Genomic DNA, 115,343 nt, shown 5'->3' with positions numbered 1-115,343 from the left:
AGAGAGCTGTTGGTAATTACTGCCACCGGAATCTGGAAGCGTTTTTTCAGGATGGAAATGAGTTCACCGATGTCCCGGTTCAGTGTTGGTTCACCACTGCCTGAGAGTGTCAGATAGTCAACTTTGCTTTTCATTAACGCCGAATTCACTGCGGTAATAATCTTTTCTACCGGGAAGAACGATTTGCGGTAAGCAGTGAGGCAAGTGGTTCTGCCACACTGGCAGTATACGCAGTTGAAGGTGCAGGTTTTGGGCATGACAAGGTTGATACCGAGCGAAAGCCCAAGTCGACGCGAAGGGACCGGTCCATAGACGAGCACCGGCTCTGTTCTTGGGTGAATTTCCGGTTGGGCAGACATTTTTACCCCTTATAATTTGATAATTTTGAGGCGGATGTGTGCCGGAGGGATGACCATGTGATCCGGTTCAGAGTTACAATTCATGCGCAGGAAATAGATGCCTGCCGGCACCGGGTGGTTATTATCATCGGTGCCATCCCAGCCGACTGAATGCCAGCCCGCAGGAATGTTACCGGAGATCAGCGTGCGCACTCTGCTGCCCGCGGTGTTGAAGATAGCAAGATTTAGCGGGGTAGGACGGTTGAGGGTAAGGAAGATGGTTGTGCGAGTGCGGAAGGGGCAGGGAAAGAGAGTGAGAAATCGGGTGCTTTCCGGAGTAGTCGAGGTGGGTAAATCAGCAGATGCTACTGAGATGTCATCAAGAAAGAATCCGGCAGCGGATTGGGGGTCCGGATCCGAAATGAAGACGAATTTGAGTTGCGCCGTTTCGCCCGGGGCAGGGGCGGAGAGTTCATATGAATAATTGAACCATCGGCTCGCCGGGTCCAAAGTTTGAGCTGCAGATAGGTTGCCAGAGCGGAGCGCACCACCAGCACCAATAAAGTCCAAAGTTTCTTCCTGGCCGGTATGGCAGATGATACAGTATAGGCCGTCGCTGCCATAAAGAGGAAGCTCATAATAACAGCTGAATTTTAATCTTGGGCAGGGAGGAATTGGGAATTTTGGAGAAAGAAGTTCGCAGGTACAGTTGGGTGGGTAGGAGTCGGCCGGATAGCCGGCATGAATTGAATAAGGGGGCGAGAGAAATTGACTGCAGGTCAGAAACCAGGAGCCGTTGGCGCCAGCAGCAGTCCAGTTACCTAAGCCGGAGTCAAAGCTGGTATAAATACCTGCCGGCGGCAGATGGACTTTAAAGGTATCGCTGAAAATGAATCTGCCGGTGATCAGATTCAGACCAATCCGCACCGGTCCGGATTCAGCTTTAAACCGGGCAGGCACGGATGACCACAGAGTTTCACCGGGGAGGATACTTGGGAAGAGGATACCCGGAGTGAGCAGCGTCAATGGTTGAGTTAGGTCCGGATTGAACAGGGTGCCGGTTGAAACGGGTGCTGGTGCTGCACCGGTATTGACTACCCTGAAAAATGCTGAATACGAACCGGCGGTGTCGGAACAAACATAGCAAGTGACAAATTTTAGCAACGGCTGTCGGAACTGAATTATAACCGGAAATTGGGAGAAGCTGCCGTTGGATTCGGTAATGGTCAGAGTGCAGAGCGCATAGTCCCCGTTCCGAGCGCTACTAGCAGAGCGAATAATAAAAAGTCGCACAGAGACTGCTGTGTCCGGCGTCAGAACTGATATATGACCAGCATCCTGTTCAACCGTAAGTAGAGGGGAGTCGGTGGTGAGCCGGCAGAGTACATTATAAAGGGGGAGATGGGAGTTGTTTATCAGCCACAGCCGGATGGTGAAGGTTTCTCCGGCTGAGATGCAGCCGTTACCGTCACCCGTGGAGTCAAGAAAGGCGTAGTTGAGGAGCGTAATGCTGTGTCCCGAGGCGACAACGATTGAATCGCGCAAAGGGCGGTGATTTTGAGCTGTGACGGTCAGCCGGACGGTCCCCGCCTGGGTGAATCCGGTTTGGATCGCAGCAGATCCGTCAGTTCCGGTAGCCCCCGTGTAAACTGAAGTGCTGTCTTGATAAATTGCAACGGTGGCATCGGGGACGGGACCGTTGCGGTCAAGGACAACGAAAAGGGCAAGGTCTTCACCAGTGCGAATTCTGAGCGGTTTTCTGACCATGAGTTGACTGAGGGTGTCAGTGTGTACCGGCATCGCCGGGTCCCCGAGCAGGTTAAGCGCAAACTGATGCCAGCGGTAGACATTAGGTGAATAGCTGTAGGGAATGAAATGGATTTTGGTACGGGCAAATACTTCCCCGAGCCGGGGAGCCGGGTCGGAAAACAGTTCCTGGAAGAAGCGAGAATCAAAGCGATCAGAGTAGCCGAATCCGGGGTTGCCGGGTGCACCCCAGCCATATGATGAGTTGCCGATGAATGCCACCGCACCGCCGGTAGGGTTGAGGAGAAAATGTTCGGCAATGCAGTCGAAATCAAAGGCAGTTGTCCAGCAGCCGATTGAATAAACGATGCCCGTTCGAGTATTGTTAGTCAATTGGTCAATATCAGAATTGCGCAGAACGCACTGACGGCTGATGGCGAGAGCATTGATCCAGCCGTGACCACAATGGTTGAAAATTCCGAATCCGGAGTTGAGCAGGGAGGTTACGGTATCAGGGGTTACCGGCATCATTGACTCATAAAGGGTCTGGATCTGAAAATTTGATGGCAAGTGCTCCCGGCGGATGCGTTCCTTGGCGATCATTTCATCAGTCCAGGGGTTTTCCCAGAGAACCGCACCGGCGAGCAAGGCGCGCCGCTGATAGTCATTTAGCAGGTTGCGTTCGTAGGCGAGGATTTTGTCTACAAAAGTACGAGCGTTTGACGGGGTGCTGACCGGCGCCCTTCCGACATAGATTTCCGGGAGAAGGTCGACACCGTCGTCAGGCTCTCCGAAGATGCCATTATTGTTACCATCCCAATTGCCATCCAGTGCCGAAAAGTACAGGTCACAGGGCAGAGAGTCTTCGCGGGGATGGAGTCCGGCACCGCTGACCAGAGCGATGGCTTTACGATACGGCAGAATGTCAGTGTCGCCGCCCAGCAGTAAATACTTGAGTCCGGAGTCGCGGGCACACTGCTGAAGGTAGGTGCGCAGTTTTTCGGCATCGTCCCGGCCGGGGTATCGGTTTACTATCCATTCAATATGCCTGATTTGTGCCGGAGTGCCGGTAAGGGTCCGCCAATAGCGCAGGTTCTGAAATACGGAATCCAGATTTTCCCGGGTAACGATCAGATATTCAAAGCGGCAGCTCTCAGGAGCAGCAGGGGGAGGAGGGTGTGGCTCTTCTGATTCTGTCAGTTTAAAGATAATTTGCAGCCGGCGTAGCCGGCGAACTCTGTGAGTTACCGGTTGATACTGAAGGGGAGTAATGACAAGGGAGGCAAGTTTCTGCCCGCATCGGTACCCATATCCGGTGACCATGCAGAGTGTTTCCGGGTAGAATGAGCACAAACAGGAAATTTCCGGTTTGAGGTCCAGTGATGATGGCGACGATGACAGTGAAAGGGGGACAGGCGGCTGGGCAGTTGCCAGCTGATAGTTTCCGGGCAAGGTTTCAAATTCTGCCTTCAGGATCAGCAGTTGGTTGATTACGGTGCCAGATGGCAGGGGAATGACCCGGCTCATTTCCGGCAGCAGAGGGGTTCCGGGGATTGAATTGAACTCACCATCATTGATGGTAAAAATGGTCGTACTGTGGGTGGGGATTGTCTGAAAGTTATTAAGGTTAAATTCAAGATTCAGGGTGCAGAGTGAAGGATATATCAATATGAGAACGGGTAAAATCAGCATATATCAGGCAAGAAGATGGTCATTGCGCCGGGTTTTTAAGTAGCTTTTTAGATATTCAATACCTTCTTCCTTGGTGGTGATTTTCCCCTCAACCTGCAGGTCTTCCAGTTCCTGAAGGATTACCTTGAATACCGGTCCTGGTTTCATTCCCAGAGCGATCAGATCGTCGCCAGTAACAAGTCTCTTGATGCGGCGTCTGGCATTTTCCATTCGCTGCTGATTGAGCATCCGAGTGATGGTGTCTTCCAGATGGATCGTTCTGCCGGCAGTTGCCCAGCCGTCAGCGTAACATAGGATCATCAGTCCCAACGCTTCGGAACCCAGGTCCCGGAAAAAACGCCGGATTGCCCGGTCAGAGAGTTCAGGTGCAGTGGCGAGGAGATGGAGACGCATATGTTCCTTCACCAGGGTCCGCAGGATGCGAACCTGCAGGCGCGAGAGGCGGAGTCGTTCATAGCCAATTTTTACTGCCAGCCGGGCACCGAGGTTGTCGTGGCCGTAAAAGTGGGTTTCTCCGGATTCGTTGACAAATCGGGTATGCGGTTTGGCGATGTCGTGGAGCAGGCCGGCAAGTTTCAGTAACGGCGCGCGCGGGGGGTCCTGAGTCAGATAACTGTTCCATTCTGGCTGGAATCTGGAGAAGAAGCCGGGTGTGCTAAGCACTTCCTCAATTTTAATAAAGGTACGCAGGGTATGTTCCCGCAGGTCCGGTTCTTCAAGCAAAGCTGAAATTTCGGGTATTATCTCCGCCAATCTTCCAAGCGCGATCAGTCTTTTTATGCAGTCTGTGGCACCCGGAGTGTTAAGGATTCTCATAAACTCCATGCCAATGCGTTCCGGTGCAGTCCGGGCAAGAGAGACTGTCGCTCCCTGGTGTTCGACCGCTGGATCAATTGTAAACCCCAGTTCCAGGGCCAGCCGGAATGCACGCAGCAGCCGGAGCGGGTCGCGAGCCAGGGAGCTATCCGTTACCGGACGGATGAGTTTCCTTTTTATGTCCACCTGTCCACCGTACGGGTCAATAATGTATTCCCCTGCCGGTAGTTTCAGTGCCAAGGCATTGATGGTAAAGTCACGGCGCAAAAGGTCGCTCTCGATCGATTCCTTGCCCAGCCCGTTGAAATCAAAGGTAATTTTTCTGCGGTACACAACTCGTGCCTCATCGTCTTCTTCAGAAAGAATCACAAGTTTGCCCCGGATTCTGGAGGCAAACTGATGAGCAAATTCAATTGCCGAGCCGGCGACTGCAAAGTCAAAATCCTGAGGTGGACGATCAAGCAAGATGTCCCGGAGCGCACCACCAACAAGATAAAGCTGCCGGTCTCCCTGCAGTTCGATCAGCCGGTCATACGTTCGCCCCAGGCTCTGCAGCCGGGCGTGGATTTCAGATGTCATATTTGAGAATAACAATGGCTAAAATAATGGTCAAGGTTTATATACTGCCTGTGATAATGGGACCGGGATTAATGGCTGGCGCTGCGAGGTCCGATAATGGTTACGGTATTAGAGTTGTAATTGGCAATATACACCTTGCTGTCCCAGGAGTTGATGCAGATGGCGATCGGATTGCTGCCGACGGCGATTGTTTTCTGAACAGCATTAGTGGCACCATCGATCAGTGAGACACTGGTACCATCGTAATTGACGGCAAACAGTTTGTCAACCCAGCCTGCCCAGCCAAGTGTGCGGGGATGAACGCCGACTGAGATGTTAGTCATGAGTGAATAGTTGCTGACATTGATGACCGAGACATTATTGGTTCCGGAGTTGGCACAGTAAAGCCGGTTGTCGGTGGCATTGAAAGCAAGGGCGTAGGGTTCACTGCCGACATCCAGAGTGGTAATGACGGACTGATTTTCGCCATTGATAATGGTTACTTTTCCGAAATAGCGATTGGCAACAGCTACGTTGTTTCTACTGTCGACCACCAGTGCGCAAGGTTGGTAATCAACCGGTACGGTCCCGAGTACACTGTTAGTAGTGCCGTCAATTACCGTAACATTATTACGGGCAAAATTGGCGCAGTAAATTTTGTTGTGCGCCGGGTTGTAAACCAAGGCGATCGGATTTGAATCCACCGGCACTGTCGTGATAACTTCGCTGGTATTACCGTCAATTACAGTTACGGTTGCCGAGCGGTAGTTGCTGACATATAGGCGGTTATCGTGCGAATTGAAACACATTGCCTGCGGATAACTTCCGACGCTGACCGTAGTCTGAACCTGATTGCTGGCACCGTCAATTACTGTCACAGTGCCGCTGATCTGATTGGCAACATAAACCCGGCCGTTTAATGTGTTAAGGCACAGGGCGTAAGGGAATCCGCCGACCCGGATCGTGGTCTGTATCTGATTCGTGCTGCCATCAATGATAGTAACGCTGGAATCGTTGTAATTTGCAACGAAGATTTTGTTGTGCAGACTGTCCCAGAGCAGTGCGCGGGGCTTTGCACCAACGGTGATTGTCGCAAGGACTGTATCCGGTGTTCCCCCTGCACCTGTGACCGTGAATATACCGCTCCGACCCTCGGTCATATGGTTTCCACACCAGGCACGGACTGCAATCTGGGCATTTGCAGTGGGCGGACTGGGTACGGTCCAAGTGTAACTGCCTGCCTGAGTTGTTACACCCTGGCGGTTCCAGCTTGTTCCACCATCGGTGGAGTAATAAATTACAGTTGATTCCATACCGGCAAAAGTGCCACCAGTCCAGGTAATTTCGTGCGTTGTGCCTACGATCCAGCGCGCGCCGGCGGCTGGTGAGGTAACAGTGATCGGTGATGGCGGCAGGGAATCATAGATAACATAACGGGCACTGATTGCAACAGTCGATTCGCCGGCAACATGGGCCCGGACCGTTACCCGGGCGAGATCAGTAGCAGGACCTGGTACATTCCAGCTGTAACTACTAGGAGTGGTTGCCCGGCCGTGCCTTACCCAGGTACCGCCATCGTTGGTGGAGTAGAAGACCACAACTGAATCGGGAGTTGACGGACCACCAGTCCAGAGGATGGACTGGGCTGAGCCTTCACGCCAGCGGGTGGCGGAGTTTGGCTGAGTGATGGTAATCGGCGGCAGCCCTTCAACAATTTTGAAAGTTGCGCTGTAGCCAGTAGTAGATGAGTCAAGGCAGAATGCCCGTATCCTGATTTTTGCCTGCTGGGTGGCAGGTCCTGGCACAGTCCAGCGGTAGCTGCTAGGCCGGGTAGTAGCACCGATCCGCTGCCAGGTTGTTCCATTATTGGTGGAATAGGAAAGGACCGTTGAGTCCATGCCTAAAAGAGTGCCGCCAGTCCAGATGATGTCATAACTGTTGCCGATGCGCCATTCCGCAGTCGAATCAGGAGAGGTTACGGTAATGGGCGAGGGTTTGTTCCGGTCGTATACTTCATAGCGGGGTGAATTCCCAAGGGAGGTGTCACCAGAGATAAACATCCGCACTTGAACGCGGGCGTTAGTGCTGGGCGGACTGGGTACAGTCCAGGTATAACTGCCGGACTGAGTTGCCCGACCATGTCGCAACCAAGTTGTGCCGCCATTGGTGGAGTAGTAGATAATCGTAGAGTCAGCACCTGATGTGTTCAAAGTATTCAGCCGGTGTGCAGTTTTTCCCGATCTCTTGCTGTCCGTAACCGTCGGTCCGCCTGTCCAGCGGATAGTCTGCTGGGAGGTAACACGCCAACGGGTGGTATCATTAGGCTGAATTACAACAATTGGCGGGAAGGTGCGGAATTGCCAGATCGGCCCGCTGACAGTGGCGCCGCGCTGGTCGCGGGCGACAATCCGCCAGTAATAGGTGGAATCGTATTTCAGCCGGTGTGGGGTGTAACTGGTCTGATTGTGATTCTGGATCAGCAGAGGGGGCGGAGTAGTTGTTCCCAAATAAATGTCATAAAATACCGTATCCCCAGGATCCGGGTCACCACCGGACCAGGATAATGTGAGACGGACGAACTGTCCGACTGCACCGGAATCAGGTGTCGGATTTGAGGGAATAAACGGGAAATTATTTGCTTTTGCAGTTGCAAAACGCCAGACCGGACTGGAAGCGGTTTCGCCGAACCGGTCGCGGGCAACGACACGCCAGTAGTAGGTCGCGAGGACATTGAGGTTCAGGGGATGGTAGAAGGTGTCGCTGATACCGGAATCGAAAAGTGGGGGGGGCGGGCTGATACCCAGATAAAGGAGATATTTAAGAGTGTCCACGCTGTCCGGATCAGTACAGGTCCAGCGCAGAACCACATTGGTATCAATATCCCGGGCAGCGCTGTCGGGAAACAGCAGTCGAGGCGGAGACGGGGGACGGTTGGCAGCCGGATCATAGGGATTAGTCCACTTCCGGCAGACGAGCAGGGAAAGGGCTAAAAGCAGGCTGAATTTTAAGAACCAAAAGTATTTTTTTACCATCGGATTACAAAGTAAAGTCCGATACAGCCGGCACCGGCACCAAACCCGATGTTGCGAAGCATATCCCAGCGTTCGGTTTCCTGATGGAGCCGGATCGCCTCCTGTGTGGTTGTTGCCTGCTGATATGCGGCGTAGCTTTTCTCTCCCATCAGCGCCGATAGGGCACCGCCGGCAGTAAGCACAATTCCGGTCAAAAGTATGGGCAGCTGGCGCTGAGGGAGTCGGGAGAGCGTCTGATTGACCGCTGTTGTTTCGCCATAGCCGATGTTGACATACCCGAGCCAGTCTTCGTAGCCGGGTTTGGAAAGAGTGAGGGCATACCGGTCCGGTGCGAGTGCGGTTACAAGCGGTGCAGTGCCCAGTTTTCTGCCATTGGCAATGACATCAGCTCCTGCCGGTCGGGTGGTAACGCTGAGAAATCCCCGGCTGGTGCCAAGTTTGATCAGGATGCCGATGGGTCCGGGCTCCCGGACTTCCACCAGTTTTGTTGCTTCCTGATAGCCGGTGAGCCGGGCAGAGATGGAGTGGGAGCCGAAGGGGACGCGGGAAATGGTCAAGCCGGTTTCGGTAGTTTTTCCTTTGTAAGCACCATCGAGGTAAATGTCGGCACCGATTGGATCCGAGGTAACCACGAGCGTCGCCAGCCGTGCAGTAATGTTGAAACTGGAATAATAAGTCTGATAACCGGCAAGCCGTACTTCCAGTTCATGCCTGCCGGGAGCGAGTTCAGTTATGGTGAGTGGTGTTTTTCCTCGTTCAACATCGTCGATCCGGACTGTGGCACCAGATGGTTCGGAAGTGATGATTACAGAATTGCCTTCAACCGAAGCAGTAACCCGGAGCCGGGGAAGGGATGGACGGCTTTCCGGTTCGGGCAGACGGGCACCGCATTTTTTACAGAAACGGGCATCATCCCGGTTGGCGGTCCCGCAGTTCGGGCAGATTTTCTCAGCCCACGCGACAGTAATCACCAGCAGGATGCAGAGCAGTACTTTCACAACTTTTCTCATGATCTCCTACTCCGGGAAACGGTAGCCGCAGCGGGTGCAGAATTGAGCACCGGGCTCGCGGCGTGCACCACACTGCGGACAGGTGGCTCTGCCGGCGGCAATTCTGAGGCGGACAGGTGTCTTTGCCCGGACCTTTGCGCCTGATTTCGGTTCCACGCCGATAACCCGGCCGATTTCAACTTCATCGCTGTACTCACTTGCGATAATTATACTATCCAGCCCGGTGGCACGCAACAGTTTCTCAGCTTCAGCACGGTTCAGTCCGGTGACTGAGGGGATTTCAATCATGCCGGTACTCAGTCGGATTTGGACCACTGTGCCCTTTCGTACTCTGGAACCGGGCTTGGGGTTCTGCTCGGCAACAAGACCGATTGGCAGGGGTCCATCCTTGTCCGGTCCCAGTGCGAAGCGTAAACCGGCTGACTCGATGTTTTCGCGGGCGTCCGACTCGGTCTGACCGATAACCTCGGGAACAGAAATCTTTCCGCCGCTACTTAAAACAAAGAAAAGTGCTGCACCAGCGGCAATCACGAGGAGAAGAGAGATGATGAGCACAGGGATTCTGCCTTTTTCTTTATGGGCAGGATGTACGGGTTGTGTTTGGGCTGCTGCCGGCGCCGGACGCGGTGGCGCCATCGTTCGGGGTGGTGCAGTGCGCTCGGGCTGTGAAGCAGCTGGGCGCTGAGGTGCTAATCTGGTTTTAACCGGACCAGCGGTTTCTGGAGCCGACGCAGGGGGCGGAGGTGCCGGACGTTCAGTCTCTCTGGGCGTCAAAGCGTTGAGTGCGTTTCGAAATTCACGGGCTGACTGGAACCGGCGCGCAGGGTCTTTTTCCAGAGCGCGGAGAATGATTTTCTCCAGATCCGCTGGCAGATCCGGTTTTACTGTGCTGGGTGGGGGGGGAGGCTGACTGATATGAGCCTGAATCAGTTCTGCGCCCAGTTCGGCGTCAAACGGCGGCCTGCCGGTAGCAGCCTCATAAAGCACGACGCCGAGAGAATAGAGATCAGCACGGGCATCAATCGGCTGTTTCTGTGCCTTTTCCGGGGAAATGTAGCGGGCGGTGCCAATTTTTGATACCCCGTAGTCAATCAGCCGCCATACGCGTTCCTCCACCTGGACGATTTTTTTCGGTTTGATATCTCCATGGAGATGCCCCTGGCTGTGCGCCTTCTCCAGATCCTCCAGTACCGAACTGAACAGCGGAATCAGTTCTCCGGGCGGCAGAACCCGACGCTGGGCAAGCAGATCCGCCAGTGTCAGCGCTCGCGCCATGGTTCAATCATATCATAACATCAGGCGGCGTCAACAGTTAGCGTTTCAGTGCAGTGTGCCCGACGGAGTAGATGATTCGCGTTTGAGCCGCTGGCGGGCAAGCGGGGCGTATAGTGAAGTCGGGTATTCCTGAATCAGCTGTTCGGCGATACGCTGCGCCCGGTCAGTATCATTAAGTCCGGTCTGACAAATCTCCAGCTGCCGGAACAGTGCCGCCGGTGCCAACTCCCCCCGGGGAAAGGTTTTTATCAGCGTATCAAGCACTGCAATTGCGGATTGATACTGGTGCTGGCGGGAAAAAATTTTGCTGGTGATGATCAGCGCCTGCTGGGCTGTAAGTTCATCTCCTGACCGGAGCCGGGCTGCCTGCCGGTATGCCTCCTGGTAGTTACCGGTCTCAAGGGTGAACATGATCGCTGCCAGCTCCCTTCGGGAACTGCTCAGGGTCAGAATGTTCAGTTCCAGCAAATCGTTGAAGAGCGGGCTGTCGCCATACCGCCGGCTGAACTCTGCGATTGCGGGTGCGAGTGAATCGAACTTCTCCTGATAGAGCAGAATTTTAGTTCGCAGAAAAAGGATTTGATCATCAGGCGGATTAAGCTGGTCAAGAAAATTAAGGGCGCTGTCCAGCTGACCGCTGCCGATGAACGCAGCCACCAGACCGAGCCGGGCGTTCCGGTCATTCGGACGCAGGCGGAGCAGGCGACGGTAAACTGCGGCGGCAGTCCTGAAGTCGTTTTTTTCCTGACGCAGCAGTTCGGCATATTCAAACAGCCCGTCCGGGGTCGTGTCCGACTGGAGCAGTTTGAGCGCAGTTTCCGTCTTGCCCTGAAACCGGAGCGTACGGGCGGCATCTGCCAGCCTGCCGAGCTGCTGGTAGATAATGAGTGCCGCCTGATACTGGCCAGCCTGTTCCCATTCGCGGGCCAGCTGATGCAGTTCGGTTCCGCTTAGAATCCCGGCCTGATGTGCGTTCAGCAGTTCCCGGGCGGCATCGTTTTCTCGGTCGGCACCCAGAAGTAGCTGTGTCCGGGCACGCACGCGCAGCAACGGGTTACGGATTTTGTCCAGCTCTGCCAGCAGATTCTGACGCCCGGCTTTTCTGCCCCAGATGCGCAGTCGATCAAGGTTTTGGAGAATATACCGTGTAACGTCCGACTGCAGGCTGGTGTCGGTATTGACAAGCTGAACAATCAGAGTGGCAGCAGCATTGAACCTGCCCATTTGTTCGTAGAGGGTGAGCAACCGGTCGGTAAGCTGGGGATTGAACCGGTTTGTTACCTGTGGTTCAAGATAGCGGGTGGCAAGTGCGTATTCGTGAACGCGAATTAAGAGATCAGCTGCAGCCATCACCCGGTCGGGCGCCGAACTCAGAAGCCGTTCGAGCCGGCTGATGGCTTCAGAGCGGCGCCGGAGTCCGAACAGGGCTTCGATAATCCCCAGTTCAATATCCGGCTGATTGCGGGCAACCGGTTTCAGTCTTTCGAGCACAACCAGCAGGGTATCAAATTTCTTCAGGCTGACGCCGGTGCGGACCAGCCCGGCAATTGCCGGTCCCTGTTCCGGGTTTTTCTCCAGTGCCTGAAGATAAAGCTTAAAGGCAGTTTCGATCTGGCCTGCCTGTTCCAGCTGCTGGGCTTGAAAAAGCTCCTGGGCAGCAACCGCACTTAATGATATTGGCAAAAGGAACAGAATTCGGACAATTGTACTCATGGAGCCTCCTGAAGCAGCATTTCAAAATAGGAGCGGATCAGCGGTTCATATTCTGCCGGAAAGCCCTGCTTCAGTGCCCGGAGGAGCTCTTGCCGCAGACGCCGGTTCCGTTCACCCAGGTCTTCAGGCAGGCGGGCAGCATCTGCTGGCTGATAAGGCTGAGCACGTTGTGCCTCCCGTTCCTCTCTGAATCCCTGCTGTCGCAGGCTGCGCTGGACATCAAGCAGTCTGGTGACTATGCCCTGCTGCCGCTCAATCAGTCTGCGGTCCACCTGCAGTTCCGCCAGCGAACGTTCGATTCCCTTCATCTCTTCAACCAGACCTTCCAGCATTCCGGTCAACCCGGGTTTTTCTCCGCCCAGCGACCCGAGCAGATCCTCGAGCTGCTGGCGCAGCGCCTGCTGCCGGGAAAGAAGTTGCATCAGCTGTTCCTGTTGCTGAGGGGAGAGTCCGGCTGCCGGGATCGGTATCGGCAGCCCGGACATTCCCGCATTGATTGCCAACTGTTCGGCGGTCATCCGGGAAAGCTGTTCCAGCAGGTTCTGCAGTCCGCCTGCCAAACCTCCACCCTGCCGGGCGGCGCTTCCTGCCTGAAGCAGCTGGGCGATTGCCCGGTTCAGGCTCTGCCGTGCCTGCCGCATCGAAGCTGCCAGACCGTAACTCGTGCCGCCCGCTGCCTGCTCGCCCGCGGTGCGCATGCTGTTGAGTGCCCGTGCCAGTTCCTGGCTGACCGTGGGGGGAACACTCAGAGTTTGGCCCGTCAGACCGGCGATGCTCTCCGCAGCTATTTTCACCGCTTCCAGCAGTGCCTGTTCTGCCGGCGCAATTTCGTTCGGTGATATGCCGTGCTGAAGTGCCTGTTCCAGCCGTTCCTGCTCCGCGGAGATGGTCAGAAGGCCGGTGGTGTAGGTGAAAATTTGACGGGTAATCGCCTCGGACCTTGATTTTTTCAAACTGGAGCTCAGCCGGTTCAATTCCTCTGCCAGTTCCTTCAGACTCCGGTTCAGCTGTTCGCTCTTTTTCGCCGCGTCCGCTTTCGCGCCGGCATTCAGCTGGCGGGCAAGACTGCGGGCAAGCCCAGAAAGATTTTTCTGTGCCAGCTGTTCATTCAGCCGATGAAGCGATTCGGCAACCGCCGGCTCGGAGAAATTCCGGCTCAGTTCCTCAAGGCCGTTAATCATGCTGTCAATGCCGGCACTGATCTGCTCCTGGTTCCGGCCCAGCGATTCCGCGGGCTGAGCCGGTAAATTACGGGTGAGTTGATCCTGCCGGCGGGCAAGCTCTTCTGCCTGACGCGCCAGTGCCTCCAGTTTAATTTCCTCCGTCATCCGCCTGAGCAGTTCAAGGGCCCGTTCAATTCCGGTTTTCAGGCGTTGCTGTTCGGACTGCAACTGCTCGAGCACCGGGCGCAGAGAGCCGGGTTCCTGCTGGAGTTTCCGGCTGAGTTCGCGCAGTGCCTGCTGCAGATTTTCCGGGATCAGCCGGGAGAGGAGTTCCTGCAGCTGGGTCAGCCGTTCGAGCGTTTCCGGGTCCCAGCTCATCCCTTCCAAAAGATCGGTGCTGGTGCGGGCGATTTCCTCCTGCAGCCGGTCAATTTCTGACAGGAGTGCATTCTGTTCCCGGGCGATTCGGTCCAGCTGTTTCTTTTCCTCCCAGGAGAGTTCCCGGCGTCTTTTCAGATCTTCGGTCAGGCGCGTCAGTTCGGCGCCGAGTTTTGCCTGTTCGGTCTGGAGCGGTTCAAGTTCATTAATCGTCGCTGAAGTCTGTTCCACCGCCTGGGAATAGATTTCGGTCATGGTCGGAAAGCGGATGGTGAAGATGGCGCTGGTGCCGGACTTGGGACCGGAGACCAGGTCATTGTCAACCGCCCGGACATAGTAGTGCAGGACCTCACCGGGCAGCAGACTGATACCCGACAGATCCCAAAGATATAAGACGGTATCCTCACGTGCGCCCTGAGGTCGTTTGAGCAGTAGTTTCCGGTTGAGCGTGTCCTTGCCGTAATGAAGCCAGATGGCAGTGAGTCCGAAATCGTCAAGAGAATTGATGCCCAGCGGCACCTGCATCTTCAGCGGCAGGTCGATATCTCTCCCCGGGAGAAAGATGTTGACCAGCGGTGGTTCGTCACTGAGTTTCCGGATATGAAACTGCAGGGCGGGTTGAAATGGTTCTGACATGGTGGCAAGTTCAAGAATACCGGCGGCGTCCTCGAGGACGGTGAAGCGGGCACAGATTTGCTGTGGTTCAGCAGGGTTCATTAGCACCGGCAGGGTTTCAGCACCAATGAGGAGCCGTGCCCGGCGGATCGGGGCACTTGCAATCCCGGTCAGTTCCACTTGGGTGCCGGCAAGCAGGGTGAGTTCGGGACCGGTGAGCCGGACCGGTGGCAGTCCGGTATATTCGGGCGGATAACCGGTAAAGATGACATTTTTCAGCACTACCGGTTCCGGGGTCCGGATTGTATACCATCCGCAAGTTTTTCCCAGCAGCCGGAACCGGTAATTGATTCTGCTTCTGACAGTAACCGGCAGTGTGCACCGGTCCGAGACCAGTTTCAGGTGCAGACGCTGGACCGGTGCGTCCGGCTGCATCAGTTCCAGCGTGATGGTCCGGAAGATACCGGCAGGTTCAACCGCACAGCCAATCGTTATCGCAGTATTAGGAGTTACGGTTGTGTCCCCCGGAGTCACCTGCAGCCGGATGCGGTTTCCAGCCGGCGCGAAGGCATTGATGAGACCGAACCGTGCCGGGGCAGAGAATGTGAAAATGTAGAAAACAAACAGGCTCACGCCCGCGAGGGCAAAGATTGCCGACCATTTCCACCGGTAAACGGGTACGACCGATTCCAGGTTGAGATGTGCTGTCTGCACCCGGATCTGTTCAACCGCTGCATCCCGGAGTTCGAGCGAGTAGTTTTCGGCTCCGGGCTGATAACGGGCAAGCTCAATTGCGGCAACCAGCCGGTTCCTTAATTCCGGGAAGTGCTGCTCCAGCTGATAACCGATACTCCGGATGTCAGCCCGGCGCAGCCAGCGCCAGCCAAGAAACAGAACCGGGAACAAAATCAGCATCAGCAGCCAGGCGGAAAGGAAGAGCCCGCTGATCAGGATGAGCAGTATGGCTGCTGTTCCGGTTGCAACGCCCAGCAGGGCGGCGGTGGTGACGAAAATTGTGCGGTTGCGGATGCGGGCGATGCGTCGAATCGGTTCTGATTTCATCAGTAATAAATAATAACCCCGCTTCGGCAAAAGGCAATTGTCACAAAAGGTCAATCCTTGCCAGTTTCCGATATCCGGGTTAAAATACCGTATGGACCAGCTGCAGATTGAGCGCCGGGTCACGATCGCCGGCATGGTGCTGAACATCCTCCTGAGCGGTGGCAAGATCCTGGCGGGTATTATTGCCCGCTCCAGTGCGATTATTGCTGACGGGTTGCACAGTTTTTCGGATCTGGCAAGTGATATCATGGTGCTGTGGGGTATCCGGGCAGCGAAGATGCCGCCAGATGAGGATCACCACTATGGTCATTTCCGTTATGAGGCGGTGACCGCGCTGCTGGTCGGGGTGCTGCTTTGCGGTGCCGCCCTGTTTATCGCTGGAGAGGCGATTTACACTATCAGCCAGCGGCACGGGGGGGTGCGTAACTGGTTGCCGTTTTATATGGCGATCAGTTCCATTGTTACCAAGGAACTGCTCTACTGGTGGACGCGGGCGGTCGGCAGGAAATTCAACAACCCGGCGATCATCGCCAATGCCTGGCACCACCGTTCCGATGCCTTTTCTTCCATTGCTGCCGCTGCAGGTATTGCCGGGGCGCTGATCGGGGGTGAGCGCTGGTCATTTCTTGACCACCTGACTGCGGTCCTGCTGGCATCATTTCTGATCTTCATCGGGGTCAGGATCGTTCGTGATGCCTGGTACCGGCTCTGCGATCAGGCACCAGGATCTGATACTCAGCAGCAGATGAAGAATACGATTCGGGCGATTCCCGGGGTCCGGGGTTTTCACGCCTTCCGTGCCCGGCATGCCGGTGCGGGCAACAGGATAGAAATGGATGTGCACATTCAGGTGGATCCTTCAATTTCCGTCCAGCAGGGACACGAAATTGCCAGTCAGGTGGAACAGGAAATCCGGCGCACCAATCCGGATGTAACCAATATTGTTGTTCATATTGAGCCGGAGGAGGGAAAAGAGGATTGAAAAGCTCCGACACTGCTACCTTCAGAATATCCGGCATTTACCGTTGAACAATTCAATCAGCCATTTTTAACGCCGGCGGGTGATCACTTGTCTGGGTTTTTTCTGATTTTACAAGTTAAATTCTTATCTTGACTTTGAAATTAAGCGATTAAAATGAGGATTATAGCTGGCTGCACAGTTTGAGATTTTATAACAAAAAGGAGGTTTAATGAAAAGGTTGCTGGCTGCCGGCATGGCTGCGTTAATTTTTTTTATTGGCTGTGGGGATAAAGAGCCTCCGGAAGTTTCCCTGATCCAGCCGGTGAGTGGTGATACTGTCAGTGGAACAGTCGCAATTACAGCTGAGGCAACAGATAATAAGGGAGTGGCAAAAGTGGAATTTTATGTTGATAATATTCTTGTCGGAACCGACCCATCTTCCCCCTATTCGCACGATTGGAATACAGCGGCATTACAGGATAACTCCCAGCACAATATTTATGCCAAGGCATTTGACCGGGCAAACAATCAGGGGACATCGGCAGTGATCACAGTAGTTGTGCTTAATCCGCCCGAGACTCCCGCTACTCCTTGGGGTCCGGCAAGTGGTTACCGGGGTTCTCAGTATACTTATGAGTTTTATACCCGTGCTGCTGATCCAGGAGGACAGGGTGTAGCGGTAAGATTTTCCTGGGGTGATGGCGATACCTCTGCCTGGAGTTCTTATCAGGTCAGCGGGGATACGATCGCCATGACCCATTCTTATTTATCGACCGGAACTTTCAGTGTCACTGCCCAGGCAAAGGATGTGAATGGTGCGATATCGGGGTGGTCCGGGGCGCATCAAATTACCGTTACCGCAGGTTCAAGTCAGGCGCCTTATGCGCCGACGGTCAACGGACCGGCAAGTGGCAACCCCGATGTTTCCTATAATTTTGACGCAAGCTCAACCGATCCCGATAATGAACCGGTTTCAATCAGATTTGCTTGGGGCGACGGCGATACCTCGAACTGGAGCAGTTATGTGTCAAGCGGATCGCCAATAACAATGGCGCACGTTTATTCCGGTACCGGTTCCTACAATATCACTGCTCAGGCAAGGGATATCCATGGTCTGAGATCGCCGTGGTCTGCCCCGCATCAGATTTTGATTTACACCGGCGGTGCCAATAATCCGCCCAATACTCCGATCCTGACCGGTCCGGCGAGCGGTTATGTTACTCTTGTCCAGACATTTTCCGCAACCGCTACCGACCCTGAAGGACAGAATATCTCAATCCGGTTTGCTTGGGGCGATGGAGATACATCAGACTGGAGCCCTTATGTTGCCAGTGGCGGCACAGTTCAGGATACGCATACTTATACTGCTACCGGAACATTCTCGGTCCGGGCTCAGGCACGGGATATTCAAGGTGCGACATCAGGCTGGTCAAGTCCGAACTCCATCAATATCACCGAGGGAATAGTGATTAAGCGACCTAATGGTGGCGAGACTTACCTTGCGGATGAAGATTACCCTATCCACTGGAACTGGTATGGAGGTTTTCCCACGGTAAAGATTGAATATTCTACCGATGGCGGATCCTCCTGGACAACGATTGTTTCCAACACTGAAAACGACGGCTGTTATCACTGGCGTGTCCCCTACACGAGTTCAACATTTTCCAGTTGTCGGGTCCGGGTAAGCCATCCGACAAATTTAAACATCTACGATATCAGTGATGCGAACTTTACCATTGCCCGTGACACCATTTCGGTGGTCATGCCCAACGGCGGGGAAAATTACTATGTCGGCGAATACTATCCGGTCTTCTGGAACTGGACCGGGAACTTCGCCGATGTAAGTATTGACTATTCGACTGATAACGGGAGCTCCTGGACTCCGGTCATCACATCCACGACCAATGACGGCGCTTACGCCTGGCATGTTGACAATACACCCGCTGCTACTGCTCTAATCCGGGTAAGGAATCAGAGTGACGCGGCTCTCAATGATGAGAGCAATGCCAACTTCACAATTGCCCGGCCGGTGTTCAGGATTACAAGGCCTAACGGTGGCGAAACATACCGGAGCGGCAAGCATTTTCCAATTCACTGGGACTGGACTGGTAATGCCAGCACGGTAACCATTGCCTACTCGACTGACGGGGGCACAACTTGGACCAATATTGTAACCGGGGCAACCAATGACGGTTCGTATAACTGGACAGTGCCGAATGTGAATTCAGCAAACTGCCGGATCAAGGTTGTAAGTTCTCAGGACCCGGCTGCATACGATATCAGCGATAATGACTTTACTATTACCACTGCCCAGGTTTCTGATACGATACAGGTCACATCACCAGCCTCCAACGACAACTGGATACTGGGACGGGATTATTATGTCACCTGGACTGGAACGTTTTCCGGAACGGTGCGTATTGACTACTCCACCGATGGGGGAGCTTCGTGGAATCCCATTACTTCCAGCACCAGCGGCGGTTATTATCTCTGGTCGATTAACGGCGATTTCTCCAGCAGTAACTGCAAGATAAAGATTACCAGCACAGCCAATCCCACGATCTATGACGAAAGCGAAACCTTTACCATCAGCCGTCAGACAATCACAGTTACCGCACCCAGGGCAAATGATAGCTGGCAGAGCGGCAAGGACTATTACATCACCTGGGACTGGACCGGTGACTTTTCCACTGCCCGGATTGATTATTCAACCGATAATGGTTCCTCCTGGAATCCAATTACTTCCGCGACCCAAAATGACGGCTATTATCTATGGTCTTTGTCAGATGCTATTACGGGGAGTGACTGCCAGGTCCGGGTAGGTGTTGCCGGTACCGACAACTTCGGTGTGAGTGGGAAATTTACCATTGCACCTCAGACGATAAGGGTTACTTCGCCTTTCAATGGAGATATCTGGTATGCAGGACGGAGTTATTACATCACCTGGGACTGGACCGGTGACTTTTCCACTGCCCGGATTGATTATTCAACCGACGGTGGTGCCACCTGGAATCAGATCGCTGCCAGCACCGGGAATTACGGTTATTATCGCTGGAGCGTGCCCAATGTATCAAGCTCCAATTGCCGGATCAGAATTGCCAATGCCCAGAATATCAATGCCTACGGTTTAAGCCCGGTGTTTGAGATCCGGGGCGGTGCCGGACGGCATTGAAAAACTGCCCTCAGGTGCCGAGGATCAGTTTATGCGTTAGTTGAGCTGCAAAGGTGACAAGGGAAGGAGACCGGTTTAGGCAGGTGAAGTCACCCCTCCGCTTATCTTGCTTGACCTGATAACGGATAGGGATAATCTTAAATAGCTATGAGCAGTGATTCACCGTTTCTTGAGCTGTGCCGTAAGCGGCGGTCGGTGCGCCGGTTTGCGGACCGACCGGTGGAGCGGGAGAAACTGTTTCTGGCACTGGAGGCGGCACGGCTCGCACCTTCAGCGGACAATTTTCAGCCCTGGCGGTTTGTCGTATTTGATGAGCCGGAAAAGAAGCAGGCGCTGGCCGATGCGGTGTTCAAGGGTGTCTTTGCCGCCTCCAGCCGTTTTGCCCGGGCACCGGTGCTGGTGGCGCTGCTGATCCGGGAGAATGTTATTGTCAACCGGGTGGCAGGCGGTATCGCCGGCAATCAGTTTCAGCTGATTGATGCCGGTATTGCGGGAGAGCATTTTGTCCTTGCCTGCGCCGAGCAGGGGCTCGGGACCTGCTGGATCGGCTGGTTTGACTCCCGGGCGTTGTTGCGTCACCTGGGGCTGAGACGGGGTTATCGGGCGGTGGCGCTGTTTGCGGTCGGGTATCCGGCAGATGAAAATCAGGAGCGTATCCCGCGGCGCAAACGGCTCGAGGAGATCGCCTTTTTCAACCGGGCGCCAGAGTGACGGAATATCAAAAAATGCGAAAAGAGGGGACGCAATGGGTGATATGAAAAAAAGGGTGCTGGTCCTGGAGGGCAGTCCGCGCCGGGGAAATACGGCACTCGTGACCGACTGGGTGCTGGAAGGACTGGGTAAAAAAGGGGTGGAGGTCCGGCGGGTGCGGGTGTGCGAGCTGAATATCGCCGGCTGCCAGGAGTGCTTCGGTTGCCGGGCGGAGAAGAGGAGTGCCGGCTGTCAGCAGGATGATGACATGCTGGAGCTTTATGATCTGATCGTCGATGCCGACCTGGTGATCTGGACGAGTCCGATCTTCTGCTGGGGAGTAACGAGTCAGCTCAAGGCGGTGGTGGATCGCTGTTTTGCTCTGCTCAATGGGGAGAGTCTGCTCAAGAGTTCAAACTGGGCGCTGATTCTGACCGCGGGCGGGGATCACTATGACGGTGCGGATCTGGCGGTTGAGATGTTCCGACGGCTGGCTGAATTCGGCAAGGCGAACTATTTAGGGCAGCTGGTGGTTCCCAGCTGTTCCGAACCGGGGGTGTTGAAAAGACGGCAGGAGGTTATTGAGTCTGCCCGGCGCTTTGGCCGGGACCTGCGCAGTCAGATAATCGGCTGAAGGTACCGGCGTTGCTGCTGACGGTTCTTCTCCTGGCACTGGAAACAGTGCACCCCGGCGCGGTCAATGGTGTGGTCCGGGATGCCAAGACGGGCGAACCGCTTGCCTATGCCAATGTGGAGCTGCAGGGGACCGGGCTGGGTACGGTAACCAATGCAAGTGGATATTACTATCTGGGTGGAGTCGATCCTGGTTCTTATCAGCTGATAATTTCCTATATCGGGTTTCAGACGCTGCGCCAGCCGGTTTCGGTCCGGGAGGGACAGGTGAGCACGGTGAATGCGGAGCTGATACCGGAGCCGGTAAAACTGGGTGAGGTCAAGGTAACTGCCGCCCGGGCACGGTTTGAGCGGGAGGCGGTGGTTTCAACTCAGCGACTGGACACCCGGCAGCTGGTCCTCCTGCCGAAGCTGGGCGGGGAAGTGGATATCATCCGGAGTGTTCAACTCCTGCCGGGTGTGATCACCGTCTCCGATTTTTCGAACAAACTCTACATCCGCGGCGGGTCACCAGATCAGAATCTGATTCTGCTGGACGGAATTACCGTCTACAATCCGTCCCACCTTTTTGGGGTTTTTTCGCCGTTTGTGCCGGAGGCGGTGAGTGATGTGCAACTGCTGGCGGGCGGATTTCCGGCGAAATACGGCTCCCGGTTAAGTTCGGTGCTTGATGTAACCACCCGGGAAGGAAACTCCCGTTCCTACAGTGGTGAGGGGTCGGTTTCAATGATTGCGGCAAAAGGGATAGTTGAAGGTCCGATCCCTCAGGGCTCATTTCTTTTTGCCGGCAGGCGGACCTATCTGCCGGATCTGCTCCTCAAGGCTTTTGGTGTGCCCGGACTGAATTATTATTTTTATGATCTGATGGGGAAGGTTAATTATCATCTGAATCCGGATCACCGGCTGAGCCTTGCCGGGCTGGGTGCCGAGGATGTGCTTTCCTTCTGGGATCCGGCTCAGCCCGATGCGTTCAAGTCCCGGCTCACCTGGGGCAACCGTGGTGTGGCGCTGAGGCTGACCAGCATCTGGACGCCGGTGATTTACGGTGATTTGCTGGCTGCCTGGAGCAGTTTCTTTTCGGATTTCTCGGTCAAGTTTCAGGATGCGGGTGATGTGAAAATGAAGGGTGATCTTACAACCTACCAGTTGAAAGCCGACTTCACCGGTTACCTCCATGACCGGCATACCCTGGGTTTTGGTGCTGATCTGCAGAAGAACAGTGTCGGGCTCAAGGTGCAGTTTGATACGATCCGTTTCGCTCCCCGGGATACGCTGGTGCCTCTGGCAGTTTATCTTGAAGATCAGTGGGAGCTGATTTCCAAACGGCTGATGGTCCGGCCCGGACTGCGGTTTGCCTGGTATTCCAAGGGTAAACGGTTTGAGCCCGAACCCCGCCTGGGGACAAAACTGTTTCTGGGTAAAAATACCGCCTGGAATACGGCGCTGGGCAGATACACCCAGCCGCTGGTGACGCTCAATTCCACTGAGGCGATTTTTTCCATCTATGATGTCTGGGTGCCGGTGCGGGCGAACCGCAAGCTCCCTGCTGCCTGGCATTACATCACCGGGGTCGAACACTGGCTCAGGGATGATCTGACACTGCAGGTTGAGGCGTATTACAAGGATTACCGGCATCTGCTGGAGGCACGCTACGGTGAGGTGTTCACCCCGCCGGACTCACTGCTTGATGCCCGTGGTTATTCACTCGGTGCAGAACTGCTGGTCAAGAAAACCGCGGGCCGGGTCAATGGCTGGCTCGCCTATTCCTGGATGTGGACCAGGAGGGAGGCGGACGGTGAAACCTATTATCCTCATTATGACCGCCGGCACAGTCTGAACCTGGTGCTTAACTTTCCGGCAGTTCTTTTGGGGTATGATCTCAGTCTGCGCTGGACACTGGGCACCGGCCTGCCCTATGCCGGGATTGCCGGTTTTTATTACCGGACGATTGAGCGGCCCGGGGGTCCGGCAGAAAGACAGCTGGAGCTGATTTACAGTGACCGGGATGCCTTCCGGTATCCGGCATATCACCGGCTGGATCTCAGTCTGAGCCGGACCGGCAGGCTGGGCAGGTTTGAGGCTTCGGTATTTCTGGATATCATCAATCTTTATAATGCCCGGAATGTTCTGCTATATTACTGGGACACCGCTGCAGATGGCAGACCGGTGCGCCATCAGGTCAGTATGCTACCAACCCTGCCGACACTGGGTATCAGGATGAAATTCTGATGAACCGGACCATAACTGTTCTCCTGGCCGCGCTGATTGCCGGGTTTGTCGCCTGTGAGCTGACACCGGAGCAGCCGTTTACACCGCAACTGGTTGTGCATGCCCGGCTGCAGAGCGGTAATGGTGTTGTCCGGGTCCTTGTCAATCGCTCCTACCGGCTGGAGGAGAGTTACAACCCTGAATTCACCGGTGCGCAGGTGCGGATATTCAGTCGTGAGGATACGATGAATTTTGAATATGTTGCCGGCGACTCCTATCAGACGCGGGGTCCGGTGCCGGTCGCAGAGCAGGACACCTGGTTCCTTGAGGTGGCAAAACCCGGATTTGACACGGTGCGGGGCAGGACGATCGTGCCGGCCGGGTTTGAAATTGTTTTTCCCCGGGCGGGTGATACGGTTACGGTCCGGGACTCGATGGTCTGGAGCCGGAGCCGGGGCAGTAAGGGGTATTATCTCTCCTTCCGGCAGATTGCGGCGCAGGATACATTCTATATTGATGCCCTGATTCCCAATGACTCCTTTGATGTCAGTTATGATTCACTTTTTGTTCGAATTCCGGATATGCTGTTTCTGATGCTGGTTGCACCGCCACCTGATTCCCCGCCGGCATTGTGCACCCTGCGGGTCTGGGCGCTGGACACCAATTACTACGACTGGGTGTCCGGGGCAGCCGGAATGAATCCGCTTAAACCCGGCCGGTTGAGTGGCGGTCTCGGGGTTTACGGGTCGGCGGTTGAACGGCTGGTACCGGTCTGGGTTCTGCCGGATACCGGTGCGTCCTTGCGGACCGGACGCTGAAATTCCGGTTTTTCCTCTTGACTTTGCCCAAATCTGCAGTTATGATAACCTGCTATGCCAAAAACATACAGTGAGATTGAAAACTGGATTCTGGCCGAGGTGAATCCGGTTCTTTCCAACAGTGTTGACCAGACCTATGAACGGCTGGTGCGGATCCGGGAACGGATGCCGGTAATTGATGTGCCTCAGGATCTGAACCGGGAGGAGGATTTCCGCGAGGAGGCGGTCGTCCGGGAGCTGGCGCTCTATTTTCAGGGGTGTGAGCGGGTGCTGGATGTCGGGTGCGGTGATGGCTGGCCCGTGCTGCGGCTGGCAACTCACCTGCCTCAGGTCACCGGTATAGATGCTTCCACGCGCCGGATCGCAGTCGCCACCGAAAATGCCCGGCGTATGGGACTGAAGAATGTTACCCTGAAGCAGATGTCAGCTACCGAGCTTGGTTTCGAAGACAATACCTTTGACGGGGTGGTTGCGGTAAATGTCGTGGAGCAGACACCGGAACCCTATCAGGTGCTGCGTGAGATTTACCGGGTGCTCAAGCCTGGCGGCAGACTCAAAATTTACTTCGAGGCTGGTAACAATACTGAGAAAGGGACAACGGAACGGGTTTTTCTTACCGAAACCGATATCTCGCTCGGCTATCATTATGTCCTGCGGCATCACCGTCCTCCCTGGGAGCGGAACTATCTGATTGAGTTTACGCCGACCCCGGAAATGAAGGAGGAGTTCCGGCGTCTGCAGGAGCTGATTGACCGGCTCGGTCCGGTGCCGGCGCAGGTCCCTGAGCTCGGCCTGGAATTTCTGACGCGCAACCGGAGCGGAATCAAGGGCGGGACCTGGTACGAGATTGAGCATTTTACGAGCGAGACGATGCGCGACACAGTAGAGGAGGTCGGTTTTACCGATGTCCGGATTGTCTATTCTGCCGGCACACTTGCGCGGCGCTTCCAGCCGCAGATTGCCGAACAGGGGCTGTCGCCGGTTCAGCTGCAGGCGGTCTGTCAGGGGCTGGCGGTAGTGAGTGCCGAAATCAACGCTCCGTCAGCCGCTGATGAACCGGTGGTGGCGGTAAAACCCGAAAGGGGGTAGGTAATGAGAATCAGGACAGCGGTCTGGCGCCGGTATGCCGGAGCCGGGCTGGGTTTGATCAGCCTGGCATTTTCAGCTTGCAAAACAGCACCACCCGGCAAGCCGTTAGGTGCGACCTATGCGGAGCTGGGTAAGGCTGAGATCTGGAAAATACCGGCTAGAAGTGAAGCCCAGACGGTCGGGCTGAAGGCAGGGGATGTGATCATTGGCTACAATGATGAGCCGGTTCAGGATGTCAATGAGTATTTTCATCTGGAAAGGGAGGCGGTGACCGCGGGTTCTGGTGAAAAGGTCCGGCTGACCGTGCTCCGGGATGACCAGGAGCTCAGCTTTGAAGCCCGGCGGACACCGCTCGGTTTTCTGCCGAAGTCAAGAATGTATGGTGCCAGTATGGCAAAGGCGCTGGATGATATTATCCAGCACTATGGCCAGCCCGGGATGTATGACTGGCTGGCAGCGCTTTCCGGGGAGTCGTTTGCCGTGATGCTGGAGGAGAATAACCCTTATTCCTGGGGAACGGACGGTCTGGCAGAAAATTATCTTAACACCGTTGAACAGTTTACCGGTCTTTCACTCCGGCTCCGTTACAGCCGGGAAAGTGAGGAGGTAGATTCTGCTGCTCCGGATCCGGGATTACTGGTGGTCCGGAAACTGCTGGCTCAGAACCGGGATCTGGTTGTTTTGGGAAAATGGGGGGATCAGCCAGCACTCCTCTGGGGCATTCCGGTCCGGATTAATCCGGCGGACTCAACAGTTCTGGGCTGGACTCTGGACTATGGCACCGAGCAGGTACTGACCGGCGAGATTGTCTCGGTTTATGAGGCCAGTTTCCGGGGTCCGGTAACGCCGGAGCCGGCAGATATGCTTTCCAGTGTGCTTGAGCAGGCGCTGGAGCTCGGACTGCGCTCCAGTGACCGCGGGTGGCATTCCGGGCTGGAAGCGTATGATATTGTGCTGAAACAGCTGGAGCAGTTTCCTGTTGTGCCGGAGGGAATTGATGCCGGTAATGACTGCTTTTACCGTCTGGTCTGGCGTCTGATTGCAAAAAAGGAAAGCGCCAACCGTTTTCTCAGCGAGATGAAGCAGGTTCTGCCCGAACAGGCGGATCTGATTGAGGAGGTTCTGGGAAGAAACCGGGCGATCATCGGTAAACTGGAAGGGGTGATGGCAGCAAACCTCCGGCTGGATTCGCCGGCAAATCAGCAGAAGGCGGCCCGGGTCATTGCTGAAATTCAGGAGATTGAAAACGACCTGCTCGGGCTTTATGAGGAGCTGATTGGCGAACTCTGATCAGGGTCCCTCATCATAGATATCGTCGTAGCCCTCTGCCCAGTCATGAAGCCAGTTCTGCTGGCGCAGCAGGTCCGGGTCAAGGGGACTGTTGAACAGGGCAATGCAGTATTTTCCGGACCAGGCGATCTCGTTATTTCTGATCGTCGGACTTGAGGTCCGCACCACCACTTCGGCAGTTGCACCGCCGCCCCCGCCGAAAAACAGCTGACAGTGGTCAATAGTGGTTCCTGAGCCGGTCAGAGGAGCAAACTCCAGTGCCCGCCAGGAGCCGGGAGTAGCTGTATCACCGGTTAACCGGATTGAATCCGGAATTCCGATGGCAATCAGCCTGCCCGGACCCAGTTCCCCAATCCGCAGTCCGCAGTTGCGGGTAAACTGCAGTTCCACGCCGGGATTGAGAAACAGCGCCGGTGCGAACGGAGAGCCGACATCAACGCTGCCGGTCAGCCGGTATGGCGTCTGGTGATTCTGCCAGACCGCATCCTGAGTAATGACACCTCCGACAACCTCAATATAATTTCTGCCATTCCCGTTCAGCCGGTTGCCCGCACCCATGGTGCTGACAAACTGGGCTTCAATATGAACTGGAAATGAGGCACAGCTGCTGATGGTATTGTTCTCAAACTGCTCAAATCCGGTGCCGATAAGGTAGATTCCGGCGCTGGCGCTCGCCAGCAGTTCGGTTCCGAGGAGGGTGATCGGTGCGTAGCAGATCAGCGCGGCAACACCATTTCTACCCGCATTTTCAATCCGGCAGTCCTTGAACTGGCACTGCCCGGCTATGCTCCAGTTCCAGAACTCAATTCCTCCCCAGAAATTGCGGTCAATTCCGGCAAAGACGATTTCACCGCTGCTGCCGTCTGCCACCAGACCGCCAGCTCTGCCGACGCCGATCCGAAGCCGGGCAGAATCGGTGAAAAGCAGAGAGCAGCCCGGGCTGATGAAAACCACCGGTGCCGAGTCGCCGGCGATGGTGATGGTGCCGGTAACAAGATACGGGACATCCGGATTGGGCAGGTTAAGGGTGCGTTCGATTGCGCCCGGTGTGATGGTTATCCGGTCCAGCCGGTTACCGGTAAAACGGTTGCCGGTGCCGAGCGTGCCTGCTGCCTGCGGGCTGAGCACCAGCGGTGCGCCATCACAGCCGGTCACCGTATTATTCCGGAAGCTGCTGAACCCGGTTCCGGAAACGACGAGCCCGTTGCCGGCACTGCGGCGGAAGACACTGTTTTCAATGCTGATCCGGCTGCTGTTGACTGCCAGTAATGCGCCATTACTGCCGCCAAACTCAAATATGCAGTTGTTCAGAATACAGCTGCCCGCTTCGGCATGAGGGTTGAACTCAATCCGGTTCCAGCAATTCAGACTGTCGCTGGCGGTGAACCGGACCGGCCGGGAAGTGGTGCCTTCTGCCCGCAGTCCGGCCGGGGCGAAAGAGCCGACCGTAATCGTGGCGCCAGGACCGAGCCGGATTTCGGCGCCGGCCTCAATCGTCAGCTGTGCCTCAACCCGCAAGGTTCCCAGCACATAATGGGGACTGGCATCAGCCCGCCACAGCTCATCTCGGGTGATCGTTCCGGAATGATAGCTGCCGGGCAGGGGGAAGCTGAGGAACTCGACCGGCGGAGAGCTGTCGCAGTTGCCGGCACGGTCGTAGGCGATTGCCAGCAGCGTGTGCACTGTTCCTGCCGGATAACTGCCGCCGTCAAACACAAATTCAAACAGGGTGTCTCTGCCCAGTGAATCGGCAGTGACCAGCGAGTCGTCAACGGTCAGCTGTACCAGCCGGATCTGCTGGTTGTCGTTTGCCACGACCAGAATGGTATCAGCACCGGCGAGCGTGTCGCCTTCCTGCGGAAAGACAATCCGGACCCGGGGCGGGGTTATATCCGGTTGCGGGCAGCCGGCAAGCAGCAGTCCGGCAGCAAGGAGCCAGACCCGCCTTACCATATCTTGCCGAAGGAGTCAAAAACCCAGTTTCCCGCCTCCTGCCGGAGATAGAACTCCAGGCTGCGGTAGCGCCGGAGTGCGGCTCTGCCGGCAGGGGAAACCGGATAGAAGTCCACCACCGCCAGTGCGAGCGTGCCAAAGATCCGGAGCTGGCCCAGCTGGAGAAAGTAGGGGATGGTGCGGGGCAGACGGGTTCGGGGGTCAAGCTCGGCGCTCAGCCAGCGAACCGGCCGGGAGCGGAGGAAGGAGAGTGATTCCGGAGGAAAGAGGGGCTGGAGGATGTAGAGCGTATCAGGCAGGTTCAGGCGCTGAACCCGGATCCGCTTCAGACTCTCATAGCTGAGCGCCTGCTCAAGCGCGGCCAGTGCCAGCTGGCGCATTGCCGGTGTGTCCCGGGAGCCGAACTGGAAGGTCGGGTTCAGGATGTTGGAGATCCAGACAAGCTGCCAGCCGGAGTCGGAAAAGAGCCAGTTCTGATACAGATAGTCGTTTTCCTCCTCACCGGCAAAGCGGAGATAGGTGGAGACATGGGCGCCCCGGCCCCGGGTGTCAACCACCTGCGGCTGGATCCGGTTGATGCGCCGGTTCTGATGCCAGACCCGGACCGCGGAGTCAAAGCGGGCAAACGGGATTTCCCGGCGGAATGCGGGCACAAACAGCCGGTAGATGGTCCGGCTGTCACCGTTGACCAGGGCATTGCACACCTGCTGCACTTTGAGTTCAAGCTGATATTCCGGTTTGGGTTCGGTTGCCCAGACTGCGGTCAGGGCAAGGAGGAGGGGATAAATTTTCAGCAACGGGCCCGACCAGATTTGAACTGGCGATCTTCGCCGTGACAGGGCGACGTGTTAACCAGGCTACACTACGGGCCCGATGTTTAATGATAATAAATTTACCCCTGATTGTCAAATAGGTTTAACAAGGTTTGTTTGACTGCTGCCCGGCGCACAATATAATTGACTGAAGCAAACTGGAGGCAAATTTGGACCGGGAAACAGCCTGGAATCTGATTAACAGTTCGGTGAAGAATCAGAACCTGATCAAGCACATGCTCGCCACCGAAGCCTGTCTGCGGGCGCTGGCACACCGGCTGGGTCAGGATGAGGAGAAATGGGGGCTTGCCGGTCTGGTCCATGACCTGGATTATGAGCAGACCAAGGACGACCCGGCAAGCCACGGCATGGTTGCCGCCCAGCTCCTGGCAAATCACAATGTTGATCCCGAGGTGGTGCAGGCGGTCAAGGCGCACTCGGGCAATGTCGAGCCGGTCTCACTGCTGGATAAGGCGATCGTTGCCACCGATCCGGTAACCGGTCTGATCGTTGCGGCGGCGCTGATGCACCCGACCAAGAAACTGGCGAATGTGGACACCGAATTTGTCCTGCGCCGGTTCAAGGATAAGCGGTTTGCTGCGGGTGCGAACCGGGAGCAGATCCAGCGCTGCAGCGAGCTGGGGCTGTCCCTTGAGGAGTTTGTCACCATCTGTCTCGGGGCGATGCGCTGCATCGCCGGTCAGCTCGGGCTGTAATCATGTCTGGTAATCCGCTCACCTTTCAGGAGCTGATCCTCAGACTTCAGCAGTACTGGGCGGAGCAGGGCTGTGCGGTCCTTTCGCCCTACAACTCCGAGGTCGGTGCCGGCACCTTCAATCCGGCAACCTTCCTGCGGGTCCTGGACTCCAGACCCTGGAATGTGGTCTACTGCGAGCCCTCCAAAAGACCCCGGGATGGCAGATATGCCCAGAATCCGCTCCGGGTCCAGCAGTTCTGGCAGCTGCAGGTGATTTTGAAGCCGGCGCCCGCCGATGTCCAGGACCGTTATCTGAAAAGCCTGGTGGCGATCGGGATTGACCTGAAGAAGAATGACATCCGCTTCACCGAGGATGACTGGGAGTCCCCGACGCTCGGTGCCTGGGGTCTGGGCTGGCAGGTAGAGCTGAACGGAATTGAGATCACCCAGTTCACCTACTTCCAGCAGTGCGGTTCAATTGACCTGAAGGTGATCCCGGTGGAGCTGACCTACGGGCTGGAGCGGATTGCGATGTTCATCCAGAATGTCAACTCCATCTTTGCTGTCCGCTGGAACGAAAGTCTGACCTGGGGCGATGTCTACCGGCAGAATGAGGAGGAGTTCTCCCGCTACAACTTTGAGGAGGCGGATGTGGAGCTGCACCGGTATCTGTTCGACCGGTATGAGCAGGAGGCACAGCGGCTGCTGAAACTGGGGCTGGTCTATCCCGGCTATGACTGTGTGATCAAGTGCTCCCACTTCTTCAACATGCTTGAAGCCCGGGGTGCGATCAGCGTCACCGAGCGCCAGAACTACATCGCCCGGGTCCGCCGGCTCGCCCGTCAGGCAGCGCTCGCCTATCTTGCCAAGGCTGAGCCCGAGCCGGGGAAATAGCTAACCACACCGTTTAAATCTTTTAAAATATTTGCCCCAGCCAGAGATTTTCCCGATAAAAAATGGTGTCGGGAGCAGGGAAACAAGGGGGTATTTTGGTGGGTTGGGAAGGAGGGATACCTGCTCCCGACAAAACTCCAGATTTTAAATTATTCCGGTATGAGCATCAGCTCATCGTTTTCCACCCCGATTGTAATTTTTTCCGGTCTCTTCTCGAGAATCAGCCTTGCCAGCTGATTCTCAATGCGTTTCTGGATCACCCGTTTCAACGGCCTTGCCCCAAATTCCGGGTCATAGCCTTCCCGTGCGAGCAAATCCTCGACGCCCGGATTAATTATAACCTCAATTCCCTGTTCTGTCAACTGATTTTTCAGCCTTGCGAGCTGGAGGTCAACAATCTGGCGGATATGCTCCCGGCTCAGCGGTTCAAAGATGATGATCTCATCAACCCGGTTCAGGAACTCAGGCCGGAAGTGCCGGCGCAGCAGGCTGAGCAGTTCATCCTGGTCAAATCTGCCCGCCCGCGCCATTTCGGTGCCGAGGTTGGAGGTCATGATTACCACCGTATTCCGGAAGTCCACGACCCGGCCATGGCCGTCGGTCAGTCTGCCGTCATCGAGAATCTGGAGCAGGATGTTGAACACATCCGGATGCGCCTTCTCAATCTCATCCAGCAGGATCACCCGGTAAGGCCGGCGCCGGACCGCCTCGGTCAGCTGTCCGCCCTCCTCATAACCGACATAGCCCGGTGGTGCACCGATCAGCCGGGAGACGGTATGCTTTTCCATATACTCGGACATGTCCAGGCGGACCATCGCCTCCTCACTGTCAAACAGCACCTGCGCCAGCGTGCGGGCAAGTTCGGTCTTGCCGACACCGGTCGGTCCGAGGAAGATGAAGGAGCCGATCGGTTTCTTGCGCTCGGCAATGCCGGCACGGGCACGCCGGATCGCATTGGCAACCGCCTCGACCGCCCGGTTCTGATTCACCACCCGCTTGTGAATCTCCTCCTCCAGGCGCAAAAGCTTCTCCCGCTCCGACTCGAGCAGGTTCTTCACCGGGATCCCGGTCCATTTGGACACCACCTCGGCGATGTCCTCTTCAGTCACCTCCTCGCGCAGCAGCCGGTGGTTTCTGCCCTGTTTATCAAGCTCCCCGAGCTCCTTTTTCAGCTGGAGCAGTTTTCCGTACTCCAGCTCGGCGGCCCGGTTCAGGTCATACTTCCGCTTGGCGGTCTCAATCTCATGCTGGACCCGCTCAATCTCCTCCTTGAGCTGACGCCGACGCTCCACCACCTTGCGCTCCGACTCCCACTGGGCGGTCAGCCGTGCCTGCTCCTCCTTGAGACTGGCGATCTCCCTTTCAATCTCCTCCAGCCGCTGCTGGGACGCCTCATCCACCTCCCGCTTCAGCGAGAGCTTCTCCATCTCCAGCTGGAGGATTCTGCGGTCCAGGTCATCGAGCTCCACCGGCTTGGAGGTGATCTCCATCTTCAGCTTTGCCGCCGCCTCATCCACCAGGTCAATCGCCTTGTCCGGCAGATACCGGTCCGAGATGTAGCGGTTGGAAAGCACCGCGGCAGCGACCAGCGCCGCATCGGCAATCCGCACCCCGTGATGGACCTCATACCGCTCCTTCAGCCCGCGCAGGATCGAGATCGTCTCCTCAACGCTCGGCTGGTCAACATAGACCGGCTGGAACCGGCGCTCGAGCGCCTTGTCCTTCTCGATGTACTCCCGGTACTCATCGAGGGTGGTGGCGCCGATGCAGCGGAGTTCACCCCGCGCCAGCATCGGCTTTAGGAGATTACCGGCATCGATCGCCCCTTCCGCCTTGCCGGCGCCGACGATCAGATGGAGCTCATCAATGAACAGGATAATCCTGCCGTCCGAGGCGGCAACCTCCTTCAAGACCGCCTTGAGCCGGCTCTCAAACTCGCCCCGGTACTTGGTGCCGGCGATCAGGGCGCCGAGGTCCAGGGCGATCAGCCGCCGGTCCTTCAGACTCTCGGGCACATCACCCTTGACAATCCGCTGTGCCAGCCCCTCGACGATGGCGGTCTTGCCGACACCCGCTTCACCGATCAGCACCGGATTGTTCTTGGTGCGCCGGGAAAGGACCTGCATCACCCGCCGGATCTCATCATCCCGGCCGATCACCGGATCGAGCTTCCCCTCGCGGGCAAGCCGGGTCAGGTCCCGGCCAAACTTCTCCAGCGGCTGATAACGGTCCTCAGCACCCGGATCGGTCACCCGCTGGGTCCCGCGCAGCTCCCGCAGCACCGAAAGCACCCGGTTCTTCTCGACTCCGAAGGTCTGGAAGATCCGGGCAACCGCACCGTCGCGGAGTGCCAGCAGTCCGAGCAGGAGATGCTCGGTGGAGATGAACTCATCCTTAAACCGCCGTGCCTCCTCCTCAGCCGCAGTTAAAACCTGCTGGGCACGGGAGGAGAGATACACCTGACCGCCACCCGAAACCCTGGGCCGGTCGCGCAGAGCGGTCTCGGTATGCTGGCGGATATGCTCGGGCCTGGTGCCGAGCTTCTCCAGAATCTGGGGCACCAGCCCTTCATCCTGTGTTACCAGTGCCAGAAGGATATGCTCGGCATCCAGCTCCTGATGGCCCAGCCGCTGTGCCAGCGACTGTGCCTCATAAAGCGCACCCTGCGCCTTTTCGGTAAACTTATCAATGTTCATATTCAATTATTTAGACCACTTTCAGAACCGGTTCGGTGCAGGTGCCGGTCCTGGACCGGAGGTCAGATCCCCCGCTTTATCCTGCGGCTATCTGCAGGGCAAACCGGCTGGGGCGGGCTTTATAACGGTGATGTGGGGTGGGGTTTATAATGCAGTGATTATTCTGTCCGGTTATTTTTTATCCCGGGTAGTGATGGTGAAATATTGCTATTGATTATTCGGAAACGGTGCGTGACTTATATGTAAATCAATGATATAGCAGCGAATTATTTCTGGAAAATTAAAATATCTTCCACCCCTATTTTCCCCTTGTCTGCCTTTGATAGGCCATGTTCAATTACATCAATCAGTTTGAATCCAACCGATTTTCCTAAATCTCCCAATATAGGGGATGTTTCTATGATTTTTTCTTTTCCATTTATTACCCAGGAGTGGCACTTACTCACTACCATCAAGTAATATTTATCTTTTTTAAGAACTCTGTAGCATTCCTCAAATGAGAGCTTCATCATTTTAAGATAATTTTGGACCACCTCGGCTTTTTGTATTCTTCGGGATGTTCGCAATAAGTCTATAAGTCTTAAACTAGATTCTGGTAAAGAAACAGATGAGTACTTTTCATTTACAAAAAGAGGGAGGGTTTCATATTCATTTTCATCACGATATTTTGCTTCGTAAAATTTCTTGGTTGATTCCCACTTCAGATCTTCTTCCAAGCCCAATATCAATATAGAAATTCTATTATTTCCAATGTAATCTAATGCATCAAAGTATGGGGGGGAGGTTAAAAGTCCGTCGATAGTTTCACTTTTTATCATTGACATATTTGTTGCATCACCTTTAATGATTTTTACCTTCGCTTTGTTTAAATTCACATTCAACATTTGGGCCATTTTTTGAGTTGCATACAGAACCAAGTATCTATCCTCTACATATGATTTAAATGAAGCAATTATATCCCAAGAGCGATTTTTTTCAGAATACTCAACAACCTGCTGACTTAGAAGAATCAGTAGCAACCGCCTGATTTCGCTTTCTTTAATTTTCTCAATTTCTTCTTTAAGCATTAATATGTTATTAAGATGAGGTGCTATTCTTTTCAAAACAGTACTGTTATCCGTATTTTTAAGCATCTCCCTCAATAACATAGACTTGGTTTTAACATTGCCTTCCGAAAGCCCGGCTTGGATTGATTCAAATAACCTAATTATTGCTTCTCTTAATTGATTAAGATTAATCCCAAGTGTGCATTTTGTCTCGGCTATCATTCTGCCTATGTTTAATATTTCAATCCCGATAGCGTTGATTCCCATTGTCGGGGCATCAGCGATAAAGGCACCTGAGCCTACAAAAGGGTCAAGTATTGTATCGCCCTCTTTAACTTTCAGAAGATTTATCAGGGCCCTTGATATTCTTGGATCACCCTTTCCCTTATACTTGTGAAGGTAATGCAGAAAAGGTTTGCGGAGATCTGTAGATGCCCAATCTACAAAATCACCTATATGATTTTTCCCAAGTCCCAAATGGGGTGAGCGGTAATATCCCTCCTTTAGATGTTTGATCAGTTCATTTAGCCCTTTTTCAATTCCAGATTCTTTTTCTGCAAAATAGTTTTCCCAATTTTCGCTATTTTGAGGTCTAAACACACAGGCAGGCAGTTTTTTTACTTCAGTAGCATATTCAAAGAGTGTCTGGAATGGTAAGAACCTTACTGTTATTAATTTGTTATCGGCCTCATTTAAATCCTGTAAAAAAATTTGAGTCCAGGGGTTCGGATCTGCTCTTGTGCCAGTTAATAATTTTCTTTCAACTTTTATGCCGAGCTTTTCTAATAGTTCTTGGGGATTTGTGGATTCAAAAATTACATAAATTTCTCTAAAGAATGTGGCTCTTTTAACGACATCCGCTAGGTTTATTAACGGCATTTCCGCCAGAAATCCCTGTCCAGCACCAAGATAAACTAACCTCGTAATTAAATGAATTACGGTTTCGTCAAGCAGGTTAAATGGTTTTTCCCTAAAAAGCGAGGCTAAGGTTTTAATAAATTCGGTCTTCGTTCCCAAAAGGGCGTCTATCTCTCTTTGGGCAAAATAAATTTCATCAGGGTCCCTCAAATCAAATTTTACTTTTGCTAGTACAAATACCATGTCTTTATTTGACAATTTCATCGCTGGCTGCCTCCAAAATTTTTTTATAATAAGCAATATAAGGAATTTTTTCCTCTTTCTTTATAGTAGCGAGAAATTCACCCGGACTGAGGTCGCGCTTCGAACCAAATTCCCTTCGTAATAAATCTTCATATATTCTCTTTGCATAACGTGAAATATGGACTATCATATTTCTTATGTGCTTCATTTGTTTCAATGCATCGTTTATATTGGCTTTTTCTTTAAGGGCTTCAACAAATGGAGAGCCGTTTTCAAAAAAAATTTTGGCTTTTTCTGTTACTAAATCCACGCTTAACCAGTCAGGATAACGAGCACCGCCTTTTATAATATCATAAGCATTTTCCTCGTCTCGGGGGTTCACATAGCGATTTGGAGAATAGCCTTTATCGGTTTTCTCGCCGAGCATATAAAGAATGAAAGTTCGTTCCAAAAACCATTCCCATGCCAGATACATTTTTAGGAATGAAAGCTCATACACTGAGCTGACTACGTTTTTGGGTAATTGGGGGTTAATTCCATTTACCGTCCTTAAAATTTCAAAACTATTTTCCATTTGGTCCTGTAAATTAATTTTACATCTATTGAGCTCAGAAGGCATATCATAAATATTTATTAATGAAATTAAGTAGAAAATTATGGCGCCTTTTCCGGATATCTTTTATTGTTGTATGCCGAGTGTAATCCTCCTTGAATTTTTTAATATCATCTGGTATTTCCATGGACTTGCTATTATCATATTCACCTAAAATTGATTCTAGATCTTCCAGAGCGTTCTTTATTTTCGGATAACTGGATGTGCCTATTCTCTTTTGATTCTCTGAATTTGGCAGACCGTATATCAAATCATAGACTAGGCAATAAAGGGAATAGAACAAGGGAATACCGTGAAAGCGAGAATCAGGAAGACGATCCCCATAAATGTTATCTATTGCGGTTATGCATTCTCTAAATCTATTCTTAATATTTACCCCTTGATCGAATTCATCATCATATTTTCTGTAATATATTTCTATTTCCTTCTGTTTCTTCCCTTTTATTCCGTCCAAACTTGCAATAACCAGTTCGGAGACAAGCTCCACATCTCCCATACGGACAATTTTATTATCTGATAAGATTTTCCTTTCGATCCAGAAGGTGTAATGCTCGTGTGCCAAATCGTGGACCAGCTGCTTGAATCTTCCAAAGTATTTGGCGTTTAAAAGTTCTGTTTTATTTAAAGGCACAGTGTAGCTGTTTAGCCTTGCAAAAATCCCCAAAATGTCCCTATCGTCCATTGTTTGGACGATGTTAACAGTTATCTGATATGTCAGAAATTCACGTTGAATGTCTTCCGGCAACTGGCTAAAATATATTCCTCCAATCTCTTCATTATGAGTTTTTAATATTTTGAATCCGTCGTTTAAAAAATCTAATATCGCAGACAGCCGCTGCTGACCGTCGATCACCTCTCTCGTAGTTTTGCGCGTAGCCAAGTCAATTTTCTCTCTAATGAAAACAGGTGGCATGGGGAGGCCTCTTACAATTGTATCCAGGAGGTAAGATTTTGCTTTTTCGGACCATACTCGTCTCCTTTGAAATTTCGGGGATAATTCCAGTCCGCCTTGTCGTGCCCACGCTAAAAAATCATTTATTGAGTATTCGGTGGGTCTAAAAATAATTTTCATTTTGAGCCTCCATATCAAACAATTCACACGGTTTTATTTTAAATTGTAATTTTGTTGGGTCAGGAGTTCCGCCTTTCCTTTGCATTGTAATCCTTCCGATATACAAACTTCCTTTGGGGGAGAGTTCTACTTCACCCGAACCGAAGAAATTCATCGCGGTGTTAATATCCTTTAATGTCCAGGTAGTAGTATCATCAATTATGTTATATCTTGTAACAAGCATCCAATTTGCTGATAACCCGCCCCTCCCTTTTAAAATATCCGAAACAACAAGAATTCTATTTTCCCTAAAAAAATTTATTATCTTGTCCTGCAAGGTTTGCGGTAGTTCATCAAGAAACAACCTTCTTTTGTCCCTTAATTTCTTATTTCCCGTAATGTCAGGGTAAGAATTTGGAGCTATTTCACCTGTAAATAACTTTAAACCTAAGGCAACATCATCGTCGAATCCCCAGATTTCTTTATAAGAGTCAACCGATCTTTTATCTACTTGATTGTAGTCAGCATCGGAGTTAGCTTTCTTTAACGATAGGTTTTCTATTTTTACAATTCTGCCGATTGTAATTATAACCCTTATTTGTGCATCCGCTTTCTTGAACTTCATCAGGTTTTCAAAAGACTCTTTAAATCCCAACTTTTCAGCCCCCTCTTTTTTTATACGAGTGGGTATTAAAATCGCCTCTACGGAATCAATCGTCCTTATATCATATCCCATAATTTTAAGCCACGTTTGCGCTTCAGGATCAGTTTTCCAATTATTGAACTTTTTGCAAATTTCCCTTTCGTTTGCAAATCCACCTTTGGCAGTGCGGGAACCTATTTCGAAATTACTCATTTTCAGTTAGCTTATTTGCTGCGGAATTCATTGCTTTTGCAAGGAGAGTGTTCTTGTGAATTTGCAATTCGCTCCACAATGGAACTGGGGGCTTGTGGTTTCAATGTACAATACATCTGTTCATAGGCATTATTAGTAGTACCGTGCTTTTGTCAAGTTTTTCTTTCGGCTGGCGGTTTAATATGAGTTAAAGCCTTGGCTGGTTGTATTGTGGTCCATTTAAATTTTAGACTCCCTCTGGGCGCCAGATTCCACAGCCATTTTTGCGGGGGTGCGGATTTTTCTGTAAATTTATTTTTTACAATGTGATAGCGAGTTGTACCCCGGAAAACCCTGGTCTGGGGGCAGTTCCCCCGACCGTGGTGGCAGGGGCGGGTGGTTTGGGGTTAAGCGGTGCGGATTTTGTGGGTTGGGGTGGCTTGGGTGGTTGGGGTGGTGGCGGTCTCTGGTTAAAAATGTAAGAGTGTGGCGGAATTGGGGAGGAATATGAGTTTTTGGTTCTGATGCTGGAGGGTTGTGGGGATGGTGGCAGGGGTTGACAGGGGCTTTCTGCCGGCTATTTTTTGCGGTATGAAGTTTTTCCGGGGCAGAGCTGTTGCCGGAAAAAGGAAAGGAGGTCGTTTGTGAGCTGGCTGAATCAGCTGAAGTCGGCTGCCGATGAGGTGTTCTCGGTGCTGGGGTCAGGCTACCGGGAGTCGGTTTATGAGGAGGCGCTGGCGCATGAGCTGCGGCTGCGCGGGATCGCCTATGAGCGGCAGCGGAATTTTGAGATTCTTTACAAGGGTTACAAGGTTTCCGAGGGCAGGGTGGATCTGATTCTCAATCCGCTCTGGGCCGGGGTTTCCAAGGCGGAGGCGGTCGTGGAGCTGAAGGCGGTGAAGCGGATTGGTGAGGCGCATATCCGGCAGGCGCAGGTTTATATGGCATCGCTCGGAATCCGGCAGGGGGTGGTGCTGAGTTTTGGCGACAGTGTGCTGGTTGAGGAGGTGGCGCCACCAAAGGAGCGGGTGGAGCGGAAGGTGGTGGAACCGAAGCCGGGCAGGGGGGCAAAGGTGAGCGCCGGACTGCTGACCCGGTGTGCAAAGGCGGTTTTTGAATATTTCGGTTCGGAGTTTATCTACCGGGAGGGAACCGAGAAGCTGTTTCCGGCAGCGATCGGGGTGGAGCTGCGGCTTGCCGGGGTGCGGTTTGCATCGGCTAATTATCAGCTGCTTTACAAGTGCCATCCGGTGGATGAGGTCGGGTTTGATTTTGTGTTTGACAGCAGTCAGGTGGCACAGGTGGTTTTTTACCGGGATGAGGCGGAGCGAGCAGAGCAGGTCATGGAGTTTGCCGGGCTGGTGCGCCATTTCGGTCTGAAGCGGGGGTATCTGGTGGCGATTCCGTCAGGGACTGAGGGCAAGGTCAGGGTTGTCCCGGTCAGTTAGCCGGGCTGTTTGTTCGATGGTTGACCGGGCTGAAATTTATGGATAGAGGAGGAGATATGAAAAAGAGCTGGCGGGTGTTGATTTTTCTGTTTCTGCTCATCGGTGCCGGACCGGTCTGTTCCCCAAAGGAGGAGGAGTTACCTCCACCGGTCGTCTCCGGTCCGTCAGTCTGGTATACTAACAGTTTCTTTTTTATCAGTCTGACCGGAGGCAGAGCCGAGGGCCGGCGGTTGAGTTATCAGGTAATGGTGGACAGTAATGCACCGGAGAGTTGGACCGCCTATTTTGGGGATGTCGAGACGGTCCATTATTATCTCTGCTTCACCACCACCGGTGTTCATTCGGTCCGGGCGCGGGTGCGGAACATCCAGGGTCTGGAGTCGCGCTGGTCAGCACCGTATCAGGTTACCATTGTCCAGAGCCCGCCGGTGCCGGAGAGTCTTTCCGGACCGGACTCCGGAGTGGCGGGCTATGAGTACCGGTTCCGGGTGCGTGCGGTGGATGCGGACGGGGATTCGGTGGCGGTGCGGTTTGACTGGGGTGATGGCACCGTTTCAGCCTGGAGCAATTATGACAGTTCGGGCGCATATTTCGGCTTAACCCATGTATTTCAGGATACCGGGATCTACTTTATCCGGGCGCAGGCGCGTGATATCCATGGCGATACGAGCGGATGGTCGGCAGAGACACTGCGGTTTGATGTCTGCCGGCGGTGGGTAACGGTGCTGAATGAGGGGTTTGAGCAGGGGTTTCCGGGCCCGGGCTGGCAGGTGCGGGGTGACCCGACCTGGGATACGACCGGTTACCGGCAGTATTCAGGCAGGTTCAGTATCTGGTGTGCCGGTTCCAGCCGCGAGCCGCCTCAGGGCTATCCATCGCAGCTGGGAGCATTTGCCATCTACGGTCCGTTTTCCCTTGCCGATGCGGACAGTGCCCGGGTTGAGTTCCGGCACTGGACTGATTCGGAATACGGCCATGACATGCTGTTCTGGTTTGTGATGTTAGACAGCGTCACTTATTATGTCTGTGGTCAGGCGGGCGGTAATATCCGTTCCTGGGAGCGGGTGGAGTTGGATCTGACTCAGGTGCCGGGTGTGGGCAGTGTCTGCGGCCGGGAGCGGGTCTGGCTGGGCTGGGTGTTTAACAGTGATCTCAGCACTGAGTATGAGGGGGCATATCTGGATGAGATTGTGATCAGAAAGTGTGTCTACCGCCAGGAGTAGAAAAAAGAACCGCCCCGCAGGGGGCGGTTCCTGACCGAGCCGAGAAAAGGAGGCACCTTATCTTTGCGGGCAGCAGTTCGGCTCTTTCGGTCCGAATTGGTTCTCTTCCATGCAGCGGTGCCGGCGCATCATCCTTCTGCCCATGCCCATTCCCGGTCCCATTTCCATGCCGAACATGTGGCGCATCTGCTTGCGCTGCTGAGGGGTGAGGAGCTGGGCGATCTCCAGCCGGTGGTTGACGCGTGCCAGTTCCAGTTTGTTGCGCAGTTCGCTGAGCTCTTTGACCTTGGCGATGATCGCCTTGGAGTCCAGTTTATCTGCCTCCCAGAGTGTCTGGAGTTCCAGCTCCCTGATTCTGATTTCGGTTTCCAGCGGCAAAATCTCCTTGAGGTGTTTGATGCGCAGACTCTGGAGCTGTTCGCGCTGGGCATCAGTGAGCTGGGGCATTTCCGATGCCATCATCGGCATCATCGGCATCGGCTGCTGGGGTGCGTTCTGGTCCTGAGCAGAAAGCGGAGCAATGGTCAGTATCAGCCCGGTGATGAGCAGGCTGAAGGTTATTTTGTGACTTCTTTTCATTTTTTCCTCCGTTTACGGTTTATCTTCGACGAATTTTTTCTCTCCAGGGTTTTGGTCCCGGCGGTGGCGGTACCGGACCTTCCATCATCCGGCACCAGCCGCGGCGCAGCCGTTCCCGGTGTTCGGGCGGGAGAATCATCCCGGTCTGTCTGCCGGTTTCATACACGAGCCGGTTCATCTGCTGGTGAATTTCACCGATGGTTTTCAGGGTGCGTTCCACTTCGGCACTTTCCGGGTTTTCCTCCAGCGCCAGCCGGGCAAGCCGGTTGCGGGCGCGCCAGTATTCCAGGCGCAGGGAGTCCATCTGGAGATGATAGGCGTCAAGGAGCGGTTCGATCCGCTGCGGGGCGAGCTGTTTGATCTGGCGGAGGAGCCGGACCCGCCGGTTGAGCCGGCGCAGCCGGAGCCAGGCGAGACTGCCGAGGGCGGCAAGGTTGATCGCCAGCGACACCGCCAGCAGGATGTAGAGCCAGCGGGTTTTCATCATCTGCCTCCGTTTCCGGGTGTAAACAGTTCCTCAATTGAGGGCTCGGCGTTGAGCGCCGCCAGTTCGGAGCCGGTGCCTGAACCTCCTGCCAGCGTTGAGCCGAGGAGGATGCCCAGTCCGATACCGGCAAGAATCAGAAGTGAGACCGCAGTCTGCCAGACGAGTTTCGGCAGAACGGGTGCGGGTTTGAGGGTGCGGATGCGGGCAAGGGTGCGGGCGGTGAAATAGGGCGAAATTTCGGGCACGGTTGCCGACTGGAGCAGTCGGTGATCTGACTGGAGCAGTTCATACTCCTGCCGGCACCCGGCACACTCTGCGAGATGACGGATTACCGCCTCCTGCCCTGGTCCGGACAGTTCGTTGTCCAGGAACCGGGACAGGAGTTTGCGCACCTTTGAGCATTTCATATACTTCATTTGATTAGACCCCGGTGGTCGGTCTTTTCCTGCGGTGTTTTCACAAAAGCCCCCTTTGCCGGGCAGGTTCAAGCAGGGTCCTGAGCCGGGCACGGGCACGGACTAAAAGGGAGTCCACCGCCCGCACCGATCTGCCCATAACCCGGGCAATTTCATTGTAACTTAAATTTTCATAAACCTTTAGCACCAGCGCGGTCCGCTGGTCAGCAGGGAGCTGGAGCAGTGCCTGCTGAATCAGCTCTTCCTGCTGGCGCCGGTGATAGTCGGTCTGCGGTTCAGTTGCCGGCTCCGCAGGCTGGAGTTCACTCAGTTCTTCGGTGGGGCGGGTCCGGGTTTTGAAGTTCAGGGTGAGGTTGATGGCGATCCGGTAGAGCCAGGTTTTAAAACTGCTTTCGTGTTTGAAACCGGCAAGCTTCTGCCAGGCACGGACAAACGCCTGCTGGGCAAGTTCTTCAGCATCACTCTGATTGCTGACCATCCGGTAGATAAAGGCGTGAAGTCCCTGCTGGTGACGCCGGACCAGCTGTTCAAATGCGTTCAGGTCGCCTTGCTGTGCCTGCCGAACCAGCTGTTCATCGCTCAGTTGTGAATCCGGCACCAGTTATACAATTAGACCCGGCAGAGGGCTGATCACTGCGGTGCTCCGGCAACTTTCAGCAGTTCGGCGAGAAGCCGTTCTTCCGGGAGTGCACCCTCAATCTGGTGCAGACCGTTGATCACCGTTTTCGGCACCGCACTGACCTGATAATAGTTTGCCAGCACCGGAAACTCCTGGGCGTCAATTGCCGTGGCGGTGATGTTTTCATTTTCCATGGCAAACCGGTGTGCCAGACCCGCCATCATCGGACAGTAGGGGCAGGTTAGGGTGACAAAGACCTCAATCTTGACCGGACTGGTGATCGTTTTCAGTTTTTCCCGGGTCTCGGGTTTGAGCCCGCTGTCTCTTCTGCCCGCAATCTGGAGCGCATTGAGCAGGGTGGTGAACTCGTAGCCGGCCGGGATGCCGTAGAACCGGATGCCGTAGTCCTTTTCCCCTTCAAGCACCAGCGCCGGCACCCGTTCGATCCGGTATTTCTCCACAGTTTCTTTGTCCTGCTGGAAGTCGTGGACTGAAAGGACGATTTTATCTGAAAGTCCGGCAAGCTCCTCAGCCAGCTGGCGGTTTTCCCGGCAGAACTGACACTCCATCTCCTGAGTGAAGACGAGGATTTTTACCGGGTTGGGCAGTTTGTTAAGTATCTGCTGTGCCTGAATCTTAACCGCATCGTTAAGCAGTGACATAAGCCTCCTTTATTATATTAGACTGGCAGATCACCGGTTCTGGGTTCCGGGGTTCAGCCGGATCAGCCGGCGGACTGCGGTGCCGTTTTCAGTGGTGAGTAGAAGGATGTAGGTGCCGGTGGGCAGTGGTCTGCCGGAGTTGGCGGTCAGATCCCACACAAGCTGGTGCGGACCCGCGGGCTGGAGCCGGTTGACCAGGGTCCTGACCTTCTGTCCGGCAGAATTGTAAACCGCAAGCCGGACCCGGGAGGTGCGGGGCAGGTGATAGCTGATTACTGTCTGAACCCGGGAATGGGAGGGTTGAACTGAAAGCAGGGGCAGAGGTGCGGGTTGAGAAGGAGCCGGGCTTCGGACACCGGTCATAAGCCGGTAGTTGACTGTCTGGTAATTGAGCTGTGCCTGAGTGGCGCCGGTCCGGGTGCGGAGCTGGAGCCAGCTGTATTCGTTCGGGGTCGGGATTTCGGTCCCGGGCACAAAATCCTGCCATGGGGTCCACTTGATTACGCCGGCGTCGTCGAACCGGGCAATCCCGGTGCCGGAGTCCGGACCGGCACTGGTGAGCCAGAGATCAAAGAAGCCGGCATTTGCCAGCGGGGTAGTGGAGCCTGTTTCAAACCGCCAGTCAAATGTGCCCGAAAACCGGGTGGCAAGGCTGCAGGTCTGGACCGGTAGACCGGCGCTGCGGCTGGAGTAGAGGTTGAGCCTGATATTTGCCGGACCGGCGTTTTCACCCCTGAGCCAGGAGTAGACGGTCAGATCACCGGAGTCAGGAGGCAGGGGATAACGCTCCTCAAGGTTGGTGATGATGGTGCCGGTACCGGCGGTGCGGCGCTGGGCAAGGGAACGGCTGCCGCGGCGCGCAAGCGGGTCATAGAACTCATCGGGTTGATTCAGCAGCCACATCGTCGCCCCCTCATTTTCCATGTTGCCGAACCAGACCAGGTCCCGGCCGAGCCGGAACTGCCAGTCTGCTGCCGGGCTGATGCTGACGAGCCGGCTGATATCAGCATTTGCGTCCAGGTGCCGGGGCGGGGAGACAAACCAGCCGGAATCGGGCAGGATGAAAGCTGAGTCGGTGACATCCTGGTACTGACGGCAGAGGCGAAGGGTGTCCAGGATGACGGTGGCAAGCACCGATTCCGGATTGACAATTACATATGTTCCCAGTTCCCGGGAAAGCGCGGCGAGGTGGCGCAGGATCGCAATCCCCAGCTCACCGGTTGCGGGTGTGGGCAGGTAGTCGTCAATGAAGACCGGGATGAGGCGAAAGTGCCGGAACCCCTGTTCATCAAGCCGGGTATGGAGAATTACGGTGGGATAGGTCTCCGGATACTCCTGGTCAAAGGCGAAGTTGCCGAGCGAATGGGCGATTACCTTTCCCTGATAAACCTCGATTCCCTGGAGGATGTGGGGATGGTGGCAGATGATCAGGTCTGCGCCATTTTCAATGATGCGGTGACGCAGGGCACGGCCATGGTCTGATGGTCTTTCTGCCCGGGGTGAGAACCATTCATCATCCGCCTTGAAACCGGGTGTCTCCTGATACTCCTCCCCCGTATGGAGCTGGACGATGACGAAGTCCGCAACCGTGCGGGTGCGGGCAAGCGTCTGAAAGATCCGCCAGCTGTCCTGCTCGGCAAATCCGGGTTTGTTGTAGCCGGCGTTGAGAAAGGGCTGGTAGTTGTCATACTGGCCGGTCCGGTCACTGAAGGCAAGGAAGCCGAGGCTTGTGCCGGATTTGACAATGAAGGCAGGCTGAAATGCCTGATAGATGTCCTCACCGGCACCACAGTTGCTGATGCCACAGGAGTCCAGAACCTGACAGGTCTGAATCAGCCCTTCCCGACCGTAGTCGAGGATGTGGTTGTTTGCCAGTGAGACGAGGTCAATGCCGGCATAGACAAGACCCCGGACATTGGATGGCCGGCCGCGGAAGACGATCGGTTTGGTCGGATGGGGTGTGCCGCGGTCCGTGAGCGGACATTCAAGATTGGCAACGGTGAGGTCGGCGCTGTCCGCCAGCAGGTGCCGGACCCGGGTAAAAACACCCTCGGGTCCGAGTGTATCAATGATGCCGCCGGGCTGTTCATATCTGCGGGCAAGCATGATGTCACCGGTGAAGTTCAGTTTCAGGGGAAGGCTGGACGGTCCGGTTTCAATCCGGACGCGGGTGGTATCCCGTGCCCATCTGCCGGTGGAGTCGCTGACCTGACAGAGCACGGTAAACAGGTGATCGTCGCGGACATTGTAGGTGTGCAGAGGACAGGAGTCCTGACTGGTGGAGTCGTCGCCAAAGGACCAGAAGTAGAAGTGATGGCGGGAGTCGGGGTCGGTCACCCGGGAATAAAACTGAACCGTGACGCTCCAGGTGCCGTCGCGATTTTTGATCCCGGACCGGATTTCATGCCAGATTTCCAGCTCCGGCGGGACCGGCAGGTCGGCAGTGATGTTCAGGATGTCATCAAAGAGCACACTGCCGGTGCGGCTGCTGTCGTGGTCATTGACAAATACCAGACCGCTGACCGGTGCAAGCCGGCCGAACCGGGCAAGCCAGTCTTCGCCCACGGGGAGCAGATACACATTCCAGGTTCGGACCGGAAACGCGCCCTGATAAACGGTGATCCAGCGGCTGGGGTCAACCTTTTCCCGGCCGGCAAACGCATAAAGCAGGGTTTCGCCTTCACCGATCAGACCGAAGCCCTGGATTTCGCCGACCGCCTCAATAAAGGCGGCAACCGAGAGCACCGTGCTTGTGTCAAGGGTAAAGGGGATAACCGGCTCAATCTTCCAGGTGTTGCCGAGCAGTTTCAGGCTGAAGTGCGAGCTCTGATGGGTACTGGTGGAATCCAGGAGCCAGAGGTCGGGGTCCTGGTCCTCGCCGGGAAATGAGTAAAGTTCAACTGTGCCCGATTCAAAGTTTTCAACCGTATCGGCACAGGCAGGCGGGCTGACAGTTACCAGCAGAAAAAGAAGCAGTCCGTTCATGATCAGTCCGCCAAGTTTAATTCTATCCGGCTGGGGGTGCGGGTCAAACTTCAGTTGCCGGCTCCAGCCCGATTTGACAGTTTTGCTGTGCCGGTTATGATTGAGAAAACCGTTTTCAGCCTGAAAGGAGCAGAAAAAATGAGAAGAATTGTTGAATGTGTTCCCAATTTCAGCGAGGGCCGGCGGCCTGAGGTTGTTGAACAGATTGTCAGCAGTATCAGGTCGGTGACCGGGGTGACGCTGCTGGACCAGGAGATGAATGCGGACCACAACCGGGCGGTGATCAGCTTTGTCGGCGAGCCGGAGGCGGTGCTGGAGGCGGCGTTCAGGGCGGCAAAGACCGCAGCGGAACTGATTGATTTGACAAAACATCAGGGTGAGCATCCGCGGATCGGTGCCACCGATGTGATTCCGTTTGTGCCGATTTCCGGAGTGACACAGGCGGAGTGCATTGAGCTGGCAAAGCGGCTGGGCAAGCGGATTGCGGATGAACTGGGAATACCGGTTTACCTCTATGAACTGGCGGCGACCAGGCCGGACCGGCAGGACCTGGCAAACATCCGGCAGGGTGAGTTTGAGGGGTTGCGGGAGGCGATTAAGACTGATCCGGACCGGGCACCGGACTTCGGCCGGCCCGAACTGCATCCGACCGCCGGTGCGACCGTGGTCGGAGTGCGGGCGCCGCTGATTGCCTATAATATCAACCTCTCCACGCCGGATGTGAAGATTGCCGAGAAGATCGCCAAGGCGATCCGGTTCCGCTCGGGCGGGTTCCGGTATGTCAAGGCGCTGGGGTTTGAACTCAAGGAGAAGAACTGCGCCCAGGTGTCGATCAACATGACCGATTATACCAAGACACCGCTTTACCGGGTGTTTGAAACGGTGAAGCGGGAGGCACAGCGTTACGGGGTGAATGTGGTGGAGTCGGAAATTGTCGGACTGGTGCCGCAGGCGGCGCTCGTGGACTGCGCGAAGTTTTATCTCCAGTTGAATGAGTTCAAGAAGGAGCAGATTCTGGAAAACCGGCTGGTGCCGGCTCAGGGTCTGCCTGACTTTCTGAGTGAGCTGGCATCTTCGGCGCCGGTACCGGGGGGCGGGACCGCAGCGGCGCTCAATGGTGCGATCGGCACCGCGCTGTTCACAATGGTGGCAAATCTGACGATCGGCAAGAAGGGTTATGAGGAGTTTGAGGAGGAGCTGAAAGCGGTGAGGGACCGGCTGATTCCGCTGCGCGAGCGGTTTATCAGTCTGATGGATGAGGATGCCGAGTCGTTCAAGGCGGTGATGCAGGCATACAAGCTGCCGAAGATGACTGAGGCGGAACGACAGGAGCGGGAGCGGGCGGTGAGTGAGGCGCTGAAGCGGGCTGCCGAGGTGCCCTTGCGGACGATGAAGCTGGCGCTGGAGGTGCTGAAGCTGGCAAAACCGGTCGTGGAATACGGTAACAAGAATTCAATCAGTGATGCCGGAGTAGCAACGCTTAATCTTGATGCCGCCTTCCGGGGTGCCAGGCTCAATGTGCTGATCAATCTCGGCGGTATCAGAGACCGGGATTTTGTTGCCGGCATCCAGGAGACACTGGATGAGCTGTCTTCAGAGCTGGAAGGGCTGGTTAAGGGTTACCTGGATACGGTTGCCAGAAGGATGAGTTAACCGGTTATCCGGCGAAAGGCGGTCGTTAATTGAAGGGTAGTCAGCCGGCGGTAGTTGACCTGCATCTGCATACCATTTTTTCCGATGGCCTGTTTACACCTGAGGAGCTGGTTATCCGGGCTGAGCAGATGGGCTTTAGCGCAATTGCGATCACCGATCACGACTCGGTCGAGGGCATTGAGCGGGCAAAGGCACAGGGCAAGCGGTCCGGGGTGGAGATTGTGCCCGGTGTGGAGCTGAGCTGTAATGTCAATGGTACCGATGTCCATATTCTCGGTTACTATATCGATTACCGGGGTGCCGGGGTGCAGGAGTTCTTTGCCCGGGTGCGGGAGTTCCGGCTCCAGCGGGCAGAACGGATGGTGAATAAACTGAACGAACTGGCAGCGGGGAGATGGCGGGTGAGTTTTGAGCGGGTCAAGGAGATTGCCGGTGCGGGTGCGGTCGGCAGACCGCATGTGGCGCAGGCGCTGGTGGAGGCGGGCGGGGTGGCGACGATGAGCGAGGCGTTTGAAAAATACATCGGCTATGACGGTCCGGCATACTTTCCCAAGCTGCGACTGACACCGGCGGAGGTGATTGAGCGGATTCATCAGGCGGGCGGGCTGGCGGTGATCGCCCATCCGGCAACCTATGGCAATGACGGGCTGGTCTATCTGGTGATTGCGGCAGGGGTTGACGGGATTGAGGTGTGGCATCCGGAGCACAATCAGCGGGCGGTGGAGCATTATCTCGAGGTCGCCCAGAAGAACGGGCTGCTGGTCACCGGCGGTTCCGACTGTCATGGTGGCCGGAAGTTCGGCCGGATTTATCTCGGTGATGTCCGGCTGCCCTATCAGTATCTGATGGCGCTCAAGCGCCGGGTGAAAAAATGCTGAATCTGCTTTTGTTCCTGCCACTTCTTTCCGGTCAGCTCCAGCTTGCCCGGCTGAAATACAGTGGTGGCGGCGACTGGTATAATGACCCGGAGATCATCCCCAATCTGTGCCGGGAGCTCAACCGGCGCACGAGCATCCGCTGTATCACCGATGAGGCGCAGGTCTCGCTCCTTGATGAACGGCTCTATCAGTATCCGTTTCTCTTCATGACCGGACACGGTAATGTCAGCTTCTCCGAGGAGGAGGTAACCAGGCTCCGGCGCTATCTGGAGGCAGGCGGATTTCTGTATGCGGATGATGACTACGGTATGGATGAATCATTCCGCCGGGAGCTGAAGAAGGTCTTTCCCAATTCGGAACTGGTTGAGTTGCCATTTGACCATCCGATTTACCACTGCTTTTATGATTTTCCCAACGGTCCGCCGAAGATTCATGAGCATTACGAGGGTCCGCCCCGGGGTTACGGGCTTTATGTCGGCGGCAGGCTGGCGGTTTTCTATACCTATAACTCCAATATCTCCGACGGCTGGACCGACCGGTATAACGATCCGCCTGAAGTCCGGGAGCAGGCGCTGCGGATGGGGATTAATATTATCTGCTATTTTCTTACCCACTGAGGGGCACAGTTAATTATAAGTATTATTTCCCCACCCTGTTAAATATTCGCTGCCGGATTTTTCCGATCGGTAGTGGTTTGTTAAATCGGTCGGTTGAGTCAGATTGGGTGGTTTTTTACACCGGAGGGTGCAGGGCAGCGGTATTGATTTGAGTTGGGGGCGGTTTATACTAAAAGTCCAGATGCAGGATGTGATTTCAATCCGTGGGGCGAGAGCGCATAATCTGAAGAACATCAGTCTGGACATTCCCAGAAACCGGCTGGTGGTGATTACCGGAATTTCCGGTTCCGGCAAGTCGTCGCTGGCATTTGATACGATTTATGCCGAAGGACAGCGCCGGTATATTGAGTCGCTTTCCGCTTATGCCCGGCAGTTTCTGGGGATGCTGGAGAAGCCGGACTGTGATCAGATCACCGGGCTGTCACCAGCAATTGCGATTGAGCAGCGGACCAGCGCCCGGAACCCGAGGTCAACGGTGGGGACAACCACCGAAATTTATGACTATCTGCGGCTGCTCTTTGCCCGGGTGGGCAGGCCGTTCTGTCCGAAATGTGACCGGCCGATCAGTTCCCAGACCAGCGACCAGATTGTTGACAGTCTGCTCAGTCTGCCCGCAGGCACCAGCATTGTGATTCTGGCACCGCTGGTGCGGGGGAGAAAGGGGGAGTACCGCGAGCAGCTCCAGCAGGCGAAACGGCGGGGTTATATCCGGGTGCGGGTGGACGGAAAAATTTATGAACTTGAGGATGTGCCACCGCTGGAGAAGTATAAGAAGCATAATATTGAGCTGGTGATCGACCGGCTCACGGTCCGGGCTGAGGTGCGCAAGCGGCTTGCCGATTCGGTGGAGCTGGCGCTGAATGAGGGGCAGGGGAGATGCATCGTTCTGGTTGAGGGGGATAAGGAGGGGAATTTTGAGGAGCGGGTGTTTTCTTCGGCATTCGCCTGTCCGGATTGTGGTTTTTCGTATGAGGAAATTTCCCCCCGGCTGTTTTCTTTCAACTCCCCTTATGGTGCCTGTCCCAAATGTCACGGTCTGGGGACAAAGATGGAGATTGACCCGGACCGGCTGATTGCAGATCCGAACCTTTCAATTCTTGACGGAGCGCTGGAACCCTGGGGGGAGGCAAGAGAGAAAAGCGGCTGGCTGCTGGGCAAGCTTGAAGCGCTGGCGAAAAGATTCAAATTCAGTCTGGAGACACCCTGGAAGGAACTGCCCCAGACCGCCCGGCAGGCAATTCTCTACGGAACCGATGAGGAACTGAAGTTCCGTTATGAGAGTGACGACTGGGAATACACCTGGCAGGACCGGTATGAGGGGCTGGTGCCTTATCTGGAGCGGGTTTACCGTGAGACTGAGTCTGAGGCGCGGCGGGAGTGGGTGGAGCAGTTCATGTCGGTTCTGCCCTGTCCGGAGTGCAACGGCACGCGTTTGAAGCCGGAGGCGCTGGCGGTGAAAATTGCCGGGCTGAATATTGCGGAGGTGACCAGGATGTCGGTGAAGGAGGCGTTGCGGTTCTTTGATGAACTGAAGTTGAGTCCGAAGGAGCAGACGGTGGCACGGGAGGTGCTCAGAGAAATCAGGCGCCGGCTCGGATTTATGCAGCAGGTAGGTCTGGACTATCTGACACTCGACCGGACGACCGAAAGTCTGGGTGGGGGCGAGGCACAGCGGGTGCGGCTGGCAACTCAGATCGGCTCCGGGCTGGTGGGGGTGGTTTACATCCTGGATGAGCCGTCAATCGGTCTGCATCAGCGGGACAACCGGAAACTGCTGTCAACGCTCAAGGGTCTGCGGGACCTGGGTAATACCGTGATTGTCGTTGAGCATGATGAGGAGACAATCCGGGAGGCGGACTGGGTGATTGACCTGGGTCCGGGTGCCGGGGCACAGGGCGGCCGGGTGGTGGCGCAGGGCAGGCCCGAGGAGATCATCGCCTGTCCGAAGTCGATCACCGGTGCCTATCTGGCAGGCAGGCGCCGGATTGAGGTGCCGAAGGAGCGGCGTCAACCGCAGCGCGGTTTTTTGCGGGTTGAGGGGTGCCGGGAGAATAACCTCAAGAATATTGATGTTGAGATTCCGCTCGGGCTGCTGGTCTGTGTGACCGGGGTTTCGGGTTCGGGCAAGTCAACGCTGGTCAACGATATCCTTTACCGGGCGCTGGCACGCCACTTTTACAGTTCACTTGAGAAGCCGGGGGCGCACCGGCGGATCGTCGGGCTGGAGAAAATTGACAAGGTGATCAATATTGATCAGTCGCCGATCGGCCGGACACCTCGCTCGAATCCGGCAACCTACACCGGTGCCTTCGGTCCGATCCGGGAGCTCTTTGCCCGGACAAAGGAGGCACGGCTGCGCGGTTACAAGCCGGGCCGGTTTTCATTCAATGTCCGCGGCGGCAGGTGTGAGGCGTGCGGCGGAGACGGGATTATCCGTGTCGAGATGCATTTCCTGCCGGATGTGTATGTGACCTGTGATGTCTGCAAGGGCAGGCGCTATAACCGGGAGACGCTGGAGGTGAAATACAAGGGCAGAAATATCAGCGAGGTGCTGGCGATGAGCGTTGATGAGGCCTACGATTTCTTCATTAATATCCCCCCGGTAGAACGGAAGCTGAAGCTTTTGAAGGATGTCGGCCTGGGCTATATCCAGCTGGGTCAGCCGGCACCGACCCTGTCCGGCGGTGAGGCACAGCGGATCAAGCTTGCCCGGGAGCTGTCGAAGATCGGAACCGGCAGAACGCTTTATCTCCTTGATGAGCCGACCACCGGTCTGCATTTTGAGGATGTCCGGCTGCTGCTCGGGGTTCTGAACCGGCTGGTGGAGCGGGGAAATACGGTGGTGGTGATTGAGCACAACCTTGAGGTGATCAAGTGTGCCGACTGGCTGATTGACCTTGGACCGGAAGGCGGGGATGAGGGTGGCAGAGTTGTATGCGCCGGTCCGCCGGAGCAGGTTGCCGGCTGCGTTCAATCCTGGACCGGCCGGTTTCTCAGACCGCTGCTCAGGCTTCAGCGCTCCTGAGCCGGTCCCGGATATTTCCGGACGAGCCGTTCAATCCGGACCGCCCGGCCGGTTTCGGTGTCGATGTCAACCACTACGCCGTTGAGCCGGATGTCGCCGGTTGCCGGCTGGAGCCGGAGCGGAACCTGTTCGATGAGCCGGCGCAGGGACAGGTCCTTCTTCATACCCAGCACTGAATCAAAAGCACCGCACATGCCGGCATCGGTGATGTAGGCGGTGCCCCCGGGCAGAATTTCTTCATCGGCAGTCTGAATATGGGTGTGAGTGCCGATAACCGCGGACACCTGGCCGTCAAGAAACCAGCCCATTGCCCGTTTTTCCGCGGTGGCTTCGGCGTGAAAGTCAACGATGATTACCGGTGTCCGACTGCGAATCTCCGGGAGGAGAGTCCGGATGCGCTGGAACGGACAGTCAACCGGTTTCATGAAGACTCTGCCTACAAGATTGATAATTGCGATTCTGCCGATACCCGATTTCAGCTCATAGACGCCGAAGCCTCTGCCCGGTGCTCCGGGTGGAAAGTTGAGCGGGCGGAGAATCTTTTCTTCGGTGTTCAGAAACTCCCAGAGTTCGTGGCGGTCAAAGCAGTGGTCACCGGTGGTGATGCAGTCGGCACCGGCGCGCAGAAGTTCCTCAGCCAGTTTCGGTGTAATGCCGTAGCCACCGGCGGCATTTTCACCATTGACAATACAGAAACCGGGGTGAAATGTCGCCTTCAATCCGGGTAGCAGGTGTTTAACCGCCTCCCGGCCCGGCTCGGCACAGACATCACCCAGAAACAGAATCCGTTCAGTGGGCATAATTGACTGCCCGGGTCTCTCTGATTACCGTGACCTTGATTTGCCCCGGGTATTTTAATTCCGATTCAATCTGACTCGCAATGCGGGCAGCAAGCTCACTCGCATCCTGATCCGATACTTTAGCCGGTTCGACCAGCACCCGGATCTCCCGGCCCGCCTGGACCGCATATGCCCGCTCAACACCCGGGAAGGAGGCGGCGATCGCCTCCAGGTTTTCAATCCGCTTGATATAGGTTTCAAAGCTTTCCCGCCGGGCACCAGGCCGGGAGCCGGATACGCCATCAGCAGCGGCGACGAGGAAGGCATAGGCAGAATCCATGGTTGTTTCCTCGTGATGGGCGGCAATCGCATTGACGACAAGCGGTTCTTCTCCATAGCGCCGGGCGAGCTCCGCACCAATCTGAGCATGTGTGCCTTCAAGGGTCTGATCCGCCGCCTTGCCGATGTCATGGAGCAGACCCGCACGTTTGGCAATCACCGGGTCCAGTTCCAGTTCCTGCGCCATCAGCGCCGCAAGGTAGGCAACTTCCCGGCTGTGGAGCAGAACATTCTGGCCATAACTGGTACGGAAGCGGAGTCTCCCCAGAAATTTCACCAGTTCCGGGTGCAGACCGATGATACCCAGTTCGAGCGCTACTTCTTCGCCGGTGGATTTAATGATCTGATCCATCTCCTGCTGAACCCGACTGACCACCTCTTCGATTCTTGCCGGATGAATTCTGCCGTCCTGAACCAGCTTTTCCATTGCCCGGCGGGCGATTTCGCGGCGGACCGGGTCGAACCCGGAAATGATAATCGCACCTGGAGTGTCATCAATCATGACCTCCACCCCGGTGATTGCCTCAAATGTGCGGATGTTTCTGCCTTCCCGGCCGATGATGCGGCCCTTAAGCTCATCCGAGGGCAGGTTGACGACCGATACCGTGGTTTCCGAGGTGTGGGCGATGGCGCAGCGCTGGATGGCAGCGGCAATCACCTCACGGGCTTCGGCTTCAGCCCGTGCCTTTGCCTCCTCTTTGATCTCTCTGATCAGCCGGGCAGCTTCGAGCCGGGCTTCATTCTCAAGGTTGTGAATCAGTTCGCGCTTTGCCTCTTCAGCCGAGAGTCCGGCGATACGTTCAAGCCGGGCGTTCTCCTGTTCAATCAACTGGTCAAGCCGCTCCATCTTTGCCCGGGTGAGTTTTTCCCGCGCCGCCAGATCCCGGTCCTTCTTGATCAGGTCCGCCTCTTTCTGGGTCAGCACCGCTTCGCGCCGGGCGAGGAAGGCCTCCCGTTCAGCGAGTTTCTGTTCGAGTCGTTCCAGTTCCCGCCGGGCAGCTGAAGTCTGGGCTTCAAATTTTACGCGTTCGCGGTCCCAGTCTTCCTTTGCCCGGATTTCCCCCTGACGCTGAATTTCTTCTGCCCGTTTTTTCGCCTCGGCAATAATCGCCGCACCGTCCGCCTCGCGCTCGGCAAGAAACTTCCGCGCCGCACGACGGCTGGCACTGATGCCGAGCCAGAATCCGATAATTCCCAAAACCACCGCGGTAGCGATGGGGATGATGATATTCCAGTCCATAGCGCCTCCTTAATACAAAATAAAACCCTGCGGTGTCGTGTAGCGCGGTCTCTGAACCCTTAAGACAGGTGGGAGCCTCAGAATGGTTTCACGCTGCCTTGCGGCGGCACTCCACCATTCTATCGTAGCCCCCGTTCAAGGGGTGTTGGCTCAAGACTCAGCCACTATCACGGACACTGCAGGGAGCCTTAATTACTTGATCCAGCTTTTCAATGAGCATGCCGATCCGGTGCCGGAGCCTTTCCTGCTGGGAACGACTTTGCTGCAGGTATTCGTCGACCAGATTCATCGATGCCAGTACCGCAGTCCGGGCGGTATTCGGCTGTTGAAACTGGGTGCTGAGTTCCTTCATTTTCCGGTCAACAATTTCGGCAACCTGCAAAACATAATCGGCGTCCTGATCGGACCTGATATTGTATTCACTGCCAAAAACACGAACTACAAAATTCTTCATTCCGGCTCCCTTTTTAATGATATACTTTACAACAGGGAATCAATCTTGTCAATGATGGAGTTCAGCTGGTCAATCAGCTTCAGGCGCAGTGTATCCAGTCGGGCAATTTTCTCCTGCAGGTCCCGGTTTTCCCGGCGGAGCCGGCTGAGCAGTTCCACCGCCTGGTCAATCTTCTCTTCCAGCTCGTTCAGCTGTTCGTACAGCTTCCGATCGGCAGGAAAATCTGGTTTCATCGGCTTAGCGGTGATAGATCAGATGCAGACCCGGGACCGGCTGGAGCCAGGATTCCAGTTCAACCGTGGCGTTCGCCCGGTTTACCAGATTGACCTTCAGCAGGGCAAAATAACTCTGATTTTCATGGGGAATGTAGATACCGATGAGAGCGGGCAGGGCGGTTTCCGGGACAGTGGTATAATTGAAATAGGTGGTGGCATTGACTGGAGGCAGAGGCGCATTTTCATCCGTGAGCGGGTTGGTGAGCCAGGTGCTGTCCCAGTTCGCTGTGGGCACAACACCCGAGGGATCAGACGGTCCCATAGAGGGGCTGGCAAGGCGGTAGGGACCGCTGGTGCCGGTAGTGAAGTCGGTCAGATAGCAGTGGACGAACTGGGCATTGCCGACCTGACGCATTGAGTAGGTGCGGGCATAGCCGGAATCCAGATCCCAGCCGTACCCGGCGTTCCCCGTGCCGTCCAGTTCGGAAATGGATTTCGGCGGGGTGTAAACGGGGACGGTGCTCAGAATGGTGGCAGATTTATATTCTCTGCCGGCAAAAATGGCAGAAATCTGATACCTGCCGGTGATTCCGTGGGGATTGTGGATGTAAACGCTCGTGCTGGTATCACCAATCAGGACGAAGGTGGTTTCCCCTGCCGGACAGAAGTAAATCTGATAGCTGTCAGGCATACCCTCGGCTGGTGTTGTCCAGACAAGCTGGACAGTAGTGTCACTGGCAGCGGCGATCTGCAGGTTTGCCGGCGGGCCGCCGATGACCCCGCAGCCAGCCAGCAGTGCAGCCGCGGTGCCCGCGACCAAGCTTAAACCTGAATAAAGGGCTTTCTTCACACTTGCCTCCTGCATTATATTAATCAGGCTAATCACAGAATCCCGGTTGTCAAATTAAGACCGCTCAAGTTTTTCACAATAAAAAAAGAGCCCCCATTATGGGGGCTCGGTTAATTAAGAACTCAGTTCAGTGCTGAATCAACCGCAGTCCCTTGATAAGCTGGAACCAGCCGGAGACCTGATAGGTTTTATCCCCGGCGTTGAAGCCGTCGAGTTTGGCAAGTGCATAATAGCCATCCTGCGTGTAGATACCGGCAAGGAACGGTGTCTGGGTAATATCCTGATAGTTGAAATATACAGTGCTGGAATGAGCAGGCAGCGGAGCATTTTCAGATGTCAGCGGTCCAGCAATGCCATTTACCCGCCAGGAACCTGCCGGTACAACATTACCCGGGTCGGTCGGACCCTGGTCCGGGCTGGCGATTGAATAAGTAGTTGTCTGGAAGTCGGTGATGTAGAAATCGACATTGGCGGCATTCGCTGCCTGAGTCATCGAGTAGGTCGCACCTGTACCGCTGGTACGATTCCAGCCGTAGCCGGAGTTCCCGGCAGCATTGAGTTCAGCTACCGTGAGCGCTGAAGTGGCTACCGGAACCGTGGATACGGTAGTCAGGCTCTGATATTCCTGGGAGCCGAACATTGCCGCTACCTTGTAGGTGCCGGTCTTGCCGTTGGGATTATGGACGAACTGGGTGGTGGTGATGTTATTAGCGATTGTCGTGTAGCCCGAAGTGCCAGTTTCCTGGAAGTAGACGATGTATTTATCCGGAGTGCCTTCAGCCGGTGCATTCCAGGTAATTTTGACCGTGGAATCAGTGTCCGCAGTTACCTGTAGTCCGGAGGGTGCACCCCCAACAATCGAACTGCAATCCGATCCAATGGAGACAACTCCCAGCACTATCCAGGCAAGGATAGTCAGTATCGGGAGCAGCCTTTTCATTATGCCTCCTTTTTATTTTTTAACGTCCAACCTTCGGCGGTTTGCCAGAAGGCTGTTCTGCCGGCTTGGGCTGAGGAGCTGGGGTAGGAGCAGGAGTCGGTGCCGGCTGGGCGAGTGACTCAGTCGGAGCCGGTGCGGGTGCAACCGACTCAGGAGCTGGAGCGGTTAATGTGCTCTCAGCTGCAGCCGGTTTGGGTTCCTCACTCTTTTTGCTCGGACAACCGAGCACAAACACCAGTGCGATGATTGCACAAGCGGCGATTAGTTTTTTCACGGTAGTCCTCCTTTTTATATTTTAATTCGCGGTTGAGAACGCACGCCGCATTCTCATTCGCGCCTCAACCTTAACCTAAGGCTTGTTTCAGTCTTAGTGGCAATAATTGTAATCTCCAGCGGTTTACTGTCAAGCAGTTCATTTTTAGAATAAAGTAAGTCAGGCAGGGGCAATATTTAGAAACTTGTTGACAAAAGGCGATTAATATTTACTATTTTAAAAGGAAGGAAAAGGGTGGGGTAGAATAAGATTTTATATAAGCAAAGGAGGTTTAGATGCTGAGGATGTCGTTGCTGTGGATACTGGTGTCAGCCGGACTGATGTCTGCTGATCAACCGGCGAGCCAGAACAGTGCGCTCTTGGGCACCAAGGATGGCGTGCCACTATATATCAATTATCAGGGCTATCTTACTGATGCCAGTGGTAATCCGGTTTCTGCCACACTTTCGATGCTGTTTGAAATTTACGATGCGGAAACTGGAGGGAACCGGCTCTGGTGGCAGACGCATTCTTCGGTTCTGGTGCAGCAGGGGGTTTTCAATGTCAAGCTCCAGTTGCAGGAAAGCGATACTACAATTTTCCGCCTCGGGGAACGACGCTGGTTGCAGTTGACGGTGAGCGGGGTGCGGCTTTCTCCCAGGACTGAAATTACCAGCATGGCTTACGGTATCCATTCGGCAAAGGCAGATAATGCGGATCAGCTGGATGGGAGGCATGCTGATGAGTTCATTTTCAACAGCACCACCCTGCAGCCCAATGCCAATTTCTGGATTTCCGGCAGCGGTATTGCTGGCGGACAGCTGCGGGCATCAGCGATCGGGATCGCCAATGGTCCGGCAATCTACGGTACTAACGCCAATGGCAGTAACTTCGGAGTCTGGGGTCATAATACCAATGTCTCCGGTACAGGAGTTGCCGGTAGCGGCAATAACGATACGCTTTTCTATCTTATTAACGGTTCCGGGGGTGCATTTTCGGCCCGGCGTTTCGGGCTGTTTGCCTATGCCCACGATACCAATGGGACCGGTATCGCAACTATGGGGAACCGGATCACCGATACCGTCTGGACGCTGGCGGCCGGATGCGGTGGTGCGTTTAACGGGACGAGATTTGGAGTTTATGGCCTGGCACGCAATTTGAGCGGTGAGCGGTGTGGCGGGTTTTTCCGCACCTATGGCACGGATTCGGTCAAGGCCTATATTGCCTATAATTACGGTGGGACACGCTACGGCATACTCAGTGACGGGACAAAATCGACGGTTATGACAACCAGCTTCGGACCACGGGTGCTTTTCTGCCCGGAGGCACCTCAGCCCTTCTTTGAGGACTTCGGCGAGGCGCAACTCGTTAACGGTCATTGTCGAGTAAACCTGGATCCGGTATTTCTGGATTGTATAACAGTTGATAAAGATCACCCACTCCGGGTTTTTGTCACGCTGACCGATGACTGTAATGGTGTATATGTGAAAGCGGATGAGACTGGGTTTGATGTGTATGAGTTGAATAACGGCCGGTCGAGCGCCGGGTTTTATTATCGGGTGATCGGATTAAGACGCGGAAGTGAAAGTCTGCGATTTCCCGCAGCGCCAGCTGCGCCACCAGCGCAGGCAGTGCCACTTAAGGTTGAGATGAGCACCGAAGCCTCGCCGGAACGGTAATCTGGCGATCCGGTGATGGGATGGAGGTGGGTATGAGGAGAATCTTTCACGTGGGTTTTATGGCACTGGTTTTGATTGCGGGTTCCATCGCTTCGGGGCAAAATTATCGTCTGCCGGAGTGGGTTATTGACGAAGGCGGGGTGCCGGCAAGCGGAGGAAATTACATCGGTTATGGCAGTTTTCACCAGACAACCATCGGGTATGCGACCGGTGGGAATTTCATCGCCTGGATTGGATACTGGCATCCCCGACCGAGACTGGTCCGTTATGATGCAGCTGCAGTTGAAATCATCGCTCCAGCTGGCGCAGTGGATACGATTAATCAGGTCACACCCCGAGCCCGGGTGGCGAATCTTGGCAGCAGGGAAGTGAATTTCATGGCGGTTTTTTCGATCAGGATCGCGGGGGGGGTAATTCCGATTTACCAGAATGGCAGACCAATACACTTGGGACCGGGTAGAGATACGGTTGTTGATTTTGTACCCGTGCGCCTGCCTTATCTCGGTCCGCATATTGCACGCTGTTCGGTGGCGCTGGCTGGCGATGAGAATCCGGTAAATGATACGGTATCTCTTCTGTTCAAGGTGTTAGCGCGTCCTCCATGGCCTGTGGGGTGGCATGAGGTGGAGATGATGCCTACAATTCCGAGTGGAAGAGGTGTCAGTTCGGGCGGTTTTCTGGTCGTGGATCAGAGTTCCGGGCTGATTTACGCAGCAAAAGGGAATAAGTGCCGCGATTTTTACCGGTATGACCCGATTAATAACAACTGGGATACACTGGCGTCCTGGCCTGACGGCCGGGAAGGGAAAAAGCCGGATAAAGGGGCGAACGGGTGTTCAGATAATGCCGGGTTTGTGTATGCGGTCAAGGGCAACAATACACTCGGATTCTGGCGGTATAACAGTTTCTATAATGAGTGGGAGCAGCTACCTGATGTGCCTTACGAACCGAGCAACCGGAAGATAAAGGGTGGTTCAGATCTGGTATTTGTAATTGATGGCGGAATACCTTATGTGTATCTTCTGAAAGGACAGCGAAACGATTTCTGCCGGTATAATACACTGGTGCATCAGTGGGAGGTGCTGAATTCAGCACCTGGAATTACCAAATGGGATCGGGGTTCGTGGCTGGTTTATGATGGCGACACACGGATTTATGCCCATAAGGCAAAATATCACGAGTTTTACTGCTATGATCTTACAGTTCACGACTGGTTGCCGACACCTCTCGCCGGGATGCCTTATACCAGTCCCAGGCTGCAGACGAGGAAGCGTTCCAAAGAGGGAGGATGCGCAACCTGGGCTTATAATTCAATATTTGCGCTCAAGGGTGGAAACACCTGCGAGCTCTGGCGCTACATACCTGACGGCGATTCCTGGACAGAAGCAGATACAATTCCCAGTTTCGGTTCAACTGGTAGAAAGAAGCGGGTGAAGGATGGCGGCGATATTGCCAGTTATGGCAATGCAGCGCTGTTTGCCCTGAAGGGTAATAAAACCTGTGAAGTGTGGCGTTATGTACCCGGGCCCGAAATCGTCCAGCCCCAGCTGCCAAGACGCACGGCAGCAATGGGGGATGGGGGCGTAGTCGATAATAATCCCCGGCTGATGGTGATCAATCCGGCGGGTGGCGGCAGAATTAAAGTTGCCTATGATCTTGGGGACAGGCGGAACGCCAGAATTGAAGTGGTTGATGTGTCCGGAAGAATCTTGATGCAGCAGACGGTATCCGGACGAACCGGAACTCTGCCCATTCAACTGAGCGGGTCCGGGAAGGGTATCTGCTTTATCCGGTTATGCGATCAGCATTCTGTTCTGCTGGTAACTAAGCTGATCGTTGTACATTAAGAGCGGTTAGCCCAGAATCGCCTTCATGTCCTCAGCTGGCTCAGTTATGGTCATGATATTAAAGTTCGACTGGAGAATTTCTACGATACCTGGTGTTAGAAATGCCGGGAGGGAAGGCCCGAGCCGGATATTTTTTATTCCCAGATACAACAGAGTCAATAGGACCGCAACCGCCTTCTGTTCATACCAGGAAAGGACAAAAGACAGTGGAATTTCGTTCGGGCTGGCGTTCAGTTTCTCACTGAGCGCGGTTACAAACCGGATCGCACTGTAGGAGTCGTTACACTGGCCTGCATCCATTAAACGAGGCAGGTTTTCAACCGTGCCGAATTCCAGTTTGTTGAAGCGGTATTTACCGCAGGCAAGGGTGATGATCAGACAGTCCTGAGGAACCAGCTGGGCGAATTCAGTGTAATAGTTCCTCCCGGGCTTGGCACCATCACAGCCACCGATGAGAAACAGGTGCCGGAGACGCTGAGATTGGATTGATTCGGCAATTTCGTCAACTTTGCTCAGCAGGGTGTTCCGGCCAAAACCGACTGTAATAAAATGTTCGGGTCCTTCACTTGTAAATCCGGGCTGCTCCAGTGCTGCTTTGATCACCGGCGAGAAATCATCACGATGGACATGGGCCACTCCAGGCCAGGCAACCAGTCCGGAGGTGAAAATCCGGTTTTTGTAGCTGTCCATGGGCCGCTGCAGACAGTTGGTCGTCATCAGGATTGCTCCTGGAAACAGGGGAAACTCCTTCTGCTGGTTCTGCCAGGCAGAACCGAAATTACCTGCAAGATGTCTATAGGCCTTGAGTTTGGGGTAACCATGAGCAGGCAGCATTTCACCATGGGTATAGATGTTGATGTTTTCATCCTTAGTCTGCTCGAGCAGTGCTTCGAGGTCCCGTAAATCATGTCCGGATACGCAGATCGCCTTACCGCGCAGCGGTGTCACCCGGACTCGGGTAGGCACCGGGTCACCATAAGTGCCCGTATTTGCTGAATCCAGCAGTTCCATTACCTTCAGATTCAGCTTGCCAACCGCCAATGCCCGGTTGAGCAGTTCGCCGGTGTCAAAGCTGTCGGCAGTCAGGTAATCCAGTAGCTCGTGAAACTGGGCAAAGATTCTGTCATCTTTTTTGCCGAGAATTGCAGCATGATCGGTGTAGGCGGAGGCACCTTTCAGTCCGAAAAGTATTAAATCCATCAGATCAGCCTGATCATCGCCGAACTGTCGGTGTCGAGCTTTAATACCGGCAGGCTCTGCCTGGGCCAACAGGCCATCCAGGGTGAGAGCTGGAGCCCATGCTGCCGGTCCTGTAAGTTTTTCAAGAGCGATCCCCTGCTGTTTTGCTGCTTGCTCATAACGCTGCCGGATTTTTTCTTTGAGTTCACAAGCCCGGTGCAGGAGCACTTGGAGCCGTTCAGGATCAAAGTCAACATTGGTTATCGTCGAGAACAGTGCCTCCACAGTAAACAGATTTACTTCATCATCGGTTATGCCCAGTTTCCGAGCACGATGGGCATACTGAGCGATACCTTTGACAGCATAAATCAGCAAGTCCTGAAGCGCGGCGGTAACCGGGTCCTTGCCGCAGACCCCCTGCACCGTGCAACCGGTTCCCTTTGCGGTCTGCTCACACTGATAACAGAACATTTCCATTTTTCTACTCCTTGGTTTTACCATCAATACCAATGGTAATATCCTGAAATTTAATATCCCTGCCGCTTGTCTGAATTGCCCGACGCACCAGCTGTACAAGTCCGAAGCAGCAGGGTACTTCCATGTGTAAAACAGTAACCGACCTGACATCATTTTCCTGAAAGATGCGGGTCAGCTTTTCCTGATAAAAACCGGCATCATCCAGCTTCGGGCAGCCGATCAAAAGTATCCGATTTTTTAGAAACCGCTCATGTAAATCCGGCAGAGCGAAACCGGTACAGTCAGCAGCAATCAGCAGGTCGCTTTGGCTGAAATAAGGTGCATTTACCGGGACGAGCATCAGCTGAACGGGCCAGTTGGTTAAGTGTGAATTGCCTGCCAGTAGCTGATTTCTGTTTTCCCCAGGGCTGTGTTCAATCCTCCGGACCTGCGTTCCCGGGCAACCACAGGGTAAAGGCTGCTGATTTTCTTCAGGAACCGGTATGTTGTGCTGCTGAAGATAGGCAACAGCCTGTTCATAATACCGGTGAGCCCCGTGCTCTTTTAGATGACGCAAATGAGCAGCAATCGTATTCGGACCGCATCGGACGATATTTGCCATCACCTTGTTTTCGTCATAAGGTTCTGCCGGGCGTTCCTCAATGGTCAGTGCGCCTTCGGGGCAGGTGCCAACACATGCTCCCAGTCCATCACAGAAGAGGTCGGAAACCAGCCGTGCCTTACCATCAATAATCTGCAGAGCGCCTTCGGGGCAGTTGGGGATACACTGGCCGCACCCCGTACATTTTTCTTCGTTAATGCTGATGATTTTACGGGATCTTTTCCCCATTCTTTTCTCCTTTTCTTTTAAAGTCAAATTTTATATCCTGAAGTGTCGTTTGTTGCAGCTTGCTGCGTATGGTCCGATTCAGCTTCTGGAAAAACGGTCCGAGCGGGCAGTCGTTTCGTGAACATAAAGGTACAGCCAGCGGGCATCTTTCAATCTGCAGAGGTCCGGAGAGTGCTTCATATATTTCCAGCAGCGAAATCTTGTCCGGAGCACGCGCAAGTTGATACCCCCCTTTCGGTCCCGGTTTCCCCTCAACAATGGCTGACTGCTCAAGCCGGGCAAGAACCTTGGCGAGGTGTGCGGCAGAAACACCCAAGGTGCGGGCCATCGTGCTGATGGTTAGCCGCTGCTGGCTGTTGGCAAGTACCAACACTGCATGCAATCCCAGCCGGATTGCATCCGGAATATTAAAAAAATCACTCATAATTATATTATGGTATAATAATACCAGAATTTGAGCGGTCTGTCAATAAAAATTTCATGTGCCAGCTGATGATGCTAGGTGTGGTTGCAGTTGCCGGAAAGAATTTTCCCGGTTATAATTATAAATATGAGTACACGTTCCAAGGTGGCGGTTCTGTTTACCAGACCTGAGACAGTACTTGATGACTATCGCCGGCTGATCAGGCTGGCGGAAGCGGATAAGCACCTTAAGCCCGGGGTTACAACAATTCTCAAGGATAACATCTCCTGGCATTTTCCGATGCCCGGCGCTAATACGACTCCCTGGCAGCTGGAGGGAACGATACTGGGGTTGCATGATCTTGGTTACCGGGACCTGGCAGTGGTTCAGAACAAGACGGTAGTAATCGACACCCATAAGGGCGAGGACCTCAACCGCTATGTGCCGATTTTTCAGAAGTGCGGGCTGCCAGTCCTCTACAATTTCAGGGAATCGGATATGAAATGGATTCCCTTCCAACCGAAGGCGAAATTGCTGGCACTGAATCATATTTACCCGGAAGGTTTGCGCATTCCGGATTACTTCATCGGCAAGAATATCGTTCATCTACCCACCGTGAAATGCCATATCTACACCACCACGACCGGCGCAATGAAGAACGCCTTTGGCGGACTGCTTTCAACGCACCGCCATTACACACATACCTGGATTCATGAGACACTGGTGGACCTCTTGGCAATTCAGAAGGAGATTCATCCGGGCATCTTTGCGGTGATGGATGGCACGACTGCCGGGGATGGACCGGGACCGAGAACAGTCCGGCCGGTAGTGAAGAATGTAATTCTGGCTTCAGCCGATCAGGTGGCAATTGATGCGATTGCAGCAAAGATGATGGGTTTTGATCCGATGACAATTAAATATATCCGGCTGGCGCATGAACAGGGGTTGGGGGTTGGTGATCCCAGGGAGATTGAGGTGGTGGGTGATGATATTTCAAACGAGAACTGGGGATTCAAGGTCGGTCTGTCATTCCACCGGTTTCTGGGCTGGCTTTCCTGGTATGGCCCGACCCGGTTTCTGCAGAAGCTGATTTTCCGGACCTGGTTGGTGAACATTCCGATTTTCGTTTCCGAATTCAATCACGATTTCATTCACTGGCCCTTAAAGGAACGCAAAATTTACGAGCGCTGGCGTCGTGAGACCGGCTGGGGCCGGCTATTTCAGGAATACGAGCAGAAGGGCTGTCTGCTACTGTAAACAGACCGCATCGGGCGAGGTTCAGTTGTTTTTATTGTCAGGGGCGGTAGCGGTAATCGGTGCGCTGGGTTTGATCGCGCAGGTGGTGATTTTCCGTGAATTTCTCGGGATCTTTGCCGGTAATGAGATTTCCGCCGGCATTTTACTTTCCGCCTGGCTATTGTTTGAAGGGCTGGGCGCCTGGTTTAGTGGCAGGTATGCCCAAAGGCTGGGAAGAAAGCTTTGGGACTGGTTTACAGGAATCGGGGTATTATCCGGGTTCTCCACAATTGTCAGTGTTCTTTTGATAATATTCAGTCCGAAACTGTCGGGTCTAATTCCCGGTGAAATTCTGAGTATGCACCAGTTGATGATAATTACGGTGTTGGCTGTGCTGCTGCCGGCAGGCACGCACGGCGCACTGTTTTCATTATCAGCCGAAATTTTTTCTCAGGTTGATCGATGGACCGGTGTCAGCCGGACTTACATTTGGGAAGGGCTGGGAACCTTTCTCGCCGGTCTGCTGCTTTACTTTCTGCTCCTTTCCCGACTTGCCGGGATCGGGATCGTTCTTCTTTTCACCGGTGTGATGCTGATTGTGCTGGCACTGATTTATCCCCGACGAATCCCGGCGATGTTCATTATTTCGGCAGGCAGTCTGCTGGTGCTGGTGTCCTCCGTGCTTGCTGACAGTCTCAGCCGCAGTTTAATGCAGGCGGTCTGGCACGGACACCGGGTGCTTGCGGTCCGCGAGTCGCCTTATGGCAAGCTGGTTACACTTGAAAGAGAGGGACGCCGGCAGGTTCTTTATGATGGAACGGTGGTCATGGATATACCTCGGTCCGAAATTATCCGGGATGAGCAGCTGGGGTATCTGCCGATGTTGTTTCATGGGAGGCCAAGGGATGTCCTGATTCTGGGAGGGGGAGGAATTGGGCTGATTAATAAGGTACTGAGATTTCCGGTTTCCCGGGTGCAGGTGATTGAGCTTGATCCGGTACTGGTTGCAGAAACGGAACGGGCGGGGGGCCGGATGGTTGCTGAAATGATGTCTGAACCCAGGGTGCAGGTAGTGACCGCTGACCCGCGCCGGTTTTTCAATGTGATTAATGACAGTTTTGACGTGATCATAGTTCCCCTGTCCGCACCGACGAATCTTAATGCCAATCGTCTCTTCAGTGTTGAATTTTATCAACAGTGTGCCCGGAGATTGAAGACCGGTGGCATGGTGGTTATACCGATACCCGGCAGTGGTGATAATCTGGTTTTTGAAGCCGGAGTGATTGCCGGAATCAGACAGTCAACACTCGGCCGGGTATTTCACTGTGTTTATGCTATGGGTCTTGATATACCCCTGATAATTGCCAGCATGCAACCGCTTGAAATTTCACCGGAAGCGCTTGCCAACCGGTTGAGACTGGAAAATCCGGGGTTGACGGTTTTAACTCCGGAGTATCTCTCTCATCTGCTTGATTCGTTCCGGCAGCAGCGATTCCGGAGCAAAGTAGTAAATTTGGGGTTGATAAATCATGATTTGCTGCCGGTGGAGCTGTTTTATAATCTGGTGCGCGAGAGCCGGCGATTTTCCCCCAGAATTGCCGCGTTGATGGCAAGACTGCCGCTGGTGGTAGCGCAATCAACATTGCCGCTGTTAGTACTAGTAATAGTGGTTGCCATCGCTGGCAGTCTGTTATACTCCGGTTTTGCCCGTGGTTTCGGGATAATGAGCTCAGGTTTTGCCGGTGCTGGAGTTTCGACGCTGACAATTATGGTTTATCAGTTCCGCTTTGGTTCAGTTTATTCCGGAGTAGCAGTGCTGTTTGCCGGTTTTATACTCGGGTCGGTGGCGGGTGCATACCTGAGCAAGTGGTTCCAAAAGGGCCGGCCGGGGTTGCTTTTCTTGGGTGGTGATCTGATGCTTTTGGCAATACTGGGGATGATACTTCGATTTGCTCGCAGCGGTGGACAGGCGCTGTTGGTGTTAACGCTGATGTTTGCCGGGTTGATATTAGGCTGGCAGTTCGCGGTTGCCAGCACCGAGCGTCAGACAGAGATTTCCAGTGGTGGCAGGACCGCCGGTCTGTTAGGGGTACTGGATTTTTCCGGTGGTGCAATCGGCGGATTTACCGTGGCAGTGGTGCTGGTGCCGGTCACCGGAGTTGTGAATACAATCCTGATAATTGCGGCGGTGAAATTAAGCAGTGCTGTTGGTCAGTTGTTGACATTGGGTAAATCCCGTTTTACAATCCAGCGTGTCTAACTGTCAAAAAGGCAGCACAATTTTTGTTGCCACCTGTCTTATGCTGCTGTGCTGGACCGGAGTCTCTGCCCAGGAGTCTGGTGGTTTAACCGGTATGGGAGGGATGAACATCCAGGGACTGCTGCAGCCATCAGTTTCGCCCGTGCCCAGTCTTGTGGGGGTGGAGAGCCCGATAATATCGGACCAGTATATTCTGATGCCCGGCGACCGGCTGCTCGTAACGGTCCGGGGGAAAGCGACATTTTCCTACCAGAGTATGATTACCTATGAAGGAAAGATTACGGTCAATCTGCCGCTCGGGCCACTGGCACCATCGTACGATGGCACAGGAAAGTCTCTAACGCTGGATGTGGTGGATGCAGTCACCGTTTCTGGACTTACACTGCGTCAGGCCCAGGATACGCTGACTCAGGTGATGCGTCGCTACTTCCGGGATGCTGAGGTTAAGCTTACGCTGATGGGACTGCGGTCAGCGATTGTTTTTGTCACTGGTGAGGTTCAATATCCCGGTGCCTACAATGCCTCGCCGGTTGAGCGGGTTTCGCAGCTGATCGCCCGTGCCGGCGGCTTGTCGCCCCTCGGGTCCAAAACCAGAATCGTATTGATCCGCGGTGGATTGCCATTCGCCAATGTGGACATTGAGCGGTTTGAAAATGAGGGTGACCTGCAGGCAAACCCGTTTATTGAATCGGGTGACGTTATTTATGTGCCACCGGTGGAAGGCTTGGTAACGGTACGGGGCGCTGTGTTCGGGAGGGGGGAATACCGAATTCGTGCGTCCGCCTTAACCACCGAAAAGGAGAGAATGAGCGAAGGGGTATACGAACTGAAGCCGGGTGAGCGGGTTTTTGATCTGATCCGGAAGGCGGGAGGCATCACACCCTGGGCCGATCTGCACAACTGCTATGTCGAGCGGCTGGTGCTGGGAGGAAATGGAGAAAGGAAGAGGATTCCGGTCGACCTGCATCGGGTAATTTTTGAAAACGATTCCTCGCAGAATATTGAACTGGTAAATGCGGATGTGGTGGTGGTGCCGCCAATCAACTCTTTCGTCTATGTCCAGGGAGAAGTGACCAACCCCGGTTCGTTTCTCTATACCCCGCATTTCCGGGTAAGTGATTATGTCGGGCAGGCGGGCGGACCTACGGAAAATGGCAATTTAGCCGGGGTAATGATTGTTCGTCAGGGAAAACGCATTCCGGCAAAATCCAATCCGGTAGTGGAGGCAGGCGATGTCATTATTGTGCCCCGTTACGGCATCAGATGGTGGCAGGATGTGGTAACGATCATTTCTCAGGTCGGAATTCCTACCGTTTCCCTGATCCTGACGGTTATTGCGCTGCAGCGTTAAATTTTCTTTTCCCTTAAAGAGATTTTTCTGATTCTGCGGGCATGACGCCCCCGGTTAAATTCTGTTTTCAAAAATACCCGAACGAGCCTTTTTGCCGTTTCCGGAGTGAGCAGGTCCGCACCAAGACACAGAATATTGGCATTGTTGTGCTCCCGGCTGAGACGGGCCATTTTTTCATTAAGGCAGAGCGCCGCCCGCACCCCGGGCAGTTTGTTGGCAGCAATGGACATGCCGATTCCAGTAGCACAGATCAGTATCCCCCGGTCCGCCTTGCCGGTGCCGACCAGTTCACCGACGGCAAAGGCATAATCGGGATAGTCGGTCCGGTCGGTCGTGAATGTGCCGCAGTCTATTATCCGGTGTCCAAGCCGGGCAAGGAGCGGTTTCAGCGCTTCCTTCAGCCTGCAACCGCGGTGATCCGCACCCAGTGCAACTTTCATCGGACAAATGTCAGCCAGCCGTACCGGTCTTCCCGCTTGAGTTCAATGATGGCAAAGAACTCCTGCTGGAGCCGCCGGGTGATCGGTCCGCACCTGCCGTTGCCGATGGTGATCCGGTCAACCGAGCGGATCGGTGTTACTTCGGCAGCGCTGCCGGTGAAGAAAATTTCATCCGCCAGATAGAGCATTTCCCGCAGCATCATCGTCTCCCGGACCTCGTATCCGAGTTCGCGGGCCAGGGTGATGATGGTATCGCGGGTGATTCCAGGCAGGATCGTGGCATGAAGCGGCGGGGTGTAAATAACACCATTGCGCACGACAAACAGGTTTTCGCCAGAGCCTTCAGAGACAAAGCCGAAGACATCAAGGGCGATACCCTCGACAAACCCGTAGGTAATTGCCTCCATCTTGATCAGCTGGGAGTTCATATAATTGGCGCAGGTCTTGGACATTGCGGGAAAGGTATTGGGTGCCATCCGGTTCCAGGAGGAGACCATGACATCCACACCCTGTTCCAGCGCCTCCGGGCCGAGGTATTTTCCCCATTTCCAGGTGATCAGGGCAACATCGACCGGGCAGCCGAATGGATTTACCCCCAGCTCCTTGTAGCCGCGATAGACGATCGGCCGGATGTAACATTCATCGAGCTCGTTCTTTTTGATCAGTTCCACCGTTGCCTGATTGATCTGCTCCCGGGTGAACGGTATTTCCATCCGGTAGATTTTTGCCGAATTAAAAAGGCGGTTGGTATGGTCGGACAGCCGGAAGACCGCCGGGCCTTTCGGCGTTTTATAACAGCGCAGACCTTCAAAGACACCGGTGCCATAGTGAATTACATGGGAGCAGATGTGGATTTTTGCTTCTTCCCAGGGGACATAGTTGCCATTCATCCAGATGAACCTGGACTTGGTTTCCTCAAGGCCCATTTGACCTCCTTTTAATAAAAGTAAAGGCGGAACCGCTGGGCTCCGCCATCCTTTTTATTGAACTGAAGTAATATAATCACTGCGTTCTGCTTTGCATGTATGGTGGCGAAGGGAGTCGAACCCCTGACCCGTGGATTATGATTCCACTGCTCTGCCAGCTGAGCTACGCCACCCTTTTTCAGATTTTAATTATCGGCAGGTTCAAGTCAAACTGCGCCGAGCAGGGGGCGTTCATTGACAGCGGGCAAAGGGTTTTTAATATAAATTTATAACCTGAAAGGAGGTATTATTGAAGAGGCTACTGGTGATCGTTAGCGTCTGTTTCAGTTTACTGCTGGCGCTCTGGACACCGGTTGGTCCTGGTGGCGGTAATGTGTATTCAGGGGACATCAGCAATACCAGTCCGGCAGTGATCTATTTTGCCCCCTATAACAGCTCCACACGGCTGGTAAAATCGACCGATGAAGGGATAACCTGGGTTCAGACTGGGGGTGTGCTCTCGGGTTATGTTTATAATCTGCTGGTCCATCCTGCCAATCCTAATATCGTTTACGCCTGCCTGGGGTCTTCAATCTACAGGACAACTGATGGCGGTGCCTCCTGGACACGGTTGAATACCCCCGGTTCCAACTATTTCCGGGAGATGGCTTTCAATCCGCGAAATCCCAATGTTATCTACGCTGCCGGTTATTACTATGGTGCCAGTCCTTATAAACAGGTACTGGTCCGAAGTGATGATGGTGGCAATACCTGGTCTGCCTTTTATTTTGATACGACAACTGCCAACGCCTATGGTTATTCACTGGCGGTTGATCCGGTTGATACCGCCACCGTTTATGTCGGCGGCTACCGGGCTTCGGGTTTGACGACGCTCCATCGTTCCTCAGACCGGGGTCAGACCTGGGAGGAGCTGCCGTTCGGAATCAGCGGTTATTATCCATATGCGATCTATATCAGTCCGGCAAATCCGAATCTGATCTTTGTAGCACCCTACACCAGCGGTATCTATCGTTCCACCGATCGCGGTCAGACCTGGACAAGGACAGCGAGTGTGAGCGCAGTTTACCGGCTCACCGGGGCATCCGGCAACCCGGCGGTGCTTTACGCCTCGACGAGCGGCAGTGTGTATCGCAGTCAGGATACCGGTCGGACCTGGACGGTGATCAATCGCGGGCTGACCGGTACGCCTAACTTCTGCCTGATGACCAGTCCGAACAGCACCCCTACTGTATATGTCGGCACCAAGACCGGGCTTTTCCGGTCAACCAACTATGGTGACACCTGGGAAAATCTGATTGAAGAGCTGTATCTCAGTCAGGTCAAAGTTGTGGCGCTGGCGGAAGATCCGGCGACGGTCTACATTGAGTGTCTCAACGACGCGGTCTACCGTTCAACCGACAACGGTTCCAACTGGCGCCGTTGTCCGGACTTTCTCTCCTGCGGGAATATCATCTCGATTGCGGTAGATCCCCGTGATCCGCTGAAAGTCTGGGCACTGGAAGGTTCAGGTTGAGGCAACGCCGAGCTCTTTTTGAGCACAGACGGCGGGTCCGTCTGGACACAGATTGAAAGCTATCTGGGGGACGGTGCGGCAATCGCCCTTGCGCCCCACAATCCGGATATAATCTTCACCTGCGGCTACGGGTATATCAATAACGCCTACCGGATTCAGACCTCCTACACCACCGATAACGGTCTGACCTGGATCCGGGATACAATCATGGACTCAATCGTCCGGGCCAATACCGTAATTTTTGATCCGTTTGTTCCCAACCGGATTCTGATGGGCGGTGATTCGATCTACAATTACAAACTGCTGCTGGTGAGTACCGACCTCGGGAACACCTGGGAGCATACCGGCAATGGCTTGAACGGGATTGTCTATACGCTGGCGGCTTCTGTCCGGACCCCGGGTTTGATGTATGCCGGCACTAACCAGGGGCTTTACCGCTCGACTGACGGCGGTATCAGCTGGAGCCGAACTGGCACCTTTACCATGGTGCGGGCGGTGGTGATTGACAACGAAAACGACAGCCTGGTCTATGCGGGCACGAGCACCGGCATCTACCGCTCGACCGACGGCGGAGTGAGTTGGGTTCAGAATAATGAGGGGCTGGAGGTCACCGACATTCTCGCGCTGGCGTTCCGGAGCACCGCCCCGCGCACGGTCTTTGCCGGCACCAACGGCGGAGGGGTTTACATTACAACCCCGCCAACCGGGATTGGCGAGGCGGTAGCCGGTTCAGGCAGCAGCGGTATGGGTCTGGGGATCCTGCCCAATCCTGCCCGGAGCCGGTTCCAGGTGCTGGTTTTCGGAAGAGAGAGTGAACTGCTTCAGGGTGCGCTCTATGATCCTGCCGGCAGGCTGGTGCAGGTACTGGCGCCACAGCAGGTCAGTAATGGCCGGGCAGGGTGGCAGGTCAACCTGCCGGGAGCCGGTAAGGGGGTTTATCTCCTCCGGATCCGGAGCCGGACCGGTGAGCAGACCGGCAGAGTGGTTCTGACCGATTAGCCAGCCGTTTTTCGGACTTGACGCCCGGCGGATTTCCGGATATGCTCCTTTCGTGGAGTTGGTTCCGGAATACCGCCGGGCGCTTGTTCAGTTTCTTGATTATCTAAGAAAGGAACGGGGGTATTCAGTTCATACCGTCCGCTCCTACGAAAACGATCTGCGCCAGTTTTTTGACTTCTGCACCGAGGCGCTGAACAGTAAGCCGCTGGCCCAGCTGGAGCGGAGCGATATCCGCGATTTCGTCGGGGCGGTGATGCGCTATGGCTACACCGGTAAAAGTACCGCGCGCAAACTTTCGGTCCTGCGCTCCTTTTTCCGGTTTCTGACTGTAACCGGCGTGCTGGAGCGCAATCCGGCACGGGGGATCAAGGGACCACCGCTGGAACGCCGGCTGCCGCCACTTCTGACCGAGTTTCAGGTACATGAGGCGCTCAAGCCGCTTGATGACTCGGTCCAGTCGCTGCGGGATGCGGCGATCCTCGAGACACTTTACGGCTCAGGCCTGCGGGCATCAGAGCTCGTCGGGCTGAACATCCCGGACATTGACTTTGCGGCAGAGACAATCCGGGTCCGGGGCAAGGGTGGCAAGGAGCGGATTCTGCCGCTGGGGCGGAAGGAGGCGGAGGCAATCCAGCGCTATCTGGCGGTCCGGGGTTATCCGGAGGAGCGGGCGGTTTTTCTCAATCTCCGCGGCGGAAGGTTGACCACCCGCTCGGTGCAGCAGATTGTCAACCGGGCGCTGAGCCGGATCTCGGGCGCCGCTGCCACCCATCCGCATGCCCTGCGCCACGCCTTTGCCACCCATCTGCTGGAGCGGGGCGCGGACCTGCGGGCGGTGCAGGAGCTGCTCGGTCATGCCTCACTGGCATCAACCCAGATCTACACCCATCTGACCGTGGAGCGGTTGCGCCGGATTTACGATAAGGCGCATCCCCGTTCCGGGGCTGATGATTAGCGAACTTAAGTAATTTTCGTTATCTTCTCAATAATTACGGGGCGGGATAAACCCGCCCCGCCGACTCTTTGCGTTTAACTGTTAATGGACCACACTGAAGGGAACAGTCAGTACCTCGCCATTGGCTTCCGCCCTGATGAAGTAAACACCGGGCACGAGTCCGGCAGCATCAAATCGCAGTGAATGTCTGCCCGCACTGGTTTCACCATTATAGATCGTGGTAACCAGCCGGCCGCTACGGTCAAAGAGCTGCACAATGAGGCGTGCCGGGTTTTCAACTGTGTAATGAAGCCAGCCGTTCCGGTTGAGCGGATTCGGAGTAATATTAAGGATGTTTTCCTCCATAATCAGCCGGCGCTGTTCGGCAATCCCGGTCCAGTCGGTCCGGTCAAAATAGGCTGCCCGGTACTGAGGTGAATACCAGGTGAGATAAAGCACACCATAGGCATTGCCGCCGAGATACTCAATTGCCGGATGGTTCCAGTAGGGTGCGTGATCCGCGACCGAAACCGGAGTGCTCCAGGTTCCGCTGTAGCGCCGCCAGACATATCTGAGCTCGCGCGGATCGGAGTAGTAGCGGTAGATAATCGCCGACCCCCCGCCATCGCGCAGAGCGACATCCGGTGCTTCGGAGCGTGTCATTGAGTCACCGCCCACATGGAGATAGTACCAGGTTGAGCCCGGATTGCCGCCCTGGTAGTTAACAAGATAGCGGACATGACCGGCAACGGCACCTGGATACACGAAGGCACACAGTACCGTATCGCGCCAGGCGCCGATTGCGGTATGGGCATCAGCCGCTCCTGGGTCGCTCGGATAGGAAATGAAAGTCCGCCAGCCGGTTCCACGCCGGCCTACGATTTTAACATTGTTGTCAGTGGCGACATAGGAAAACCAGATGAAGGTGCTGTCATAACCTTCGTTGCAGGTGGCGTCAATGCCGTGCAGGGCGTCTGTAATTCCAGGGTCTGGTGTTGAATCCCAGGAAACCGCTGAGGTGTCATCCCAGTAGTAATGGATTTTGCCGGAATAAAGGAGGGGCAGAATGTACAGCCGGTTGTCATAAAAGTCCTGATTTGAACAGATGGCGGTCTGAAAGATGGAATCGGCACCTGAATACTCGGCAACGGTCACAAAATTCTGCCCGCCCTGAAAGAGGTGCTCGGCACCATTACTGGCGTAACAGCGGCGCAGCCGGAGAATACTGTGGTTAGGTGCGTGTTCATAGGTAACATAGCAGTCTGCACCCAGAACCGCCGCATTCACCGCCAGGACCGGAAATCCTGCCCACCAAGTAAAAGTTTCGGACCAGCTTGTGCCGCCATTGGTGGAAATATTCATCGACCAGTACCAGGTTCCTCCTTCGGTATATGCCAGCACCGCAAGCAGGTTGCCGGATGCCCGATGGATGTCCAGCTGGATGCAGTAGATTGAATCCCGGTTTCCGACCCGGACATCATTACCCCAGTCGGTGCCGATCGTGGGAATCGGTTCCCTCCAGGAACAGCCAATCGAAATGAACTGAGGATTTACCAGTCGGGAAAGCTCCTCAAACAGATTGAGCGCATGCTCAAAATTGCCGTTATTCCAGGTTTCCTGAATCAGCCGGGCTAATGCCAGTGCCTCATTGGAGGCAGCTGCGGGCAGTTCGACACTGATACAGGCATTGGTTCGTTCCGCAGATGTCAGCTGGGCAAGCCTGTGCCAGGCGGGTACCGGTACTGCAGGTTGTCGGGTAATATCCTGACTGGCATCTGAGCGATCAGCGGTGTGTTCCCCAGCGACCGGGAATGCCACCGGCAGCTCCTGCGCAGCAGCAACTGTTGCGATCAGGAGCACAGCGATCAGTTTCATGGGTTTCATATGACTCTCCTTTTTAAGGGTTCCGGCATCTTCATCTCCTCTCGCCCAATTATAACCATAAAACAAAATTTGTCAATAGGTTTTATCCGCCCGGCAGCTCACAGAATCCGGAGATGGTCGTGGTGATGATCAGACGATTTTAATCCGGTGCCGGGGCAGATTTCTGCCCTTCCAGCTGTTTTTCCCAATGATCGTGAGCAGGATCGATGTAAATCCGATCAGGCTGGCATTGAGCATGATCAGCGGGTGGAGCAGGGCAAGGTGGTGCGGCAGCCGGAAGCGCTTGGAGATGACCAGCCAGGTGGCAAGCTGGAGGCTGATGGTCAGCAGGGCGCACCAGAAGTTGAGGTCGGTCCGGCCGCGGGCGAGGGTGGCAGGCGGATGAAAGGTGATCACCAGCAGCCAGCACCAGACAAAGAGTGCAGGCAGGAGCCGGTAGTCAAAGAGGGCAAAGAAGTTCTTGGTGAAGCCGTGCCAGGCATCCTGCCAGCCCTGATACATCCGGGTGGTGACGAGCGGAGTGAGGTCAGAAAACCGCCAGTTCAGTCCGAACCGTTTCACCCGCCGGACAAGCGCCAGGTCCTCAGCCGCCTCACCTCTTACCGCCTGATGGCCGCCGAGCGCATCATACCCCTGGCGGGTAAAGAGCAGGAACTTGCCACTGGCAGCAGCGAACGCCTGGGAGCGGCGCCACCGGTAGGCAACGAGCAGGGGGAGAATGGTGATGATTGACCAGATGACAAAGGGGACGGTCAGCTGTTCACCGAAAGTCCGGACCTGGTTGTGAACGATGCCGGTCAGGAGATCCAGCTGGTGGTGCTGCTGGAGGGTAACTGCCTGGCTCAGGGCGTCAGGGGCAAAGACCGTGTCGGCATCGGTAAAGAGCAACAGGGTGCCGGTGGCGTGACCTGCCAGCTGGTGGCATGCCCAGTTCTTGCCGGTCCAGCCTGCGGGCAGCGGCTCGCCGGCAATGAGCCGGAGCCGGGGTGAATTCAGCTGCCGGACAATTTCTGGGGTGCGGTCCTCGGAGCGGTCATTCAGAACCAGAACCTCGTAGTCCGGATAGTCCTGAGCGAGCAGGGAGGCAATGCAGGACCCGATTGTTGCCTCCTCGTTTCTTGCCGGAATCAGGACCGAGATCCGGGGTGAAGATGCCGGCCTGGCTGACTCTGCCCGCCGGCGGAGCAGGAGCAGATTGGTGACGGTGATCAGCGACTGGACGAGAACAAAGAGCAGAACCCGGAATGAGTCGACAAACAGCGGCAGCAGTTTCACGGTCCAAGCTCCCGGCGGTGCTGGAAGATGACCAGCACCGAATTGCCCACCGCAGCGGCAAGGAGCGGCAGGGAACGGTAGCACAGTCCGACAAAGACCGGCAGGAGGAGCATGGTTACGGCAACACACCAGGCGTCCCGCTTCAGGCGCAGGATGAATCTGGTCAGAATGAGCAGGGCGCCGAGAAATACCGGCACCTGATAGAGGGTGATCCCGGACCAGACCCCGAAGGTGACCGCCAGGCCCTTGCCACCGCGCAGGCGGAGAAACGGAGAAAAGGCATGGCCAAGCACCGGTGCGAGGATGAGCAGGGTAAGATATGGTCCGCCGAGGTGAAAATGCCAGAAGCCGGCACCGACCGGGATCATGCCCTTGAGAAAATCAAGGAGCAGCCCCAGAACGCCGATCACCGGACCGGCAGCCCGGAAGGCGTTGACTGCACCCGGATTGCCATCCCCGGTTCTGCGGATGTCAATCCCCCGGAGCCGGGCAAACCAGAAGGAAAACATCAGGGCGCCACTGAAAAAGCCGGCAAGGACAACCAGCAGTCCGGTCCAGTTCATTCCGCCGGCTCCGGGTTCAGCCTGAGCCGGTAGTTGGAATAGACCTCCCGGACCTCAATCCGGCGGCGCATCAGGGTCCGGACCAGCGTCAGGCTCAGGTCCATTTTCAGCTCGAACTCCACCGGCAGCCAGAAACGGTCCACCGGTTGGTACTTCAGGATCATCCGGGTGCTGTCAACAATCCGGGGCAGTTCTGCCGGGATGAACTCCAGTCTGACCAGCTCCCAGGTGCCGGGCAGAAAGTAGCCGGTGCCGGTGATGTGGCGCCGGTCCGGCCTTTTCGGTGTGAACCGGACCGCGCGCAGCGTCTCACCGCCAACTGCTACCGTTCCGGCATCAGCATAAAGGTAAAACTCCCGGTTTTCCACCAGAAACGGCAGCCGGGTCTGGCGGGCAAACACCCCCTTGGCGCTCAGACTGCGGAGCAGCCGCTGCTGGTGCCGGCCCTGAACCGGTCTGCTGTTCAGCTCCACGCTGATGAACAGCTCCCGCTGATTCTCATACCGGTCCATCACCACCCGGCGCCGGCAGCGGATAGTATCGGCACGGTTGTGCAGCAGGTCGGTTTCAACATAGGTTAGCTCGGCGCGATAGGTCACGCCCCCGAGCCGGGCGGCGATCGCTGTCTGATGGCGGAAGATAGAGTCAATTGAGGCTGAGGACGGAATCAGCACAAGCAGCACCAGCCCGGACACAGCAAAGATTATCACGGGAAATCAGGGCGGGTCAACTGCTTCCCGCCTGGCAGGCAGGAATTAAGGACGAATCCGGTCCTGAAGCCGGCGGTGGGGGGAACTGCCCACTCGGCAGGGTTTCTTGGGGTACTGACTGCCATGATATTGATAATCTGTAAATTATCAGATCAGGCAGAAGGTGATGTTAAATTTCTCCTATTTTCGGACTCTAACTGATAAAGGGGTGTTCTTGCCCTGATGCCGGTGATCGGTTAATATTTATCATGGCGCCGGTGCCGAAGGTGCTTTTTTCCCGGTGTCTCGGGTTTGAGCCCTGCCGGTATAACGGCGAGATCATCCGGGATGAGTTTGTTGAACGGCTGAAGCGGTTTGTTACGCCGGTGACCGTCTGTCCGGAAATGGAGATCGGGCTCGGGGTGCCGCGTCCGCCGATCAAGATTCTCTATCTTAAGGGGGCGATCCGGCTGATTCAGCCGGCGACCGGGCTCGATCTGACGGAACGGATGCAGGGGTTTGTAAAGGGCTTTCTTGACCGGCTGGGTCCGGTGGACGGTTTTGTGCTCAAGTCCCGCTCACCCTCATGCGGGACCAGGGATGTCAATGCTTTCAATGAGGAGGGCAATATCTATCCCGCCTTTACCCGCCGCGGCTTCTTCGGCGGGGCGGTCCTGGAGCGGTTTGGGGAGCTGCCGGTTGAGGATGAGGGCCGGCTGCGCAACTTCCTTATCCGCGAGGGCTTTCTCTGCCGGCTGTTTGCCCTTGCCCGGTTCCGGGAGCTGGAGCAGAATCCGTCACCAGCCGGGCTGGTCGATTTTCACACCCGGCACAAGCTGCTGCTGCTTGCCTTCACTCCTGAGGGTCTGCGTCAGCTCGGCAGAATCGTCGCTGCTGCGGGCAGAGGTCCGCTGGCGGCATTGCTCGCGGAGTACCGAAGGCTTTTCTCCCGGGCGCTTGCCCGGCCGCCGAAGTACACGAACGGGGTCAATGTCCTGCTTCATGCCCTCGGCTATTTCAAGGAGCGGTTGAGTGCTGGCGAGAAGGCGTTCTTTCTTGATACGATTGATTCCTACCGCCGGGGACGACTGCCGCTGAGTGTGCCGGTCAGTCTGATCCGTTCCTTCATCGTCCGGTTTGGTGAACCCTATCTGGAAAGGCAGGTATTCTTCCAGCCCTATCCCGAAGCGCTTGCGGACATCACCGATTCGGGCAAGGGCCGGGACCGTTAGATGGCGATCCGGGTCGGCTACCCCTGCATCAACCTGAGCCTGGAGTGCCGGGGGACAAAAACCTTCCGGCTCCACTCCTATTCCAAGGAGCGGTTGCGGGAGACGGTCAGTAATAACCTTGACTGTCTTGCTGAGACGATCCGCTGGAACATTGCGCACGGGATCGGCTTTTTCCGGATCAGTTCCGATCTCGTCCCCTTTGCCTCTCATCCGGTGAACAGCTATCCCTGGTATCTGGTCTTTGCCCGGCAGTTCCGCCGGATCGGCCGGCTGATCCGGGGGAGCGGAATGCGGATTTCGATGCATCCGGATCAGTTTGTGCTTCTCAATGCCCGGGATGAACGGATTGTCCGGGATTCGATCCGGGAGCTCGCTTACCACTGCCGGGTGCTGGACCGGCTCGGGCTTGACCGGAGCGCCAAGGTGCAGATTCATCTGGGCGGGGTGTATGGTGATAAGCGGGCAAGCCTGGAGCGGTTTGTCCGGGTTTATCACCAGCTGCCGGTAGTTGTCCGGCGCCGGCTGGTGATTGAGAATGACGACCGGCTTTACAATGTGTCCGACTGTCTGGCGGTCAGTGCCCAAACTGGTATCCCGGTTGTCTTTGACTCCTTTCACCATGAGGTCAACGGTGACGGCAGCGGCCTGCGGCGCGCATTTGAGCGCTGTGCCGCCACCTGGCGCCCCAAGGACGGAGTGCCGATGGTGGACTACAGCTCCCAGCTTGCCGGTGCCCGGACCGGAACTCATGCCCATCATATCAATCCCGTCCATTTCCGCCGGTTTCTGGCGGCACTTGCCGGTTTTGATTTTGACCTGATGCTTGAGATCAAGGACAAGGAGAGGAGCGTTCTGGTGGCGCAGCGACTGCTGGGTGGTGAATTTTGACTTCAGCCCGGGGCAGGCTAAAATTAGATTCTACTTTGAAAAACGGAGGTCAAATGGCAAAGGTTCTGGAAATTCGCTGGCATGGCCGGGGCGGTCAGGGCGCGAAGACCGCAGCGCTGCTTTTCGGTGAGGCGGCGCTGGAGACCGGTAAGTATATTCAGGCTTTTCCCGAATACGGACCGGAGCGGATGGGCGCACCGGTAACCGCATTCAACCGGCTTTCCGAGGAGCCGATATACAGCCATTCGGGAATCAAAAATCCGGATATCGTAGTTGTGCTTGATCCTTCACTGATTGAACCGGCAGGGGTGACTGAGGGGCTCAAGCCCGATGGGATTCTGCTGGTAAATACCGCGGAAACCCCGGATGCACTGAGGAAACGGCTGAAGCTGCCGGAATCGGTCCGGGTTTATACCGTTGACGCTTCAACCATTGCCCTGGAGACAGTCGGCCGGGATGTGCCCAACACCCCGATGCTGGGTGCGCTGGCGCGGGTGACCGGTGTGCTTGAGCTCGAGCCGATGATTGCGGCAATCCGTTCCAAACTTGGTGCCAAGTTCCGGGGCCGGGAAAAGCTGGTGGAGGACAATCTCAGAAGCATCCGGCGCGCATTTGAAGAGGTCAAGGGGTTGAACTGAGGGAGGAGATCATGGCGAGAAAACTGAAAGGCTGGCAGGAGCTGCCCTGCGGTGCAATTATTACTGACATGCAGGCGGTTAAGGAGAACAAGACCGGTGCCTGGCGCAGTCAGCGGCCGGTCTGGAGCAGGGAGAAGTGCCGGCAGTGTCTCATGTGCTGGATTTACTGTCCGGATTCGGCGATCATGATTCAGGACGGAAAGGTGGTGGGCATTGACTATGACTACTGCAAGGGGTGCGGGAACTGTGCCAGCATCTGTCCGGCAAAGGCAATTGAGATGGAAAAGGAGAAGAAATGATTCTGGCAAAGACCGGTAATGAGGCACTTGCCTATGCGATGAAGCAGATCAACCCGGATGTGGTTGCTGCCTATCCGATTACCCCCTCAACCGAAATTGTCCAGCTGTTTTCCAACTATGTTGCCGACGGTGAGGTGGACACCGAGTTTGTGCCGGTGGAGAGCGAACATTCCGCGATGACTGCCTGCATCGGTGCGGCGGCGTGTGGTCGCCGGGTCATGACCGCAACCGCCTCCCAGGGTCTGGCGCTGATGCATGAGATGCTGTTCATTGCTGCGGGTCTGCGCCTGCCGATTGTCATGGCGGTGGCGTCCCGTTCGCTTTCCTCACCGCTGAATATCCACGGTGACCATTCCGATTCGGTGGCATCAAGGGATTCCGGCTGGCTCCAGTTCTTCTGTGAGACGGTCCAGGAAGGTTACGACGCGCTGATCATGGCGGTGAAGATTGCCGAGCGGGCATATCTGCCCGCGATCGTGGCGATTGACGGGTTTATTCTCTCCCACTGTCAGGAGCGGATTGAAACGCTGGAGGATGGCGCGGTCCGGGAGTTTCTGGGTCAGCCCAGGCCGAACTACAATCTCCTCGACTGGCGCAATCCGATTCTGGTCGGACCGGCAACCCTCCAGGACTACTATTTTGAGTTCAAGCGGAGTGAGATTGAAGGGATGAACCGGGTGCTGCCGGTGATTGAGGAGGTTCAGCAGGAGTTCGGGCAGAAATTTGGCCGGTATTATCCGGTGCTCGAGGAGTACCGGTGCGAGGATGCGGAGGCGGTGCTGGTGGTCATGGGCTCTGCCTGCGGGACCTGCCGGGTGGCGGTGGACCAGTTGCGCGCCCAGGGGAAGAAGGTCGGGCTGGCGAAACTGCGGGTGTTCCGGCCCCTGGTGCATGCCATTCTGAAGAAAAGCCTTGCCCGCTTCCGGAGGATTGGGGTCATGGACCGGGTGGATGCGGTCAACTCCTATGGCGGTCCGCTGTTTACCGAGATCACCTCGGTGCTCTATGATCTGCCGGAAAGGCCTGCGGTTTTCTCATATGTTTACGGTCTGGGCGGACGGGAGTTTACTCCTGAGGACGCCCGGATGGTCTATGAGCAGGTGCTTTCGGGCAAAAAGGATGAACTGGTAACCTATGTGGGTGTGAGGTGAAAAATGTTGAAACTTCAAGACCTGGCAAAAAATCAGGAGCTTTTTTCTCATGGCCATCGTGCCTGTGCCGGCTGTGGTGAGGCGCTGGCGGTGCGGCAGATTCTGCTCGCGGCCCAGCCCCGGCCGGTGGTGACGGCGATGGCAACCGGCTGTCTGGAAATTTTCTCTTCGATCTATCCGCACAGCGCCTGGCAGGTGCCGATGATCCATACCGCATTTGAGACCGCAGCGTCGACTGCGGCGGGTGTGGAGGCGGCATACCGGTTTGCGAAGAAGAAGGGGCTGATTAGTGATGACATCCGGATCATCGCCTTTGCCGGTGATGGCGGGACCTATGACATCGGGCTGCAGGCACTTTCCGGCGCGCTGGAGCGCCGGCACCGTTTTCTCTATGTGTGCACCAACAATGAAGCCTATATGAATACCGGAATTCAGCGTTCATCCGCCACACCCTATGGTGCGGATACCACCACTTCCCCGGCAGGCAGAGTGCTGCCCGGCAAGATCCAGCACCGGAAGAACATCATGGAGATCGTGATCGCCCATGATGTCGCCTATGCGGCCCAGACCACGGTATTTTTCTGGCGGGATCTGGCAACCAAGGTGCAGAAGGCGCTGGATGCTCCGGGTCCGAGCTTTCTCAATGTGCTTGTGCCCTGTCCGCTCGGCTGGCGCCATCTGCCTTCTGAAACGGTCAAACTATCCCGGCTGGCGGCTGATACCTGCTACTGGCCGCTGTATGAGTATGAAAACGGCCGTTACAAGGTAAATTATACGCCAACGAAGAAACTGCCGGTGGAGGAGTTCCTCAAGCCCCAGGGCCGGTTCCGGCATCTGTTCAGTGGTGAAGCGGGGCAGCAGGTGATTGCGGAACTGCAGCGCTATGTCGACGAGCAGTGGGAATTGCTGCTCAGAAAGCAGGCGCTGTTCGGCGAGGAGTCAGCCAAGGCTTGACAGAACTCATGCCCGGCGTTAGAATTTCAGTGTGGGTGCAACGCGGCGCGCTCGGGTAACCAGCCGGTTTTATGTGCGGGTGACCGGTGCGCAGCCGGTCTGGCAGTTCTTCCCCCGGACCGTAAAGCCGGCAGAGATGAAGCTCGGTCCGGGTATTGCGGAACTGGTCCATCAGCATCCCAATTTTCTGAATCTGGCTGATGCCGGAACGGTGCCTTTCCGGGTTGTGCTGCCGCTGGCGGAGATTGCCGATGTACGTTCACCGGTCTTTCTGGCGGTGCAGGAGTCCGGCGGGCTTTATATCGTCGGCTGTCCGGATGAAAGCGGACCGGGCGCCTATACCACGCTGGTTGCGGACATCCTTGCCGCCAGCACCAGGATGTGGCGGATGAGCTATGAGCAGTTTTCCCGGCTGTTTGCCGAGACCGAAGGGGTGGAGCTGGAGGAGCTGATGCTGGCGCGCAGCAGTGCCGACTGGGATTTTGAGCAGTTTCAAACCGCGGTCAGTGCCAATCTGGAAAAGGGCCGGTTTCCGATTCTGATTGTCACCGCTGAACCTGAAGGTGAGGTCCGGCAGGTGCTGGATTATCTCAATGGCATGAACCTGAATGCCGGACTGGTGAGCTACTCGTTCTGGGCAAGCGGGGGGATTGTGGTTCTGGAGCCGGTGCAAGCAGCGGGGGCAGCGGATACCGGAGCCACCAAGTCTCAGCCTGCCGCAGTTTATTGGGGACCGCTCGAGCCCCCGGCAGCACCAGCTGCTCCACCACCGCCTCCCGAACCACCGCCTGCCGAACCTCCGGCAGAGCCGGCGACGCGGATCGGTGCCGGTGCGGTACCGACCGAACCGGCAAAGAAGATTGCCAAACCGCCATCACCGGGCACCAAGCCCGGTGTGATGTCGGGTAAACGGCCGCCACCAAAGCCCAGAAACAGCTCCGGAGGAGCGAAATGAGGCACTGCTGTATCCGGGCAAAAAATCCGGGCAGGGTCTGGTATGAAGTCAGACTACCGGCAGAGATTCCAACTGCAACCGTACCCGCCGATTTTTCCCTTGCGGGACTGCTGCAGCAGACACCGGAGTTTATCGGACCGGCACTCGGTAACTGGACGCCAAGGGCGCTGGCGGTGATGCCCAGCGCCACCTCGGCCCGGGTTTTTGTGGCGGTGGATGAGGCAGGCAGGATTGCGATTGTCGGCTGTCCGGATCAGCAGATTGAAGGTGGAGTCAGTGCGATGGCAGGTGACCTGCTGGCAGCAACCGGCAGGCTCTGGCATCAGCCGTTCAAGACGCTGGCAGCGATGTTTGGCGATCCGGAGGGGGTGAAGCTGGCTGAGCAGCTCCGCGAGCGCAGTGGTGCGTTTGATTCTGCCCGGTTCCGGGCCGGAGTGGATAAAAGCCTGGAGGAGGGAAAATTCCCGATGGTGATTGCAGTCGACCGCGTCGACGAGACGATCGAGAAAATGATGGAGTATCTGAGCACAATGAACCTGCAGGTCCGACTGATGAGCTATGACTATCTGGAGATCGACGGTCTGGAGATTGTTCTGCCCAAGGTGCTGGGAGAGGGGGAGCCGGAACCGCCAGCAGCAAAACCGGTCAGCACGCCTTATCTGGAATATACCCCGACCGTGACCGCTATCGGCCAGGAAGAACCGCAACCCCGGAAGGTCTATGAGCCGTTTCCGGTTGAAGGCACGACCCCGAAGCAACAGGCGATCCTGGAACGGCTGGTTTACATTGATGACCTCGGCCTGGTCCGGCGCGGATTTGAGTATTTTACTCCCAAGAACATTCAGCGTGCGGTCCGGGAGGGAACGGTTGTGGTGGCGGTTGACCCCTCCCGCTGGCCCTTTCCCAAGCCGGATGAGGTGGTGGTGGTGGTGCGCACCGGTCTGGAGCATCTTGCCGGTTTTCTCAAAATGAAACAGCAGGAGGTGGAGGATTTTCTCAAACTGCTGCCCCGCGATGAGAAAAAGGAGCACAAGGGGGTGGTGCTGCTCTATGCCCGCAATGTCTATGAGGCAAATCAGCTCGTCAATGAGCTCAAGGCGTTAAAGGAAGTGTCCCAGACCGGGGTCCGGTGAAGCCCCGACTGCTGCTCCATATCTGCTGTGGTCCCTGTGCCACGGTGGTGATTGAACGGCTGGCTGAGCAATATCAGATTACCGGTTTCTTTTACAATCCCAATATTTATCCCCGAGAGGAGTATGAGCGCCGGTGTGCGGCGGTGGCGCGGGTTGCCGCATTTTTTAATGTCCCGCTGCTCCGGGGCGAGTATGACTACAGAGTTTTTCTGAGCGCGGTGTCCGGTCTGGAGGGAGAACCGGAAGGAGGGAGAAGGTGCCAGGTCTGTTTTCAGTTACGACTGCTGGCAACCGCCCGGCAGGCAAATGAGCGCGGGTTTACACTGTTTGCCTCTACCCTGACCGTTGGTCCGAATAAGCAGGCGGAGCTGATCAACCGGCTGGGCAGTGAGGCGGCAGAGCAATCCGGAATCAATTTTCTGCAGGGTGACTGGAAAAAACAGGACGGGTTCCGCCGGAGTGTAGAGCTTTCCCGGCAGCTGGACCTTTACCGGCAGCACTACTGCGGGTGCGAATTTTCGCTCAAAAAGAATTCGGGGCGGGTTCAATCGCAAAACCCGCCCCGTTAACCGGTCATCCGGTTCAGCGGGTGATTATCAGTTTTGCCTCCAGTTCCGGTCCGGAGACAGTTTTCAGCCGGCAGAAGTAAACACCCGGAGATACGGGTTTGCCGGTTGCATCTCTTCCATCCCAGGTCCGGCTTGTCTGCTGGAGGGTGGTGACCAGTCTGCCGGTCCGGTCGTAGATGGAGATCGAGCCGGTAGCGCCGGTTTCGTTAATAAACTGGATTAAGCCCCGGCCCGGATTCGGGAAGGCATAAAACCGGGCGGACAGTTTGACCGGTTCATTGCTTTCCCGGATTGCGGTCGGGGTGCCGGTGACATATTTTATCGCCCGGCCCGGAATAATCGGGGCACTGCCGTTGTTATAGGTGCCGTCATAAAGACACTGGATTGCAATGGACTGACTCGGGTCCTGAATGCCGACGGTGCTTGAAGTATAGCTGTTGGCGGTCAGATACTGGACCACAATCTGGTTGTCCCCGGTCGGGGTCGGGAATGTCTGGTCGTAGATAATGATCTCAAACCGCTCCCAGAGATTGCTGCCGATATAATGGACCGAATCCCATTCAATGATGAACCGGTGGTTTGGTGCGTCGTGATAATACCAGACACCATTGCCGATCGGCGGATAGAGATCATCCCAGTTGGCACAGACCGCGCCAGGCAGGGTGGTAGCGGGTAGAGATGTGTTGTAATAGACGGTGTTGGTCGTATAGCCGGGCGCAACCCAGCCGTTGGAGCAGATGGAGATCTGACTGTAGGGTTCACCGTAGAACTGCCAGTTGAACGGCAGGTCGAGCACAACCGTCTGGTCATCACTCAGCGTGAGCTGGGTGCCGAGGTTGTTGATTTCAATCCAGGAGAAATCCGGATGCTGGGTATAGCTGGTGTCAACATCGTCGTAAGCCCAGTACAGTGGCGGTTGACGCGGTCCATCCGGAATCGGATCGGTCTGGACAATCTCACCGACAATCAGCCGGAACCGGATCGTGTCGCAATAGCCATTACCGTTGATCAGGAGCAGTAGTTGAACCGGAGTTTCCTTGGGAATTGCCGGGTCAACCTGAATCCGGAACGGGTCGCCCGTATTGGTGCGGGTGGAGCAGGCAGGGATTGAGCCGTAACTGGTGGTGGAGTCGGTGATGATGAAGCGGGAATCGGTGGAGCGGAGCAGAGCATTTACATTATCTACACCCTGATTGCCAATATTGCGCAAAGCAAGGATCAGACCGCCGGATTCACCCGGGTCAAACCTGCCGTTATTGTTACCGCCCGGCGGTGAGTCGAGCACGGTTTTGGTGCCGAGCAGAATGAACGGTCCGGAGTTGTTATTGATTAATGAGATGTCATCGGCGGAGACCTCCGCCACCGGGGTCCCTCAGCCGCTGTGGGTATAGCTCCAGAGTGCTACTTCAACAAAGGCAACATCAGAGGGGTTGACCCCGGGCAGGTTGCTGGTCAGTTCATCGGCGATATTCAGCTCATAGCGGTTCCAGTCCGGGTTGGTGATTTGGTAGAGACTCAGAATCGGGGAGGGTGTCCAGGTGGCATAGGTGGAATAGAAATACCGGGTTTCGCCAAGCAGGTTGGCATCGGCATCGTAATAACAGACCTGAAAGCAGGCAGCAGGCCAGCAGGTGGAAGTGCCACCGCTTTCGGCAAATTTTGCCCAGAATGAGAGTTGCAGGGCAACACCAGGAACCTCAACCCGCTGGCTCAGCCGGGTCCAGCCGGGGTTGTCATACTGATAAACCCAGGCTTCATAGTCCGGGTCCGGCTGGTATTCAGTTCCCCGCAGAACCTGATGGGTACCGTAACCGGAATCGGTCCTGGTCCAGCCGATGGAGAGGTCCTGCTCAAAATTGCCATTGAGCAGCAGCTCCTGGCTCAGACTCAGGCTGAAGGTTACGGTGATGATGAGCAACAGATTTGTCAGGCGCACATTGCCTCCTTTTGTGATAATATCATAACCGGATTCTGACGCCGGTCAATATTGGAAATGGCGGGGTCATAAACTTGACATTGGCGTCCGCTTGCTGATACTAAAAGGCGGTGACAGTTCAGGAGTTTCAGCAGCGAATAAGAGAAATTTATTTTGAAAAGGACCGGCAGCGGGGCGTGGATGGTACATTCCGCTGGTTCACCGAAGAGGTGGGGGAACTCGCCCGGGCGCTGCGCCAGAACCGGCAGTCTGCGCGGGAGGAGGAGTTTGCCGATGTGTTCGCCTGGCTGGTGAGTCTGGCAAACCTCACCGGTGTGAATCTGGAACAGGCATGCGCCAAGTATGCCGCCGGCTGTCCGAAGTGCCACTCGGTTCCCTGCCGGTGTCAGGAACAGCAATTGACAATAGCGGGAAATAAGGAGTGATGATGAACCTGATTCTGTTTCTTCTCATCAGTACTTTTATCCCGCCGTTCATTTCGGTCCGGGATACGCCGAATGATGCGGGCAAAAGTATTACCGTCAGCTGGGAGCTGCCGGAGGCGGTGACGGTGGAGGCGCTGGTGCTCGAGCGGATGGGAGCGGACGAGCAGACGGTCACGGTTGCCACCCTGCCCGGGACAGAGCAGGGCTATGTTGATGAGGATGTCACTGACCGTCAACCCTACCGTTACCGGGTGGCGGCGGTTGCCGGTGCCGATACGGTCTGGAGTGCATGGTCGGCGGTGGTCAGCAGTTCACCCCAGTTTTTCAACTGGGCGCGGGTGAATATCCTCGTGGCGATGCTCATATTTTTTGCGCTGGTGATCTACTTCATTGAGCATGCGAAGGCGGGGAGGTACCTTTTTGTCCGCCGGATCGCCGGACTGGATGCGGTGGAGGAGGCGGTCGGCCGGGCGACCGAGATGGGCAAGCCGATCGTGTATGTGCCCGGACTGGGTTCGGTTGCCGACATCGCCACAATCGCCTCGCTCAACATCCTCGGCGAGGTGGCAAAGAAGACCGCCCAGTATGACTCGGCACTGCTGGTGCCGAACCGGGATCCGATCGTCTACACGGTGGCACGGGAGGTGGTCAAGGAGGCGTACACCAAGGCAGGCCGGCCTGATGCCTTCAAGCCGGACAACATCTTCTTTGTGACATCGGAGCAGTTTGCCTATGCGGCAGCGGTTGACGGCCTGATGGTCCGGGAAAAGCCGGCAACCAACTTCTTCCTCGGCACCTTCTGGGCGGAGTCGCTCATCCTCGCCGAGACCGGTGCGACCACCGGTGCGATCCAGATTGCGGGTACCGACTCGGTGTTCCAGCTGCCGTTCTTCATTACCGCCTGCGACTACACCCTGATCGGTGAGGAGCTGTACGCCGCATCCGCCTACCTTTCCCGGGAGCCGCTTTTGCTCGGTTCGCTCAAGGGGCAGGACTATGGCAAGCTGCTGATCATCGTTATCGTCTTTCTCGGTTCGGTGCTCCTTTTGCTCTCGAAAATCCCGGCGCTCGGGTTCTTCAGTAATATCCTCAATTTCTTTAATGTCAGCTGAGGAGGAATGATGCGCAGAAGTTTACCCTTGGCGATCTGTCTCGGGATGGGGATTTTGATGATGATTCAGTTCTTTGTGCCCCATCCGGTCTCGGTCGCATTTTATGATCTGACCACCAAGTGGATCCGGATTGTCTCCGCCTTTGCGCTTGTGCTCGGGGTGGGCAGTCTGATCCTCTATCATACCGACCGTCTGCGGCGCCAGCGTCCGGGCTGGGCATATTCAATCGTGACGCTCGTGGCACTGGTGGTTACTGCGGTCATCGGACTGGCTTGGGGAGTCAAGCCCGGTTCCCCGCTTCAGGAGGTGCTGTTCAAGAACATGCTCGTTCCGCTCAACGCCTCAATGTTTGCCATCCTGGCGTTCTACATGGCATCAGCCGCCTATCGGGCGTTCCGGGCACGCACCAAGGAGGCGGCGCTTTTGCTCATTGCCGCCTTTGTGGTCATGCTCGGGATGGTGCCGGTCGGCGAGTCGCTCTGGCACAAGCTGCCCGAGGTGGCGGAATGGGTGCTTTCGGTGCCGAACATGGCGGCAAAGCGGGCGATTCTCTTCGGAGTGGCGCTGGGGGCGATTGCGACTTCACTCAAGGTGATCCTGGGGATTGAACGCGGCTGGCTCGGAGGAGGTAAGGGATGAGTTTCCTGGAGAGGCTGCTGAAGATCGACCGCAAGATAATTTTTATCGTGATGGCGGTGCTGGTGCTCTTTCCGCTTTTGAAACCGCTCGGTCTCGGGGTCAGTTCCGGACCGCGGGCAAAGGCGGTGTTTGATGCGGTGGATGCAATACCGCCGGGAAAGACACTCCTGATTTCCGTGGACTTTGATCCGGCGTCGATGCCCGAACTCTATCCGATGCTCGTGGCGCTGATGCGCCATGCCTTTGCCCGGGATGTCAAGGTGCTTCTGTGCGGGCTCTGGATTACCGGTGCCGGGCTCGCCGACAAGGCGGTTACCGAGATTCCGCCCGAGTACGGCAAGAAATATGGTGAGGATGTGGTCTATCTCGGCTGGAAGGCAGGGGTGGATGCGGTGATTCTGGGAATGGGGGAGAACATCAAGAATGTTTTTCCGGTGGACTATTACGGCCATCCGCTCGACTCCCTGCCGATGATGAATGAGGTCACCCGGCTCCGGGACATCCCGTTCATGGTTGCGATTTCCGCCGGCACACCCGGATTTTCCGACTGGCTGCTCTACGCCCAGTCAAGATACGGGATGCGGGTCGGCGCGGGGGTGACCGCGGTCTCGGCGGCTGATGCCTATCCCTATCTTCAGAGCGGACAGCTGACCGGACTGCTTGCCGGGATGAAGGGTGCAGCCGAATATGAGGTGCTGGTGCAGCGCCGGGGTTACAGCAACGTCTACATGCCGGCGGTGGCGGCAATGGACTCCCAGTCACTGGCGCACATCGTCATCATGGTGCTGGTGGTAATCGGCAACCTGGCATTCTTTGCAACCCGGCGGAAAAGGAGGTAAGGATGCACATCTCAACCAACATCTGGACCTGGGTTGCGGTCATTCTGACCTTCGGCATCTTTTCCTTCCTCTGGAAGGACAACCCGTTCTACAAGTTCTGTGAGCATCTGTTTGTCGGAGTCTCGGTCGGCTATACGATCGCCCTCACCTGGTACAATTCGGTCTATCCGGACCTGGTGACGCCGCTCTTCCGTGAGGGCAAACTGATTTACATCATCCCCTTTGTTCTCGGGCTCTGCTACTTCTGCCGGTTCATTCCCAAGGTCTCGTGGCTCATCCGGCTGCCGATGGGGTTTGTGCTCGGCTGGGCATCAGGCGTGGCGATTCCCGCATACTTTCAGACCAACATCATCAAACAGATTCAGGGCACACTGCTGACGCCGGCGATCTTTGCCCGCTGGGATGTATTCCTCTGGGCGCTGATCTCATTTATCGGTGTCATCTGCTCGGTGCTTTACTTCTTCTTCTCCCGGGAGCACAAGGGGGCACTCAGGGTGGCATCTGAAACCGGTATCATCTTCCTGATGATCGGCTTCGGTGCCTCATTCGGCTATACGGTGATGGCACGGATGTCACTTCTGATCGGCAGATTCCAGTTCCTTTTGCGGGACTGGCTCGGGGTGATTAAATAGCGGTGTGCAAATCCCGAAGGTCATTACCGGTTGCCTGCGGGATAATCTGGCTGATTCCCGGAGTATTAACCGCTCTGACCGGTGCACTTCAGTATATTCCGGCCGATTCCCGGCTTTATGAGGATGTTGACCTGCTGAAAACCGCGGGTCTGATTCAGACTCTGCCTTCAACCAGCCGTCCCTGGACCAGGGCGGAGTTCTGCCAGCTGTTGGAGGAGGCGGAATCGCTGGCTTCAGGCAGACGGCTCAATCCCACACAGCAGACTGCACTCAAACGGCTGCGCTCGGAGCTGACCGGCAGACAGCCGGTGCTCCGACTGCCGCTGGAACCGGACACAGTTGGCTTTGACCTCTTCTCCCGGACCGCGATTACTCCTGAACACCAGCAGGTATCGCTGGGCTTGCGGTTTTTCAATCAGCCTGCAGACCGGTTTTTCTTCTATCAGGAGATGGAGCCGCTGGTTTTCAATCCGGAACAGGGGCGTGTCCGTGACTCCTCGGGCTGGCACAACCCGGGTGCGCGGGCAGTATCCTGGCGGAACCGGCTGCTCTGGCAGATGGAGCGGGCATACTTCGGGTTCAATCTGCCGTGGTTGCGGCTGGAGCTGGGCAGAGATGAGTTGGTCTGGGGTCCGGGCTGGCACTCTTCGGTAATGCTTTCTGACCAGGCACCGGCGCTGGACAAAATTCAGCTGACCCTGAGCCGCCGGCAGGTGAAGTTCACCAGCTTCACCGCACTCCTCTCCCGCTGGAACGACCGGCACCGGTTTTTATCTGCGCAGCGGCTCGAACTGACAGTCGGGAGACGGCTGGTGCTGGGCGGTGCGATGTTCAATGTCTACAACTGGGAAAACGCCTGGGACTTCTCCGGCATGCTCAATCCGCTTCTGCCCATTTATTTCTCAGTTGCCAACTCGGGCCATGATGACAACCTGCTGGTGGGCGGTGATGCGGTCCTTTACCTGCCCCAGACCAGGCTGTATGCCCAGCTGCTCATTGACAATTTTGAGTTCAACACCCGCCGGGAATCACCCAACTGTCTTGGACTCCAGTCCGGCTGCTTCTGGGCGCCACCACTGCCCTTTGACTTCCGGGCGGAATATGCGCTCGTAACCGCCTTCACCTATTATCACCGGCTCCGCGACATCATGTATGAAAACTATTCGGTGCCGCTGGGCCATGAGCTCGGACCGGATGCGGACCGGCTTGAGGCAAAGCTGCGGTTCATGCCGGCAACCTGGCTCAATTTATCAATCTGGGGGGATCTCACCCGGCGCGGCTATTATAACCGGGGCGATTATGACCGGCTGGCATTTGATGTTGCGGATACCACATTCCTGCGGCGCTATTACCGGTTTCCGGCGTTGGGCTATGACTATGTCACCGGTGAACTGCTGGAGGAGGTGGAGCGGTCGGTCCGGTTCGGACCGGAGCTGGAGTTCACCCCGCTGCCGGAGCTTTATCTTCAGCTGCGTGGCGGGCTGAAGTTCTGCCGGAATGAAAACGGCGCCATCGGTGTCAACCGCACCACCCCTGAACTGCTGGTCAGGATTGAATACCGGTATTAATTCTGTTACCGGTTAGTGACAATTGCCCGGCAGGAGAAAGGGATTTCTCCACTTCGCCCTGCGGGCTCCGGTCGAAATGACCTTTACCTTTTTTGTCATTCCGAGTGAAGCGAAGCGGAATCGAGGAATCACTTTTTTCTTCTTCCGTCATTCCGCGCCTGTCGAGGAATCTCTTTAAGCGATTTCTCCACTCCGCCTCGCTCTGCTCGGTTCCGGTCGAAATGACCTTTCCCTTTTTCTGCCATTCCGAGCGAAGCGGAACTGAGAAATCGCTCTTTCTCAGACGGAGCGGGATTTCTCGACTGCGCTCGAAATGACCAAAGGGGAGGTCATTCCGGGCGAGGCGTCAGCCGAGTCGAGGAATCGGTAAATCAGTGCAAATTGCAAAATCTGTCAAGCTGTTGACAGAATTCAAATTCTGCTTATAATTACTGTGAGCCGATGAGTTTCTACTCTACTCTACTCCTTATTACTCCAATATCTTAACCCCTCGGGTGAGGTGCGGGCGGGCGTAACATCCGGTGGCGGTAAATGATACTGTCACCGGGAAAATAAGAAAAAACATGCGGCAAGGTAAAAGATTGAAAATTAAATGAGAGGAGGTTAAAAATGAAAAGTCATATTGCCGCATTAACAGTTCTGGCAGTTTTGGGGATAATTTGTAATTTTGCATTGGGAAATTGGGATAGGATCGCACCTATATCTCCATATGAGACCTATGCCGGCAGTGCGCTTTGTGCCGGAATAGCAACTGAGATTGATGGCAGAACCCGGGCTTGCGTATGGTTTCTGGAGAATGGTTCCGGTGATAGATTTTACCGGATTGATATCGTTACGGGAGAGACTGCATATACCAGTAACATACCTCTATTACCTATCACTGAGGATGGTGCCGGTAGCTCTCTTGCCTATGTGCCAGACCGGTATGCTGTGCCGTCCAACGGCTGGGTTTTCGGATTCAAGGGTCAGGACACAAGGGAGTTCTGGGTATTTGATCCGGGTCTAAGCAGCTGGTTCAGGGCGCCGGATGTTCCGGAGCCGGTGACTGAGGGCGGCGGTCTATGCTACGGTGGGGTGGAGGAGATTGATGGAGTTCCGCATGAGGTGCTTTATGCCTTCACCGGCCAGTATCATCAGGACCAGAGCGGAAACTACTGGGGACATTTCTGGCGTTATGCCTTTGACAATATGCCTACCAAGGGTGATTTTGTACCGGTGAATGGGACTTGGAAACGCCTGCCTGATCTTCCTGCGGGCAGAATGGACCGGATTCTGCCCCGGTTGACCTGGGTTCCGATGTCGAATCAGTCACCTTCCTATCCCCGTGGGATGGTAGTGGTGATGAGGAATAATCTTGACCGTCCTCCCAGAGGATATTTCGTGCGCTTTCTGCCGGATAGAAATGGCTGGGAGGATCGCGGGCACAATCTTCCCAATGAGGAAGACAGGCTGACCCCCGGTGCATCAATAACTGCCTTCGGTCCTGATTCGGTGATGTTTCTGCTGGGTGATGATTATCCCACGCTTTATGGTTTTTACAATCCGGTTTCTGGTCGTGTGCGGTATTTATACCACACGCCTGAAATAGTTCAAGCTGGAGCAGCGCTTACCTCCATGATCGGCAGGCTGGAGGCCTATGGGGTATTCAAGGAAGGAGGACCGGGACGGTGGGTGTGGAGATATTATCTTCCGGCTGAACAGGAGGGAGAACAGGGGAAGCTCGGCGGTCTGTCTGCGCAGTTGCGGGCTGTTTCCGGATTCGGTGGGAATGGGTTGAAGCTGTCCGTTTCCGGGGTTGCAGGAAGGGTTGAGCTGGTGATTACCGATGTTGCCGGCAGGGTTATTGAGCGGTTTTCTCAGCAGAGCGGGGGCGGGACTGCAGAGTTTGTGCTGCCCTTGACCGGGTTGGCGCGGGGAGTATATTTATGGAGGATTGAAAATGGAGGTTACAGTGTTGCCGGTAAATTTATCAACCACGGTTAGCAGGTTCCGCTGCCTGATCGCGCTGGTGACTTTTCTTCTGCCGGGAGCAGCTCAGGCGGTGGTTACATTCATGCGCATTTACGATTGCGGGGATATGATAATTCTGGTGCCGACCGCTGACCACGGATGTATCAATCAACAGCTGATCAAATTTGACTCCACTGGTAATAAGGAATGGGTTGCAAGGTTTAACTGGCAGGCGTTATACAACTGGCGCTGGGCGACCACGGCTTCAGTTGCTACAGCTGCGGACAGTAATTACATTGTTGGCGGGGCTTTTAATGACAGTATCACCGGTGAAGGGTTTTGTGATGCGATGATCTTCAAGCTCAAGGCAAATGGTCAGGCAATTCTCTGGATGACAACCTTGCGCGGGCGCGGCGGGATCAGTGACGTTTATGACATTGTGCCGACCGCAGACGGTGGCTGTCTCGCCATGGGAGAGGCGGCCGGGAGGTTTGTGGCGAGGTTGAACCGGGATGGCACGGTGCGCTGGATCAGTTACTGGGGTAGATGTGATCCGTATTTTCTGGAGATGACGCAGGACAGCGGGTGTGTGGCGGTGGGATGGGGTTATGAGTATGTTGGTGAGGATACAATTGTAGATTTCTACAAGTTGGTGCGGTTTGACTCCGCCGGCAATCTTCTCTGGGAGAGAAAGCGGAAGGCGAGCTGGGGAAACTTTCACTTTCACTGGCCGCATGTTGCAATTCTCGCTGATGGCAATATTGCGGTGGGCGTCACGGAGTGGACGATGAGACAGGATTCCTTATGGTATGATATTGACATCTATGACTCCGAAACAGGGAATCTCCTTTCACAGCGGCGTTTGTTTCCCTGGCGTGAGCCGGAGTCTGATGGACTGACTTATATCCGCAAGATACTGCCTACCCCCGATACCGGATGTGTGCTTGCCGGGCAGATCGTGGGGTCCTACACCAACACAAATTACCGGATAGCCATGTTTAAGCTGAACCGTAATTTTGAGGTTTGCTGGCTCCGGCAGTATAAATTCAAGTCCCAACCTCCGGAAACGCCCTTTTACGAGTTTCTCGACGGGTTTATTGCCCATGATGGTGGTTATGTTCTGGGGGGTGTGCTTCAGGGGAGAGGCAACTGGCCGTTCATTATCAAGACCGATTCGCTCGGGTTTCTGCACTGGGATGAGGCTGGACTGCGCGGCACCCATAATCAGCGGCTTGAGGTTGAGGAGGAGTTTGAGCCGGCAGGGTCTGGTGTGATACCGGCGATTGTGCGGGGTGTGCTGTATCTGCCGGAGCGGGCAGGAGTGGCAGGTAAGCCGGTGCTGGTGGACATCACCGGCAGGCGGGTGCTGGAGCTTGTGCCCGGTGCCAATGATGTGCGGGGTCTGGTACCAGGGGTGTATTTTATCCGCAGTAATGCCGGCGTGGAACGCAAAGTGGTGATTGCGCGATAAGGGAAAGGGATTTCTCCACTGCGGTCGAAATGACCCAAACAGGTTACTGCGGTCGGATAGACCTCTGCGGGTCGTTCCATGGCTTTCTTTTATTGTCATTCCGAGTGAAGCGAAGCGGAATCGAGGAATCTCTCTTTTACCAGGCCGGGAGGGATTTCTCGACTCCGCCCTTCGGGCTCCGCTCGAAATGACCGAAAGGGAAGTCATTCCGAGCCTGTCGAGGAATCTCTTTAAGCGATTTCTCCACTCCGCCTCGCTCTGCTCGGCTCCGGTCGAAATGACCTTTCCCTTTTTCTGCCATTCCGAGCGAAGCGGAACTGAGAAATCGCTCTTTCTCAGACGGAACGGGATTTCTCGGCTCCGCTCGAAATGACCAAAGGGGAGGTCATTCCGGGCGAGGCGTCAGCCGAGTCGAGGAATCGGTAAATCAGTGCAAAATGCAAATGGCGGGCTATTTCAGGTTGAGCAGCGCCTGGAGCTTAGCCGGATCAATCTCACCGGCACGGACAATTACCGGCGGATTGCGGGTCAGGTCAACAATGGTTGAGGGCCTGCCGCTGCCGGCAACACCGGCGTCAAGTGCGAGGTCGCAGTGATCAATTATCTTTGGGTCAATGGCACGGAAGTCATTTGTGGGCTGTGCACCGCTGCGGTTGGCGCTGGTGCCGGCAAGCGGTGCGCCGAGGGTGCGGGCGATGGTGCTGAATACCGGGTTGTTGACAATTCTGATGCCGACCGTTTCTCCGCCCGCAGTGACGATGTCAGGCACCGCACCTGAGCGGTAGAGAATCAGTGCCAGCGGTCCGGGCAGAAAGGTGTCAATCAGGCGCGCTGCCGGTGCCGGGATTTCCCGCACCACCAGCGCTGCCTGAAACCGGTCCGCACAGTGGACAAGCAGGCGCAGGTCAGGCGGACGCTGTTTGATCCTGAAGATGCGTTCAATCGCCCTTGGCTGACGGATGTCAGCGCCGATGCCGTAGACCGTTTCGGTGGGGAAGATGATCACCCCGCCGTCCTTCAGCACCTCAACCGCCCGGAGGATCGCCGCGGCATCCGGCTTGAGGATGAGCGCCATTTGGCTTCAGATCGCCCGGGTGATTGCGGTGATTTTGAGCGTCCGGTTGTCGAGCTGAATCAGTTCACCCGGCTTTCGGCCCAGAAGTTTGCGGGCAAGCGGTGACTGAAATGAGATTATTCCCTGTTCGTGGTCCGCATCCCAGGGTCCGAGGATGGAATAGTGATGGACCGTGCCGTCATCACCGGTCAGCTCCACCCGGCAGCCGACCGAAACGGTGCCGGTGTCAATCCGGTCCGGCTCAATCACCCGGGCACGGCTCAGCTCCTGCTGGAGCTGGCTGATCTTCTGCATCAGCCGCGCCTGCTTCTCCTTTGCCGCCTTGTATTCGTAGTTTTCCGAGAGGTCGCCGAACGCCCGCGCCCGGGCGATCTCCTCAGCCGATTTCGGCAGCTCCACCTGCGTCAGCTCCTGAAGCTGTCTTTTCGCCCGCTCGAGCCCGGCAGCGGTTGTCCAGACCGCATCGGCAGCGGGCTTCCGGGTCAGGGCGGGAAACTGCTCCGCAATCAGGGTCAGGAGTTCATCCTGCTGGAAGGGTTCAAGGGTCCGGCTGGCTTTAATCCGGTCGCGCAGGCGCCGGGCATCCTCTTCCCCCATTTCGGTCAGGGCAGACCGGACCAGCCGGTAATCTTCAGCGGTCAGAATTTTTCTTGCCTGATTGCGCCGGCTGCGTTCCGGATCCAGTTCCATGATGTCCAGGAGCCGGCTCAGCAGCTGACGGGCAGGGATGGAGACGGTCAGCTGGGCAAGCACCAGCAGGGCGTCAGGAAACCGGCGGTAGTCGGTCAATGCGGTCTTCACCAGCTCCTGCCACTTCTCTTCAGGCAGGCGCTCCTGAATCAGCTGGCAGGTCCGGCTGTCGGTACCACTGAGGAAGACGGTGGAATAGAGCTCCTGCCAATCCTCAGGCCGCTCCTGCTGGATCAGCTCCAGAAACTTCCTTCTCTCCGGTGCGGTGCGCAGTTCCTGAAAGGATTTCAGGACCTGCTCCCGGTTCAGTTCCCTGATCTGTTCCGGTGTAATACCGGTTCTGCGTTCCGGTGCTTCCGGCTGCTGGTCCGGTTTGAGCTCGGGTTTTGTCCGGGGTTCAGCCTGCCACTGATAGCGGCGCGGGCTGCGGGGTGTGACCGCAATATGGGGATGACGTGTCAGCCCCTTCCTTGCCCGCTCCCAGAATTCGGGGAATCCATCAGCTCCGATCACCGGCTCCAGTGCGGCTGCCAGCTCCTCAGCGGTTGCCGGTCTACCGGTGTCGCGCAGGTAAAGAGCAATCAGTTCTGCCGGTTCGGACTGTGCGATTGAGCACAGCCGGTCCGGGTTGTTTTTCAGCAGATAAAAGAAGCTATCCGGACCGGGGAACCGGAACCGGTTGACAGCAGCGGTGATCTCCAAAGTCAGCGTGGCGCCATTATCAAAGGCAACCTGCACCCGGTCAAACAGCAAATCCAGATTTCTGACTGTGCCCAGGCTCTGTTCCGGATCATAGACCAGTTTCCCGGGCAGAAGGTTCAGGTAGCGGTCAAGCCGTTCCAGCGCCTCAGCCAGCGGTGTGCCATAACCCAGCCCGGACTTCTGAATCAGCCGGTCGAGCAGGCCGAGCTCGGGATAGAGGTCATGGAGACAGCGGACCAGAGCACGGGTGAGTTTTTCATCATCCGGGGTCAGGGAAACGAGCCGGCGCAGGACCGCCAGCTCATCACTGAACCGCCTCTGCTCGGCAAGAAACTCGGCGAGGACCCAGAGCAGTGTTACCGGCAGTTCGGCTGGTGCCCAGCGGACCGCAAGGTCAATCAGCGCCAGCAGTTCGGGCAGTGTGGTATCGGTGGAAATCAGCTCGAGCCAGGTGCCCTCCAGCTCGGCATACTGCTTTCTGCCCAGCTGGGTGCGGAAAAGTTTGATCAGCTCCTCGTTCAATTTTTACCTCCTGAAAATGAGCGTGTCCGATTGCTTGACCGGATAAATCAGCCTCAGCCCCGGCACCCGCTGATACCAGGAGAGGACACCAAACCGGCAGGTGCGGGTGGGCAGAATTCGGACCAGGGCGTAATTGTCTGAAGGCAGCCAGACCGCAATTTCGGTTGTGCCCGCATTGAGCAGCACCCGGTCCCGGTAAAGCAGGCTGTCAAAAGGGGGCAGAGGTGTACTGCTACTGCCGGTGACATTGGCAAGCCAGGTGCGCCGCCAGGCTGCGGGTGGAACCACACCACCCGGGTCATCCGGTCCGAGATGGGCGCTGGCAAGAAAGTAGTTCAGGCTCAGTGTCTCCGGTGTAAAGTCGGTGAGATAGAAACCGCAGCTGCGGGCAGAGGCCGTTTCCCGCATTGAGACTGTCCTGCCGATGAGGCTGATACTGTCCCAGCCATAGCCGGCAGGACCGGCGCAGTTCAGCTCGCTTAAAAACAGGGTATCGGTGAAGACTGCAACGGTGGAGACAGTATCAGGTGCGAAAACCTCCTGATCCCGGAACCGGGCAGAGATGATGTAATCACCGGTGGTGTAGAACGGGTCGTGGAGAAAACTGCTATTCAGGGTGGAGTCTACGAGCCGGAACCGGAATGAGTCTGCCTGGCGGAACCAGATACAGTAGCGGACCGAATCGTGATTGCCGTTTCTGTTCCAGCGCAGCCGGAGATATACTCCGAGATGGGGTGCGAGTCTGAGATTGAGCGGTGGCCGCAGCGGTGGAAAGTCAATCAGGACAGTCGCCGGCTCAGACCATGGGCTGACAACACCATTTTTATCCCTTGCCCGTGCCCGGACCGCAAACGAACCCCGGGAAGAAAAGGAGTGGGTAACCTCAACGGTGGTGCCGGAAGGCACAAATCGGCTCCAGGAGCTCAGGCTGTCGCCGAAATCAAACTGCACCGCTACGCTGTCACCGTGCCGGTGCTGGACGATGGTGGTAAAGACCAGCGGAGTGTCGGGCCAGGCGACTTCCGGTCCGGCAGGACGGGAAGGGACGAGCGGTCCGAAGAAATTGACCGCTACCGGCAACCCGATACCCGGTTCAGATTCGTTGCCCTTCTCATCCCTTGCCCTGACCTGCACTAGATAAAACCCGCTCTCCTGATAAACATGAAACATGAACATCGTATCACCGCTTCTGATCTCAGCGCTCCACTCCGGCGCGGTGCCATCGCCCCAGTCAAACTGGTAGGAGATGTTATCCCGGTTCGGGTCGGTCGAGACCGCAAAGAAGCGCAGGGTTTCCTGCGGCTGACCGGAGCTCGGACCGCCGGCAGCTGGCACCCGCGGCGGGCCCTCGCGGTAACAGCCGGCAACCAGGATAACCAGAATTACACCACCCAGATGTCTCATTACCTGTCAAATAGACTATCCGGATATTAAAATCAGTCAACAATCTGATGGCGTATTTCCCCATCAAGTTAGAGTCCTGAATCGGGGCCGGATTTCACATTCCTGCGGTGGGAGAATGGGGTTTGCGGGTGAAAGTTTCATTTTTTGAATGATTTAGGGTTGGGGGTGTCGGTTTTTTCTGTCAGGTCCGGGGGCAGTTCCCGGTAGGGTCGGTCCGGTGACGGACGCGGGCGGTCCGGTCCTCGGTTAAAGGTTGACTTCAGCCGGAATATCAATAGATTATTGAGGAGCAGGTTTGGCAGTTGTCTGCCCGGTCGGAGGGCTAGCCTAACCTGGTAAGGCAGCAGACTTGAAATCTGCCGGCCCGGCGACGGGCCTTGCGGGTTCGAATCCTGCGCCCTCCGCCATAATTTTGCCCTGAACCGGAGTCAGTGCCGGTTCGGAAAAATCGGGAGAGGTGGCCGAGCGGCTGAAGGCAACCGCTTGCTAAGCGGTTATACCCCTAACCGGGTATCAAGGGTTCGAATCCCTTCCTCTCCGTTTTCAGTTCACAAATTCAGTCTATGGATAATGAGCAGGTCCGGGTGAGAATCGCACCGTCACCGACCGGTGCACTGCATTTGGGTCTGGCACGGACCGCACTTTACAACTGGCTTTTTGCCCGAGGGCATAACGGGGTTTTCATTCTCCGGATTGATGATACCGATGAGAACCGGAATCAGCCGGAGATGCTTGCGCCGATCCTCAGAGGTCTGCGCTGGCTCGGGCTGGACTGGGATGAGGGTCCGGACAAAGGCGGGCCGCACGCACCCTATTTTCAGTCGGAGCGGCGTGAGCTGTATCAGCAGGCGGTGGACCGGCTGATCGCCGGCGGTGCCGCATATAAGGATTACGCCACACCGGAGGAGATCGCAGCCGAGCGGGAGCAGGCACGGGCTGAGGGCAGGACCTTCCGTTACAGCCGGCGCTGGATGGCGGAGACCGCGGCTGACTGCGCCCGGTTTGAGGCTGAGGGCAGGAGACCGGTGGTGCGGTTGAAGATGCCGGATGCGGGCACGCTGGTGGTGGATGATCTGATCCGAGGACGGGTGGAGTTTGACCTGGGGCTGGAGCAGGATCATGTGATTGTGCGCCAGGATGGCAGTTTTCTCTATCATCTGACAAGTGCAGTCGATGATGCCTTGATGGGTATCACCCATATCATCCGGGCTGAGGAGCATCTTTCCAATACCCCGCGCCAGATTTTTATCCTGCAGAGTCTGGGTTATCCGCTGCCGAAGTTTGCCCATCTGCCCTATGTTGCCGAGCCGGGAAGCAGGAATAAACTGAGCAAGCGGAAGCTGAAGGAGTATCTGAAGAAGCCGGACTTTGCCGAGCTTTTGGCACGCGGGGAGAAGATCGCCCGCCGGCTCGGGCTTGATACCAGTCCGGAGCTTTTCAATCCGGTCGTGATTGACTTCTATCAGCAGACCGGGTTTCTGGCTGAGGCGCTGGTGAACTATCTGGCGCTCCTGGGCTGGTCCTATGATGACCGAACCGAGTTTTTTACTGTTGCTGAGCTGGTCCGGCTGTTTTCGCTGGAGCGGGTGGTGCGCTCGCCGGCAAGCTTTGACCCGAACCGGCTGATGGCGTTTCAGGTGCATTATCTGATGGCGCTGCCGGTGCAGGAGCGGACCGGACTGGTGCTGCCCTATCTGATCCGCGCCGGGCTGATAAGTGAGCCGGTGATGCCGGAGGTCAGGGAGAAGGTGGCGCGGATCGTGGAGGCTGCCGGTGACCGGATCAAGGTGGCGGGTGATATTCTGGATTATGACTATTTCTTCCTGCCGGATGGGGCGATGGTCTATGAGGAGCGGGCGGTCCGGAAGTGGCTGGGTGATGAAGGGCGCAGGCTGCTTGTCCGGGTCCGGGAGGTGCTTGCCGGCGCCGAGCCGTTTGAACCGGAGAGGCTGATGCGGGTGCTGGAGGATTTTGCCCGCAGGGAGAATGTCAAGGGAATGGCGGTGAGTCAGGCGCTGCGGGTGGCGGTGACCGGCCGGGATTACGGGTTTGCGATCGGGGATGTGCTTTCAATCTGCGGCCGGGAGCGAGTGCTTGCCCGGATTGACCGGGTGCTCGGTGGTGTTCATTTTTGACAGAGGCGTTAAAGCCGGTTATCATTCACTAAATGAGCACAATTGATGAGAAGCGTTCCGGTCCGGACTTCATCCGGAGGATCATTAATGAGGATCTGGCATCGGGCAGATTCAAGCCGCCGGTGGTGACCCGGTTTCCACCCGAGCCCAACGGCTATCTGCACATCGGTCATGCCAAGTCGATCTGTCTCAATTTCGGGATCGCCCGGGAGTATGGCGGACGGTGCCATCTGCGGTTTGATGACACCAATCCGGAGAAGGAGGAGGCGGAGTATGTGCGCTCAATCATGGAGGATGTGCGCTGGCTCGGGTTTGACTGGGGTGAGCATCTTTATTACGCCTCGGACTACTTTGACCAGCTGTATGATTGGGCAAAGGAGCTGATTAAAAAGGGCAAGGCGTATGTCTGTGACCTCTCGGCTGAGGAGGTCCGGCAGTACCGGGGAACACTGACTGAGCCCGGAAAGGAGAGTCCCTACCGGAACCGGAGTGTTGAGGAGAATCTGGAGCTGTTTGAGCGGATGCGCCGGGGTGAGTTTCCGGACGGGTCAAAAACGCTGCGGGCAAAGATTGACATGGCATCACCGAATCTGAACCTGCGGGATCCGGTGATGTACCGGATCATGAAGGTGCCCCATCACCGGACTGGAGACAAGTGGTGCATCTATCCCACCTATGACTGGGCGCACGGTCAGTCGGACTCAATTGAGGGGATTACCCATTCAATCTGCACCCTGGAGTTCGAGGACCACCGGCCTTTGTATGACTGGTTTCTGGAGCAGCTCGGGGTGCACCATCCGCGCCAGGTTGAGTTTGCCCGGCTGAATCTGACCTATACCGTTCTGAGCAAGCGCCGGCTGCTTGAGCTGGTGCAGTCCGGCTATGTCTCGGGCTGGGATGACCCGCGGATGCCGACGATCGCCGGACTCAGGCGCCGCGGTTATACACCGGAGTCAATCCGGAACTTCTGCGAGCAGATCGGGGTGGCAAAGGCGGATACGGTGGTTTCAATTGACCTGCTGGAGCACTGCGTGCGCGAGGATCTGAACCGGCGTGCCGAGCGCCGGATGGCGGTGCTCAGACCGCTCAGGGTGGTGATTGAGAACTATCCGGAAGGGCAGGTGGAGGAGCTGGAGGCGATCAATAATCCTGAGGACCACTCAGCCGGGACGAGAAAGGTGCCTTTCTGCCGGGAGCTCTACATTGAGCAGGATGACTTCCGGGAGGAGCCGCCGCCCAAGTATTACCGGCTGGCACCAGGCCGGGAGGTCCGGCTGCGCTATGCCTACTTCATCAAATGTGTGGATGTGATCCGGGATGAGCAGGGCAGGGTCCGGGAGCTGCGCTGTGTCTATGATCCCGCAACCCGGGGCGGTGATGCGCCGGATGGCAGGCGGGTCAAGGCGACAATTCACTGGGTTTCTGCCCGGCATGCGGTTGATGCTGAGATCCGGCTCTATGACCGGCTGTTTGTCAAGCCGGATCCCGATGATGTTGAACCCGGGCAGGACTGGAAGGCAAACCTGAACCCCAGGTCGCTTGAGGTGCTGACCGGCTGCAAGCTTGAGCCTGCGCTCAGGGATGTCAAGCCCGGAGAGCGGTTTCAGTTTGAACGGCTGGGCTATTTCTGTGCCGATCTCCGGGACTGTCAGCCGGACCGGCTGGTGTTCAACCGGACAGTAACGCTCAAGGATACCTGGGCGAAGATTGAACAGAAACTGAAGCAGGCATCAGGAGGCAGAGAATGAGTTTCTTTGATTCCCTGTCAAAGAGCAAGACGCTGACTCTGCTTGCCGGAGCAGTAATCCGGGCAGAGCAGGGTGCGGACCGCAAATGGCAGCTGGGCGTCGGACTGAAGGGCAAGCCTGATTACTATGTTCCGCTGGCAGTGCATTATGGCAGTCAGGTGTTGGCGCGGTTTCCCAAGAATGAGGCGCAGGGTTATGAGCGGGCGAGCGGGCTGGAGCGGATGATCAACCTGATTGTCAATGAGGGAATCTGGCACAGTTGTAATCTGATCCGCTACGCTGATGCTGAGGGCGCGGTCGGGCTGGTGCCGGTTGACCGGATTACCGATGCACCGGAACTTGGGGCGGCATTGATCCGCCAGCCGGAGCTGGCTGAACCGACACTGGTTTTTGATGAGCCGGTCCCGCTGACCGATGAGGCGCTGGTCTATTCGGTGGTCGCACTCTGGCAGGCGGTGGTGAATGTGCTGGACAGTGAAGGGGTGGAAAATCTGGACCGGGTACTGCGCTATTTCAACTCCTACCTTGATGAGGGTATCAGTCCGTCAGATGCTGTCTCGGCACACCAGCTGGCGACCCGGGCACTCCGGGAAGCCGGTCTCACCTGAGGTTTACTGCGATTCTCCCTTCTGCTGCCGGCGCCGTTCCGAGCGCAGTTCGAAGATCGTATAGAGCACCGGGATGAATACGAGCGGGAGAAAGGTGGACACCAGCATTCCGCCGACAATCGCTCTGCCAAGCGGCGACCACAGCTCCGAGCCTTCACCAATCTGAAATGCGAGTGGCAGCATGCCGAAGATGGTTGTAAGTGATGTCATCAGGATCGGCCGGAGCCGGACCCTGCCTGCTTCTTTGACCGCATCAAGAAGCGGCAGTCCGTGCCGGCGCCGGAGCTGATTGGTGTAATCGATGTAGACGATGCCGTTATTAACCACGATGCCGACCAGAATGAGAACGCCAAGGAGCGAAATCACCGAAATCGGGGTGCGGGTCAGAAACAGCGCCCAGAGCACACCGATCAGGGCAAAGGGCAGGGTGAACATGATGATGAACGGATCGCGCAGCGATTCAAACTGTGATGCCATGACCACAAAGACCAGGATGATGGCAATGACGAGTACAAGGCCGAAGTCGCGGAAGGTTGAGGTCATCTCCTCATAAGAGCCGGAGAGGCGGATGTCAAACCCGGGTGGTACGGGAATCGGCTTCAGGGCGCGGGCGATCCGGCTGGCAAGCTGGCCGGATGAAACCCCGACATTGCGGGCGGTGATCTTGACCACCCGCTGATTGTTCTTGCGCTCAATTTCAATCGGACCGGTGCCGGTCCGGACTGAGACCAGATTTTTCAGGGGCACCGGACCTGCCGGACTGTTGATGGTTATTCCCAGAATGTCCAGCAGTTCGTTGCGCTGTTCCTCGGGCAGGCGGAGGAGGATGTCATACTCTCTGCCGGCAAGGCGGAAGGTGCTGACCGCATTGCCCTGAATCTGGGTGCGCAGGGCAGAACCCACCTGATACGGGGTGAGTCCGTAAAGTGCTGCCTTCTGCCGGTCGATGATCAGCTGAAGTTCCGGTTTACCCGGTTCCCGGCTGGATTTGAGGTCGGCGATACCGGGTATTGATTCAATGGCGGCGAGCACCTGACGGGTCAGGGTGTCGGCGGTTGCGAGATCGTAGCCGGTGATATCAATCTCAATGCCGCTCGTGACGCCCGCCATTGCGGTGAAGGAGCGTTCAGTCACCCGGACCTGCAGACCCGGGATCTGAGCAGCGCGGGCACGGATCGCCTGGTCAATCTGATCAACCGAGTGACGCCGCTGGCGCCGGGGTTTTAATATCAGGTTGAGCTGTCCGGTGTGGGAGCCGGTGGCGCCGCCGAAGATCGCCTGAAATCCGGTTCCGGAACCGAGCTGGACCGCCACCCCTTCCAGGTCTGCAGACCATTCCTGGAGGATGTAATTTTCCAGCTGCCGGACCGCCTGATCGGTTGATTGAAGGCTGGAACCCACCGGCATCTCCACGATATAGGAGCGGAGCTGGCTTTCCTGAGAAGGGAAGAACTCCCGGCCGATGAACGGCAGGAGGGCAAGGGAAATGAGCAGAATGAGGAGCGAGCCAAACACCACCAGCCGGCGGTGCCCGAGCGCCCAGCCGATGAGCCGGGCATAGTTTTCCTCAAGCCGGGCATAGAACCGTTCGCTCCAGCCGCGGATGCCCCGCAGGCTGCTGGTGCCAACCCTGGGCAGATAGCGGCTGGTAAGCGTTGGAATCAGAGTGAGGGCAATGATGAGTGAGGCACCAAGTGCACCGACTACCGCCCAGACCAGCTCCCGGAAGAATACCTGCATAATTCCGCGGACCAGCAGGAGTGGAAGGAATACCACAACCGTTGTCAGGGTGGAGGCGGTGATCGCCATGCCCACTTCACTCGTGCCGATGCCGGCTGCCTGAATTGCTGCTTCGCCCCGTTCCCGGTGCCGGTAGATCGCTTCGAAGACAACGATACCGTTGTCCACGACCATACCGACCGCAATCGCCAGTCCCGCCATCGATAGGATGTTGACCGAGAATCCGAGCAGAAACATGAAGAACAGAGCAAAGAAGACCGAGAGCGGAATGGAGAAGGCGACAAAGGCGGTGGCGCGAAACCGGCGGAGGAAGAGAAACAGGACCATGACCGCCAGGATGCCGCCCAGGAGCAGGTTGTTGACCACATTGGAGATCGAGCGGGTAATCTCCCGGGAGGAATCGAAGAGAACCGCCGCATCCACGCCCGCGGGCAGAGTGGAGCGGAGCCGGTTCAGTTCCTTCCGGGCTGCGGTTGCCACCCGCACGGTATTGGCATCAGGCCGGCGCTGGAGCACGACAAATACGGTGCTCCCGCCATTATACCGGGCAATGGTGGTCTTCTCCTCAGCACCCCATTCAACCTGAGCGATGTCCTTGAGCAGGATCGGGGTATTCCCCTTCATTCCGACCAGCGTGTTGCCGACATCAGCCGGGTCCTGGTATTCACCAATCAGGCGGATGAGATATTCCCGGCCGTCAGCACTTACCGTGCCCGAAGGAAAGTTGAGGTTCTGTGCCTTGAGCGTCTGGGCAAGCAGGTCAACCGAGATGCCGGCAGCGGTCAGTTTCTGGAGGTCAATCCGGATCTGGAGCTGGCGCTTGGTGCCCCCGCCCACCATTGCAGAGGCAACTCCCGGCACCCGCTGGAGGGCATCTGCCAGATCATCCGCTGCATCCCGGAGCGCCAGCGGGTCGATGTTGCCGTAAAGGCCGATCTGCAGCACCGGCATCATTGATGCGTCAAGCTTGAGCACAAAGGGCCGGGAGGCACCATCCGGCAGCTGTGCCACCGCCATGTCCAGCCGGTCGCGGACATCAGCGGCAACTGCATCCAGATTGGTACCCCAGGAAAACTGGAGCTGAATGATCGAGATGTTTTCCAGCGAGCGGGAGGTGATGTCCTTGAGGTTGGAGATTGTGCCCACCCGCTGTTCAATCAGCCGGGTGACCTCGGATTCCACCTCGAGCGGACCGGCGCCCGGATAGGTGGTGACGATGATCACCGAGGGCAGGGTCACCTGCGGGAAGACATCAACCGGCATCCGGGAGACGCCGACCAGACCGAAGATGATCAGAACGAGCGAGACCAGGATCGTGGTTACCGGCCGGCGGATTGAAGTGTCAGTAAGCCTCATTTTGCCTCCACCACCGTTACCCGCTGCCCGTCAGCCACCCGCTCCTTGCCGACGGTTGCCACCTTTTCGCCCACATTCAGTCCGCTCAAAATCTCAATCCACTCATCACCGCGCAGGCCGAGCTGGACGGTGCGGAACCGGGCAACACCGTTTTCAATTACTACCACCCGGGTTTCATCAGTGGTAAACAGCGCCGATGCCGGCACCGCGGTCACACCGGTTTTCTCCTCAACTACCAGCCGCGCCATTCCCGCCATACCGGGAATCAGTCTGCCGCGGGGATTGGGGATGGTGATTTCCACGGTTGCCGAACGGCTCTGCGGGTCAAGCATTGGTGTCACCTGAGTGACCGTGCCTTCAAAACTGGTGTCCGGAATTGCGGAGAAGCTGACCCGGGCACGGGCACCCCGCCGGACATAGGGCAGATCCGCATCACTGACAAACGCCTTCATCTTCAGACGCTCGCCGTAGCGGGCAACGGCGGCAAAGGGCATTGCCGGTGTCACCATCTGCCCGGGTTCAACATAGAGCTTGCCGACAACACCGCGGATCGGCGAGCGGACCGGTCCGGGCTTGTAGTCCATGCCCGGAATGTCATTCAGGACATAACCGATCGGCTCATCCTGGGCAACCGGACTGCCTTCAAGCTTGACAATTTCGGTGACCCGGCCGGTGATTTTGGAGGTGACGATCACCTGCTGTTCACCCTGCAGGATGCCGAGGAGCTGAATGGAACGGGTGACGGTCCGGGGTTCAACAGTAATCACGCTGACACCGACCGGTAATTCCGCCCTTTTTTTGCGGTTACTGGTGCAGCCACCGGTTATCAGGATTAACAGAATAACGGTGAGAGTGATCAATTCAAGATAATTACGCCTCATTTTTCCTCCTTAAAATTTTCCGGTCGCCCGCAGAAAACGGGCACGGGCGATCTGATAGTTGGCGAGGGCACTGAGTCGGGCAAGCCGGCTCTGGGTGAGCTGGAGCTGGATGTCCAGGTACTCAAGATTGCTCAGCAGTCCGTTTTCGTAACGCTGCTCCGCAAGCCGGAATGCCTCCTCGGCGAGGTTCACATTCTCCTCCTGATAACGGATATTGCGCCACTCCTGAGCCAGGCTTTTGGCGGTTGCCTCCACCTCGAGCCGGACCGCCTGCTCCACCATGCCGACACTCAAGACCGCCTGGCGGTAGCGGGACTGCGCCTGCCGGAGCTTGTGATAATTGGCAAGACCGGTAAACAGCGGCAGGCTGACACCGACCGTGGCATTCCAGTCCTTTCCCCACCGGTCACTGAACCCGACCGGTTTCTTGTAGTCGTAATTGGCAGACGCAAAGAGCGTCGGCAGGTTGGCGGTGCGGGCGATGCGCACTCCGAGATCAGCAATCCGCAGCGCCTGACGCAGCTGGACCAGCTCGGGCCGGTGCCGGAGTGCGGAGTCAACTGCGGTGCTGAGGTCCACGGGCAGCGATTCCGCATCCAGCTCCGCCTCAAGCCGGAGCGGTGTGTCCGGGTCGATGGCGAGCAGATTGCAGAGCCCGAGCAACGCCAGCCCGGCGCCGTTTTCCGCCTGCGATACCTGATTGGCAAGGTTGGTCAGCCCGACCCGGGCACGCATCAGCTCAAGCCGGCTGGCAAGACCTTCGTTATAGAGCCGTTCCACCTGTGCCACATGCCGTTCCAGCTGCTGCTGCGATTCCCGCAGGAGCTCAACCGATTTCTGTGCCAGAAGCGCCTGATAGAACGCCTCCAGCGCCTGAGTCTTGAGCTGCTGTTTTGCCTGCTCGTATGCCGCCTTCTGGATTTCCAGGGTCAGCCCGGCGATCCGGTAGGCGTTGACCAGCTTGCCCCAGGTGAAGAGCGTCTGCTGAACCGAAGCCCGGAAGAGGTAGTTGTTCTGAGAGCCGAGCGGGATCGAGACGGTGTCGGCACCGACCGGCAGGGGGATGGAGTCGGTAAAGCCGATGAGCTGACCGGTCGGGTCATAGACCCGCAGAGGCAGACGCCGGTAGACCGGGCTGACGAGCTGAAACTCATTCAGGGTGCCGAGCCGGGTGTAGGAGCCGGAGGTGGAGATCTGGGGCAGGAAACTGCCGAAGGCAACCGCCTTGCCCGCTGCCGCCTCCAGAATCTTCTCCTGCGACTGCCGGAGTTGGAGGTTATTTTTGAGTGCCAGCTCCACCGCCCGGTCCGGGTCCAGCACCAGCGTATCCTCAGCCCAAAGCGGCAGACAGATCAGCGGTAACAACAGCATCAGAGATTTTAAATTTAATCGGCTCATTTTCCTCCCTTCTTCAGACTGATGCCATGAAAAAACAGGTCCAGTGACTGCGCGGGTGCGGAGCTGATCCGCAGTTCCCGGGACATCAGCAGTAAGCCGGAACGAAAGGCGTTGAGAAAGTGGAGCGCTGCCAGCCGGGGTTCAACCGGCCGGAACTCACCCTGCTCAATCCCCTGACTGATGATTGCCGCAACTCCGTCCAGCAGCCGCCGGATTTCGGGCAGGACCTGCTCCCGGAAACGGCGGTTCAGATTGCACCGCTCCCGGTTCATCTCCGGGAAGATCAGCTCGGTGGCACCGGGATAGGGGAGCAGTCTTTCGGTCCAGGTCTGAAACACCCGGCTGAGCCGGATGCGGGCAGAAAGCGGCTGACCGGCGACCTCCTGCAGGATGCCGAGCGCCTGACTGAGCAGCCAGCGGATGATGCCCAGATACAGATCCGGCTTGTCCCGGAAATAGAGATAGACCGTGCCCTTGGCAACGCCGGCACGCCGGGCAACATCATCAATCCGGGTCTCATAATAGCCCTGACGGCAGACGGTCGCAAACGCCGCCTGCAGAATCTGCTCCTTTCGGGATATGTTCTTTTTTCTCATTTATTAGACTGACCGGTCAGTCATTATACTATCCGGGCTGGTGGTGTCAAATCTTTCTTGACCCTGCTTTCAGCCCGGTTAAATTGAGAAAAAGGAGGCAGTACTTGATTACAGAAATACCGGCGGAAAGGCTGAATGTTGAAGAGTTCATCAATACCCAGATCGCGGCGATCCGGCAGACGGTCGGGGAGGGGCTGGCGGATTTGGGGGTATTTCAGTATCTGGCGGTTCTGCATCAGGATATGGTGACCGGTATCCGGGAGGGGAAAAGGCAGTTCGGGTATCAGATTGAGGTCCGCTCCTGGGAAAGCAGTGATGCGGTGATTGCGGAGCCGAGCCGGCTTGCCTGGGAGAAACTGCTCCGGATCGCCAAGCGTATCACCACCGAGGTGCCGGGGGTGGTCAGCGTCACCTACAACATCGCAGCCAAACCGCCATCAACAATTGAGGCGGTGTAGTTTTCAGTATTCGGGCGGGAGGTTGAGGAGCTGGGCGTAGGAGAAGACCGGCCCGTCCTTGCAGACATATTTCGGACCGACATTGCAGTGTCCGCACTTGCCGATCCCGCACTTCATCCGGTTCTCAAGCGACAGGAACACATTTTCCGGGGCAAAGCCCAGTTCCTCAAGCACTGGATGGGTGTATCGGAGCATCACCGGCGGACCGCAGACGAGCGCAATTGCATTTTCGCCCTTCGGCGCCACCGCCTTCAGGACATTGGGCACCAGCCCTTCCCGCTGGGGCCAGGAGGCGCCATCCAGCCGGTCAACACAGAGCACCAGCTCCAGGTCGGACCGTTTTTCCCACTCTTTCAGCTCCTCCTTGTAGAGCAGTTCGCCGGGTGAGCGGGCGCCATAGATGGCGGTGATTTTGCCGTAGTTTTTCCGGTTTTCGGGCAGAAGCAGATGGGCAATGGTGGCGCGCAGGGTGGTGAAGGAGAATCCGCCCGAGATGATGACTACATCCTTTCCCTGCATCAGCTCAAAGGGATAGAAGTTGCCCCAGGGTCCGCGCATACCCACAGTTGCGCCCGGCTCCAGCTCGTGGAGTGCGGTGGTGAAGACCCCGACCCGCTTGACGGTGAACTTGACGAGCGGTTCGTGCGGTGCTGAGGCGATGCCGAAGGGCGCCTCACCGGCACCGGGAATGGAGAGGAAGGCAAACTGTCCGGGCAGAAACTGGAAGTTCTGCCGGTCGGACTCGTTGACAAACGCCAGGTCAAAGGTCTTGAGGTCCCGGGCGTCATTCTCAATGACCACCTTTTCAATCCGCATCAGAATTGGCAGATAGGGGTTGTTCATTTTGCGTCCTGAACTTTTCTGACCGTCTGGCGGATGTCAATCCCGGCCGGACAGCTGATGATGCATCGGCCGCAGCCGACACAGGAGACCATGCCCGCCTGCTCGACCGTGTAGTAGAACTTGTCCATGATCCGGTTACGGTATCTTGATGCCGGATCAAGGCGCGGGTTATGACCTGAGGCATGCCGGGAATAGAGGGTAAACTGGCAGGAGTCCCAGACCCGGCACCGGACCGTCCTGCCCCGGATTGTCTCGTCGGTGACATCAAAGCAGTGACAGGTGGGGCAGAGGAAGGTGCAGGCACCGCAGTTGACACAGGTGAGGGCAAGCGCCTGCCAGACTCCGGACTCATAAAGACCGGGCAGAAGCTCCCGCAGTCTGCCGGTATCAATCCGCAGGCTGATTTCCGCCTCCACCTTTTTTTTCTGTTCCGCTGCCGCGGTCAGATGTTTCTCTCCGGCTGCGGGCAGGTCCGCAACCAGTTTTTCACCTTTGTCTGTAACCGGCTCTGCCAGCAGTTCATCGCCGAGATCAACGAGCAGGAGATCCAGTCCCTCACTGCCCTGAGGCGAGCCGCCGACTCCAAGGCAGAAGCAGGTGGGTGCGGTTCTGCTGCAGGCAACACCGATCAGTGTGGTCTTTTGCCGGCGCGCCTTGACATACGGGTCGGTCCTGCCCTCCTGGGTGTAGAATTTCACGAGAAAGGCGATGCCCCGGGCATCACAGGGCCGGATGCCGAACACCACCTGCTCGGGTGGCGGTTCGGGCTCAACCGGATTGCCCTGCGGGTCAAAGCGCAAAAGCACCTCACACCGGGGAAAGACAAAACCCTTTGCCGGCTCCACGGTATTGACCGCCTCCAGACAGACCTCATCTGCCCGGCTGATTTTTGCCCAGCTGGTGCCGGTTCGGTCCCGGACCGGTGCATAAAGACAGACCTCCTGCGCCAGCCGGTCCAGCAGTTCACTGAGCTGTTTCCGGGTGATGATGCGCGGTTTCACTGGATAAACTCCTGCGGGTCATCAGGTTTGAAGCCGGTAAGGGCGGGCGCCTGATTCAGATCAGTACCGGCGTCACAGCCGAACCGTTCCCGGACCGTTTTTGCCACCCTGCGGTTGAAGCGCATCAGGTCAATGCCGACCGGACAGGCACGGTGGCAGGCGCCACACTCCACACACCTGCCCGCCATGTGCAGGGCGCGGATGATGTGATAGACCATATTGTCGGAGAGGTTGTGGGTCCGGCCCAGGAGCTGGGGCATGGAGGCGTCAACAAAGCAGACCGGACAGTAGCAGTTCGGGCACACCTGGCGGCAGGCATAACAGCGGATGCACCGGTCCAGCTCGGCACTCAGCCTTTCCCAGCGCTCATCCGGGGAGAGCTGTTCAAACTCCTGATCTGCTTTCAGGATTTCCGGGTCCGGTTCAGGTGCGGGCACCGGTTCGCCGATCAGCTCGTCATAGATGGTCGGGTTGGGGTGACGGCAGACCGCACAGGCGGTCGATTTTCTGCCATTTTCGATAACACCTTCACAGCCGATACCCAGAATATGGAGGTTTTCCCGCTTGAGCTGATTTTCCTGGAGGAGCACGGTAATCGAGCGGGCATCACAGCCCCGGGCAACAACCGCAACCCTGCCCCGGTCCCGGACCTTGAGCAGATAGTTGGCAAGGTTCTGGGCACAGCTGGTGCTGGCAGTCAGGTTTTCCGCCTCCTCAGGCGTGGTGGCAAACAGCACCGGGCTGATGCCGGAATCGGACGGTGGACCGAAGCCGATGACCATCACCACCTCTTTCTTTTCCAGCAGTTCCCGTGCCCGCTGACGCAGTTTTTCGCTCCGGTCCATTATGGCAGCTCCTTTTTCAGCTTTCTGTTCGGTCCGAGTTTCTTCACCTTTTCGGTTACTTCGGTCACCAGTTTTGCAAACCGTTCGCCCTCCGATGCGGACACCCAGGCGAATGTTACCCTGCCGGGTTCAATTCCGCAGAACTGAAGCAGGTCGTTCAGGACCGCAAACCGCCGTCGGGCAACGAAGTTGCCGGTGAGATAGTGGCAGTCGCCCGGATGACAGCCGGACACAAGCACGCCGTCCGCACCCTGCTGCAGCGCCTGTAAAATAAAAAAGGGGTCAACCCTGCCCGAACAGGGGACCCGGATCACCCGGATTGAGGGCGGATAGTGGAGCCGGGAGATGCCGGCAAGGTCCGCACCGGCATAGGAGCACCAGTTGCAGAGAAAGGCGACGATCTTCGGTTCAAAATTTTCTGCGTCCGGCATTTTGAATAAAAATTATAATCATCCGGCAAATGGTGTCCAGTCTGACCGCATATGCAGTAAAAATGCAGAATGCAATAAAGGGATTTCTCCACTCCGCCCTTCGGGCTCCGGTCGAAATGACCGAAGAAAGGTGCGCCTGTGGTGTCGCTCCGGTCGGGATGACAGGAAACGGTTCGCCTCCGGCGCCGGGTGAAATGACTTCACCCCCTTTGTATTCCGTGCCTTTCGTTTTTTGTCATTCCGAGCGAGGCGAAGGCGAGTCGAGGAATCCCTCTTTCCCAATGCAGAGTGCAAAGTGCAAGGCGGAGGGATTTCTCGACTCCGCCTCGCTATCGCTTGGCGTCGCTCGAAATGACAGAAGGAAAGGTCATTCCGAGCGGAGTGAAACGGAGTCGAGGAATCTCTTTTCATAATGC

General features: G+C 56.0%; 95 protein-coding genes, 4 tRNA genes and 1 other RNA gene (1 of these 100 running past the window's edge). 47 read left to right on the top strand and 53 right to left on the bottom strand.

The genetic code is table 11. The annotated features are described in order from the left end of the window. The 8 genes from ABIK48_07345 to ABIK48_07310 all read right to left on the bottom strand — a co-directional run. A protein-coding gene (locus ABIK48_07345) for a radical SAM protein (protein ID MEO0021968.1) crosses the window boundary here: on the bottom strand, positions 1-359 show its start. 601 nt of this gene lie to the left of the window's left edge; the window shows 359 of its 960 coding nt (coding positions 1-359); it begins with the start codon at positions 357-359; the stop codon falls past the left edge of the window. Positions 360-368: 9 nt separating this feature from the next. Continuing rightward, entirely contained in the window at positions 369-3,752 is a 3,384-nt protein-coding gene (locus ABIK48_07340; GenBank protein MEO0021967.1) for a C25 family cysteine peptidase, read from the bottom strand. A gap of 27 nt (positions 3,753-3,779) precedes the next feature. After that, the gene (locus tag ABIK48_07335) at positions 3,780-5,171 is read right to left on the bottom strand and encodes an HD domain-containing protein (protein MEO0021966.1); all 1,392 of its coding nucleotides are present in this window, start codon (positions 5,169-5,171) and stop codon (positions 3,780-3,782) included. Between the two features lie 68 nt (positions 5,172-5,239). Beyond that, positions 5,240-8,182 (bottom strand): YncE family protein, encoded by a 2,943-nt coding sequence (locus ABIK48_07330; GenBank protein ID MEO0021965.1) that lies wholly within the window; start codon positions 8,180-8,182, stop codon positions 5,240-5,242. Beyond that, positions 8,176-9,192 carry a PEGA domain-containing protein gene (locus tag ABIK48_07325; protein MEO0021964.1) on the bottom strand — a complete coding sequence of 339 codons (1,017 nt, stop codon included), beginning with the start codon at positions 9,190-9,192 and terminating at the stop codon, positions 8,176-8,178. Before ABIK48_07325 ends, ABIK48_07330 begins: the two co-directional genes overlap by 7 nt. A 6-nt stretch (positions 9,193-9,198) precedes the next feature. Then, positions 9,199-10,467, bottom strand: coding sequence for a PASTA domain-containing protein (locus ABIK48_07320; protein ID MEO0021963.1), 1,269 nt, complete (start codon positions 10,465-10,467; stop codon positions 9,199-9,201). Positions 10,468-10,512: 45 nt separating this feature from the next. Then, positions 10,513-12,180 carry a tetratricopeptide repeat protein gene (locus ABIK48_07315; GenBank protein MEO0021962.1) on the bottom strand — a complete coding sequence of 556 codons (1,668 nt, stop codon included), beginning with the start codon at positions 12,178-12,180 and terminating at the stop codon, positions 10,513-10,515. Then, positions 12,177-15,398, bottom strand: a complete 3,222-nt coding sequence (locus tag ABIK48_07310; GenBank protein MEO0021961.1) for a DUF4175 family protein — start codon at positions 15,396-15,398, stop codon at positions 12,177-12,179. Before ABIK48_07310 ends, ABIK48_07315 begins: the two co-directional genes overlap by 4 nt. Positions 15,399-15,489: 91 nt before the next feature. Here ABIK48_07310 and ABIK48_07305 point away from each other — a divergent pair, with 91 nt between their 5' ends. The 8 genes from ABIK48_07305 (at position 15,490) to ABIK48_07270 (ending at position 26,259) form a co-directional block, all read left to right on the top strand. Next, on the top strand, positions 15,490-16,380 hold the full coding sequence (locus tag ABIK48_07305) for a cation diffusion facilitator family transporter (GenBank protein MEO0021960.1): 891 nt from the start codon (positions 15,490-15,492) through the stop codon (positions 16,378-16,380). A 208-nt stretch (positions 16,381-16,588) separates the two neighbouring features. Further along, positions 16,589-19,531, top strand: a complete 2,943-nt coding sequence (locus tag ABIK48_07300; protein ID MEO0021959.1) for an Ig-like domain-containing protein — start codon at positions 16,589-16,591, stop codon at positions 19,529-19,531. A gap of 147 nt (positions 19,532-19,678) precedes the next feature. Continuing rightward, positions 19,679-20,242 carry a nitroreductase family protein gene (locus ABIK48_07295; GenBank protein ID MEO0021958.1) on the top strand — a complete coding sequence of 188 codons (564 nt, stop codon included), beginning with the start codon at positions 19,679-19,681 and terminating at the stop codon, positions 20,240-20,242. A gap of 43 nt (positions 20,243-20,285) precedes the next feature. Further along, the gene (locus ABIK48_07290; protein MEO0021957.1) at positions 20,286-20,855 is read left to right on the top strand and encodes a flavodoxin family protein; all 570 of its coding nucleotides are present in this window, start codon (positions 20,286-20,288) and stop codon (positions 20,853-20,855) included. 11 nt (positions 20,856-20,866) lie between these two features. Continuing rightward, on the top strand, positions 20,867-23,083 hold the full coding sequence (locus ABIK48_07285; protein ID MEO0021956.1) for a TonB-dependent receptor: 2,217 nt from the start codon (positions 20,867-20,869) through the stop codon (positions 23,081-23,083). Next, positions 23,083-23,880, top strand: a complete 798-nt coding sequence (locus ABIK48_07280) for a DUF4249 family protein (GenBank protein ID MEO0021955.1) — start codon at positions 23,083-23,085, stop codon at positions 23,878-23,880. Before ABIK48_07285 ends, ABIK48_07280 begins: the two co-directional genes overlap by 1 nt. Before the next feature lie 54 nt (positions 23,881-23,934). Continuing rightward, entirely contained in the window at positions 23,935-24,969 is a 1,035-nt protein-coding gene (locus ABIK48_07275; GenBank protein MEO0021954.1) for a class I SAM-dependent methyltransferase, read from the top strand. A gap of 3 nt (positions 24,970-24,972) precedes the next feature. Next, positions 24,973-26,259, top strand: a complete 1,287-nt coding sequence (locus ABIK48_07270) for a PDZ domain-containing protein (GenBank protein MEO0021953.1) — start codon at positions 24,973-24,975, stop codon at positions 26,257-26,259. Here ABIK48_07270 and ABIK48_07265 read toward each other — a convergent pair whose 3' ends face one another. The 3 genes from ABIK48_07265 to ABIK48_07255 all read right to left on the bottom strand — a co-directional run bounded on the left by ABIK48_07265 (position 26,260) and on the right by ABIK48_07255 (position 29,084). Further along, complete coding sequence (locus tag ABIK48_07265; GenBank protein ID MEO0021952.1) at positions 26,260-28,212, bottom strand: right-handed parallel beta-helix repeat-containing protein; 1,953 nt, start codon at positions 28,210-28,212, stop codon at positions 26,260-26,262. It abuts the gene before it with no gap. Then, entirely contained in the window at positions 28,206-29,009 is an 804-nt protein-coding gene (locus ABIK48_07260) for a hypothetical protein (GenBank protein MEO0021951.1), read from the bottom strand. The genes ABIK48_07265 and ABIK48_07260 overlap by 7 nt, the downstream gene beginning before the upstream one ends. Further along, positions 29,010-29,084: transfer RNA gene (locus ABIK48_07255), tRNA-Asp, on the bottom strand. It lies immediately after the preceding gene. A gap of 110 nt (positions 29,085-29,194) precedes the next feature. Between ABIK48_07255 and ABIK48_07250 the strand changes: the two genes are divergently transcribed. Continuing rightward, complete coding sequence (locus tag ABIK48_07250; GenBank protein MEO0021950.1) at positions 29,195-29,740, top strand: HDIG domain-containing metalloprotein; 546 nt, start codon at positions 29,195-29,197, stop codon at positions 29,738-29,740. 2 nt (positions 29,741-29,742) lie between these two features. Then, positions 29,743-30,615 (top strand): glycine--tRNA ligase subunit alpha, encoded by an 873-nt coding sequence (locus ABIK48_07245; protein MEO0021949.1) that lies wholly within the window; start codon positions 29,743-29,745, stop codon positions 30,613-30,615. Positions 30,616-30,764: 149 nt separating this feature from the next. Here the strand turns inward: ABIK48_07245 and clpB are convergent, their stop codons facing one another. The 5 genes from clpB to ABIK48_07220 form a co-directional block, all read right to left on the bottom strand. After that, positions 30,765-33,311: an ATP-dependent chaperone ClpB gene (gene clpB / locus ABIK48_07240; protein ID MEO0021948.1), complete on the bottom strand. Its 2,547-nt coding sequence runs from the start codon at positions 33,309-33,311 to the stop codon at positions 30,765-30,767. A gap of 266 nt (positions 33,312-33,577) precedes the next feature. After that, a complete protein-coding gene (locus ABIK48_07235) occupies positions 33,578-35,479 on the bottom strand; it encodes a hypothetical protein (protein ID MEO0021947.1) in 1,902 nt (633 codons plus the stop codon). Beyond that, on the bottom strand, positions 35,463-36,032 hold the full coding sequence (locus ABIK48_07230; GenBank protein MEO0021946.1) for a hypothetical protein: 570 nt from the start codon (positions 36,030-36,032) through the stop codon (positions 35,463-35,465). Before ABIK48_07230 ends, ABIK48_07235 begins: the two co-directional genes overlap by 17 nt. Positions 36,033-36,078: 46 nt before the next feature. After that, positions 36,079-37,143, bottom strand: a complete 1,065-nt coding sequence (locus ABIK48_07225; GenBank protein MEO0021945.1) for a DUF262 domain-containing protein — start codon at positions 37,141-37,143, stop codon at positions 36,079-36,081. Continuing rightward, a complete protein-coding gene (locus ABIK48_07220) occupies positions 37,127-37,978 on the bottom strand; it encodes a type II restriction endonuclease (protein ID MEO0021944.1) in 852 nt (283 codons plus the stop codon). Before ABIK48_07220 ends, ABIK48_07225 begins: the two co-directional genes overlap by 17 nt. Positions 37,979-38,601: 623 nt before the next feature. Between ABIK48_07220 and ABIK48_07215 the strand changes: the two genes are divergently transcribed. Both ABIK48_07215 and ABIK48_07210 read left to right on the top strand, forming a co-directional pair. Beyond that, entirely contained in the window at positions 38,602-39,405 is an 804-nt protein-coding gene (locus tag ABIK48_07215) for a GxxExxY protein (protein ID MEO0021943.1), read from the top strand. 56 nt (positions 39,406-39,461) lie between these two features. After that, positions 39,462-40,628 (top strand): hypothetical protein, encoded by a 1,167-nt coding sequence (locus tag ABIK48_07210; protein MEO0021942.1) that lies wholly within the window; start codon positions 39,462-39,464, stop codon positions 40,626-40,628. Positions 40,629-40,685: 57 nt separating this feature from the next. On the opposite strand, the gene ABIK48_07205 is transcribed toward ABIK48_07210, so the two are convergent. The 6 genes from ABIK48_07205 to ABIK48_07180 are packed head-to-tail and all read right to left on the bottom strand — an operon-like array spanning position 40,686 to position 46,376. After that, complete coding sequence (locus ABIK48_07205) at positions 40,686-41,207, bottom strand: Spy/CpxP family protein refolding chaperone (protein MEO0021941.1); 522 nt, start codon at positions 41,205-41,207, stop codon at positions 40,686-40,688. 19 nt (positions 41,208-41,226) lie between these two features. Beyond that, positions 41,227-41,691, bottom strand: coding sequence for a hypothetical protein (locus ABIK48_07200; GenBank protein ID MEO0021940.1), 465 nt, complete (start codon positions 41,689-41,691; stop codon positions 41,227-41,229). Continuing rightward, the gene (locus ABIK48_07195; GenBank protein MEO0021939.1) at positions 41,691-42,101 is read right to left on the bottom strand and encodes an anti-sigma factor; all 411 of its coding nucleotides are present in this window, start codon (positions 42,099-42,101) and stop codon (positions 41,691-41,693) included. The genes ABIK48_07200 and ABIK48_07195 overlap by 1 nt, the downstream gene beginning before the upstream one ends. Before the next feature lie 49 nt (positions 42,102-42,150). After that, positions 42,151-42,708, bottom strand: coding sequence for a sigma-70 family RNA polymerase sigma factor (locus tag ABIK48_07190; protein ID MEO0021938.1), 558 nt, complete (start codon positions 42,706-42,708; stop codon positions 42,151-42,153). Between the two features lie 32 nt (positions 42,709-42,740). Next, entirely contained in the window at positions 42,741-43,391 is a 651-nt protein-coding gene (locus tag ABIK48_07185) for a thioredoxin family protein (GenBank protein ID MEO0021937.1), read from the bottom strand. Between the two features lie 30 nt (positions 43,392-43,421). Next, positions 43,422-46,376 (bottom strand): CapA family protein, encoded by a 2,955-nt coding sequence (locus tag ABIK48_07180; protein MEO0021936.1) that lies wholly within the window; start codon positions 46,374-46,376, stop codon positions 43,422-43,424. Positions 46,377-46,514: 138 nt separating this feature from the next. Between ABIK48_07180 and ftcD the strand changes: the two genes are divergently transcribed. From ftcD to uvrA, 4 genes are all read left to right on the top strand, one after another. Beyond that, the gene (gene ftcD, locus ABIK48_07175) at positions 46,515-48,029 is read left to right on the top strand and encodes a glutamate formimidoyltransferase (protein MEO0021935.1); all 1,515 of its coding nucleotides are present in this window, start codon (positions 46,515-46,517) and stop codon (positions 48,027-48,029) included. 29 nt (positions 48,030-48,058) lie between these two features. After that, positions 48,059-48,907, top strand: a complete 849-nt coding sequence (locus ABIK48_07170; protein ID MEO0021934.1) for a PHP domain-containing protein — start codon at positions 48,059-48,061, stop codon at positions 48,905-48,907. Continuing rightward, the gene (locus ABIK48_07165; protein ID MEO0021933.1) at positions 48,901-49,524 is read left to right on the top strand and encodes a DUF4159 domain-containing protein; all 624 of its coding nucleotides are present in this window, start codon (positions 48,901-48,903) and stop codon (positions 49,522-49,524) included. Before ABIK48_07170 ends, ABIK48_07165 begins: the two co-directional genes overlap by 7 nt. Positions 49,525-49,705: 181 nt before the next feature. Then, the gene (gene uvrA, locus ABIK48_07160; GenBank protein MEO0021932.1) at positions 49,706-52,549 is read left to right on the top strand and encodes an excinuclease ABC subunit UvrA; all 2,844 of its coding nucleotides are present in this window, start codon (positions 49,706-49,708) and stop codon (positions 52,547-52,549) included. On the opposite strand, the gene ABIK48_07155 is transcribed toward uvrA, so the two are convergent. The 7 genes from ABIK48_07155 to ABIK48_07125 form a co-directional block, all read right to left on the bottom strand. Next, the gene (locus ABIK48_07155; GenBank protein MEO0021931.1) at positions 52,537-53,349 is read right to left on the bottom strand and encodes a TIGR00282 family metallophosphoesterase; all 813 of its coding nucleotides are present in this window, start codon (positions 53,347-53,349) and stop codon (positions 52,537-52,539) included. The two genes, uvrA and ABIK48_07155, sit on opposite strands and share 13 nt — an antisense overlap. After that, positions 53,339-54,907 carry a ribonuclease Y gene (gene rny / locus ABIK48_07150; GenBank protein MEO0021930.1) on the bottom strand — a complete coding sequence of 523 codons (1,569 nt, stop codon included), beginning with the start codon at positions 54,905-54,907 and terminating at the stop codon, positions 53,339-53,341. The genes ABIK48_07155 and rny overlap by 11 nt, the downstream gene beginning before the upstream one ends. A 20-nt stretch (positions 54,908-54,927) precedes the next feature. After that, positions 54,928-55,095, bottom strand: a non-coding RNA gene (ssrS, locus tag ABIK48_07145) — 6S RNA. Between the two features lie 292 nt (positions 55,096-55,387). Continuing rightward, complete coding sequence (locus ABIK48_07140) at positions 55,388-55,594, bottom strand: hypothetical protein (protein ID MEO0021929.1); 207 nt, start codon at positions 55,592-55,594, stop codon at positions 55,388-55,390. Between the two features lie 4 nt (positions 55,595-55,598). Next, positions 55,599-56,441 carry a fibronectin type III domain-containing protein gene (locus ABIK48_07135; GenBank protein ID MEO0021928.1) on the bottom strand — a complete coding sequence of 281 codons (843 nt, stop codon included), beginning with the start codon at positions 56,439-56,441 and terminating at the stop codon, positions 55,599-55,601. A 112-nt stretch (positions 56,442-56,553) separates the two neighbouring features. Then, a complete protein-coding gene (locus tag ABIK48_07130) occupies positions 56,554-57,366 on the bottom strand; it encodes a fibronectin type III domain-containing protein (protein MEO0021927.1) in 813 nt (270 codons plus the stop codon). 19 nt (positions 57,367-57,385) lie between these two features. Continuing rightward, positions 57,386-57,640 carry a hypothetical protein gene (locus ABIK48_07125; GenBank protein ID MEO0021926.1) on the bottom strand — a complete coding sequence of 85 codons (255 nt, stop codon included), beginning with the start codon at positions 57,638-57,640 and terminating at the stop codon, positions 57,386-57,388. A 284-nt stretch (positions 57,641-57,924) separates the two neighbouring features. Between ABIK48_07125 and ABIK48_07120 the strand changes: the two genes are divergently transcribed. Beyond that, a complete protein-coding gene (locus ABIK48_07120) occupies positions 57,925-59,298 on the top strand; it encodes a hypothetical protein (GenBank protein MEO0021925.1) in 1,374 nt (457 codons plus the stop codon). A gap of 32 nt (positions 59,299-59,330) precedes the next feature. Further along, positions 59,331-61,145 (top strand): hypothetical protein, encoded by a 1,815-nt coding sequence (locus tag ABIK48_07115; GenBank protein MEO0021924.1) that lies wholly within the window; start codon positions 59,331-59,333, stop codon positions 61,143-61,145. Positions 61,146-61,151: 6 nt separating this feature from the next. On the opposite strand, the gene hcp is transcribed toward ABIK48_07115, so the two are convergent. The 3 genes from hcp to ABIK48_07100 are packed head-to-tail and all read right to left on the bottom strand — an operon-like array spanning position 61,152 to position 64,054. Then, positions 61,152-62,795: a hydroxylamine reductase gene (hcp, locus tag ABIK48_07110; GenBank protein MEO0021923.1), complete on the bottom strand. Its 1,644-nt coding sequence runs from the start codon at positions 62,793-62,795 to the stop codon at positions 61,152-61,154. A gap of 10 nt (positions 62,796-62,805) precedes the next feature. Further along, positions 62,806-63,630, bottom strand: a complete 825-nt coding sequence (locus ABIK48_07105) for a 4Fe-4S binding protein (protein ID MEO0021922.1) — start codon at positions 63,628-63,630, stop codon at positions 62,806-62,808. Next, positions 63,611-64,054: an Rrf2 family transcriptional regulator gene (locus ABIK48_07100; GenBank protein MEO0021921.1), complete on the bottom strand. Its 444-nt coding sequence runs from the start codon at positions 64,052-64,054 to the stop codon at positions 63,611-63,613. Before ABIK48_07100 ends, ABIK48_07105 begins: the two co-directional genes overlap by 20 nt. Before the next feature lie 126 nt (positions 64,055-64,180). Here ABIK48_07100 and ABIK48_07095 point away from each other — a divergent pair, with 126 nt between their 5' ends. The 3 genes from ABIK48_07095 to ABIK48_07085 are packed head-to-tail and all read left to right on the top strand — an operon-like array spanning position 64,181 to position 68,880. Further along, complete coding sequence (locus ABIK48_07095) at positions 64,181-65,290, top strand: DUF362 domain-containing protein (protein ID MEO0021920.1); 1,110 nt, start codon at positions 64,181-64,183, stop codon at positions 65,288-65,290. 25 nt (positions 65,291-65,315) lie between these two features. Continuing rightward, a complete protein-coding gene (locus ABIK48_07090) occupies positions 65,316-67,529 on the top strand; it encodes a hypothetical protein (protein ID MEO0021919.1) in 2,214 nt (737 codons plus the stop codon). Beyond that, positions 67,522-68,880, top strand: coding sequence for an SLBB domain-containing protein (locus ABIK48_07085; protein ID MEO0021918.1), 1,359 nt, complete (start codon positions 67,522-67,524; stop codon positions 68,878-68,880). The genes ABIK48_07090 and ABIK48_07085 overlap by 8 nt, the downstream gene beginning before the upstream one ends. On the opposite strand, the gene rpiB is transcribed toward ABIK48_07085, so the two are convergent. From rpiB to ABIK48_07070, 3 genes are all read right to left on the bottom strand, one after another. Beyond that, positions 68,877-69,320, bottom strand: coding sequence for a ribose 5-phosphate isomerase B (gene rpiB / locus ABIK48_07080; protein MEO0021917.1), 444 nt, complete (start codon positions 69,318-69,320; stop codon positions 68,877-68,879). The two genes, ABIK48_07085 and rpiB, sit on opposite strands and share 4 nt — an antisense overlap. Then, positions 69,317-70,246 (bottom strand): branched-chain amino acid transaminase, encoded by a 930-nt coding sequence (locus ABIK48_07075; GenBank protein MEO0021916.1) that lies wholly within the window; start codon positions 70,244-70,246, stop codon positions 69,317-69,319. Before ABIK48_07075 ends, rpiB begins: the two co-directional genes overlap by 4 nt. A 100-nt stretch (positions 70,247-70,346) precedes the next feature. After that, a tRNA-Met gene (locus ABIK48_07070) sits at positions 70,347-70,419 on the bottom strand. 116 nt (positions 70,420-70,535) lie between these two features. Here ABIK48_07070 and ABIK48_07065 point away from each other — a divergent pair. From ABIK48_07065 to xerC, 3 genes are read left to right on the top strand one after another with little or no spacing between them, the layout of a single operon-like run. Next, positions 70,536-71,759, top strand: coding sequence for a hypothetical protein (locus ABIK48_07065; GenBank protein ID MEO0021915.1), 1,224 nt, complete (start codon positions 70,536-70,538; stop codon positions 71,757-71,759). An 18-nt stretch (positions 71,760-71,777) separates the two neighbouring features. Further along, positions 71,778-72,758 (top strand): T9SS type A sorting domain-containing protein, encoded by a 981-nt coding sequence (locus ABIK48_07060; protein MEO0021914.1) that lies wholly within the window; start codon positions 71,778-71,780, stop codon positions 72,756-72,758. A 52-nt stretch (positions 72,759-72,810) separates the two neighbouring features. Continuing rightward, the gene (xerC, locus tag ABIK48_07055) at positions 72,811-73,713 is read left to right on the top strand and encodes a tyrosine recombinase XerC (protein ID MEO0021913.1); all 903 of its coding nucleotides are present in this window, start codon (positions 72,811-72,813) and stop codon (positions 73,711-73,713) included. An 81-nt stretch (positions 73,714-73,794) separates the two neighbouring features. On the opposite strand, the gene ABIK48_07050 is transcribed toward xerC, so the two are convergent. The 4 genes from ABIK48_07050 to ABIK48_07035 all read right to left on the bottom strand — a co-directional run bounded on the left by ABIK48_07050 (position 73,795) and on the right by ABIK48_07035 (position 78,109). Next, positions 73,795-75,567: a T9SS type A sorting domain-containing protein gene (locus ABIK48_07050; GenBank protein MEO0021912.1), complete on the bottom strand. Its 1,773-nt coding sequence runs from the start codon at positions 75,565-75,567 to the stop codon at positions 73,795-73,797. 138 nt (positions 75,568-75,705) lie between these two features. Then, the gene (locus ABIK48_07045) at positions 75,706-76,851 is read right to left on the bottom strand and encodes a glycosyltransferase (protein ID MEO0021911.1); all 1,146 of its coding nucleotides are present in this window, start codon (positions 76,849-76,851) and stop codon (positions 75,706-75,708) included. Then, on the bottom strand, positions 76,848-77,414 hold the full coding sequence (locus ABIK48_07040) for a glycerol-3-phosphate acyltransferase (GenBank protein ID MEO0021910.1): 567 nt from the start codon (positions 77,412-77,414) through the stop codon (positions 76,848-76,850). The genes ABIK48_07045 and ABIK48_07040 overlap by 4 nt, the downstream gene beginning before the upstream one ends. Beyond that, the gene (locus ABIK48_07035; GenBank protein ID MEO0021909.1) at positions 77,411-78,109 is read right to left on the bottom strand and encodes a hypothetical protein; all 699 of its coding nucleotides are present in this window, start codon (positions 78,107-78,109) and stop codon (positions 77,411-77,413) included. Before ABIK48_07035 ends, ABIK48_07040 begins: the two co-directional genes overlap by 4 nt. 263 nt (positions 78,110-78,372) lie before the next feature. Here ABIK48_07035 and ABIK48_07030 point away from each other — a divergent pair, with 263 nt between their 5' ends. The 9 genes from ABIK48_07030 to ABIK48_06990 are packed head-to-tail and all read left to right on the top strand — an operon-like array spanning position 78,373 to position 85,922. Continuing rightward, positions 78,373-79,335, top strand: a complete 963-nt coding sequence (locus tag ABIK48_07030) for a DUF523 and DUF1722 domain-containing protein (protein ID MEO0021908.1) — start codon at positions 78,373-78,375, stop codon at positions 79,333-79,335. Beyond that, a complete protein-coding gene (uvsE, locus tag ABIK48_07025) occupies positions 79,336-80,223 on the top strand; it encodes a UV DNA damage repair endonuclease UvsE (GenBank protein MEO0021907.1) in 888 nt (295 codons plus the stop codon). It begins immediately after the preceding gene. Positions 80,224-80,276: 53 nt separating this feature from the next. Then, the gene (locus tag ABIK48_07020; GenBank protein ID MEO0021906.1) at positions 80,277-80,861 is read left to right on the top strand and encodes a 2-oxoacid:acceptor oxidoreductase family protein; all 585 of its coding nucleotides are present in this window, start codon (positions 80,277-80,279) and stop codon (positions 80,859-80,861) included. A gap of 11 nt (positions 80,862-80,872) precedes the next feature. Further along, positions 80,873-81,160 carry a 4Fe-4S dicluster domain-containing protein gene (locus ABIK48_07015; protein MEO0021905.1) on the top strand — a complete coding sequence of 96 codons (288 nt, stop codon included), beginning with the start codon at positions 80,873-80,875 and terminating at the stop codon, positions 81,158-81,160. Beyond that, on the top strand, positions 81,157-82,311 hold the full coding sequence (gene porA / locus ABIK48_07010) for a pyruvate ferredoxin oxidoreductase (protein MEO0021904.1): 1,155 nt from the start codon (positions 81,157-81,159) through the stop codon (positions 82,309-82,311). The genes ABIK48_07015 and porA overlap by 4 nt, the downstream gene beginning before the upstream one ends. A 3-nt stretch (positions 82,312-82,314) precedes the next feature. Next, positions 82,315-83,265 (top strand): thiamine pyrophosphate-dependent enzyme, encoded by a 951-nt coding sequence (locus ABIK48_07005; GenBank protein ID MEO0021903.1) that lies wholly within the window; start codon positions 82,315-82,317, stop codon positions 83,263-83,265. Positions 83,266-83,296: 31 nt separating this feature from the next. Further along, positions 83,297-84,220, top strand: coding sequence for a hypothetical protein (locus tag ABIK48_07000; GenBank protein ID MEO0021902.1), 924 nt, complete (start codon positions 83,297-83,299; stop codon positions 84,218-84,220). Continuing rightward, positions 84,217-85,353, top strand: a complete 1,137-nt coding sequence (locus tag ABIK48_06995; GenBank protein ID MEO0021901.1) for a hypothetical protein — start codon at positions 84,217-84,219, stop codon at positions 85,351-85,353. Before ABIK48_07000 ends, ABIK48_06995 begins: the two co-directional genes overlap by 4 nt. Beyond that, a complete protein-coding gene (locus ABIK48_06990) occupies positions 85,350-85,922 on the top strand; it encodes an epoxyqueuosine reductase QueH (protein ID MEO0021900.1) in 573 nt (190 codons plus the stop codon). The genes ABIK48_06995 and ABIK48_06990 overlap by 4 nt, the downstream gene beginning before the upstream one ends. A 13-nt stretch (positions 85,923-85,935) precedes the next feature. Here the strand turns inward: ABIK48_06990 and ABIK48_06985 are convergent, their stop codons facing one another. After that, positions 85,936-87,285: a T9SS type A sorting domain-containing protein gene (locus ABIK48_06985; GenBank protein MEO0021899.1), complete on the bottom strand. Its 1,350-nt coding sequence runs from the start codon at positions 87,283-87,285 to the stop codon at positions 85,936-85,938. 9 nt (positions 87,286-87,294) lie between these two features. After that, positions 87,295-87,858 (bottom strand): hypothetical protein, encoded by a 564-nt coding sequence (locus tag ABIK48_06980; GenBank protein ID MEO0021898.1) that lies wholly within the window; start codon positions 87,856-87,858, stop codon positions 87,295-87,297. Positions 87,859-87,968: 110 nt separating this feature from the next. Between ABIK48_06980 and ABIK48_06975 the strand changes: the two genes are divergently transcribed. From ABIK48_06975 to ABIK48_06950, 6 genes are read left to right on the top strand one after another with little or no spacing between them, the layout of a single operon-like run. Then, a complete protein-coding gene (locus ABIK48_06975) occupies positions 87,969-88,283 on the top strand; it encodes a MazG nucleotide pyrophosphohydrolase domain-containing protein (protein MEO0021897.1) in 315 nt (104 codons plus the stop codon). A 2-nt stretch (positions 88,284-88,285) separates the two neighbouring features. Then, positions 88,286-89,395 carry a fibronectin type III domain-containing protein gene (locus tag ABIK48_06970; GenBank protein MEO0021896.1) on the top strand — a complete coding sequence of 370 codons (1,110 nt, stop codon included), beginning with the start codon at positions 88,286-88,288 and terminating at the stop codon, positions 89,393-89,395. A 9-nt stretch (positions 89,396-89,404) separates the two neighbouring features. Then, positions 89,405-90,034, top strand: coding sequence for a hypothetical protein (locus ABIK48_06965; protein ID MEO0021895.1), 630 nt, complete (start codon positions 89,405-89,407; stop codon positions 90,032-90,034). Continuing rightward, a complete protein-coding gene (locus tag ABIK48_06960; GenBank protein ID MEO0021894.1) occupies positions 90,031-90,873 on the top strand; it encodes a hypothetical protein in 843 nt (280 codons plus the stop codon). The genes ABIK48_06965 and ABIK48_06960 overlap by 4 nt, the downstream gene beginning before the upstream one ends. Before the next feature lie 2 nt (positions 90,874-90,875). Further along, complete coding sequence (locus ABIK48_06955) at positions 90,876-91,505, top strand: hypothetical protein (protein ID MEO0021893.1); 630 nt, start codon at positions 90,876-90,878, stop codon at positions 91,503-91,505. A 2-nt stretch (positions 91,506-91,507) separates the two neighbouring features. After that, positions 91,508-93,073: a capsule assembly Wzi family protein gene (locus ABIK48_06950; protein ID MEO0021892.1), complete on the top strand. Its 1,566-nt coding sequence runs from the start codon at positions 91,508-91,510 to the stop codon at positions 93,071-93,073. Here the strand turns inward: ABIK48_06950 and ABIK48_06945 are convergent. After that, positions 93,051-93,224, bottom strand: coding sequence for a hypothetical protein (locus ABIK48_06945; GenBank protein MEO0021891.1), 174 nt, complete (start codon positions 93,222-93,224; stop codon positions 93,051-93,053). The genes ABIK48_06950 and ABIK48_06945 overlap by 23 nt on opposite strands. Positions 93,225-93,682: 458 nt before the next feature. Between ABIK48_06945 and ABIK48_06940 the strand changes: the two genes are divergently transcribed. After that, positions 93,683-95,056, top strand: a complete 1,374-nt coding sequence (locus ABIK48_06940; protein ID MEO0021890.1) for a T9SS type A sorting domain-containing protein — start codon at positions 93,683-93,685, stop codon at positions 95,054-95,056. Then, positions 95,013-96,494, top strand: a complete 1,482-nt coding sequence (locus ABIK48_06935; GenBank protein ID MEO0021889.1) for a hypothetical protein — start codon at positions 95,013-95,015, stop codon at positions 96,492-96,494. The genes ABIK48_06940 and ABIK48_06935 overlap by 44 nt, the downstream gene beginning before the upstream one ends. Before the next feature lie 451 nt (positions 96,495-96,945). Here ABIK48_06935 and ABIK48_06930 read toward each other — a convergent pair whose 3' ends face one another. Genes ABIK48_06930 through ABIK48_06920 form a run of 3 tightly spaced genes read right to left on the bottom strand, consistent with a single transcriptional unit; the run spans position 96,946 to position 100,887 of the window. Further along, on the bottom strand, positions 96,946-97,569 hold the full coding sequence (locus ABIK48_06930) for an L-threonylcarbamoyladenylate synthase (GenBank protein MEO0021888.1): 624 nt from the start codon (positions 97,567-97,569) through the stop codon (positions 96,946-96,948). A 6-nt stretch (positions 97,570-97,575) separates the two neighbouring features. Continuing rightward, positions 97,576-99,483 (bottom strand): transcription elongation factor GreA, encoded by a 1,908-nt coding sequence (gene greA / locus ABIK48_06925; GenBank protein ID MEO0021887.1) that lies wholly within the window; start codon positions 99,481-99,483, stop codon positions 97,576-97,578. A 3-nt stretch (positions 99,484-99,486) separates the two neighbouring features. Next, positions 99,487-100,887 (bottom strand): PKD domain-containing protein, encoded by a 1,401-nt coding sequence (locus ABIK48_06920; protein ID MEO0021886.1) that lies wholly within the window; start codon positions 100,885-100,887, stop codon positions 99,487-99,489. A gap of 316 nt (positions 100,888-101,203) precedes the next feature. On the opposite strand from ABIK48_06920, the gene ABIK48_06915 reads away from it, so the two are divergent. The 5 genes from ABIK48_06915 (at position 101,204) to ABIK48_06895 (ending at position 105,378) form a co-directional block, all read left to right on the top strand. Beyond that, positions 101,204-101,294, top strand: a tRNA-Ser gene (locus ABIK48_06915). 44 nt (positions 101,295-101,338) lie between these two features. Further along, a tRNA-Ser gene (locus tag ABIK48_06910) sits at positions 101,339-101,427 on the top strand. Positions 101,428-101,471: 44 nt separating this feature from the next. Then, complete coding sequence (gene gltX, locus ABIK48_06905) at positions 101,472-103,022, top strand: glutamate--tRNA ligase (GenBank protein ID MEO0021885.1); 1,551 nt, start codon at positions 101,472-101,474, stop codon at positions 103,020-103,022. A gap of 32 nt (positions 103,023-103,054) precedes the next feature. Next, complete coding sequence (locus ABIK48_06900; protein ID MEO0021884.1) at positions 103,055-104,770, top strand: glutamine--tRNA ligase/YqeY domain fusion protein; 1,716 nt, start codon at positions 103,055-103,057, stop codon at positions 104,768-104,770. Next, positions 104,767-105,378, top strand: coding sequence for a hypothetical protein (locus tag ABIK48_06895; GenBank protein ID MEO0021883.1), 612 nt, complete (start codon positions 104,767-104,769; stop codon positions 105,376-105,378). The genes ABIK48_06900 and ABIK48_06895 overlap by 4 nt, the downstream gene beginning before the upstream one ends. Positions 105,379-105,381: 3 nt before the next feature. On the opposite strand, the gene ABIK48_06890 is transcribed toward ABIK48_06895, so the two are convergent. The 4 genes from ABIK48_06890 to ABIK48_06875 are packed head-to-tail and all read right to left on the bottom strand — an operon-like array spanning position 105,382 to position 111,349. After that, positions 105,382-108,474, bottom strand: coding sequence for an efflux RND transporter permease subunit (locus ABIK48_06890; GenBank protein MEO0021882.1), 3,093 nt, complete (start codon positions 108,472-108,474; stop codon positions 105,382-105,384). Beyond that, positions 108,471-109,355, bottom strand: a complete 885-nt coding sequence (locus ABIK48_06885) for an efflux RND transporter periplasmic adaptor subunit (protein ID MEO0021881.1) — start codon at positions 109,353-109,355, stop codon at positions 108,471-108,473. Before ABIK48_06885 ends, ABIK48_06890 begins: the two co-directional genes overlap by 4 nt. A gap of 9 nt (positions 109,356-109,364) precedes the next feature. After that, the gene (locus ABIK48_06880) at positions 109,365-110,753 is read right to left on the bottom strand and encodes a TolC family protein (protein ID MEO0021880.1); all 1,389 of its coding nucleotides are present in this window, start codon (positions 110,751-110,753) and stop codon (positions 109,365-109,367) included. Beyond that, positions 110,750-111,349, bottom strand: a complete 600-nt coding sequence (locus ABIK48_06875) for a TetR/AcrR family transcriptional regulator (protein ID MEO0021879.1) — start codon at positions 111,347-111,349, stop codon at positions 110,750-110,752. Before ABIK48_06875 ends, ABIK48_06880 begins: the two co-directional genes overlap by 4 nt. 104 nt (positions 111,350-111,453) lie before the next feature. On the opposite strand from ABIK48_06875, the gene ABIK48_06870 reads away from it, so the two are divergent. Beyond that, a complete protein-coding gene (locus ABIK48_06870; GenBank protein MEO0021878.1) occupies positions 111,454-111,807 on the top strand; it encodes a hypothetical protein in 354 nt (117 codons plus the stop codon). Between the two features lie 3 nt (positions 111,808-111,810). Here ABIK48_06870 and ABIK48_06865 read toward each other — a convergent pair whose 3' ends face one another. Genes ABIK48_06865 through ABIK48_06850 form a run of 4 tightly spaced genes read right to left on the bottom strand, consistent with a single transcriptional unit; the run spans position 111,811 to position 114,927 of the window. Next, positions 111,811-112,650 carry an FAD/NAD(P)-binding protein gene (locus ABIK48_06865; GenBank protein ID MEO0021877.1) on the bottom strand — a complete coding sequence of 280 codons (840 nt, stop codon included), beginning with the start codon at positions 112,648-112,650 and terminating at the stop codon, positions 111,811-111,813. Beyond that, positions 112,647-113,651, bottom strand: a complete 1,005-nt coding sequence (locus tag ABIK48_06860; GenBank protein MEO0021876.1) for a 4Fe-4S dicluster domain-containing protein — start codon at positions 113,649-113,651, stop codon at positions 112,647-112,649. Before ABIK48_06860 ends, ABIK48_06865 begins: the two co-directional genes overlap by 4 nt. Then, positions 113,648-114,496 (bottom strand): 4Fe-4S dicluster domain-containing protein, encoded by an 849-nt coding sequence (locus tag ABIK48_06855; GenBank protein MEO0021875.1) that lies wholly within the window; start codon positions 114,494-114,496, stop codon positions 113,648-113,650. The genes ABIK48_06860 and ABIK48_06855 overlap by 4 nt, the downstream gene beginning before the upstream one ends. After that, positions 114,496-114,927, bottom strand: coding sequence for a hydrogenase iron-sulfur subunit (locus tag ABIK48_06850; GenBank protein MEO0021874.1), 432 nt, complete (start codon positions 114,925-114,927; stop codon positions 114,496-114,498). Before ABIK48_06850 ends, ABIK48_06855 begins: the two co-directional genes overlap by 1 nt. Positions 114,928-115,343: the final 416 nt, after the last annotated feature.

This window comes from candidate division WOR-3 bacterium (assembly GCA_039801085.1).
Classification (GTDB): Bacteria; Hydrothermota; Tepidihabitantia; order Tepidihabitantales; family Tepidihabitantaceae; genus JAOABP01.
Note: the sequence above shows the minus strand (reverse complement) of the source record. Positions and strands in the feature narration are given on the sequence as shown.

Excerpts from the sequence above, each read along its gene's own strand:
- ABIK48_07310 (MEO0021961.1), bottom strand. The coding sequence starts at position 15,398 with ATGAAATCAGAACCGATTCGACGCATCGCCCGCATCCGCAACCGCACA.
- ABIK48_07155 (MEO0021931.1), bottom strand. The coding sequence starts at position 53,349 with ATGCCCACTGAACGGATTCTGTTTCTGGGTGATGTCTGTGCCGAGCCG.
- ABIK48_06885 (MEO0021881.1), bottom strand. The coding sequence starts at position 109,355 with ATGAGGCGTAATTATCTTGAATTGATCACTCTCACCGTTATTCTGTTA.
- ABIK48_06850 (MEO0021874.1), bottom strand. The coding sequence starts at position 114,927 with ATGCCGGACGCAGAAAATTTTGAACCGAAGATCGTCGCCTTTCTCTGC.
- uvrA (MEO0021932.1), top strand. The coding sequence starts at position 49,706 with ATGCAGGATGTGATTTCAATCCGTGGGGCGAGAGCGCATAATCTGAAG.
- ABIK48_07235 (MEO0021947.1), bottom strand. The coding sequence starts at position 35,479 with ATGAAATTGTCAAATAAAGACATGGTATTTGTACTAGCAAAAGTAAAA.
- ABIK48_07200 (MEO0021940.1), bottom strand. The coding sequence starts at position 41,691 with ATGAAAACCCGCTGGCTCTACATCCTGCTGGCGGTGTCGCTGGCGATC.
- ABIK48_07095 (MEO0021920.1), top strand. The coding sequence starts at position 64,181 with ATGAGTACACGTTCCAAGGTGGCGGTTCTGTTTACCAGACCTGAGACA.
- hcp (MEO0021923.1), bottom strand. The coding sequence starts at position 62,795 with ATGTTCTGTTATCAGTGTGAGCAGACCGCAAAGGGAACCGGTTGCACG.
- ABIK48_06930 (MEO0021888.1), bottom strand. The coding sequence starts at position 97,569 with ATGGCGCTCATCCTCAAGCCGGATGCCGCGGCGATCCTCCGGGCGGTT.
- ABIK48_07295 (MEO0021958.1), top strand. The coding sequence starts at position 19,679 with ATGAGCAGTGATTCACCGTTTCTTGAGCTGTGCCGTAAGCGGCGGTCG.
- ABIK48_07050 (MEO0021912.1), bottom strand. The coding sequence starts at position 75,567 with ATGAAACTGATCGCTGTGCTCCTGATCGCAACAGTTGCTGCTGCGCAG.
- ABIK48_07210 (MEO0021942.1), top strand. The coding sequence starts at position 39,462 with ATGAAAAAGAGCTGGCGGGTGTTGATTTTTCTGTTTCTGCTCATCGGT.
- ABIK48_07130 (MEO0021927.1), bottom strand. The coding sequence starts at position 57,366 with ATGAAAAGGCTGCTCCCGATACTGACTATCCTTGCCTGGATAGTGCTG.
- ABIK48_06875 (MEO0021879.1), bottom strand. The coding sequence starts at position 111,349 with ATGAGAAAAAAGAACATATCCCGAAAGGAGCAGATTCTGCAGGCGGCG.
- ABIK48_07220 (MEO0021944.1), bottom strand. The coding sequence starts at position 37,978 with ATGAGTAATTTCGAAATAGGTTCCCGCACTGCCAAAGGTGGATTTGCA.
- ABIK48_06855 (MEO0021875.1), bottom strand. The coding sequence starts at position 114,496 with ATGGACCGGAGCGAAAAACTGCGTCAGCGGGCACGGGAACTGCTGGAA.
- ABIK48_06890 (MEO0021882.1), bottom strand. The coding sequence starts at position 108,474 with ATGAGGCTTACTGACACTTCAATCCGCCGGCCGGTAACCACGATCCTG.
- ABIK48_07330 (MEO0021965.1), bottom strand. The coding sequence starts at position 8,182 with ATGGTAAAAAAATACTTTTGGTTCTTAAAATTCAGCCTGCTTTTAGCC.
- ABIK48_06895 (MEO0021883.1), top strand. The coding sequence starts at position 104,767 with ATGAGTTTCTTTGATTCCCTGTCAAAGAGCAAGACGCTGACTCTGCTT.
- ABIK48_07135 (MEO0021928.1), bottom strand. The coding sequence starts at position 56,441 with ATGCAGGAGGCAAGTGTGAAGAAAGCCCTTTATTCAGGTTTAAGCTTG.
- ABIK48_07120 (MEO0021925.1), top strand. The coding sequence starts at position 57,925 with ATGTCGTTGCTGTGGATACTGGTGTCAGCCGGACTGATGTCTGCTGAT.
- rny (MEO0021930.1), bottom strand. The coding sequence starts at position 54,907 with ATGGACTGGAATATCATCATCCCCATCGCTACCGCGGTGGTTTTGGGA.
- ABIK48_06970 (MEO0021896.1), top strand. The coding sequence starts at position 88,286 with ATGAACCTGATTCTGTTTCTTCTCATCAGTACTTTTATCCCGCCGTTC.
- uvsE (MEO0021907.1), top strand. The coding sequence starts at position 79,336 with ATGGCGATCCGGGTCGGCTACCCCTGCATCAACCTGAGCCTGGAGTGC.
- rpiB (MEO0021917.1), bottom strand. The coding sequence starts at position 69,320 with ATGAAAGTTGCACTGGGTGCGGATCACCGCGGTTGCAGGCTGAAGGAA.
- ABIK48_07185 (MEO0021937.1), bottom strand. The coding sequence starts at position 43,391 with ATGTCACTGCTTAACGATGCGGTTAAGATTCAGGCACAGCAGATACTT.
- ABIK48_07195 (MEO0021939.1), bottom strand. The coding sequence starts at position 42,101 with ATGAAATGCTCAAAGGTGCGCAAACTCCTGTCCCGGTTCCTGGACAAC.
- ABIK48_07265 (MEO0021952.1), bottom strand. The coding sequence starts at position 28,212 with ATGGTAAGGCGGGTCTGGCTCCTTGCTGCCGGACTGCTGCTTGCCGGC.
- ABIK48_07305 (MEO0021960.1), top strand. The coding sequence starts at position 15,490 with ATGGACCAGCTGCAGATTGAGCGCCGGGTCACGATCGCCGGCATGGTG.
- ABIK48_07100 (MEO0021921.1), bottom strand. The coding sequence starts at position 64,054 with ATGAGTGATTTTTTTAATATTCCGGATGCAATCCGGCTGGGATTGCAT.
- clpB (MEO0021948.1), bottom strand. The coding sequence starts at position 33,311 with ATGAACATTGATAAGTTTACCGAAAAGGCGCAGGGTGCGCTTTATGAG.
- ABIK48_07115 (MEO0021924.1), top strand. The coding sequence starts at position 59,331 with ATGAGGAGAATCTTTCACGTGGGTTTTATGGCACTGGTTTTGATTGCG.
- ABIK48_07300 (MEO0021959.1), top strand. The coding sequence starts at position 16,589 with ATGAAAAGGTTGCTGGCTGCCGGCATGGCTGCGTTAATTTTTTTTATT.
- ABIK48_07105 (MEO0021922.1), bottom strand. The coding sequence starts at position 63,630 with ATGGGGAAAAGATCCCGTAAAATCATCAGCATTAACGAAGAAAAATGT.
- ABIK48_07165 (MEO0021933.1), top strand. The coding sequence starts at position 48,901 with ATGCTGAATCTGCTTTTGTTCCTGCCACTTCTTTCCGGTCAGCTCCAG.
- ABIK48_07230 (MEO0021946.1), bottom strand. The coding sequence starts at position 36,032 with ATGGAAAATAGTTTTGAAATTTTAAGGACGGTAAATGGAATTAACCCC.
- ABIK48_06920 (MEO0021886.1), bottom strand. The coding sequence starts at position 100,887 with ATGAGACATCTGGGTGGTGTAATTCTGGTTATCCTGGTTGCCGGCTGT.
- ABIK48_07020 (MEO0021906.1), top strand. The coding sequence starts at position 80,277 with ATGGCAAAGGTTCTGGAAATTCGCTGGCATGGCCGGGGCGGTCAGGGC.
- ABIK48_07290 (MEO0021957.1), top strand. The coding sequence starts at position 20,286 with ATGAAAAAAAGGGTGCTGGTCCTGGAGGGCAGTCCGCGCCGGGGAAAT.
- ABIK48_07315 (MEO0021962.1), bottom strand. The coding sequence starts at position 12,180 with ATGAGTACAATTGTCCGAATTCTGTTCCTTTTGCCAATATCATTAAGT.
- ABIK48_07180 (MEO0021936.1), bottom strand. The coding sequence starts at position 46,376 with ATGAACGGACTGCTTCTTTTTCTGCTGGTAACTGTCAGCCCGCCTGCC.
- ABIK48_07275 (MEO0021954.1), top strand. The coding sequence starts at position 23,935 with ATGCCAAAAACATACAGTGAGATTGAAAACTGGATTCTGGCCGAGGTG.
- ABIK48_07005 (MEO0021903.1), top strand. The coding sequence starts at position 82,315 with ATGTTGAAACTTCAAGACCTGGCAAAAAATCAGGAGCTTTTTTCTCAT.
- ABIK48_06955 (MEO0021893.1), top strand. The coding sequence starts at position 90,876 with ATGCACATCTCAACCAACATCTGGACCTGGGTTGCGGTCATTCTGACC.
- ABIK48_06935 (MEO0021889.1), top strand. The coding sequence starts at position 95,013 with ATGGAGGTTACAGTGTTGCCGGTAAATTTATCAACCACGGTTAGCAGG.
- ABIK48_07015 (MEO0021905.1), top strand. The coding sequence starts at position 80,873 with ATGGCGAGAAAACTGAAAGGCTGGCAGGAGCTGCCCTGCGGTGCAATT.
- ABIK48_06945 (MEO0021891.1), bottom strand. The coding sequence starts at position 93,224 with ATGACGGAAGAAGAAAAAAGTGATTCCTCGATTCCGCTTCGCTTCACT.
- ABIK48_07140 (MEO0021929.1), bottom strand. The coding sequence starts at position 55,594 with ATGAAACCAGATTTTCCTGCCGATCGGAAGCTGTACGAACAGCTGAAC.
- ABIK48_07335 (MEO0021966.1), bottom strand. The coding sequence starts at position 5,171 with ATGACATCTGAAATCCACGCCCGGCTGCAGAGCCTGGGGCGAACGTAT.
- ABIK48_06965 (MEO0021895.1), top strand. The coding sequence starts at position 89,405 with ATGCGCAGAAGTTTACCCTTGGCGATCTGTCTCGGGATGGGGATTTTG.
- porA (MEO0021904.1), top strand. The coding sequence starts at position 81,157 with ATGATTCTGGCAAAGACCGGTAATGAGGCACTTGCCTATGCGATGAAG.
- ABIK48_06995 (MEO0021901.1), top strand. The coding sequence starts at position 84,217 with ATGAGGCACTGCTGTATCCGGGCAAAAAATCCGGGCAGGGTCTGGTAT.
- ABIK48_07205 (MEO0021941.1), bottom strand. The coding sequence starts at position 41,207 with ATGAAAAGAAGTCACAAAATAACCTTCAGCCTGCTCATCACCGGGCTG.
- ABIK48_06900 (MEO0021884.1), top strand. The coding sequence starts at position 103,055 with ATGAGCACAATTGATGAGAAGCGTTCCGGTCCGGACTTCATCCGGAGG.
- ABIK48_07225 (MEO0021945.1), bottom strand. The coding sequence starts at position 37,143 with ATGAAAATTATTTTTAGACCCACCGAATACTCAATAAATGATTTTTTA.
- ABIK48_07040 (MEO0021910.1), bottom strand. The coding sequence starts at position 77,414 with ATGAACTGGACCGGACTGCTGGTTGTCCTTGCCGGCTTTTTCAGTGGC.
- ABIK48_06960 (MEO0021894.1), top strand. The coding sequence starts at position 90,031 with ATGAGTTTCCTGGAGAGGCTGCTGAAGATCGACCGCAAGATAATTTTT.
- ABIK48_07320 (MEO0021963.1), bottom strand. The coding sequence starts at position 10,467 with ATGGCGCGAGCGCTGACACTGGCGGATCTGCTTGCCCAGCGTCGGGTT.
- ABIK48_07245 (MEO0021949.1), top strand. The coding sequence starts at position 29,743 with ATGTCTGGTAATCCGCTCACCTTTCAGGAGCTGATCCTCAGACTTCAG.
- ABIK48_07270 (MEO0021953.1), top strand. The coding sequence starts at position 24,973 with ATGAGAATCAGGACAGCGGTCTGGCGCCGGTATGCCGGAGCCGGGCTG.
- ftcD (MEO0021935.1), top strand. The coding sequence starts at position 46,515 with ATGAGAAGAATTGTTGAATGTGTTCCCAATTTCAGCGAGGGCCGGCGG.
- ABIK48_07325 (MEO0021964.1), bottom strand. The coding sequence starts at position 9,192 with ATGAGAAAAGTTGTGAAAGTACTGCTCTGCATCCTGCTGGTGATTACT.
- ABIK48_07030 (MEO0021908.1), top strand. The coding sequence starts at position 78,373 with ATGGCGCCGGTGCCGAAGGTGCTTTTTTCCCGGTGTCTCGGGTTTGAG.
- ABIK48_07075 (MEO0021916.1), bottom strand. The coding sequence starts at position 70,246 with ATGGGCCTTGAGGAAACCAAGTCCAGGTTCATCTGGATGAATGGCAAC.
- ABIK48_06880 (MEO0021880.1), bottom strand. The coding sequence starts at position 110,753 with ATGAGCCGATTAAATTTAAAATCTCTGATGCTGTTGTTACCGCTGATC.
- ABIK48_06865 (MEO0021877.1), bottom strand. The coding sequence starts at position 112,650 with ATGAACAACCCCTATCTGCCAATTCTGATGCGGATTGAAAAGGTGGTC.
- ABIK48_06940 (MEO0021890.1), top strand. The coding sequence starts at position 93,683 with ATGAAAAGTCATATTGCCGCATTAACAGTTCTGGCAGTTTTGGGGATA.
- ABIK48_07280 (MEO0021955.1), top strand. The coding sequence starts at position 23,083 with ATGAACCGGACCATAACTGTTCTCCTGGCCGCGCTGATTGCCGGGTTT.